General features: G+C 64.0%; 104 protein-coding genes, 1 tRNA gene, 1 other RNA gene and 2 pseudogenes (1 of these 108 cut by a window edge). 64 read left to right on the top strand and 44 right to left on the bottom strand.

The annotated features are described in order from the left end of the window. Positions 1-149 precede the first annotated feature (149 nt). Complete coding sequence (locus IPF76_RS17800) at positions 150-344, top strand: hypothetical protein (RefSeq protein WP_293846731.1); 195 nt, start codon at positions 150-152, stop codon at positions 342-344. Between the two features lie 4 nt (positions 345-348). Here IPF76_RS17800 and IPF76_RS17795 read toward each other — a convergent pair whose 3' ends face one another. Further along, positions 349-702: a hypothetical protein gene (locus IPF76_RS17795; protein ID WP_293846729.1), complete on the bottom strand. Its 354-nt coding sequence runs from the start codon at positions 700-702 to the stop codon at positions 349-351. A 384-nt stretch (positions 703-1086) separates the two neighbouring features. On the opposite strand from IPF76_RS17795, the gene IPF76_RS17790 reads away from it, so the two are divergent. After that, on the top strand, positions 1087-1446 hold the full coding sequence (locus IPF76_RS17790; RefSeq protein WP_293846727.1) for a UrcA family protein: 360 nt from the start codon (positions 1087-1089) through the stop codon (positions 1444-1446). Between the two features lie 60 nt (positions 1447-1506). Here IPF76_RS17790 and IPF76_RS17785 read toward each other — a convergent pair whose 3' ends face one another. The 7 genes and pseudogenes from IPF76_RS17785 to IPF76_RS17755 form a co-directional block, all read right to left on the bottom strand. After that, positions 1507-2238 carry a LytTR family DNA-binding domain-containing protein gene (locus IPF76_RS17785; protein WP_293846725.1) on the bottom strand — a complete coding sequence of 244 codons (732 nt, stop codon included), beginning with the start codon at positions 2236-2238 and terminating at the stop codon, positions 1507-1509. Continuing rightward, complete coding sequence (locus IPF76_RS17780; RefSeq protein WP_293846723.1) at positions 2235-3410, bottom strand: histidine kinase; 1176 nt, start codon at positions 3408-3410, stop codon at positions 2235-2237. Before IPF76_RS17780 ends, IPF76_RS17785 begins: the two co-directional genes overlap by 4 nt. Positions 3411-3502: 92 nt before the next feature. Next, positions 3503-4960 carry an MATE family efflux transporter gene (locus IPF76_RS17775; protein ID WP_293846721.1) on the bottom strand — a complete coding sequence of 486 codons (1458 nt, stop codon included), beginning with the start codon at positions 4958-4960 and terminating at the stop codon, positions 3503-3505. Next, entirely contained in the window at positions 4957-7638 is a 2682-nt protein-coding gene (locus tag IPF76_RS17770; RefSeq protein ID WP_293846719.1) for a valine--tRNA ligase, read from the bottom strand. The genes IPF76_RS17775 and IPF76_RS17770 overlap by 4 nt, the downstream gene beginning before the upstream one ends. A gap of 159 nt (positions 7639-7797) precedes the next feature. Next, positions 7798-9863, bottom strand: a pseudogene (locus IPF76_RS17765) (S9 family peptidase). A gap of 148 nt (positions 9864-10011) precedes the next feature. Then, positions 10012-11295: an amidohydrolase family protein gene (locus IPF76_RS17760; protein WP_293846717.1), complete on the bottom strand. Its 1284-nt coding sequence runs from the start codon at positions 11293-11295 to the stop codon at positions 10012-10014. Then, the gene (locus IPF76_RS17755) at positions 11268-12173 is read right to left on the bottom strand and encodes a neutral zinc metallopeptidase (RefSeq protein ID WP_293846715.1); all 906 of its coding nucleotides are present in this window, start codon (positions 12171-12173) and stop codon (positions 11268-11270) included. The genes IPF76_RS17760 and IPF76_RS17755 overlap by 28 nt, the downstream gene beginning before the upstream one ends. Positions 12174-12325: 152 nt before the next feature. Here IPF76_RS17755 and IPF76_RS17750 point away from each other — a divergent pair, with 152 nt between their 5' ends. The 5 genes from IPF76_RS17750 (at position 12326) to IPF76_RS17730 (ending at position 17396) form a co-directional block, all read left to right on the top strand. Next, on the top strand, positions 12326-13483 hold the full coding sequence (locus tag IPF76_RS17750; protein WP_293846713.1) for a patatin-like phospholipase family protein: 1158 nt from the start codon (positions 12326-12328) through the stop codon (positions 13481-13483). A 25-nt stretch (positions 13484-13508) separates the two neighbouring features. Beyond that, entirely contained in the window at positions 13509-14294 is a 786-nt protein-coding gene (locus IPF76_RS17745) for a 3-hydroxybutyrate dehydrogenase (RefSeq protein ID WP_293846711.1), read from the top strand. Between the two features lie 73 nt (positions 14295-14367). Next, on the top strand, positions 14368-15021 hold the full coding sequence (locus IPF76_RS17740) for a DUF4893 domain-containing protein (protein WP_293846709.1): 654 nt from the start codon (positions 14368-14370) through the stop codon (positions 15019-15021). A 17-nt stretch (positions 15022-15038) separates the two neighbouring features. Then, the gene (locus tag IPF76_RS17735; protein ID WP_293846707.1) at positions 15039-16364 is read left to right on the top strand and encodes an amidohydrolase; all 1326 of its coding nucleotides are present in this window, start codon (positions 15039-15041) and stop codon (positions 16362-16364) included. Between the two features lie 63 nt (positions 16365-16427). Next, complete coding sequence (locus IPF76_RS17730) at positions 16428-17396, top strand: helix-turn-helix transcriptional regulator (RefSeq protein ID WP_293846705.1); 969 nt, start codon at positions 16428-16430, stop codon at positions 17394-17396. 194 nt (positions 17397-17590) lie between these two features. On the opposite strand, the gene IPF76_RS17725 is transcribed toward IPF76_RS17730, so the two are convergent. The 3 genes from IPF76_RS17725 to IPF76_RS17715 form a co-directional block, all read right to left on the bottom strand. Continuing rightward, entirely contained in the window at positions 17591-17797 is a 207-nt protein-coding gene (locus tag IPF76_RS17725; RefSeq protein ID WP_293846703.1) for a hypothetical protein, read from the bottom strand. Next, positions 17794-18810 (bottom strand): MlaA family lipoprotein, encoded by a 1017-nt coding sequence (locus IPF76_RS17720; protein ID WP_293846701.1) that lies wholly within the window; start codon positions 18808-18810, stop codon positions 17794-17796. Before IPF76_RS17720 ends, IPF76_RS17725 begins: the two co-directional genes overlap by 4 nt. Before the next feature lie 326 nt (positions 18811-19136). Continuing rightward, complete coding sequence (locus tag IPF76_RS17715; protein ID WP_293846699.1) at positions 19137-19886, bottom strand: crotonase/enoyl-CoA hydratase family protein; 750 nt, start codon at positions 19884-19886, stop codon at positions 19137-19139. 248 nt (positions 19887-20134) lie between these two features. On the opposite strand from IPF76_RS17715, the gene IPF76_RS17710 reads away from it, so the two are divergent. Beyond that, on the top strand, positions 20135-20317 hold the full coding sequence (locus tag IPF76_RS17710; RefSeq protein ID WP_293846697.1) for a hypothetical protein: 183 nt from the start codon (positions 20135-20137) through the stop codon (positions 20315-20317). A 72-nt stretch (positions 20318-20389) separates the two neighbouring features. Then, positions 20390-21460: a TerC family protein gene (locus tag IPF76_RS17705; RefSeq protein WP_293846695.1), complete on the top strand. Its 1071-nt coding sequence runs from the start codon at positions 20390-20392 to the stop codon at positions 21458-21460. Positions 21461-21520: 60 nt separating this feature from the next. Here IPF76_RS17705 and IPF76_RS17700 read toward each other — a convergent pair whose 3' ends face one another. Beyond that, entirely contained in the window at positions 21521-23113 is a 1593-nt protein-coding gene (locus tag IPF76_RS17700; RefSeq protein ID WP_293846693.1) for an isocitrate lyase, read from the bottom strand. A 140-nt stretch (positions 23114-23253) separates the two neighbouring features. Between IPF76_RS17700 and IPF76_RS17695 the strand changes: the two genes are divergently transcribed. The 3 genes from IPF76_RS17695 to IPF76_RS17685 all read left to right on the top strand — a co-directional run bounded on the left by IPF76_RS17695 (position 23254) and on the right by IPF76_RS17685 (position 26890). After that, a complete protein-coding gene (locus IPF76_RS17695; protein ID WP_293846691.1) occupies positions 23254-24642 on the top strand; it encodes a helix-turn-helix transcriptional regulator in 1389 nt (462 codons plus the stop codon). Positions 24643-24652: 10 nt separating this feature from the next. Further along, the gene (locus IPF76_RS17690) at positions 24653-24985 is read left to right on the top strand and encodes a hypothetical protein (RefSeq protein ID WP_293846689.1); all 333 of its coding nucleotides are present in this window, start codon (positions 24653-24655) and stop codon (positions 24983-24985) included. Between the two features lie 546 nt (positions 24986-25531). After that, the gene (locus IPF76_RS17685) at positions 25532-26890 is read left to right on the top strand and encodes an HD-GYP domain-containing protein (protein ID WP_293846687.1); all 1359 of its coding nucleotides are present in this window, start codon (positions 25532-25534) and stop codon (positions 26888-26890) included. Here the strand turns inward: IPF76_RS17685 and IPF76_RS17680 are convergent. Beyond that, positions 26887-27930 carry a sugar phosphate nucleotidyltransferase gene (locus IPF76_RS17680; RefSeq protein WP_293846685.1) on the bottom strand — a complete coding sequence of 348 codons (1044 nt, stop codon included), beginning with the start codon at positions 27928-27930 and terminating at the stop codon, positions 26887-26889. The genes IPF76_RS17685 and IPF76_RS17680 overlap by 4 nt on opposite strands. A gap of 126 nt (positions 27931-28056) precedes the next feature. Between IPF76_RS17680 and IPF76_RS17675 the strand changes: the two are divergent. From IPF76_RS17675 to IPF76_RS17660, 4 genes and pseudogenes are all read left to right on the top strand, one after another. Continuing rightward, positions 28057-29444 (top strand): annotated as a pseudogene (locus tag IPF76_RS17675) (TIGR03013 family XrtA/PEP-CTERM system glycosyltransferase). Position 29445: 1 nt separating this feature from the next. After that, the gene (prsK, locus tag IPF76_RS17670; protein ID WP_293846683.1) at positions 29446-31566 is read left to right on the top strand and encodes an XrtA/PEP-CTERM system histidine kinase PrsK; all 2121 of its coding nucleotides are present in this window, start codon (positions 29446-29448) and stop codon (positions 31564-31566) included. Further along, the gene (gene prsR, locus IPF76_RS17665) at positions 31563-32942 is read left to right on the top strand and encodes a PEP-CTERM-box response regulator transcription factor (protein WP_293846681.1); all 1380 of its coding nucleotides are present in this window, start codon (positions 31563-31565) and stop codon (positions 32940-32942) included. Before prsK ends, prsR begins: the two co-directional genes overlap by 4 nt. After that, complete coding sequence (locus IPF76_RS17660; RefSeq protein ID WP_293846679.1) at positions 32943-34787, top strand: tetratricopeptide repeat protein; 1845 nt, start codon at positions 32943-32945, stop codon at positions 34785-34787. Positions 34788-34832: 45 nt separating this feature from the next. Here IPF76_RS17660 and IPF76_RS17655 read toward each other — a convergent pair whose 3' ends face one another. Together IPF76_RS17655 and IPF76_RS17650 are read right to left on the bottom strand one after the other, a co-directional pair. After that, entirely contained in the window at positions 34833-35180 is a 348-nt protein-coding gene (locus tag IPF76_RS17655) for a GntR family transcriptional regulator (protein WP_293846677.1), read from the bottom strand. A gap of 71 nt (positions 35181-35251) precedes the next feature. Then, positions 35252-35833: a nitroreductase gene (locus tag IPF76_RS17650; protein WP_293847397.1), complete on the bottom strand. Its 582-nt coding sequence runs from the start codon at positions 35831-35833 to the stop codon at positions 35252-35254. A gap of 165 nt (positions 35834-35998) precedes the next feature. Between IPF76_RS17650 and IPF76_RS17645 the strand changes: the two genes are divergently transcribed. The 5 genes from IPF76_RS17645 to IPF76_RS17625 all read left to right on the top strand — a co-directional run bounded on the left by IPF76_RS17645 (position 35999) and on the right by IPF76_RS17625 (position 41653). After that, positions 35999-37618: a peptide MFS transporter gene (locus IPF76_RS17645; RefSeq protein WP_293846675.1), complete on the top strand. Its 1620-nt coding sequence runs from the start codon at positions 35999-36001 to the stop codon at positions 37616-37618. Positions 37619-37620: 2 nt separating this feature from the next. Beyond that, on the top strand, positions 37621-39030 hold the full coding sequence (locus IPF76_RS17640; protein WP_293846674.1) for an amidohydrolase: 1410 nt from the start codon (positions 37621-37623) through the stop codon (positions 39028-39030). After that, the gene (locus IPF76_RS17635) at positions 39027-40328 is read left to right on the top strand and encodes an amidohydrolase family protein (RefSeq protein WP_293846672.1); all 1302 of its coding nucleotides are present in this window, start codon (positions 39027-39029) and stop codon (positions 40326-40328) included. The genes IPF76_RS17640 and IPF76_RS17635 overlap by 4 nt, the downstream gene beginning before the upstream one ends. A gap of 87 nt (positions 40329-40415) precedes the next feature. Next, on the top strand, positions 40416-41108 hold the full coding sequence (locus IPF76_RS17630) for an NnrU family protein (protein WP_366499739.1): 693 nt from the start codon (positions 40416-40418) through the stop codon (positions 41106-41108). Continuing rightward, positions 41105-41653, top strand: coding sequence for a DUF1003 domain-containing protein (locus IPF76_RS17625; RefSeq protein ID WP_293846670.1), 549 nt, complete (start codon positions 41105-41107; stop codon positions 41651-41653). Before IPF76_RS17630 ends, IPF76_RS17625 begins: the two co-directional genes overlap by 4 nt. Positions 41654-41768: 115 nt before the next feature. On the opposite strand, the gene IPF76_RS17620 is transcribed toward IPF76_RS17625, so the two are convergent. Both IPF76_RS17620 and IPF76_RS17615 read right to left on the bottom strand, forming a co-directional pair. Beyond that, positions 41769-42764, bottom strand: a complete 996-nt coding sequence (locus IPF76_RS17620; RefSeq protein WP_293846668.1) for an aldo/keto reductase — start codon at positions 42762-42764, stop codon at positions 41769-41771. After that, the gene (locus IPF76_RS17615) at positions 42761-44011 is read right to left on the bottom strand and encodes a dicarboxylate/amino acid:cation symporter (protein WP_293846666.1); all 1251 of its coding nucleotides are present in this window, start codon (positions 44009-44011) and stop codon (positions 42761-42763) included. The genes IPF76_RS17620 and IPF76_RS17615 overlap by 4 nt, the downstream gene beginning before the upstream one ends. Positions 44012-44132: 121 nt before the next feature. On the opposite strand from IPF76_RS17615, the gene glmM reads away from it, so the two are divergent. The 5 genes from glmM (at position 44133) to IPF76_RS17590 (ending at position 48465) form a co-directional block, all read left to right on the top strand. Then, a complete protein-coding gene (gene glmM, locus IPF76_RS17610; RefSeq protein ID WP_293846664.1) occupies positions 44133-45470 on the top strand; it encodes a phosphoglucosamine mutase in 1338 nt (445 codons plus the stop codon). Between the two features lie 33 nt (positions 45471-45503). Then, a complete protein-coding gene (locus tag IPF76_RS17605; protein WP_088441675.1) occupies positions 45504-45728 on the top strand; it encodes a DUF1272 domain-containing protein in 225 nt (74 codons plus the stop codon). A 130-nt stretch (positions 45729-45858) separates the two neighbouring features. Beyond that, entirely contained in the window at positions 45859-47001 is a 1143-nt protein-coding gene (gene thiD, locus IPF76_RS17600; protein ID WP_293846662.1) for a bifunctional hydroxymethylpyrimidine kinase/phosphomethylpyrimidine kinase, read from the top strand. Continuing rightward, positions 46998-47552: a ribonuclease HII gene (locus IPF76_RS17595; RefSeq protein ID WP_293847395.1), complete on the top strand. Its 555-nt coding sequence runs from the start codon at positions 46998-47000 to the stop codon at positions 47550-47552. Before thiD ends, IPF76_RS17595 begins: the two co-directional genes overlap by 4 nt. 16 nt (positions 47553-47568) lie before the next feature. Then, the gene (locus tag IPF76_RS17590; RefSeq protein ID WP_293846660.1) at positions 47569-48465 is read left to right on the top strand and encodes an oxidoreductase; all 897 of its coding nucleotides are present in this window, start codon (positions 47569-47571) and stop codon (positions 48463-48465) included. A 118-nt stretch (positions 48466-48583) separates the two neighbouring features. Here IPF76_RS17590 and IPF76_RS17585 read toward each other — a convergent pair whose 3' ends face one another. The 5 genes from IPF76_RS17585 to IPF76_RS17565 all read right to left on the bottom strand — a co-directional run bounded on the left by IPF76_RS17585 (position 48584) and on the right by IPF76_RS17565 (position 50877). Continuing rightward, positions 48584-48883, bottom strand: coding sequence for a zf-TFIIB domain-containing protein (locus IPF76_RS17585; RefSeq protein ID WP_293846658.1), 300 nt, complete (start codon positions 48881-48883; stop codon positions 48584-48586). A 154-nt stretch (positions 48884-49037) separates the two neighbouring features. Continuing rightward, positions 49038-49247 (bottom strand): helix-turn-helix transcriptional regulator, encoded by a 210-nt coding sequence (locus tag IPF76_RS17580; RefSeq protein WP_293846656.1) that lies wholly within the window; start codon positions 49245-49247, stop codon positions 49038-49040. Then, positions 49247-49771: a DUF2975 domain-containing protein gene (locus IPF76_RS17575; RefSeq protein WP_293846654.1), complete on the bottom strand. Its 525-nt coding sequence runs from the start codon at positions 49769-49771 to the stop codon at positions 49247-49249. Before IPF76_RS17575 ends, IPF76_RS17580 begins: the two co-directional genes overlap by 1 nt. A gap of 228 nt (positions 49772-49999) precedes the next feature. Then, on the bottom strand, positions 50000-50320 hold the full coding sequence (locus IPF76_RS17570; protein WP_293846652.1) for a DUF2218 domain-containing protein: 321 nt from the start codon (positions 50318-50320) through the stop codon (positions 50000-50002). Further along, positions 50320-50877, bottom strand: a complete 558-nt coding sequence (locus IPF76_RS17565; protein ID WP_293847394.1) for a PadR family transcriptional regulator — start codon at positions 50875-50877, stop codon at positions 50320-50322. Before IPF76_RS17565 ends, IPF76_RS17570 begins: the two co-directional genes overlap by 1 nt. A 462-nt stretch (positions 50878-51339) precedes the next feature. On the opposite strand from IPF76_RS17565, the gene rplJ reads away from it, so the two are divergent. Together rplJ and rplL are read left to right on the top strand one after the other, a co-directional pair. Beyond that, positions 51340-51855, top strand: coding sequence for a 50S ribosomal protein L10 (rplJ, locus tag IPF76_RS17560; protein ID WP_293847393.1), 516 nt, complete (start codon positions 51340-51342; stop codon positions 51853-51855). A gap of 56 nt (positions 51856-51911) precedes the next feature. Beyond that, positions 51912-52283 (top strand): 50S ribosomal protein L7/L12, encoded by a 372-nt coding sequence (gene rplL / locus IPF76_RS17555; RefSeq protein ID WP_037516187.1) that lies wholly within the window; start codon positions 51912-51914, stop codon positions 52281-52283. Between the two features lie 121 nt (positions 52284-52404). Here rplL and IPF76_RS17550 read toward each other — a convergent pair whose 3' ends face one another. Both IPF76_RS17550 and IPF76_RS17545 read right to left on the bottom strand, forming a co-directional pair. After that, positions 52405-53463, bottom strand: coding sequence for a hypothetical protein (locus IPF76_RS17550; protein WP_293846645.1), 1059 nt, complete (start codon positions 53461-53463; stop codon positions 52405-52407). Positions 53464-53594: 131 nt separating this feature from the next. After that, entirely contained in the window at positions 53595-55109 is a 1515-nt protein-coding gene (locus IPF76_RS17545) for a hypothetical protein (RefSeq protein ID WP_293846643.1), read from the bottom strand. A gap of 133 nt (positions 55110-55242) precedes the next feature. Here IPF76_RS17545 and IPF76_RS17540 point away from each other — a divergent pair, with 133 nt between their 5' ends. Both IPF76_RS17540 and IPF76_RS17535 read left to right on the top strand, forming a co-directional pair. Next, entirely contained in the window at positions 55243-56274 is a 1032-nt protein-coding gene (locus IPF76_RS17540; RefSeq protein WP_293846641.1) for a phosphoribosylglycinamide synthetase, read from the top strand. Next, positions 56271-57131 (top strand): NTP transferase domain-containing protein, encoded by an 861-nt coding sequence (locus tag IPF76_RS17535; RefSeq protein WP_293846639.1) that lies wholly within the window; start codon positions 56271-56273, stop codon positions 57129-57131. The genes IPF76_RS17540 and IPF76_RS17535 overlap by 4 nt, the downstream gene beginning before the upstream one ends. Here the strand turns inward: IPF76_RS17535 and IPF76_RS17530 are convergent. Then, entirely contained in the window at positions 57052-58497 is a 1446-nt protein-coding gene (locus tag IPF76_RS17530; protein WP_293846637.1) for a carotenoid oxygenase family protein, read from the bottom strand. The two genes, IPF76_RS17535 and IPF76_RS17530, sit on opposite strands and share 80 nt — an antisense overlap. Positions 58498-58583: 86 nt before the next feature. Here IPF76_RS17530 and IPF76_RS17525 point away from each other — a divergent pair, with 86 nt between their 5' ends. Then, on the top strand, positions 58584-59195 hold the full coding sequence (locus tag IPF76_RS17525) for a TetR/AcrR family transcriptional regulator (protein ID WP_293846635.1): 612 nt from the start codon (positions 58584-58586) through the stop codon (positions 59193-59195). Between the two features lie 87 nt (positions 59196-59282). Beyond that, the gene (locus IPF76_RS17520; protein WP_293846633.1) at positions 59283-61070 is read left to right on the top strand and encodes a sensor domain-containing diguanylate cyclase; all 1788 of its coding nucleotides are present in this window, start codon (positions 59283-59285) and stop codon (positions 61068-61070) included. 267 nt (positions 61071-61337) lie between these two features. Here IPF76_RS17520 and IPF76_RS17515 read toward each other — a convergent pair whose 3' ends face one another. Continuing rightward, positions 61338-61943, bottom strand: coding sequence for a hypothetical protein (locus IPF76_RS17515; protein WP_293846632.1), 606 nt, complete (start codon positions 61941-61943; stop codon positions 61338-61340). Between the two features lie 218 nt (positions 61944-62161). On the opposite strand from IPF76_RS17515, the gene IPF76_RS17510 reads away from it, so the two are divergent. After that, the gene (locus tag IPF76_RS17510; RefSeq protein ID WP_293846630.1) at positions 62162-62830 is read left to right on the top strand and encodes a DUF4197 domain-containing protein; all 669 of its coding nucleotides are present in this window, start codon (positions 62162-62164) and stop codon (positions 62828-62830) included. Positions 62831-62913: 83 nt separating this feature from the next. On the opposite strand, the gene IPF76_RS17505 is transcribed toward IPF76_RS17510, so the two are convergent. Genes IPF76_RS17505 through IPF76_RS17485 form a run of 5 tightly spaced genes read right to left on the bottom strand, consistent with a single transcriptional unit; the run spans position 62914 to position 67230 of the window. After that, positions 62914-64137: a dihydroorotase gene (locus IPF76_RS17505; protein WP_293846628.1), complete on the bottom strand. Its 1224-nt coding sequence runs from the start codon at positions 64135-64137 to the stop codon at positions 62914-62916. Then, entirely contained in the window at positions 64128-65123 is a 996-nt protein-coding gene (locus tag IPF76_RS17500; RefSeq protein ID WP_293846626.1) for an aspartate carbamoyltransferase catalytic subunit, read from the bottom strand. Before IPF76_RS17500 ends, IPF76_RS17505 begins: the two co-directional genes overlap by 10 nt. 13 nt (positions 65124-65136) lie before the next feature. Continuing rightward, positions 65137-65463 carry a DUF1294 domain-containing protein gene (locus IPF76_RS17495; RefSeq protein ID WP_293846625.1) on the bottom strand — a complete coding sequence of 109 codons (327 nt, stop codon included), beginning with the start codon at positions 65461-65463 and terminating at the stop codon, positions 65137-65139. A gap of 2 nt (positions 65464-65465) precedes the next feature. Further along, positions 65466-65924 (bottom strand): Holliday junction resolvase RuvX, encoded by a 459-nt coding sequence (gene ruvX, locus IPF76_RS17490; protein WP_293846624.1) that lies wholly within the window; start codon positions 65922-65924, stop codon positions 65466-65468. A gap of 16 nt (positions 65925-65940) precedes the next feature. Further along, positions 65941-67230, bottom strand: a complete 1290-nt coding sequence (locus IPF76_RS17485) for a DUF3089 domain-containing protein (RefSeq protein ID WP_293846622.1) — start codon at positions 67228-67230, stop codon at positions 65941-65943. Positions 67231-67318: 88 nt separating this feature from the next. Here IPF76_RS17485 and IPF76_RS17480 point away from each other — a divergent pair, with 88 nt between their 5' ends. The 5 genes from IPF76_RS17480 (at position 67319) to IPF76_RS17460 (ending at position 73218) form a co-directional block, all read left to right on the top strand. Then, positions 67319-69082: a DUF4153 domain-containing protein gene (locus IPF76_RS17480; protein ID WP_293846620.1), complete on the top strand. Its 1764-nt coding sequence runs from the start codon at positions 67319-67321 to the stop codon at positions 69080-69082. A gap of 204 nt (positions 69083-69286) precedes the next feature. Further along, entirely contained in the window at positions 69287-69589 is a 303-nt protein-coding gene (gatC, locus tag IPF76_RS17475) for an Asp-tRNA(Asn)/Glu-tRNA(Gln) amidotransferase subunit GatC (RefSeq protein ID WP_293846618.1), read from the top strand. Next, positions 69589-71070, top strand: coding sequence for an Asp-tRNA(Asn)/Glu-tRNA(Gln) amidotransferase subunit GatA (gene gatA / locus IPF76_RS17470; protein WP_293846616.1), 1482 nt, complete (start codon positions 69589-69591; stop codon positions 71068-71070). The genes gatC and gatA overlap by 1 nt, the downstream gene beginning before the upstream one ends. 1 nt (position 71071) lies before the next feature. Further along, a complete protein-coding gene (gene gatB, locus IPF76_RS17465) occupies positions 71072-72538 on the top strand; it encodes an Asp-tRNA(Asn)/Glu-tRNA(Gln) amidotransferase subunit GatB (protein WP_293846614.1) in 1467 nt (488 codons plus the stop codon). A gap of 38 nt (positions 72539-72576) precedes the next feature. Then, positions 72577-73218 carry a glutathione S-transferase family protein gene (locus IPF76_RS17460; RefSeq protein WP_293846612.1) on the top strand — a complete coding sequence of 214 codons (642 nt, stop codon included), beginning with the start codon at positions 72577-72579 and terminating at the stop codon, positions 73216-73218. Between the two features lie 12 nt (positions 73219-73230). Here the strand turns inward: IPF76_RS17460 and IPF76_RS17455 are convergent, their stop codons facing one another. From IPF76_RS17455 to IPF76_RS17445, 3 genes are all read right to left on the bottom strand, one after another. Continuing rightward, complete coding sequence (locus IPF76_RS17455) at positions 73231-73983, bottom strand: hypothetical protein (protein ID WP_293846610.1); 753 nt, start codon at positions 73981-73983, stop codon at positions 73231-73233. Positions 73984-74072: 89 nt separating this feature from the next. Next, positions 74073-75776 carry an amidohydrolase gene (locus IPF76_RS17450; RefSeq protein ID WP_293846608.1) on the bottom strand — a complete coding sequence of 568 codons (1704 nt, stop codon included), beginning with the start codon at positions 75774-75776 and terminating at the stop codon, positions 74073-74075. A gap of 149 nt (positions 75777-75925) precedes the next feature. After that, entirely contained in the window at positions 75926-76147 is a 222-nt protein-coding gene (locus tag IPF76_RS17445) for a hypothetical protein (protein ID WP_293846606.1), read from the bottom strand. A gap of 168 nt (positions 76148-76315) precedes the next feature. On the opposite strand from IPF76_RS17445, the gene IPF76_RS17440 reads away from it, so the two are divergent. Next, a tRNA-Leu gene (locus IPF76_RS17440) sits at positions 76316-76400 on the top strand. Positions 76401-76500: 100 nt separating this feature from the next. Next, positions 76501-78126: a trigger factor gene (tig, locus tag IPF76_RS17435; RefSeq protein ID WP_293846604.1), complete on the top strand. Its 1626-nt coding sequence runs from the start codon at positions 76501-76503 to the stop codon at positions 78124-78126. Between the two features lie 148 nt (positions 78127-78274). Here tig and rnd read toward each other — a convergent pair whose 3' ends face one another. Beyond that, a complete protein-coding gene (gene rnd / locus IPF76_RS17430) occupies positions 78275-79462 on the bottom strand; it encodes a ribonuclease D (protein ID WP_293846602.1) in 1188 nt (395 codons plus the stop codon). 109 nt (positions 79463-79571) lie between these two features. Here rnd and IPF76_RS17425 point away from each other — a divergent pair, with 109 nt between their 5' ends. From IPF76_RS17425 to IPF76_RS17395, 7 genes are all read left to right on the top strand, one after another. Next, the gene (locus IPF76_RS17425; protein WP_293846600.1) at positions 79572-79901 is read left to right on the top strand and encodes a hypothetical protein; all 330 of its coding nucleotides are present in this window, start codon (positions 79572-79574) and stop codon (positions 79899-79901) included. After that, on the top strand, positions 79901-81412 hold the full coding sequence (locus IPF76_RS17420) for an FAD-binding protein (RefSeq protein WP_293846598.1): 1512 nt from the start codon (positions 79901-79903) through the stop codon (positions 81410-81412). Before IPF76_RS17425 ends, IPF76_RS17420 begins: the two co-directional genes overlap by 1 nt. Before the next feature lie 97 nt (positions 81413-81509). Next, positions 81510-83291: an aspartate--tRNA ligase gene (aspS, locus tag IPF76_RS17415; RefSeq protein WP_293846596.1), complete on the top strand. Its 1782-nt coding sequence runs from the start codon at positions 81510-81512 to the stop codon at positions 83289-83291. Between the two features lie 2 nt (positions 83292-83293). Next, positions 83294-84169: an alpha/beta hydrolase gene (locus IPF76_RS17410; RefSeq protein WP_293846594.1), complete on the top strand. Its 876-nt coding sequence runs from the start codon at positions 83294-83296 to the stop codon at positions 84167-84169. A 59-nt stretch (positions 84170-84228) separates the two neighbouring features. Continuing rightward, a complete protein-coding gene (locus tag IPF76_RS17405) occupies positions 84229-85182 on the top strand; it encodes a hypothetical protein (RefSeq protein WP_293846592.1) in 954 nt (317 codons plus the stop codon). 83 nt (positions 85183-85265) lie between these two features. Beyond that, on the top strand, positions 85266-86051 hold the full coding sequence (locus IPF76_RS17400; protein ID WP_293846590.1) for a polyphosphate kinase: 786 nt from the start codon (positions 85266-85268) through the stop codon (positions 86049-86051). A 54-nt stretch (positions 86052-86105) separates the two neighbouring features. Next, positions 86106-86642 carry a J domain-containing protein gene (locus IPF76_RS17395; protein WP_293846588.1) on the top strand — a complete coding sequence of 179 codons (537 nt, stop codon included), beginning with the start codon at positions 86106-86108 and terminating at the stop codon, positions 86640-86642. 511 nt (positions 86643-87153) lie between these two features. Here the strand turns inward: IPF76_RS17395 and mtgA are convergent. The 4 genes from mtgA to IPF76_RS17375 all read right to left on the bottom strand — a co-directional run bounded on the left by mtgA (position 87154) and on the right by IPF76_RS17375 (position 90573). Further along, positions 87154-87867: a monofunctional biosynthetic peptidoglycan transglycosylase gene (mtgA, locus tag IPF76_RS17390; protein WP_293846586.1), complete on the bottom strand. Its 714-nt coding sequence runs from the start codon at positions 87865-87867 to the stop codon at positions 87154-87156. Positions 87868-87927: 60 nt separating this feature from the next. Beyond that, entirely contained in the window at positions 87928-88542 is a 615-nt protein-coding gene (locus tag IPF76_RS17385; RefSeq protein WP_293846584.1) for a hypothetical protein, read from the bottom strand. Between the two features lie 91 nt (positions 88543-88633). Further along, on the bottom strand, positions 88634-89533 hold the full coding sequence (gene rpoH / locus IPF76_RS17380) for an RNA polymerase sigma factor RpoH (protein WP_088441992.1): 900 nt from the start codon (positions 89531-89533) through the stop codon (positions 88634-88636). Positions 89534-89616: 83 nt separating this feature from the next. Beyond that, positions 89617-90573, bottom strand: a complete 957-nt coding sequence (locus IPF76_RS17375; protein WP_293846582.1) for an RluA family pseudouridine synthase — start codon at positions 90571-90573, stop codon at positions 89617-89619. Positions 90574-90736: 163 nt separating this feature from the next. Here IPF76_RS17375 and IPF76_RS17370 point away from each other — a divergent pair, with 163 nt between their 5' ends. The 7 genes from IPF76_RS17370 (at position 90737) to IPF76_RS17340 (ending at position 97441) form a co-directional block, all read left to right on the top strand. Then, positions 90737-91381, top strand: a complete 645-nt coding sequence (locus IPF76_RS17370) for a histidine phosphotransferase family protein (RefSeq protein ID WP_293846581.1) — start codon at positions 90737-90739, stop codon at positions 91379-91381. 24 nt (positions 91382-91405) lie between these two features. Then, positions 91406-93838 carry a chemotaxis protein CheW gene (locus tag IPF76_RS17365; RefSeq protein ID WP_293846579.1) on the top strand — a complete coding sequence of 811 codons (2433 nt, stop codon included), beginning with the start codon at positions 91406-91408 and terminating at the stop codon, positions 93836-93838. Continuing rightward, positions 93835-94272 (top strand): chemotaxis protein CheW, encoded by a 438-nt coding sequence (locus IPF76_RS17360; protein ID WP_293846577.1) that lies wholly within the window; start codon positions 93835-93837, stop codon positions 94270-94272. The genes IPF76_RS17365 and IPF76_RS17360 overlap by 4 nt, the downstream gene beginning before the upstream one ends. 62 nt (positions 94273-94334) lie before the next feature. Continuing rightward, positions 94335-94709, top strand: coding sequence for a response regulator (locus tag IPF76_RS17355; protein ID WP_120215862.1), 375 nt, complete (start codon positions 94335-94337; stop codon positions 94707-94709). A 4-nt stretch (positions 94710-94713) separates the two neighbouring features. Next, on the top strand, positions 94714-95820 hold the full coding sequence (gene cheB, locus IPF76_RS17350) for a chemotaxis-specific protein-glutamate methyltransferase CheB (protein ID WP_293847392.1): 1107 nt from the start codon (positions 94714-94716) through the stop codon (positions 95818-95820). Next, positions 95817-96674, top strand: a complete 858-nt coding sequence (locus tag IPF76_RS17345) for a CheR family methyltransferase (protein ID WP_293846575.1) — start codon at positions 95817-95819, stop codon at positions 96672-96674. The genes cheB and IPF76_RS17345 overlap by 4 nt, the downstream gene beginning before the upstream one ends. A gap of 77 nt (positions 96675-96751) precedes the next feature. Next, complete coding sequence (locus IPF76_RS17340) at positions 96752-97441, top strand: N-acetylmuramoyl-L-alanine amidase (RefSeq protein WP_293846573.1); 690 nt, start codon at positions 96752-96754, stop codon at positions 97439-97441. A gap of 187 nt (positions 97442-97628) precedes the next feature. Here the strand turns inward: IPF76_RS17340 and IPF76_RS17335 are convergent, their stop codons facing one another. After that, positions 97629-98048, bottom strand: coding sequence for a DUF3703 domain-containing protein (locus IPF76_RS17335; RefSeq protein WP_293846571.1), 420 nt, complete (start codon positions 98046-98048; stop codon positions 97629-97631). Between the two features lie 347 nt (positions 98049-98395). Here IPF76_RS17335 and rnpB point away from each other — a divergent pair. Beyond that, positions 98396-98789, top strand: an RNA gene (gene rnpB, locus IPF76_RS17330) — RNase P RNA component class A. A 77-nt stretch (positions 98790-98866) separates the two neighbouring features. Then, positions 98867-99022, top strand: coding sequence for a hypothetical protein (locus IPF76_RS17325; RefSeq protein WP_293846569.1), 156 nt, complete (start codon positions 98867-98869; stop codon positions 99020-99022). 25 nt (positions 99023-99047) lie between these two features. Here the strand turns inward: IPF76_RS17325 and IPF76_RS17320 are convergent, their stop codons facing one another. Further along, on the bottom strand, positions 99048-99707 hold the full coding sequence (locus IPF76_RS17320) for a hypothetical protein (protein ID WP_293846567.1): 660 nt from the start codon (positions 99705-99707) through the stop codon (positions 99048-99050). 229 nt (positions 99708-99936) lie between these two features. Here IPF76_RS17320 and IPF76_RS17315 point away from each other — a divergent pair, with 229 nt between their 5' ends. After that, positions 99937-101655 carry a caspase family protein gene (locus IPF76_RS17315; protein ID WP_293846565.1) on the top strand — a complete coding sequence of 573 codons (1719 nt, stop codon included), beginning with the start codon at positions 99937-99939 and terminating at the stop codon, positions 101653-101655. A 4-nt stretch (positions 101656-101659) separates the two neighbouring features. Here IPF76_RS17315 and IPF76_RS17310 read toward each other — a convergent pair whose 3' ends face one another. Further along, positions 101660-102142, bottom strand: a complete 483-nt coding sequence (locus IPF76_RS17310) for a GreA/GreB family elongation factor (RefSeq protein ID WP_293846563.1) — start codon at positions 102140-102142, stop codon at positions 101660-101662. Between the two features lie 6 nt (positions 102143-102148). After that, on the bottom strand, positions 102149-104218 hold the full coding sequence (locus IPF76_RS17305) for a lytic transglycosylase domain-containing protein (RefSeq protein WP_293846561.1): 2070 nt from the start codon (positions 104216-104218) through the stop codon (positions 102149-102151). Positions 104219-104276: 58 nt separating this feature from the next. On the opposite strand from IPF76_RS17305, the gene dapA reads away from it, so the two are divergent. From dapA to recA, 7 genes are all read left to right on the top strand, one after another. Further along, on the top strand, positions 104277-105152 hold the full coding sequence (dapA, locus tag IPF76_RS17300; protein ID WP_293846559.1) for a 4-hydroxy-tetrahydrodipicolinate synthase: 876 nt from the start codon (positions 104277-104279) through the stop codon (positions 105150-105152). A 5-nt stretch (positions 105153-105157) separates the two neighbouring features. Then, positions 105158-105643: an SsrA-binding protein SmpB gene (gene smpB / locus IPF76_RS17295; RefSeq protein WP_088442006.1), complete on the top strand. Its 486-nt coding sequence runs from the start codon at positions 105158-105160 to the stop codon at positions 105641-105643. A 32-nt stretch (positions 105644-105675) separates the two neighbouring features. Beyond that, a complete protein-coding gene (locus IPF76_RS17290) occupies positions 105676-106254 on the top strand; it encodes a DUF2062 domain-containing protein (RefSeq protein WP_293846557.1) in 579 nt (192 codons plus the stop codon). A gap of 96 nt (positions 106255-106350) precedes the next feature. Continuing rightward, positions 106351-108411, top strand: a complete 2061-nt coding sequence (locus IPF76_RS17285; protein WP_293846555.1) for a M13-type metalloendopeptidase — start codon at positions 106351-106353, stop codon at positions 108409-108411. 122 nt (positions 108412-108533) lie between these two features. After that, positions 108534-110882 (top strand): response regulator, encoded by a 2349-nt coding sequence (locus IPF76_RS17280; protein ID WP_293847391.1) that lies wholly within the window; start codon positions 108534-108536, stop codon positions 110880-110882. Continuing rightward, the gene (locus IPF76_RS17275; RefSeq protein WP_293846553.1) at positions 110875-111225 is read left to right on the top strand and encodes a response regulator; all 351 of its coding nucleotides are present in this window, start codon (positions 110875-110877) and stop codon (positions 111223-111225) included. The genes IPF76_RS17280 and IPF76_RS17275 overlap by 8 nt, the downstream gene beginning before the upstream one ends. A gap of 202 nt (positions 111226-111427) precedes the next feature. After that, positions 111428-112507, top strand: coding sequence for a recombinase RecA (gene recA, locus IPF76_RS17270; protein ID WP_293846551.1), 1080 nt, complete (start codon positions 111428-111430; stop codon positions 112505-112507). Between the two features lie 240 nt (positions 112508-112747). Here recA and IPF76_RS17265 read toward each other — a convergent pair whose 3' ends face one another. Next, positions 112748-113053 carry the 3' portion of a GNAT family N-acetyltransferase gene (locus IPF76_RS17265; protein ID WP_293846549.1) on the bottom strand. Its footprint extends 177 nt past the window's final position, so 306 of the gene's 483 nt are visible here — the last part of the coding sequence; its start codon lies beyond the right edge, outside the window; it ends in the stop codon at positions 112748-112750.

The raw sequence follows: 113053 nt of genomic DNA, 5'->3' as shown, positions 1-113053 counted from the left end.
CGTCCGATCGGACAAGGTGCGGCGGGCGAGCATGCCCCCTGTGCTTGCCGAGGTCAATTCGCTAGCGGGAACGCGCCTTCGGGACATGCGTTGGACGGCCATCACTTTAGATTGAAGGAGAGACTTCGACGACGACTTACGAACAGGAAGTGTCGGCAGCGGCGCAACAGGTCGCGCACGACCAAAGCGAGTTCGCGGAGGAAACCGCGGTCTATGAAGCCGAAAAGGCGCGCGTCGCCGCGATGTCGGCTGAGGAACGGATGAAGTGGGAGGCCGATGCCGCGGCGTGCAAGGCGGGTGACACAACGCGTTGCGCCAAGCCGGTCGCGCCGCAGCCGCGTTAATAGGTCAATATTCGGTCGGTAGCGCCGACATTTCCGCGACGGGCGGCTTTTCGTCCGCCGTGCCGGCGGAAACGAGCCGCACGTCCGGCATTCGTCTGTTCGACTCGCGCGGGGGCGGGTCGGGAAAACGGCCGCCATAGCGATAGCCGTCGTCGGGTTCGCTCGGCGCGGGGGGATCGAGGTCCACCGCGCCCAGTTCACGAAATTCATCGCTCATCCGGTTTTCGCGGTCGGCGCGCAGACGGGCTGCGACGCCGTAGCTGTCGCGGCAATCGAGGCACGGCGCGGCAATGACCGCGGGCCCAACCGCCGCGTCGGGGTTGGCGCTGAGGTGCGAAAAGGTCGCAGGTTCGCCCATTCTGCCGCCCAATCTTGTTCCGACTACCATCTCACCAAGAATCATTCCGCCGGCGACCCCTGCAAGCGTCAGCACGGACCAGCGGAACAGCCGCACGCCGCTGTGCCGACTCGCGGCGAAAGATAATTTCTTTGACATGCCGCAATTTGGCCATGAGCGGGCGTCGGAAGCAAGCTCGACGTCATGAAATTGCCTGTCAGCCGTCCGTTCGTCGATGGATTAACGGCTTTCGTCCGGTAATCGAGCCGCCGTTTGCGCCGATCGATCCAAACGCGATTCCGATGACGTCTAGGGGGTATCACCGTCTTGCGGGATGCGGGGGCCCTGGTCTCCCCGGTCCAGAGCCCTCGTGTCCCGCATCATCCCCCAAGAGAGGACTCCCCCATGGCGAAATTATCCCTGATCCTGCTGAGCGCGCCGGTGGCGTGTATCGGCCTGAGCGTACCTGCCGCAGCCGCGGCTGCAGACGACGGCGAGCGGCGCACCGTGGTTGTGCGCTACAACGACTTGAATCTGGCGAGCGTCGAAGGGCGCGAGCGACTCAATTCGCGCGTCAAGTCGGCCGTGCGGACCGTGTGCAACAGCCGCCCGAATTACCGCATGACACTGAATGACCTCGCACGGGCTCAGAATTGCGAGAAGGCGACGATGGCCGATGCAGACGTTAAGCTGGCAAGTCTGTTCAACGGCGACGGCGCTCGGTTTGCCGATCGTGGGCAGACGATTGTCGTCGCAGCACCCTGACGGTGCAAGCAGCGAGAAAGAGAGGCGGTCATGCCCCGACGGCATGGCCGCCTTTCTGATTCAGGCGTGCATGATCGCCTTGACGTCGTGCAGATAGGTGCGGCCGACGCGGTGGACGCCACCTTCGCCCAGGTCGACACTCCACGCGCCGTCACCATGATGTTTCAGCCCGACGATGCCGTCGCGGCGCACCATTTTCGAGCGGTGGATGCGCATGAACTGATCGGGGTTCATCCGGGCTTCGAGCGATTTGATCGTCTGGTGGATCAGCCAGCTGCGCGCGCCGACGTGGAGCCGCATGTAATCGCGCTCGGCCTCGATCAGGTCGACCTGACCGGCGTCGATACGCAGCATTTCACCGCGGTTCTGGACCCAGAATTCGTTGATCCATTTGCTCTGGTGGCTCGGCGTCCTTTCGGTCGCGCGCCATTCGCGCACGCGGGTCAGTGCGCGAGCGAGGCGATCGGGTGACACTGGTTTGAGCAGATAATCGACCGCCGCAACATCGAAGGCGGCGACGGCATATTGATCGAAAGCGGTGACAAAAATCACCGCAGGCGGGTTGTCGAGGCGGTCGATTGCGGCAGCAACCTCGAGCCCGTTGAGATCAGGCATTGCGATGTCGCAGAGGACGAGATCAGGTGCGAGCGCATCGACCAGGCGGAGCGCCGAGGCGCCGTCACTGGCGGTGCCGACCAGCGATACCCCGTCTTGCTGTCCAGTCAGGATTTGCAAGCGCTCGATGGCGAGCGGTTCGTCATCGACGATGAGGGTGCGAAGCGTCTGGATCATGGGCATGTCTCCCGGGCCAGCGGCAGCCACAGCGATACGACGAAGCCCCCCTCGTCCGACGGCCCCCATTCGCATCCGGCGGTCGGGCCGTAGCGCGTCAACAATCGCTCGCGAACATTGCCAAGGCCGAGACCAGTGCCCGACGCCGGGGCCGGCGCGTTGGCGTCGATGTCATTGTCGATGCGCAATACGAGAAGCCCATATTCGGCGCTGGCGTGCAGGCGGATTGCAATTTTTCCCTTGGTCGGCGCAACGCCATATTTGATCGCATTCTCGATTATCGGTTGCAGGATCAGCACCGGGACGCAGGCATTTTTCAACTCGTCGGGCATTGTGACCTCGACCTGCAAGCGGTCGGGGAAGCGCGTTTGTTCGATGTCGAGATACAGGCGTTGCAGCGCGATTTCTTCGTCGAGGCTGACCAACTGCTCGGGATCGATCGCAAGGCTGGAGCGCAGGAAGGACGACAGGTTCATGATCATCGTCTCGGCCTCGCTTTTCGACCCGCGCATCACGAGCGCCGACAGCGAATTGAGCGTGTTGAACAGGAAGTGCGGATTGACCTGATAATGGAGCGCGCGCAGCTGAGCATTCTTCGCCTCGAGCCGGAAATGATTGGCGCGTCGTTCGACCGCCTGCATTTCGCTGGCATAGCCAAAGGCGACGTAGAGCGCCGCCCATACCGCGAAGAAGAAATACCAGCGGATCGAGCTGTCAAGGATCAGCACGGTTTCCCAGGCGCCGGGGTATTTCGCCTGCATTTCCTCGATGATCTTTGCCGCCTCGGACACCGGGAACCAGTAGTAGAAAACGAGCAGATTGACCGAAGCATAGACGATAACGAGCGGCACCGCGGCGCCGAGCGCCGCGGCAAGGCGGGCGCCAAAGCTTTGCGGCTGCGCGCGCTGGAGCAGCTGGTAGAGGACGAAGGTGCACAATATGCCCGCGACGACGACGAGGCCGCGCCGCGCCGCCGACGGCCATTGTTCTGGAACGCCGGTGAGCAGCCCGAGCCCGGTCGTTATCAGGAAGTAGAGCAGCCACATCGCGATGATCGAGCCGATCGCCACGCGCGGATTGACGCGGGCGTCGGAGGCGCGCCAGTCCGGCGCCGCCGCCAGCATTTTTGCACGCTGGTCGCGCAGGGCGTCATTGCGAAAGGTCATGTTCATTGCGCCTGCTTTAACGCCAAAATTGGACCGAAGGATAGCATGCGCTGGGCCGCCAGTCGAAGGTGCGTGCGCTTTGGTCGAAAGCCGTGCGGTCAGTTCGCGCCCGGTTGCGGCAGCGCACGGCGCCAGGCACCGCGCTGATACACTGCCCACGCCATCGTCAGCGAGGCGAGCGACGAGAGCGGAAAGCTCCACCAGATCGCGTTGGCGCCGAGCGCCGGATAGGCGAAATAATAGATGCCGAAGCGGATCGGGAACATCGATAGCGCCAGGATGATCAGCGGCGGGACGACCGAGCCATTGGCGCGCAACGTGCCGATGATCACGATTGTGGTGCCAAAGGGCAGGAAGGTCCAGGTCGCGATATACTGGATATGTCGCGACACCTCGATCGCCTCGCTGCCGCTGCCGAGGAACAGCGCGAGCGCGGCGCGATCGAACAGCAGCAGCAACGCGATCAGCACGCCGGTCATCGCGAGGTTGATCGTGATGCCGCTGTTGGTGATCGTAGACACGCGGTCCCAGCGCTGCGCGCCGATATTCTGCGCCGCCATCGCGCTGACTGCGGCGCCGATCGCGAGCGCGGGCATCTGGATATAATTCCACAGCTGGAGCGTGGCGCCATAGGCAGCGGCGGTGACGAGACCTTCGCGGTTGACGAGCCCGACCATCACGAGGCCCGCACCCGAAATCACCAGCATCTGCGCGCCCATCGGCAACCCGCGCGCGATGATGAAGCGCAGTTCGCGCCAGCTGGGCGCCAGATAGGCGAGCTCGCGGCCGCGCAGGCGGAGCGGATGATCCTTGGCATAGAACCAGATGATCATGCCGATCAGGCTGATCGTTCCGGCAATCGCGGTTGCGAGCGCGCTGCCCGCGATACCGAGCCGCGGGACGGGACCGAGCCCGAGGATCAGCACCGGATTCAGGACGATGTCGATGACGACGGTCAGCACCATGAAGCGCAGCGGCGTCACCGCGTCGCCCGCGCCGCGCGACGCCATCATTAACGTCACCGAAATCATGCTGGCGGGGACCGCGACAAAGGTGACGCGCAGATAATCATGCGCCAGCGCAAAGGCTTCGGGCGGGGTTTCGAGCAGGAGCAAAATCGCATCGGAGGCGAACCAGCCGACGATCGCGATGACCACCGCAAACAGCGCCGCGAGCCCGATTGCGCCGCCCGCGGCGCGGCGCGCGGCGTCAATATCGCCGCGTCCGATCGCTTGCCCGATCAGTACCGTCGCGGCCATACCGAAACCGAAAAAGGTGGCGAACATCAGGAACATGATGATGTTGGCGTTGGCGGTCGCGGCGAGCGCGCTGTTGCCTAGAAACTGCCCAACCCAGATCGAATTCACTGACCCGGAGAGCGTCTGGAGCACGTTCGACGCGAGCGTCGGCAGTGCGAAGATGATCAGCGTTTTGGCGATCGGTCCGCTGGTCAGGTCCATCCCGCCGCGCGCGGTCTGGCGCGGCGGAACGGGCGACGACGCCGGATCGCTCGCCACCGCGACGGGGGTTGGCGTGACGGGCGGGCTTTCGCTCACCCCAGCCTTGCCAGTGCGGCGGTCAGGCGCTCGGCCTCTGCATCCTTGGCCGCATGGTCGGCGCGCGCTTTTTCAACCGCTTCGGGCTTGGCGCGCTCGACGAACGACGGGTTGCCCAAGCGGCCCGCGAGGCCGTCGCGCTCCTTCGCCGCAGCCGCGAGTGCCTTGGTCAGGCGGTCGCGTTCGGCGGCGATGTCGATAACGCCTTCGAGCGGCACGGTGATCGTCTCGCCTTCGACGACGAGCTGCGCCGAGGCGCCAGCGGGCGCGCGTTCGAAGCTGACGGTTTCGAGGCGCGCGAGGCGGTCGAGCTGCGCCGCGAGCGTCTCGGCGCGGGGCTTGAGCGACGTGGGGAAATGCGCGGTCAGCCGCGCGCCGGGGGGCAGGCCGAGCTCGGCCTTTGCCGTCCGCAGTTCGCTGACGAGCTTGATCAGCCAGTCGATGTCGGCGCTGGCGTCGGCATCGCGCGTCGCGTTCGGTGCGGGCCATTTCGCGGTGATCAGAGGATAATCCGCGCGGTCGCCGAGCCCGGTCCACAGCTCTTCGGTGATGAAGGGCATGAACGGGTGGAGCATGACGAGGATCTGGTCGAGCACCCAGCCGGCGACGGCCTTCGTCTCATCGTCGATCGCGCCCTTGATCAGTTCGAGATACCAGTCGCAGAAACGGTCCCAAGCAAAGCTGTAGATCGCATTCGCGGCCTCGTCGAAGCGGTACGCAGCGAAGGCGGTTTCCATCGCGCTGACGGTCGCGGCGACTTCGCCGATGATCCAGCGGTTGACGGGCAGGGTGGCCGCGGGGGGTTCGAGGCTGGTCGAGGCCGAAATGCCATTGGCTTCGCAGAAGCGCGCGGCGTTCCACAGCTTGGTTGCGAAGTTGCGGTATCCGGCGAGGCGCGCGTCATCCATCTTAATGTCGCGGCCCTGGCTTTCCATCGCCGCCATGAAGAAGCGCAGCGCGTCGGCACCATATTGGTCGATCAGCCCGAGCGGATCGACGACGTTGCCCTTCGACTTCGACATCTTGGCGCCATCGGGCGCGCGGACGAGGCCGTGGAGATAGAGCGTCTTCCACGGGACATCGCCCATGAACTCCATCCCCTGCATCGCCATGCGCGCATCCCAGAAGAAGAGGATGTCGAAGCCCGAGATGAGGACGTCGTTGGGGTAGTGGCGTTTGACGAGGTCGGTGTCTTCGGGCCAGCCGAGCGTGGCGAAAGGCCAGAGGGCGGAGGAGAACCAGGTGTCGAGGACGTCAGGGTCGCGATCGAGTGCAACGCCCGCACCGGCCTGTGCCTGGGCTTGTTCCTCGGTTTCGGCAACAAATATGCGGCCGTCATCGGCGTACCAGGCCGGGATCCGGTGCCCCCACCACAGCTGACGCGAGACGCACCAGGGCTGGATATTCTCCATCCAGTTGAAAAAGGTCTTTTCCCACGTCTTGGGGACGATGTTGATGCGCCCGTCGCGCACCGCCGCCATCGGCGGCTGCGCGAGCGTTTCGGCGTCGACATACCATTGGTCGGTGAGCCACGGTTCGATCACCACGCCGCCGCGGTCGCCGAACGGAGTCTGGATCGTGCGCGGCTCGGCGTCGTGCGCGTTGCCGTCCTTGTCAATGTGCGGGATGAGAAAGCCGGCTTCCTTCATCCGCTGCACGACCAGTTCGCGCGCGCCATCGACACCGTCGCGCTTGAAGCGGTGGAGGCCGAGATATTCGGCCGGGATAACCCCGTCGCTCGTCTGGATGACGTTCGCGTCGCCGTCGAGCATGTTGAGCATCTCGGCGGGCTTGAACCCCGCGCGCTTGCCGACGTCGAAGTCGTTGAAATCATGCCCCGGCGTGATCTTTACCGCGCCGCTGCCCAGTTCGGGATCGGCATGTTCGTCGGCGACGATCTTGAAGCGGCGGCCGGTCAGCGGCTGGAGGATGTCCTTGCCGATCACGCTCTGGTAGCGTGCATCGTTGGGGTGCACCGCGACCGCCATGTCGGCGAGCATCGTTTCGGGGCGCGTCGTCGCGACCTCGATATAATCGCGGCCATCGGCGAGCGTCACGCCGTCGGCGAGCGGGTATCTGAAGTGCCAGAAGCTGCCCTGGATCTCATGCGTTTCGACCTCGAGGTCCGAAATCGCGGTCTTCAGCTTGGGATCCCAGTTCACGAGGCGCTTGTCGCGGTAGATCAGCCCTTGGTTGTGGAGGTCGACGAACACCTTGACCACCGCGGCGGTGAAATGCGGGTCCATTGTGAATTGTTCGCGGCTCCAGTCCATCGAGCAGCCGAGGCGGCGGAGCTGGCCGGTGATCTGGCCGCCGCTTTCCGCCTTCCACTGCCACACCTTGTCGATGAAATCTTCGCGGCTGTAATTGGTGCGCTTGTCCTGCTGCGCCTCCAGCTGGCGCTCGACGACCATCTGCGTCGCGATGCCGGCATGGTCCATGCCGACGACCCACAAGGCATCCTTGCCGCGCAAGCGTTCGTAGCGGACGAGGACGTCCTGCAACGTGTTGTCGAGCGCATGGCCGATGTGCAGCGCGCCGGTGACGTTCGGCGGCGGGTTGACGATCGTGAAGGGAGTGGCGTCGGGGCGATGCGGGCGAAACAGCCCGCGGCTTTCCCAAGCGTGAGCCCATTTAGCCTCAATCGCGGCGGGATCGAATGTTTTTTCCATCGGCATAATGCGCCGCGCTTTGCCAGCCATGGTGCGGCGCGGCAAGGGGGCAATGGCGCACAATCAAACACACCCGTGTCCCCGCGAAGGCGGGGACCCATCTCCTATGAGTGCAAACGCGAACCGACCGGTGATGTGCTCCCGCTTTCGCGGGAGCACAGGCTATCATTTCTTCAAATGCTTGCCCATCCACCCGAACACCGTCTGATACCATTGGACGCTGTTCTGGCCCTTCAGGATCCAGTGGTTCTCGTCGGGGAAGACCAGCAATTCGCCCTCGACGCCTTGCCGCTGGAGCGCGTTAAAGACGGCGAGGCTCTGGCTGTAGGGGATGCGGAAATCCTTTTCTCCGTGGATGACCAGCGTCGGGGTCTTCCACTTCGTTACATGATGGACCGGGTTCCATTTTTCGGCGTCGCGGCGCTGCCACCAGGGGCCGCCATGATCAAATTCGTCGAACCACAGCTCCTCGGTCTCGAACGCCATCGCGCGGAGGTCAAAAACACCGGCGTGGGTGACGAGGCATTTGAAGCCGTCGGGCCAGTTGCCCGCAATCCAGTTCATCATGTAACCGCCGTAAGACCCACCGAGTGCACAGGCGTTGGCAGTTTCGACATTGGCGTCCTGCGCCCCCGCCGCGGCGAGGCCGAGCTTGAGGTCTTCGAACGGTTTGCCGCCCCAATCCTGATTGATGCCGTCGGTGAACGCCTGTCCGTAACCGGTTGAGCCGTGGAAATCGACGGTCACCGCGGCATAGCCGGGCGCTGAAAACAAACGGGGGTTCCAGCGGGTCGACCAGCTGTTGCCAAAGCTCGACTGCGGGCCGCCATGGACGAGGAAGGCGACGGGGATTTTGCCCTTGGTATCGGCGGGTTTGACGATCTGGCCCACACGGTGTCGCCGTTGGCGCCCTTGAAGCTGAACCTTTTGGCGTCGACGCGGTCGATCTCGGCGAGCTGGGCGCGGTTGACGTCGGTCAGACGCGTGACCTTGCCCTTGGCATCGCGGACGAACAGGTCGGTCGGTACCGCGACGCTGTTTCGCGAATAGAGCAGCGCGCCGCCGGGCAGCGGCGTGACGTCGCCGATATTGCCCTCATGGGCTTCGGTGGTGGCCTTAAGCTTTGTCACCTTGCCGGTCTTCACATCGACGCGGAACACGGGGTGGTCGAGGACATCCTGTGCGGTGACATAGAGCGACTTGCCGTCCGCCGCCCACGCGATCGAGCCGACCGAGCGGTCCCACGCATCGGTCAGTTTGCGCGTTTCGCCGCTTTCGAGGTTCCGCAGCATCAGCACCTGCCGGTCGGCCTCATACCCCGGGCGCGCCATGGCAGCATATGCGAGCCATTTACCGTCTGCGGAGGGGGCGGGCAGCGTGTCAGTGGCCTGATTTGCCACGGCCAGGTTCTGCGGCCTCATCCGGCTGTCGACCAGCCAGCGGGAGATATCGAGGTTGGTCGAGGTCGGCTCGTCCTTGTCGGCCTTGCGCAGCGTGAAAAATACGGTGCGGCTGTCGGCGCCCCATGCAAGTTCTTCGCCGCCGCCAAAGGGCTTGGACGGGCTGTCGCCGATCAGCCCGCCGTCGATCGCGCGCGCGACGCTGGCCTTGCCGCCGTCGAGGTTGAAGACGAAGGGGCGGCTGTAGGTGCCGGGGGTTTCCCAGCTGTCCCAGTGGCGCACGAAACCGGCGCCATCCTTGTACAGGCGGCCGGTGCCGGGGCCGGGGAGGGCGCCCTTGTCCTTCGCATCGCAGCCGAAGTCGGTGCATTCGCGCGGCACATCGCCCCAGGCAAGCAGACGTTTGCCGTCGGGCGAAATCTTGAAGCCCGAGACATCGGCCGCGGTGTCGGTGACCTGCACCGCGACGGCGGCGGCCTTGGGATCGATCCGCCAGACCTGGCTTTTGCCCGAAGCGTTGGAGAGGAAATAGAGGCTGCCGTCGGGGTGGAAGGCGGGGGCGGTTTCATTCTTGTCGGCGGTGTCGGCGACGCGCACTGGCACGGCGCCCTTTGCATTGCGATCGACCAGCCAGAGACCGGTCGCGCGCTTGTAGGTCTCGGGCGCGGTCTCGGTCATCTGAAACACCACCCAGCGCCCATCGGGCGACGCGGTCGGCGCCGCGACGCGTTTCAGCGTTGCGAGATCGACCTCGGTCATCGGCCGGGCATAGGCGGGGGTGGACAGGGCGGCGGCGAGCGCGAGTGCGCTGGTCAGGATATGGTTTCGCATGAAAGCGGTTTAGCGGGGTAAGGCGCGCGTTCAAGCGTCTTCGTTGGTTGCGGGTTTGGGGAGGTTTTTTTGGGTGAAGCGGCCTTTCCCATTTCGTCATCCCGGCTTTCGCCGGGATGACGAGCTTGCGGTTGGCCACTTCTGGTCGCTAACGGACGATCACGCCGCCCTTCATAACACGGTCGATCTTTTCGAGCGCGGTGATGTCAGTGAGGGGGTCGGCCTTTACCGCGACCAGATCGGCATACCGGCCTGGCATGATCGCGCCGACGTCGTCGCGGCCCATCTCGACCGCAGCGCGACCGGTGGCCGACTGGATCGCCTGCATCGGGGTCATCCCATATTTGACCATGTTGCGAAATTGGCGCGCGTTGAGCCCGTGCGGATAGACGCCGGCGTCGGTAGCATAGCCGATATTGACCCCGAGTTCGACGGCGCGACGAAAGGCGGCGCGCTGAGCGTCGGTGGTTTCGCGATTCTTGCGCAGATATTCGGCGGGCCAGCCCTCTTTGGTACCGACATCTTCGATATAGTCGCCGTTGTAGATGTCCATTGCGAGCCAGGTGCCGTGTTTTTTCGCGAGCTGCAGCGTCGCCTCGTCGGCCAGGCTGGCGTGTTCGATGCTGTCGACCCCGGCGATGATCGCATTCCGGATGCCGATCGCGCCATGCGCGTGCGCGGTGACTTTTTTGGCGCGGGCGTGCGCGACCTGCACGATCGCGCGCAATTGGTCGGCGGTCAGTTCGGGCGCACCGGGTTCGGTGCCGATCGCGAGCACCGCGCCGGGCGCGATTGCCTTGATGAAATCGGCGCCATGGTCGAGCAGAAATGTCGTCTTTGTCGCGGCTTCTTCGGGCGTCGCGGCGACGCCGAGGCGCATGTCAGGTGGCAATTCTTCATTGGGAACCACGCCGTTGAGTTCGCCGCCGCCCTTGGGAATGGTCAGGTAAGCACCGGCGACCCACATGCGCGGGCCGGGCACGTCGCCGCGTTCGATCGCGTTGCGGAGCGTAACGTCGGTCAGGCCGCGGTAGGTGCCGACGTCGCGCACGCTGGTGAAACCGGCGTCGAGGGTGACGCGGGCATTGCGGGCGCCGACCAAGACGGTTTCGGCGGGAGACGCCTTAATCGGTGCTGCAAGGTCGGCGCTCTGGCCAAGGTCGGAGAGGTGGGTGTGGAGGTCGATCAGGCCGGGCAGGACGGTGAAGCCCGACCAGTCGAGCCGCGTTGCGCCTGCCGGCGTGGTGCCGCAGGGGGCGATCGCCTTGATCCGCTCGGCCTCGATCGTGATGCACTGGTTGGTGCGGACGGTGTCGGCGACGCCATCAATCAGGCGTCCGGTTTCGACATAGCGTGTCTGCGCCGATGCGCTGCTCGCGACGAACGCCGCCGCGAGCAGCGCGATCAGGTGCCGCTGGCGAACGCGTCGCACTGGCGCGGATCCCCCGATTGCAGGCCGCGCCGCAGCCAGCTCATCCGCTGTTCACTGGTGCCATGGGTGAAGCTTTCAGGGACCGGACGCTGCCCCGCCGACCGCATCAGCGTATCGTCTCCAATCGCGTTGGCGGCGCGCATTGCTTCCTCCATGTCGCCCGCTTCCATCACCGGCTGGCCGGCGCTGGTCTTGGCGCGCGCGGCCCAGACACCAGCGTAGCAATCGGCCTGCAATTCCATGCGAACTTGCAGCGCGTTGCCCTCGGCCTGCGAGGCGCGTTGCTGCGCCTGGCGGACCTGGTTCGAAATGCCGCTGATCGTCTGGATATGATGGCCTACCTCGTGCGCGATGACATAGGCCTGCGCCGCGTCGCCCGCCGCGCCGAATTTCTGTTCGAGCTCGTTGAAAAAGCTGGTGTCGAGATAGACGCCTTGATCGGCGGGGCAGTAGAATGGGCCCATCGCGGCCTGTGCCGCGCCGCATTTGGAGCTGTTGCGCTCGGTGAAGAAATTGAGCGTCGGCTTTTGATAGCCGCTGATCAGCCCTTCCCACACCGTATGCGTTGATCCGAACACGTTGCAGGCAAAGCGCTCCGAAGCGGTATCGCACGCGACGCCTGCGCCGCTCCTGCTGTCCGCCGCCGGATCGGCGGTGCCGCCCCCGCTGCTGAGCATATTGGCGCCGGGGCCGAGCAGGAAAAAGGCGACCGCACCGATCAGCAGGATCGTACCGCAGCCCATCTTGCGCCCGAGCAGCATCGGCAAGAAGCCGATAAGCAAGCCTCCAAGGCCGCCGCCACCACCGCCAAAGCCGCCGCCACCGCCGCGGCCGAGGTCGCGAATATCGTCGCCGGGATCATAATCGTCGAGGCGCATAGGGCCCTCCGCCGCTAAGGTGTCTGTTTCATCCCGATAGTTACAGCAGCGACAGGCAATTGAAAGGGGCTTCGCGTTGGACGAAGTCCTTGCAATGGTTTATGCTGCGACGCACCAATCGCGCCGACGCGAACCAAAGGATCCCCAATTTCATGCCACGCCGTGCCGCTCCCGCCGCGCTTCCGCTCCCCGACCTCGTTGTGCTGGTCCTGCAGGGCGGCGGCGCGCTCGGCGCATTCCAGGCGGGAGTGTATGAGGCGATGATCGATCTCGGCATCGAGCTCGACTGGGTGGCGGGGATTTCGATCGGCGCGGTCAACGCCGCGATCATCGCGGGCAATCCGCGCGATGAAGCGGTCGGCAAGCTGCGCGAATTCTGGAACGGCGTGTCGTCGGCGATGCCGTCGCTGCCGGTCGCCGACAATGACTGGGCGCGCGAATGGGCGCATATGGTCGCGGCCGGGCAGGTGATGGCGTTCGGTGTTCCCGGCTTTTTCACCCCGCGCTGGCCGCCGCCGAGCTTTGCCGAGCGGCAGACGCCCGAGGCGGTGAGCTTTTACGACACCAGTCCGCTGGTCGAGACGCTCGACCGGCTAGTCGATTGGGACCGGGTGAACAAGGGCAATGTGCGGCTGTCGGTCGGCGCAGTGGCGGTCGAGACCGGGAATTTCCGCTATTTCGACACCAGGGTCGAGACGATCGATGCGCGGCATATTTTGGCGTCGGGCGCGCTGCCGCCGGGGCTGCCGCCGGTCGAGATCGACGGGACCTGGTATTGGGATGGGGGCCTCGTGTCGAATACGCCGCTCGAGCATGTCGTCGATGCGGCGCATGAGGACATGCTGGTGTTCCAGGTCGATTTGTTTCCCGCGCGCGGCGACCGGCCGCACGATATGGAAGAAGCCTGGTCGCGCGAAAAGGACATCCGTTTTTCCAGCCGGACACGGCGGATTTCGGACGGGCTGGTGCGTCGGCGCAAGGAGCATCAGCTGATCGACCGGATGCTGAAAAAGCTGCCCGTCGAATATGCCGCTCTGCCCGAGGTCAAGGCCGTGCAGAAAATGGTCGACAGCAAGGCGCTCAACGTCGTCCAGCTGATCCATCAGCCGCCCAAATGGCAGACGGGGGCGCGCGATTTCGAGTTTTCGCGCTCGACGATGGAGGTCAACTGGGCGCTGGGTCATGAAGCGGTCGAGGCGGCGATGAAGGACGGGCATTTGCTCGCGGAGAGTGTCGCCGAAGGCCGTTCTGGCAGCTTTGCGTTGCAAGCCAATATGTTGAAACCGAAAATCGACCCCGATATTAACTGACACGCCCCCAGCGAAAGGAACCAATATGCGTCTTCAAGGAAAAACCGCGCTCGTCACCGGATCAACGTCGGGCATCGGGCTGGGCATCGCGAAGGCGCTGGCGAGCGAGGGGGCGAATGTCATCATCAACGGCTTTGGCGATGCCGCAGCGATCGAGGCCGAGCGCGTCGCGCTCGAAGGGTTGAGCGGCGGCAAAGCGATTTATGACGGCGCCGATCTCACCAAAGTCGATGCGATTGCCGAGATGTTCGCGCGCGCCGACGCCGACATGGGCGGGGTCGATATCCTGGTGAACAATGCCGGGACGCAGTTCGTGTCGCCGATCGAGGATTTTCCGGTCGAGAAATGGGACTTGATCCTGGCGCTCAACCTGACGTCGGCGTTCCACACCATCCGCCACGCGGTCCCCGGCATGCGCAATAAGAAGTGGGGCCGGATCATCGGCACCGCATCGGCGCACTCGCTGGTCGCCTCGCCGTTCAAATCGGCCTATGTGGCGGCGAAGCATGGGCTTGTCGGGCTGACCAAGACCGTCGCGCTGGAAGTGGCCGATGCCGGGATTACCGCGAACTGCATCAGCCCGGGTTATGTCTGGACGCCGCTGGTCGAGGGGCAGATCCCCGATACGATGAAAGCGCGCGGGATGACGCGCGAGCAGGTGATCAACGATGTGCTGCTGGCGGGCCAGCCGACCAAGCAGTTCGTTACCGTCGAACAGGTCGCGGCGCTGGCGTCGTTCCTGACCCGTGACGAGGCGGCGAACATCACCGGCGCGAACCTGAGCGTTGATGGCGGGTGGACCGCGGCCTAATGCGCCGCAAGCCTTGAGCATTCTCCTTTGCCCTCCTAAGGTTAACGCAACCGGATCAGGGGAGAGACGGAGAATGATGGGTCGCACCAAATATATTTTTGCCATTGCGCTCGGGCTGACCGCGGCGGGGTGCCAGTCGGTCCCGGTGGTGCCGGCACTGCCGCCGTCGGCGGCCGATGCGCCACCCGCGTCGGGTAGCTGGCGCGCGACCGCGACCGATCAGGACAAAGAACGGATTCGCGGCTGGTACTCGAGCTGGGAAGCCGCACTCGCCGATGCGCGCGCAAAGGGGCATGGCGCCGACATCGACCGCGAAGGCGTGCTGCTGCAACCGATGGCGGCGCTGCCCAACGCGTTTCTGCCCGCGGGCGATTATCGCTGCCGGACGATCAAGGTCGGCGCCAAGGGGCGCAGCGGGCTGAGCTATATCGCCTATGACTGGTTCCGCTGCCGCGTGGCGCCCGAACAGGGGTTGTCGAGCCTGACCAAGCTGACCGGGTCGCAGCGCCCCGTGGGCCTGATCTTTCCCGACAACCTGAAACGCCAGATTTTTCTCGGAACGCTCGAACTCGGCGACGAGAAGATGGCGGTCAATTATGGCAGCGACCGGATGCGTGACATGGCGGGGATGGTCGAAAGGATCGGCGACAATCGCTGGCGGCTGGTCTTGCCCGCGCCGGCGTATGAATCATTGGTCGACGTGATCGAACTGGTCCCGGCGAGCTGACAACAGGGGTAGTATCAATGCGAAATGTGTGGACGGGCGCCGCGGCGCTAGCACTGGCAGTATCGGGGACGGCCCCCGCGGCGGCGCAGCAGCTGGGCGGCGAGGTTCAGAAGCAGATGCCGTCGCTGATGAAAATCTATGACGATCTGCACGCCAACCCCGAACTCAGCTTCATGGAAGTGCGCTCGGCGGGTATCCTCGCGGCCGAAGCGCGCAAGCTGGGGTTTGAGGTGACCGAAAAGGTCGGCGGCACCGGCATCGTCGCGGTGATGAAGAACGGCGCGGGGCCGGTCGTTTTGGTTCGCGCCGACATGGACGGGCTGCCGGTTACCGAGCAAACCGGGCTGCCTGGCGCGTCGAAGGTGCGCGTGACGACCGCGGAGGGTGTCGAGACGGGTGTCATGCACGCGTGCGGCCACGACACGCACATGACGGCATGGGTCGGCGTCGCGCGGTTGATGGCGGCGAACAAGGCGAACTGGTCGGGGACGCTGGTGATGATCGGCCAGCCAGCCGAAGAACGCGGCGCGGGCGCGCGGATGATGCTGGAGGACGGGCTTTATACGCGCTTTCCCAAACCTCAGTACGCTCTCGCGTTCCACGACGCGGCGCAGTTTCCGGCGGGGATGATCGGCTATACGCCGGGCTATGCCCTTGCCAATGTCGACAGCGTCGATATTTTGGTCAAGGGCGTCGGCGGCCACGGCGCCTATCCGCAGACGACCAAGGATCCGATCGTGCTGGCCAGCCGCATCGTGTCGACGTTACAGACATTGGTGTCGCGCGAAATTAGCCCGCTCGACAGCGCTGTGGTGACCGTCGGCAGCTTTCACGCCGGGGCAAAGCATAATATCATTTCGGACGAGGCGCGGCTGCAGCTGACGGTGCGCAGCTATTCCGACGAGGTCCGCAATCACCTGCTCGACGGCATTGCCCGGATCGCGAAGGGCGAGGCGATTGCAACGGGGATTCCCGTGGACAAGATGCCGGTGGTGAGCGTGCAGAAGGACGAGTTTACCCCCTCGACCTTCAACACCCCCGATTTCACCGAAGAGATGGCGGCGCATCTGAAAACCAGTTTTGGCGAGAAGCGCGTGATGCAGATCCCGCCAGTTATGGGCGGCGAAGATTTCGGCCGCTTTTCGCGCGACGACAAGGACATTAAAAGCCTGATCATCTGGGTCGGCGGGGTGCCGCAGGCCGAATATGACGCGGCGAAAAAAGAAGGGCGGACGCTGCCGAGCCTGCACTCGCCGTTCTGGGCGCCCGAGGCGGACAAGGTGATCGCGACCGCGACCGAGGCGCTGACGGCGATGACGCTCAAGTTGATGGGGAAGAAGTAGTCCGGTCGCACACTGCCAGGAAAAAGGTCATTTTCGGACGCGAACGGGGCGTTGGATCCTGCGGTGGGTTTATCTGAATATCATTGGAGTTTCGCGATCCTGGCGATGGTACAAAAGTCCCGTTTTCGCAAATTTCGATTTGGCAACACCGGCGCGACACAAAAAAATTGGGATGGACCGTTTCCAGTGGCTGTGGTGAGCAAAAATATGTCTGCCAAGCAAACCCATGCCGGTTCATTCGCGTGCCTTACAGATCGCGAACGGGAAGTTCTGCGCATGTTGGCTGCCGGACATACTGTGAAGACTATTGCTGTGCGCCTCGGGCGCTCGGAAACCTCGATTAACGAGCGTTTGCGGACTGCCCGCCGTAAGACGGGCATCGGCAGTAGCCGGGAATTGGCGCGCCTTTTGGACGGCCAAGAAAATTGTGACAAAAATATCGATCTTTCGACGCGGAATTCCCCGGTGAACAGTTTGGCGCAGACCGCGGCCATCGGGGTTCGCGGCTCGAAAGGAATGACAGTCATGTTCATCGCAATACCTCTGGCCACCGTTGGACTTATTGTCGCGGCGGCCCCCTCCGTGCATCAGGTCGCAACATTGGCAACCGCTTACAGCGCTGCATCTGAGCAGTTGCTGCTGGTTGGAAGCTGGTCGTTGGACGTCTCGCGCCTTCCGGAGAACGAGCGGCCGCAGCAAGTGACCATGACGTTCCGCGCATCGCAGGACGGGAAATGGACAACGCTTGTCGAAATTGTCACGCCTGACGGCTCCAGCCGACATGCTGAATCGACCGCTGCTCTTGATGGCATTCCGGTACCCATCACCGGCAACATGGATTTCATCGACACGGTGGCGCTGCGTCAGCCGGCGCCAAACACATTGGTAATGACCCTCGGGAAGGACGGTGCCCGGGTGGCGACGCGAGTTTACACCGTCGCCAAGGATCGCGAATCCATGACCGAAACAATAGTTTGGGCGGTCGATAATCTTCCAAAATTGGAAACGACGTATTTCAAACGCATTGGTTGATCACGACTTTACTCCGGCTTCGGATGGTGATCGTTCGTCGTTATCCTGGGTGGGCGCCGGGTCAGCCTCGGCGTCCGCCTCGTCGTATTACGCGGCGTTGAAACGCGACCCGTGTGTCGGATTCCTGTTCTTTGATGCGCGGCGCCTTTTGCGCGGGCATCCCTCGAACCATGTCTAGCGCACTCCCCGTGCGGCTAGGTAATCATTCTGTTTGCAACGTCCCCAACGACCCCAAAAACCTCCGCCTGCAACCGCACCCTGGCATCCGACCAGCTAGGGTCGGTCGCGACGTGCAGTGTTTTCACCTTCGTCCCACCGTCCTTGCGGATAGCCTCGGCGAGCGCGTCGGTGCCAGGGGCGAGGCCGTCGTCGGAAACCATCGCACCGCGGGTCTCATTCACGGTGGCGGCGCGTCACCTGCTGGCAGCTTTCCGACAACTGCAGGCGCCTCGACAACCGGAATTTCCGCTTCGGGAAGGGGATCGGTCTGCGGGGCCGCAGCTTCGATCGGCGGGACAGCGGTGACGGCAGGAAGCCTGCCTCTCAGCGCGTCGATTTCGCGTTGCCGCATTTCCAGATAGAGGGTGCGCGTCTCGACATAGGGGTCGAGGCTTTGTTGCTGCAGGCGCTCGATTTCGGCATCGCGTTCGATGCGGTCGTTGAGCGCCCGGACCACCGTCGTTGGGACCGCATAAGCGGTGCGGTTGAACGGCTTGCCGATCGCGGTCGGCAGGACCAGCATGTCGAGGCCGTTGCCGGCCATGTCGCGCAACGTCGTCGCGCCGAACAGCGGCAGGTAGAAGAAGGGACCGGGCTCGACCCCGTAGAAGCCCAAAGTATTGGCAAAACCGTTGCGCCGATAGGGCAGGTTGAACGGCTTTTTCTTGGCTACGTCAAACAGGCCGCCGACGCCGAAGGTCGAGTTGATGGCAAAGCGGCCGAGCGTTTCGGCGGCCTTGCCAATCTTGAACTGTAACAGATAGTTCAGGAAATTGACCGGTTCGGTCAGGTTGCGCAGCGCGTTGCCCACCCCGTCACGAACCGGTTCCGGGACAATGCCCTGATAACCCATCGCGATCGGGCCGACGAGCGCCTGGTCGATCGCCTGGACCGCCTGATAGGATTCGATGTTGACCGCTTGCAGCGGATCGCCCGGCGGCGCATCGCCGCGCGCTGTCACGACGATTTCGTTCGGCGCCCCCGGGTTTGGGGTCGGCTGCTCGCCGCCGGATGGTTCGGGCGTTATCGGCGCTGGCGATGGGTTGGTCCCGATCGTCGGCACGACCTTCGGGGGCAAAACATCACCCGCATATGGCTGCGACGTCTTCTCCGTCAGGCTTTCGGGGGTAGCGTCGGCAGCAGCGGGCGGTGCGCCGGACAGCAAAAGGAGCGCAGCGACGGCCGAGACACTCATCGCGCGCGTGGTCCGCCCATCGCGAGATTTGCAAGCATCGGTGACATATATTGAACTCCTAACAGGGTATCAGCCCGGAATCATGATCATAGGCACCCTCCCTGTCATCAGCTGTTGCTTAACGGGGTTTAGGAACCTGGAAACCTTTATCTTTCCCCAACCAAGGAAAAGATAAAAGAAATCATTCCTGCGCTGCCACCTCCCCATCGCTTCGCGACAGGGAGGGTCATGTCCCCTGCGTCACCCCGGAACTCGATCCGGGGTCCATGCAACCCCCGCTGCTTTGGATCCCGGATCAAGTCCGGTATGACGGTAGGGCAGCAGGTTTAGAACGCGCCGCCGCGGCCTGCGCCTTCAGTAAAGCGTTTCGCGCCCGCAGCGGCGCCTTCGCGCAATGGGGCCGCCCCGGCGTGGGCTTCGTGCGTCAGCGCATCGGCGAGATCGAAGTCCCATTGGCGGTAGGCGCTCAGCCGGTCGCTGTTCATGCACAGTTGCGGAAAGGCGGCGATCTGTTTGGCGAGGGCGATCGCGGCGGACAGCGCTTCGCCGTCGGCGACGACGCGGTCGGCGAGGCCGATGCGCTGCGCTTCCTCGGCGGCGACCGGGCGGCCAGTCAGGATCATGTCGAGCGCGCGGCCCTGGCCGACAAGCCTTGGCAAGCGGACGGTGCCGCCGTCGATCAGCGGTACGCCCCAGCGGCGGCAATAAACGCCGAACACGGCGCTGGCGGCAGCGACGCGCAGGTCGCACCACAGCGCGAGTTCGAGTCCGCCCGCGACGGCATGCCCCTCGACCGCGGCGATTACCGGCTTGTCTTGCAGCACCCGCGTCGGCCCCATCGGACCGGGACCGTCAGGGTCGTAGCGCGAAGTGCCGACGGCATTGAGGTCGAAACCGGCGCAGAAATTCCCCGCGCTGCCGGTGAGGATCGCGACGCGCGTGTCACTGTCGGCCGCGAAGGCGGCGAAGGCGTCGCGCAGCGCGTTGGCGGTATCTGGATCGACCGCGTTGCGGCGCGCGGGGCGGTCGATGGTGACGATGGTGACGGGGCCATCGCGGGTGATGATAACGGACATAAAAGCTCCCTGTGGCGCGACGCGATATTTTTTGGGTAGCATGATCGGGCGGGGTCTTGAAACGCCGATGCGGCGATCTTAAGTCCCACTCATGCGGGCCGGGCCCCTCTGGCGTCGACAGGATATTTCCTGCCACGTGATGTCGGACCGCATCGGGTGACACCGATGCTCTGGGCCTACCTCCCCCCTTAAACCCTGGGTTCGGCATCGGCGTCACCTGCTTGATTTTCAATCAGGAGGCCCTTTTCATGACGCTTAATCCCAATCTCTATCGGCTCACCTTGCTGCACCGCCAGCTTGACGAAGCGGCGCGGCGCGAAGCGCGGCGGCAGGGTGCTGATCCATTTCGGCTGTTGCGGCTAAAAACGCTGAAGCTTGCGGTCAAGCGGCGCCTGGCGGCGCTGTCGCTGCGTCCGGCGCTCGCGCGCTAATCCAACCTAACCAAGACCGGAAGCGTCGCCCCGCCGGGGCGGCGCCTTCTGGCGTATCCAGGGATAATCACCATGGAATTTCTGTTTGCCGACTGGCTGGGCACCCCGGCCTGGTTCTGGCTGGCGTTTATCGCGCTGGTCGTCACGCTCACCGCCTTTGATCTTGGCGTCCTCAACAAGGAGGACAAGGAGATGGGGATTGGCGAGAGTTTGCGGCTCTCGGCGTTCTACATCGGCATTGCGATGGCATTTGGCGCCTGGGTGTGGGCCGCGAAGGGCGGCGAAGCGGGGCTGCAATATTACACCGGCTTCTTTATCGAAAAGGCGTTGTCGATCGACAATATCTTCGTCATCTCGCTGATCTTTGCGACCTTTGCGATCCCGCCGCGCTACCAGTATCGCGCGCTCTTGTGGGGCATCGTCGCGGTGATCTTGCTGCGCGGCATCATGATCGCGGGCGGCGCGGCGCTGGTCACCGAATATGAATGGCTGCTCTATGTGTTCGCAGCGTTCTTGGTGTTCACGGGGATCAAGATGCTGTTCGTCGGCGACAACCCGATGGACGTCGCGGGCAATCCGGTGGTCAAATGGCTGTCGCGGCATATTCCCATCACTAACGAGCTGCACGGCGAGAAATTCTTCGTGCGGGTGCCCGATAGCAAGTCGGGCAAACTCGTTCTGGCGGCGACGCCGTTGTTCCTCGCGCTGGTGGTGATCAACCTCGCCGATCTGGTGTTCGCGGTCGATAGCGTGCCGGCGATCTTTGCGATCACCACCGACACGTTCATCGTCTATACGTCGAACATCATGGCGATCCTGGGCCTGCGCGCGCTGTATTTTGCGCTGTCGGCGATGGTCCACCGCTTCCACTACCTCAAATATGCGCTCGCGCTCGTGCTGGTGTTCATCGGGTCGAAGATCTTCGTCGCAGATTTCATTCTGGACGGCGACAAGTTCCCGCCGCTGGTCAGTCTGGGCGTGACGGTCGGACTGATCGCGGGCGGGGTGATCTGGTCGCTGGTCAAGACGCGCGAAGACAGCGCGCTGCCGCGTAGTAAAATGTCCGCCGGAGGCCTTGCGGCTTCCGACGGACAGGCTTTCCTCCCCAGGAAAGCTCGGGAGGCGCGGGGACTGGGTCGCTAGCCCCCGCACCAAGAAGGAAGGCGCGGGGGGTGCAACGGGCCCCCGCGCCAAGCTCGAGGATTATGCAGCGAACTGGTTCATCGTATTGTCCTTCCCCGCGGCCTTGAGCGCCGCTTCGCCGGCGAAATATTCCTTGTGGTCGTCGCCGATGTCGCTGCCCGACATATTCTGGTGCTTGACGCAGGCGATGCCCTGGCGGATCTCGGCGCGCTGGACGCCCTTGACGTAACCCAGCATTGCCTCGTCGCCGAAATATTCCTTGGCCAGATTGTCGGTCGACAGCGCCGCGGTGTGATAGGTCGGCAGGGTAATGAGGTGGTGGAAGATCCCCGCCCGCTTCGCCGAATCGCGCTGGAAAGTGCGGATGCGGTTGTCGGCTTCGTCGCCTAGCGCGGTGCCGTCATAATCGACGCTCATCAGACGGGCGCGGTCATAGGCGCTGACGTCCTGGCCGTCCTTCTCCCAGGCATCATAGACCTGCTGGCGGAAGTTCAGCGTCCAGTTGAAGCTGGGCGAATTGTTGTAGGCTAGCTTCGCATTAGGGACGACTTCGCGGATGCGGTCGACCATGCCGGCGATCTGTTCGATGTGCGGCTTTTCTGTTTCGATCCACAACAGGTCGGCGCCGTTCTGGAGACTGGCGATGCAATCCATGACGCAGCGGTCTTCGCCCGAGCCAGCCTTGAACTGATAGAGGTTCGAGGGCAGGCGCTTGGGGCGCATCAGCTTGCCGTTGCGGTTGATCAGCACGTCGCCGGGGTTGCCCGCGCCTTCGACCTCTTCGCAGTCGAGGAAGCTGTTATATTGGTCGGCCAGATCGCCCGGCTCTTTCGAAAAGGCGATCTGCTTGGTCAGCCCCGCGCCGAGGCTGTCGGTGCGGGTGACGATGATGCCGTCCTCGACGCCGAGTTCCATGAAAGCGTAGCGGCAGGCGCGGATTTTTGCGATGAAATCCTCGTGCGGCACGGTGACCTTGCCGTCCTGGTGGCCGCACTGCTTTTCGTCCGAGACCTGGTTCTCGATCTGGAGCGCGCAGGCGCCAGCTTCAATCATCTTCTTGGCGAGGAGGTACGTCGCCTCGGCGTTGCCGAAGCCCGCGTCGATGTCGGCGATGATCGGCACGACGTGCGTTTCATGGCTGTCGATCGCTGACTGGATCTGCTTCGCTTTCAGCTCGTCGCCTTCGCTGCGCGCGGCGTCGAGTTCGCGGAACAGGCCGCCGAGTTCGCGCGCGTCGGCTTGGCGCAGGAAGGTGTAGATTTCCTCGATCAGCGCTGGAACGCTGGTCTTTTCGTGCATTGACTGGTCGGGCAGCGGCCCGAATTCACTGCGCAGCGCGGCGATCATCCAGCCCGAGAGGTAGAGGTAGCGGCCCTTGGTGGTGCCGAAATGCTTCTTGATCGAGATCAGCTTCTGCTGCGCGATGAAGCCGTGCCAGCAGCCGAGCGACTGCGTGTATTTGGCGGGGTCGGCGTCATAGGCGGCCATGTCGGCGCGCATGATGCGCGCGGTGTAGCGGGCGACGTCGAGGCCCGTGCGGAATTTGTTCTGGGCGCGCATGCGGGCGATGCTCTCGCCGCTGATGCCGTCCCAAGCGCCGTCATGGTCGCGGATGAGGCGGCCGGTCTGCGCCATGTCTTCTTGGTAGCCCATCGTCTTTGTCCTTGAGAGGAGGTGATGGGTGAATGTTGGCGAAGGTGCCGCGGAAAGTGAAAAGCTTTGTCAATAATATTTGTGAAGTATGGCGTATCGGTGTAAATTGGCATGTAAAGTAGTAAAGAAAGTTACAAACCATGGCGGAGCGACGGGTGTTTGCGGGGCCGGCGGTGCGCAAGGTGCGGCGCGAGGCGGGGATGACGCAGGCGGCGATGGCCGAGGCGCTCGCCATTTCTGCGAGCTACCTCAATCTGATCGAGCATGGCCAGCGGCCGCTCAGCGCGACGGTGATCGTCAAGCTGGCCGAACGCTTCGGCTTCGATGCCGCGACGTTGGGCGCCGATGCGCTGCCGGGCGGACTGGCGGGACTGCGGCGGCGATTGTCAGATCCGCGCTTCGCCGATCTGGGGATCGGCGTACAGGAGGTCGAGGAGTGGCTCGCGACCGCGCCGACGACCGCCGCGGCCTTTGCCCGCCTGTTCGATGCGGCGCCCGAAGCTGGCGCGGCTTTACAGGAAGAAGCACCCGAAGTTGCCGCGGTGCGCCGCGCGATCGAAAAATGGCGCAACCATTTCGCCGATCTGGACGCCAAGGCCGAGGAGTTGGCCGACGAATTGCGGCTGGCGGGCGGCGATCTTTATGGCACGATTTCAGAGCGTTTGCGGACGCGTCACCAACTGGGCATCCGCATCCTGCCGAGCGATGTGATGCCCGATCGCCTCCGCTGGCTCGACTGGCACGCGCGGCAACTTATGCTGAGCGAGTTGTTGCGGCCCGCGTCGCGCACCTTCCAGGCGGCGGCAACGTTGGCGCAGATCGAGGCAAAGGCCGAGATCGACGCGTTGGTTGCTGGGGCCGAATTTGCCGAGGCCGCGGCGGCGCGATTGTTCGAGCGCCATCTGGTTCATTATTTCGCTGCGGCGCTGATGATGCCGTATAGCCGGTTCCTGCGCGCCTGCGATGCGACGGGTTATGATATGCTGCTGCTTCAGCGGCGTTTCGGCGCGGGGTATGAGCAGGTCGCGCACCGGCTGACCACACTCCAGCGCGTCGGGGCGCGCGGGCTGCCCTTTTTCATGCTGCGCATCGATCGCGCGGGGCAGGGGAGCAAACGCTATGCCGGGGCGAGCCAGTCGCCGCTGGTCGATGGCGACACGCGCTGTCCGTTATGGGGTGTCCATGAAGCCTTTGCGCGCCCCGGCGAAGTGATCGCCGATCTGGTTGAACTGGAAGATGGGTCGCGCTGGTTCACGCAATCGCGGTCCGTCGCGGCACCTGGCGCGACCGGCAGCGGCACTCCAGCGCGCTTCGCGGTGTGCGTCGGGGTCGATGCCAAAGTTGCCGCACCATTGATCGCCGCGCGCGGAATCGACCTGATGCGAAACCCCGCAACACCGATTGGCCTCGGCTGTCGCCGTTGCACGCGCACCGGCTGCGTCCAGCGATCGATGCCGCCGCTGGGCCGGCCCTTGCGGTTTAGGGATGGCGAGCGTGGCGTCAGCGCGTTCGATTTTGCGGGGGATTGAAGGGGCGATTGTGGCCGATGGTATTGAAAAAGTACCGCTTGCAGTGGAAGCGCCAGTCCTGATTTCAGAATCGCCGAGATCAGAGGGAGTTGCTGATGATGGGTGGGCGGATGGTGATGCAAGAGCCGCCGTTTTACAGCTTCAGCCGCCGGGCCGACAGGTCGAGAATCAATTGAAACTCCCGTCGGCGCCGGAGGCCGTGCGCGGCAACGGCGGCTCTAAGTCGAAGCAAGTCCACGGCAGCAACAAAAGATGCCGAGTGCAAAATATCGATCACCTATTATTATCAGTGTGCCGTCTGTGTGTGGGGATCGAGCGGCGGGATATCGTCATTGGCGATTGAACTGCCGACGGTTAGCAGTCAAGCATTGGAGCGCTGCAGCGAAACGTGGAATGATTGTGAAGTGCTTTACAGCGCCTGGAGCTATGGGCGACCGTTGAACTGATCCGAGAGCGTACTGCAACAACCCATCGATAACCCACTCCATACGCCGTCTGGGTCCTGATCTTGGTAAGTCCTTGCTTTCATAATTACCGAGCCTTGCGACAAGGCTAATCCGTCATCCGATGCAGCTTGCCCAAGAGCCGCGCTCTCGACTTCGCAATCTGCATGGTTGAGGCAGTTTGGCATGGCTTGCTGCGCGGTTTACTTCCGCCGCACACGGTCGATCGGCTGGATTGATATTGTGAATGCTGAGGATTGCAGCATCCAGCACCCACTGGCCGCGAAGTGAATGATCGAACGTCGCTTTTCGATGCCGCTTGGCGAGGGCCGAACGGCCAAGATGCGGCGCGAAGCAGGCGTTCCCGCATCGGGTATCACCGATTGCGCCTGCCGCCGCATCGATATTCTGCGATGCGCCTTCTTTGGAACACCAGGCTTTAATATATGGCTGGCCACGCCGTTAATCCTGTGAAGGAGCTCACCTTTCCGCACTTGGGACCGATGTCAGACATGTTGCTTCATCTCAAACCCGAGCAAGTCGAGATCGGCATGTTCGTCGATGCGTTCGACGGGCGCTGGATTGATCATCCGTTCTGGCGCAGCCGGTTCCTGGTCGAAACCGCGGAGCAACTGGCGCTCATCCGCGAGTCGGGGGTGATTGCGGTGATCGTCGATCGCAGCCGGAGCCAAATGGTACCCGGTACCGGCGACGAAGCCTTTGGCGAGGATCGCCGCAAAGCCGTCGGCGGTATGAGCCCGCCCTACCGCGGCGTCGAACGGCGCCGGGCCAGAATATTTGCGCCACCACCTCGCGAGCGCCCGGTGCGTCCTGCCACCTATGCGCAGGAGCGGCGGCGCGCGGCGCGCGTGATCGACAAATCGCGGGGCGCGGTGATCGATCTGTTTGAATCGGCGCGGCTGGGGCGCGCGGTCGATGGCGGCAAGATTGCGCCGCTGGCCGAGGCGATCGGCGATTCGATCACGCGCCATTCGCGGGTGCTGATCAATATGGTGCGATTGAAGCAGAAGGACGAATATACCTATCTCCATTCGGTCGCGGTGTGCGCGCTGATGATCAATTTCGCGCGCCACCTGAAGCTCGATGAGGCCGAGATTCAGGCGTTGGGGGTCGCGGGGCTGCTGCACGATGTCGGCAAGGTCGCGATCGCCGACGATGTGCTGCTGAAACCTGGCAAACTGACGCTGCGCGAACGGAGTTCGGTCGAGGGGCATCCGCGGGCGGGTCATGCGTTGCTGGCGCAGTCGCCCGACATTCCGGCGGCGGCGCTGGAGGTGTGCATGCGCCATCATGAAAAGATGGACGGGTCGGGATATCCCGATGGGCTGGGCGACGGCGAGCTGTCGCTTTATGCGCGGATGGGCGCCATCTGTGATGTCTATGACGCAGTGACGTCGGACCGACCGTACAAGGCGGCGTGGACGCCGTGCGAAGCGCTCACCGCAATGCAAAGCTGGACCGGCCATTTCGACCCACAACTGCTCGATCGGTTCGCCGACAGTCTGGGCATTTTTCCGGTCGGAACATTGGTGACCCTGTCGGGCGGGATGCTGGGCATCGTCACCGGCAGCGCGGGCGAGAGCGGCGAGGCGATCGCGGTGCGCGTGTTTTTCAGTTGCGACCTGCTGGCCGAATGTTCGCCGTTTGATTGCGAGATTGCGCCAACGATGCGCGAGCCACGGATCCTGGGCCGCGCGAGTCAGAAATTCTGGCGCTTCGACGACTGGCCCGCGACGGTCGCGCGGGTGCTGGCGGCGCAACCGGAAGCCGACGCGGCGCCTTAGTTTGGGGCTTCGCGCGCCTTGGCCGCGGCGCGGACGTCCTGCGAGCGGACGAGCGGCATGACGAGGATGTCGTCGCCGTCGACGATCACCGCGATACTGTCCATGCCGACGAGTGACACGCGCTTGCCGCCGGCGCGGACGAGATTGCTTTGGCTGTCGTGCAAGAAGGCGTCGCCAGTCACGGCGTTGCTCGCGGCGTCCTTGGGCGCCAGCATGTGCACCGCCTGCCAGCTGCCGAGGTCGGACCAGCCCATCGATGCGGGGACGACGGCGACGCGCTCGTCCCTTTCCATGACCGCATAATCGATCGAATCCGAGGGTGCCTGGGCGAAATGGACGGCATCGGCATAAAGTGCATCGCCGTCGATCATTCCCGCTGCGATGGAGCGGTCGGCGGCTTCGAAAATCGCGCGGCATTGCGTGAGCATTGCGTCGCGCATCCGTCCGGCACGGAACAGGAAGATGCCGGCGTTCCAGCTATAGCCGCCCGCCGCGAGCATCGCCTCTGCATCGACGAGCGGCGGCTTTTCGATGAAGCGGTCGACCACGAAGCCGTCGTCGCCAAGGGCCGCGCCGTTGGCGATATAGCCGAAGCCGGTTTCGGGGCCGGTGGGGGTGATGCCGAAGGTGACGATCCAGTCCTGCTGCGCCAGCCGCGCGCCGCGGGCAATCGCGGCGTGGAAGGCGGGAACGTCTGCGATAACATGGTCGCTGGGCATCACCAGCAGCAGCGTATCGGCGGCGACGCGCGCGACCGCGAGCGCGATGGCCGCGGCGGTGTTGCGCGGCATCGGCTCGACGAGCAGCGTTGCTCGGCACGCGCCCAACTGATCACGCACCGCGGCGACATGGGGGTCGCCGCACAGGATGATCGGGGAACCGAAACCGGCGCCCGCGGACGTGCGCACGATCGTTTGCTGGAACAGGCTCTGCGCCCCTGTAAGCGGTAGGAATTGCTTGGCGCGGTGGCCACGCGATTCGGGCCACAGGCGCGTTCCGGCGCCGCCGCACAAAATTACGGGTTGGATCATGTCGGTCATCGCGCCGGTGTATCGCGTCGGGAAACGCGGGTCACCCCCGATTGCGTATATGACAAGTGTAAAATTAACCGACAGTTGACGCCTCGATTGTAGTATCAGGCGACGCGAAAGGGTTCCTGATTTTCCATGTTCCGGTTGTTCAAACATTATGTTCCGCACGCCGTCGTCTGGCTGGCGCTGATCGAATTTCTGGCACTGCTCGGCTCGGCCGAAGCGGCGTGGCACCTCTATGCTAACCAGGCGGCGTTCGACGCTGGGCCGCTGATCGACCGCTGGCTGCCGCTGGTGACGTTTGCGGTGTCCAATTCGCTCGCGATGATGGCGACCGGGATGTACGGGAACGAGGGGCTGCGCTCGATGCGTTTTGCCACGGCGCGCCTGCTCGCGGCGATTTCGCTCGGGGTAATTTTCCTGTCGGTACTCGGCTTTCTTTTGCCGAGCGCGACTTTGTGGCGTGCGAACAGCCTGTATGCGATGGCGCTGGCGATCGCGGCGCTGTTCCTGATCCGGCTGGCGCTGACGCAGTCGGCTGGGCGGAGGCGTTTCGGCGCCGGATTTTGGTGCTCGGCGCCGGACCGCGCGCGGCGCGGCTGGCGGTATTGGCCAACGAACCGGGCAGCGGGCTGGAGATCGTCGGCTTTGTGGCGATGAGCGGGGTCGAGAAAAAGATCGCCAGCGCGGTGCTGCGCGAAGCGATCCCCAATCTGTCCGAACATGTCGTCGCGCTGCGCGCGGGCGAGGTGGTTTTGGCGCTGGAGGAACGGCGCAATGCATTGCCGCTGAACGACCTGCTGCGCGTCAAGACGACGGGGGTGCATGTCAACGACATCGCAAGCTTTATCGAGCGCGAGACCGGGCGGGTCGATCTCGCGACGACGAACCCGAGCGGGCTGATTTTTTCCGATGGCTTTTCGGCGGGCCAGCGGATTTCGAAGGTCGGCAAACGGTTGTTCGATATCGTCGCCAGCTTGATCGTGTTGATCGTTGGTTTGCCGCTGATTGTTGTCGCAGGACTCGCGGTCGTGCTCGACAGCCGCGGCCCGGTTTTTTACCGCCAGCCGCGCGTCGGCCTGTTCGGCGAGCCTTATGACATCTACAAGATCCGGTCGATGCGCACCGATGCGGAAGCCGCGGGCAAAGCGGTGTGGGCGAGTGAAAACGACCCGCGCGTCACCCGCGTCGGGCGGATTATCCGCAAGCTGAGGATCGACGAGCTGCCGCAGCTGTGGTGCGTGCTGAAGGGCGAGATGAGCTTTGTCGGGCCGCGCCCCGAACGGCCGAGCTTCGTCGACGAACTAGAACAGAAAATGCCCTTTTACGCCGAACGGCACATGGTTAAGCCGGGGCTGACCGGCTGGGCGCAGATCAATTATCCCTATGGCGCGTCGGTCGAGGATGCGCGGGTAAAGCTGGAATATGACCTCTATTATGCGAAAAATTATTCGCCCTTCCTTGACCTGTTGATCCTGTTGCAGACGGTGCGCGTCGTGCTGTGGCCTGACGGCGCTCGCTGACATGCTGACGGGGTTGTCCGAAATTTTGTCGGTGCTGGGGCTGGTCGGGTTTTCGGTCGTCGCTCTGTGGTTGCTGGCGCGGCCCAAGGCGCGGATGGTGGCGCTGATGCCGGCGCCCCAGCTGCTAACAATGACGGCTGTGGCCACAGCGATGTGGTGCGCCGCGCTTGTACAGTTCGGGCCGGGATCGTCGCTGACCTTTGTGGTGCAGACGCTGCGCGATCTGGCGATGCTGGGGTGGTTGAGCGCGACATTCTGGACGGCAGCGGCGCCGATGACGCGGCCGCTGCGCCTGATCCTGCGGATGCTGATGACCATCGCCGTCCTGACGTTGGTTCTGGGCGCCGCCGCCTATTGGCGCGCCGGGGCAGGGGCGGAGCCATGGATGGCACCGACGCTGGTGTTTGCGGCGATGATTGTCGCGGTGGGCGGGCTGCTGATCGTCGATAGCGGGGTCCGTCATGCGAGCGCGGGTCTGCGGATGCCGCTGATGGCGGTTGCCGGCGGATTCGCAATGCTGTGGGCGTATGAACTCAACGTCCAGCTGATCGGCGCGCTGACCGGCAAGACGGCATCGACGCTGATCGCGCTGCTTCCCGCGGTCGTGCTGATGACCTTACCGACTTACGTTGTTGCCGCGATGGACATCGGGCGCGAGCGGATGCGGTTGTCGCGGACCGCGGCGATGCGGACGCTGACCCTGCTCGGTGGCGCCGCCTATCTGGTCGTCATCGGGCTGACTGGCGCGATCGCACGCCTGGTCGGCGGCGATTATGCCGAATTGGCGCAAGGCGCCTCGCTGGTCGTCGCGCTCGGCGCCGGTGGCGTGCTGATCGCGTCGGCGCGCGCGCGCGCCTGGTTGTCGGTGATGATCTCTAAGCATTTTTTCGAGCATCGTTATGATTATCGCAGCGAATGGATGCGCTTTACGGCGACGCTGGGGCAGGGGGACGGCGAGGAGGATTGTAACCTGCATCGCCGTGTCGCCAAGGCGCTGGCCGAACTGACCGGCAGCCCCGGCGCGTTGCTAATGGTGCTCGGCGCTGCAGGCAGTTTTCGCGTTGCCGATCAGTGGCATTGGCCGGTCGATGTTGATGCCGACGACGCGACGCTGTCGGTGCGGTCGGCGTTTATGTTGCAGGAGACGCGGCATATCGTCGATCTCGACGCGCAACGCCGCGGACCGGCTGGTAGCGATGGGGCGGGCGAGGATCTGGCGCTTCCCGATTGGCTGCTCGCCGACCCGCGCGCTTGGGTCGTCGTACCAGTCCTGCATTTCCATCGCATGATCGCAGTCGTCGTCCTGCACCGACCACCGGTGTCGCGCGCGCTCGATTGGGAAGATCTGGATGTGCTGCGCATCGCGGGGCAACAGGCGGCGAGCTATCTGGCCGAATCGCAAAGCCAGGCGGCCTTGTCAGAGGCACGACGGTTCGACGAGTTTAACCGCCGATTTGCCTTCATCATGCACGACATCAAGAACCTGGCGAGCCAAATCGGCCTGCTCGCGCGCAACGCCGAGCGTCATGCCGACAAGCCCGAATTTCGCGCTGACATGGTTGAAACGCTAAAGATTTCGGCGGGTCGACTGAGCGACCTGCTGGTGCGGCTGGCACCGCGCGCGCGCGGCGCGGCGGCAGCGGCGGGGCGGGTTTTGATCGAGCCGGTCCTGAACGATATCGCTGCCGAAGCGCGGTCGCGCCGCGCACTGTTCGTCGGCTGTCAGGCGGGGCTGGCGGCGTGGGCCGACGCGGCATCGGTTCGGCAGATTGTGCAACATCTGGTCGCCAACGCGATCGATGCGTCGACGCCCGATGCGGCGGTGCAGGTGGTCGGGGTGTCCGAACATGGCCGCGCACGCATCGATGTGATCGACCAAGGTTGCGGCATGACCCGCAGCTTTATTCGCGATGAATTGTTCAAGCCCTTTGTATCGACCAAGGATGGCGGTTTCGGTCTGGGGGCGTTCGAAGCGTTGCAGATCGCCCAGGCGATGGGTGGCGCGATCGATGTCGACAGCGAACCCGGCAAGGGCAGCAGCTTCACCCTGTGGCTGCCGCTTGCCGACGCCAAGGATGGCATCGGCACCGACACTCCGATGATGAAGGTAGCATCGCAATGAACGAACGCGGCGGCAAGATCCGCAAATTGCTGGTGGTCGAGGATGACCCGGGGCTGCAGACGCAGCTCAAATGGGCGTATGAGGACTATCAGGTTCTCATCGCGGGCGACCATGATGCCGCGATCGAATTGCTGCGCGCCGAGGAGCCCGATGTGGTGACGCTCGACCTGGGGCTGCCGCCCGATCCCGACGGCACGCGCGAAGGATTCCGGACGCTGAGCGCGATCCTTCAGGCAAAGCCCGATACCAAGGTCATCGTCGTGTCGGGGCATGGCGAAAGGGCCAGCGCGCTGGCAGCGATCGCGAGCGGCGCGTGGGATTTTTATCAGAAGCCGATCGACATTGACGAGTTGGGACTGATCGTTGCCCGCGCTTTCCACGTCCGCGAGCTCGAGGCCGAGAATGCGCGGCTGGCGCAGCAGGGGAGCGGCGACGATCGCGTCCTCGGCGGAATGATCACCGGCGCCCCCGAGATGCAGAAGGTCGCGCGGACGATCGAGCGCGTCGCGAACCTCGACGTGTCCGTAATGCTGCTTGGTGCCAGCGGCACCGGCAAGGAACTGCTGGCGCGCGGGCTGCACGAAGCTAGCGAGCGGCGCGATGGGACGTTTGTCGCGATCAACTGCGCGGCGATCCCGGAAAATTTGCTCGAGAGCGAGTTGTTTGGGCATGAAAAGGGCGCGTTCACCGGCGCGGTAAAGATGACCGAGGGCAAGATCGAGCTGGCGCATGGCGGGACGTTGTTTCTCGACGAAGTCGGCGATATTCCGTTGCCGCTACAAGTCAAATTGCTGCGTTTTTTGCAGGAGCGGACGATCGAGCGAATCGGTGGACGCAGGGTGATTGCGGTCGATACAAGGATCGTTTGCGCAACGCATCGCGACTTGGACGCGATGATCGCCGAGCAGAGCTTTCGCGACGACCTCTATTACCGGCTGGCAGAGATGGTGGTGAAGATCCCGTCGCTTGCCGAACGGCCCGGCGACGCGGTGCTGCTGGCGCGGCATTTCCTGCATCAATATGCGCCCGCGATGAACCCCGCGGTGCGCGGCTTTGCTCCCGAGGCGTTACAGGCGATCGACGAAGGGCGCTGGCCGGGCAATGTCCGCGAGCTGGAAAACCGGATCAAGCGCGCGGTGATCATGGCCGATGGCAAGCTGGTGATGAAGGACGACCTTGACCTGATGAACGGGCGCGCGGATGACGGCGAAGAAGCATGGCTGAACCTGCGCAGCGCGCGCGAGGCAGCCGACCGCGTCGCGATCCGCCGCGCGATGACGCAGAGTGAGGGCAATATCTCGGCCGCTGCCAAGCTGCTCGGGATCAGCCGGCCGACGCTGTACGATCTGCTCAAGCAATATCGGATGCAGGCCTGAATGGGGCGCGGCTGTGTCTGGACAAGCGCGTTGTTGGCGGCAGCGGTGCTGGCCGGTTGCGGCGGCGTGCGTTCCGACGCGCCGCGGCAGGCGTTCGAGGCGCGCCGCGCCGCATTAGAGGATGCGATTGTCGACAATCCGCAGGCGATTGCCGAGCGCGTCGAGCTGGCGCGGGTGGCGATTCAATTGGGCGATGGGGTCGGCGCCGAAGCCGCAGTGAACGGCGCGCTGGCGGCTGGCGGCAATGCTGCGGCGCTGCGGCCGCTACTCGCGCGCGCATTTGCGATGCAGGGCGAGGGACAGCGCGCGCTGGAAACGATCGACGGCGGTGAGATCATCCCCGATATGTTCGGCGAGGCGGCGTGGGTCGCGGGCGATGTCCATCTGTCGAACGGCGATCTGGATGCGGCGCGCGATGCGTATGACCGGGCAGTACGCGAACTGCCGCGCAGTTCGGCGCTGTGGGTCGATGTCGCTCGGTTTCGCAATGCCAATGCCGATACGGCGGGTGCGCGCGATGCGGTCGATTATGCGATCGAGCTCGATAAAGCGAACAGCGCGGCGCTGGCATATAAGGCAAATCTGATCCGGACCGCGGATGGGCTGAAGGCGTCGCTGCCATGGTATGATCAGGCGCTGGTCGCCGATCCCGACAATATCGACGCGCTGATCGACCAAGCGGCGACGCTCGGCGATCTGGGGCACTATCGCGACATGCTGGTCGCGCTGCGCCGTGCGGCAACGGTCGTACCGGGTGATCCGCGGCTTTTTTACCTGCAAGCGGTGCTCGCGGCGCGCGCCGACAATTATCGGCTGGCGCGCAGTCTGCTCCAGCGCACGCGCGGCGCGATCGACGGCGAGCCGGGTTTCATGCTGCTGAGCGCGGTCGTCGAGCTCGAACTGGGCGGCGAGGCGGTGGCGGCGACCTGGGCCGACCGGCTACTGGCCGATCAGCCGGGTAATTTTACCGCGCGGCGGATTCTCGCCGCCGCGACCTGGGCCGATGGCGACGCCGATGGTGCGATCGAGGCTTTGCTGCCGATCGTGGATCGCACCGACGCTGATAGCTGGTCGTTGCTCCTGGCGGCGCGGGCTGCAAGCGAATTGGGGCGGCGCGGCGAGGCCGCCGACTATCTGACGCGCGCGGCGACGCTGACGCGCGGTGAGGCGGTGCCGTTTGCAGCCGATTATGACTATGGCTTGCTGAGCCGATCGGCCGATGGCGAGCCGCTGAACCCGGCGTTGGCGATCCCGGCGATCGCCGCGGATATTTCGAATGGCAATGGTGCACAGGCGATCGCGCGTGCGACGCGGCTGCGCGATGCGAACCGCGGGGTCGCCGACGCGCATATCCTGCTGGGCGACGCGGCGCTGGCGGGCGGGCGTTTCGACCTGGCGGTGCAGGCCTACCGCACCGCGCGCGATCTGGAAGCGAGCGAGCGCACCACGCTCAGGCTGGCCAATGCGTTGTTCCGGGCAGGCGACGCCGCGGGGTCGGGCGCCGCGATCCTGGCGCTGCGCGACAGCCAGCCGTCGAGCATCGCCGCCGACCGGCTGGGGGGACATCTGGCGATGGACCTGGCGCATTGGGACGAAGCGATCGAACATTTCGAGCGCGTGCGCGACCGGACCGGCGATCGCGATGCGGTAGTCCTGCGCGAACTGGCGCGGGCGTGGGCGGCGAGGGGCGATGATGTGCGTGCGCTGGCGTTGATCGACCGGGCGTATCGACTGCAACCGCTCAATGCCGGGATCATGCGGATTTATGCCGATCTGCTGTGGAAGCGCGGCAATCGGCAGGCCGCAGCGGATTTGCGGGACAAGTCGGCGCAGGTGGGGCGGTGATATTTGTTGGTCCTCCCTGTCGCGAAGCGATGGGGAGGATCGGGGTCACGCCTCGGCTAAATCCAGCAATGTCCGGGCGTCGAGGCCGATGCGGCGCATCTGGTCCGCGACAGGAGGCCAGACGTTGGTCAGGAAATCTTCGCGCATCAGGGAGCGTAGCCGTTCGGTCGCGCCATCGGCGACGAACATGCCGACGCCGCGTTTGACCGTCACCAGCCCTTCGTCCTGAAACGTCTGATACGCCTTCGCGACGGTGAGCGGGTTGGCGCCTTCCTCGGCTGCGAGCGAGCGCACCGAAGGGAGCATGTCGCCGTCGCGGAAATTGCCGTCGAGGATCGCGTTGGCGATGACGTCGCGCAGACGCTGATATACGGGTTTGGATTGATCGAGCATGCCGCCTTAATGCCATAAGACAGCACCACAGTCAAATGCCAGTTATTACAAATTCAGCGTCTTTTGTGTTACTAAATTTCCCATGCTCGAACGACGTCGTCATATTCAGGGCGTGGGCGTTCGTCGAGTTCGCGTGCTGGCGAGCCGAGGAAGAAATATCCGACGATCGTGTCGCCGACGCCCGCGCCAAAAGCTGCGGCCACCCCGGGGTTGTAGGCGGCCCAGCCCGTGAGCCAGCTGCCGACGAAGCCGTGCGCGTGCGCGGCGTGGAGCAGGTTCATGCCGACCGCGCCCGCCGACATCTGCTGCTCCCACACCGGGATCTTGCTGGCTGCCACCGGCGTCGACAGCAGCACGAGCAGGCTGGGCGCCTGATGCGCGAACTGGTCGAGCGCTGACAGGTCGAGCCCGGCGGCGCCGGGATTCTCCTCGATCCATGCGGTCTTGAGCAGTGCCGCGAATGCGCCGCGCTGATCGGCGGCAACGGAGATGATACGCCAGGGGGCGAGCTTGCCATGATCGGGTGTGCGCAGCGCCAGCGCGATGATGTCGTGCAACTGCGCCGCATCGGGGCCGGGCGCAATCATGTCGCGGGCCTTGCCCGAACGGCGGGTGGCGAGGTGGGCGAGCAGCGAGGAGCGGTCGTTGAACATGGCGTCCATTTGGCCGTCCAGCCGGCCCCGTGCAACCCTGGCAATGCGCCGGACCGATGGTTTCACGCGCAATTAGATTCTTCCCATACGCAATTTTCGCGCTAGGTTGCCCCATTCGCGCGGCGGGAGGCCGCGTCTACGATAACAGCGAAAAGGGACGCTTTGATGAAAGACATGGGCCTTTGGGATGAAGGCGACTGGATTGCGGTGATCGCAGTGGTCGTATTGGGCGCGTTTTTGAGCGTTGGGGCACTGATCGCCGGTAGCAAGAAACCCGAATTCGCCGGCCATCCCAAGGGCCTCTACATGCTGTTCTTCGCCGAAATGTGGGAGCGTTTCTCCTATTACGGCATGCGTGCAATCCTGATCTTCTATCTGACTCAGCACTGGCTGTTTTCGGATGGCAAATCGAACCTGATCTACGGCGCCTATACCAGTCTCGTTTACATCACTCCGGTGCTCGGCGGCTATCTGGCCGACCGCTATCTCGGACAGCGCAAGGCGGTGCTGTTCGGCGGTGTGCTGCTCGCGCTGGGCCATTTGTTCATGGCGTTCGAGGGCGTGGGCGGACAGGAAGACGCAACGATCAATGTGTTCTGGCTTGCGCTGGCGCTGATCATCGTCGGGTCGGGTTTCCTGAAAGCGAATATCTCGGTGATGGTCGGTCAGTTGTACCGGCTGACCGACCTGCGCCGCGATGCGGCCTACACCATCTTTTACATGGGAATTAACGTCGGCGCCGCGCTTGGCACAATCCTCGTAGGTTATCTCGGTCAGAAGATCGGCTGGGCCTATGGCTTTGGCCTCGCCGGCATCGGCATGGTCGCTGGCTTGATTGTCTTTGTGCTGGGCAAGAACGTTCTGCTCGGCGCGGGCGAGGCCCCGGCGCCGCTGTCGAAGCAGAAGGAAACGACGATCTATGCGATCGGCTTAGGTGCCGTCGCAGTGATGTGGGCGCTGGTCCAGTATCAGGATATTATCCAGAACCTGCTGATCGTCTCGGGCCTCGCGCTGCTTGGCTATGTCCTTTACGAGAGCTTTAAGCTGGAAAAGGAACCACGTGAGCGGATGTTCGCGATCCTGTTCCTGATTGCGCTGAACCCACTGTTCTGGGGCTTGTTCGAACAGGCTGGCGGTAGCTTCAACCTCTATACCGATCGCTATGTCGATAAGGGCGGGGTGCCGGCATCGGTGTTCCAGTCGATCAATCCGATCTACATCATCCTGTTCGCGCCGGTGTTCGCCGCGTTGTGGCAATGGCTGGGCAAAAAGGGTCTCGAACCGTCGGCGCCCGCGAAGTTTGCGCTGGCGTTGGCGCAGGTCGGGCTTGGCTTCCTGGTGTTTGTCTGGGGTGCCAGCACCGTTGGGCCCGAAGTCGCGACCCCGGTCCTGTTCGTCTTCCTGCTCTATCTACTCCACACGACGGGTGAGCTTTGCCTGTCGCCCGTTGGCCTGAGCGCGATGAACCGGCTGGCGCCGACCTTCCTGGCGTCGCTGATCATGGGCGCGTGGTTCTATATGACGGCGGTCGGGAATTTTGTCGCCGGCAAGATCGGTGAAGCGACCGGCGGCGAAAGCGGCAACATGACCAAGGAAGCGACACTGGGCATCTATTGGCAGATCGGCTTGATCACACTGGCGGTCAGCGCCGTTATCCTGCTGTTGTCGCCGATCGTGAAGAAGTGGATGCACCTCGACACGCTGCGCGATCGCGAGGATATTCTGCCCGGTGCCGGTGAGTTGGGCGAGCCGCAGGCCGCCGGCACGCATCCCAAGGGAGCATAAGCATGATCCCCGGAATGAAGGGCAGTCTGCTGGCTGCGGTGTCGCTGGCGCTTGTCGGCTGCGCGGCGACGGGCGGCGAAGCAAATTCGGCGAGTGACAAGCCTGCGGCAGCCGAAAAGCCGGTCAAGTTCAACAAGGATCCCTATCCGTCGACCTATCGCCCTTATGGCGGCCGGGCGACCGCTTTACGAGGCGTGACGATCTTTGACGGCGAAGGCGGTCGTGTCGATAACGGCGTCGTGCTGCTTGCGGGCGGCCAAGTGGAGGCGGTCGGCGGACCCGACACTGCGATCCCCGCGGACTATGATGTGATCGACGGGACCGGCAAGTTCGTTACCCCCGGGATCATCGACATCCACAGCCACCTTGGCGACTATCCCTCGCCCGGTGTCGACGCGCATTCGGACGGCAATGAGGCGACGTCGCCGACGACCCCCGAAGTCTGGTCCGAACATAGCGTCTGGCCGCAGGATCCGGGGTTCAGCCGCGCGCTTGCCAATGGCGGCGTGACGGCGTTGCAGGTGCTGCCGGGCAGCGCGAACCTGATGGGCGGACGCTCGATCACGCTCAAGAATGTTCCCTCACGCACCGTGCAGGGGATGAAATTCCCCGGCGCGCCTTATGGGCTGAAAATGGCGTGCGGCGAGAATCCGAAGCGCGTTTATGGCGGCAAGGGCCGCGCGCCATCGACCCGCATGGGCAATTTCGCGGTCAACCGCGCGACCTGGCAGAAGGCCGCGGCGTACAAGAAGAAGATGGACGATGGCAAAGCCGTCGACCGCGACCTCGCCATGGAAACGCTCGCGGGCGTTTTGTCGGGCGAAATCCTCGTCCACAATCATTGCTACCGCGCCGACGAAATGGCGCTGGTGATCGATATGTCGAAGGAATTCGGCTACAAGGTTTCGACCTTTCATCACGCAGTTGAAAGCTACAAGATCGCCGATATCTTGGCGAAGGAAGGCATTTGCTCGGCGATGTGGGCCGATTGGTGGGGCTTCAAGATGGAAGCCTATGACAGCGTGAATGAGAATATCCCGCTGGTGTACAAGGCGGGTGCCTGCACCATCGTGCATTCTGACGATGCCAACCAGATCCAGCGGCTGAATCAGGAAGCGGCGAAAGCGCGCGCCGCGGGGCGCCGCATCGGGATCGACGTGAGCGACGAGCAGGCGTGGACATGGCTGTCGTATAATCCCGCCAAAGCACTTGGCATTGCCGACCGCACGGGCAGCCTGAAGCCCGGCAAGATGGCCGACGTCGTGCTGTGGAACGGTAATCCGTTCAGCGCCTATACCCGGCCTGAAAAGGTGTGGATCGATGGCGCTTTGATGTTCGACGCATATGATCCGAAGCGCCGCCCGGTAAGCGATTTCGAGCTGGGCCAGCCCGGCGAGGGAGATGTGAAATGATGCGCGCGCTGCTACTTTCCGCCGCGGCGCTGATTGCCGCTCCGGCGACGGCTCAGGACATCGCCATCACCAACGCAAAGCTTGTCATCGGTGACGGCAGCGCGCCGATCGAGGGCGGCACCGTTGTCGTGCGCGGCGGCAAGGTTGTTGCCGCGGGCGCTGGTGTGGCGGTTCCAGCAGGAATCGAACGCGTCGACGCCGGAGGCCGCTGGGTCACGCCGGGGATCGTCGCGGCGTTCAGCCGCGTCGGCCTGACCGAGGTCGATGCGGTAACCGGCACCAACGACCGCAATGCCCCGCGTACCCGCTTTTCGGCGGGGCTCGACATTGCGCCGGCACTCAACCCGATGGGGTCGCCGGTCGCGGTCAACCGCGCCTCGGGCGTCACCCGCGCGATCGTCGCTCCGGGAGGCAGCAGCAATTTGTTCGCCGGACAAGGTGCAGTTGTCGACCTGGCCGACGATATGGACATGGTCACCAAGCCGCGCGCACTGCAGTTCGTGGCCTTTGGTGAGGATGGGTCGGCGAAGGCTGGCGGCAGCCGCGCCGCGACCTTCCTGCTCTTCCGCGAACAACTGCTCGCGGCGCGCAGCTATGCCCGCAACCCGGCGACGCTGGCCGAATGGGGCAATGATGCGATGATCCAGCGCGCCGATGCCGATGCGCTGGTGCAGGTGATCAATGGCACGACGCCGTTGTTCGTGCGGGTCGACCGGGCATCGGACATCCTGAACGTGGTCAAGCTGAAGGGCGAGTTTCCGGCGCTGAAGCTGGTGCTCGTCGGCGCAACCGAGGGCTGGCTTGTCGCGCGCGAACTGGCGGCGGCGAAGGTACCGGTGCTGGTATCGCCGCTGACCGACCTGCCGTCGAGTTTCGAACAGCTGGGCGCGACGCAATCGAATGCCGGGCGACTGAAAGCTGCGGGGATTGATGTGTCGGTCGGAGTGTTCGACGACGATGATGCGCACAAGATGGGCTATGCGACGCAATATGCTGGCAATCTGGTCGGGCTAGCGCGTCTGCCCGGCGCCAGCGGGATGACGTGGGATCAGGCGTTCGCAGCGATCAGCAGCGCCCCGGCGCGTGCAGTCGGCATGGAGGGTAGCATCGGGTCGCTGCGCCCGGGCCGCGTCGGCGACGTGGTGGTCTGGGACAATGACCCGCTGGAGTTGGGCAGCCGCCCAACCGCGATCTGGATCGACGGCAAGGCGCAGTCGCTGACGACGCGGCAGGACCGCCTGCGCGATCGCTATGCGACGCCCAGTGAAGGGGCATTGCCCAAGGCTTATGATCGGTAAGATAGTGTTCGTCATCCCGGCGCGCGCCGGGGGTACGAATATGATAGCTTGGCGACGTTGGGAGAGGAGAAACTGTCCGTGCATCCGATGGCGCTTTTGATCACGACCTGCGTGCTGTTCGTCGGCTCGCATCTGGCACTGTCGCATCCACTGCGACACGGGCTCGCCAGCCGACTGGGTGAGCGTGGGTTCCAGATCGTCTATTCGATTGTCGCGATCGCGACTTTCATCATGCTGGTCCAGGCGTGGCGCGGCATGCCGCCCGAGCCGCCCTTGTGGGCGGTCGGCGACGCGCTGTGGATTGTCGCGTCGGCGCTGGTGCTATTCGCGAGCGTGCTGTTCATCGGGTCGCTGATCGGCAATCCGGCGCTTGCCGCTCCCGGCGCCGCCGCCGCGGCGCAAGGCGCACCGCGTGGGGTGTTTGCGATTACGCGGCATCCGATGATGTGGGGATTTGCCCTGTGGGCGGTTGCGCACGTCATGGTGATGCCAACCGGGGCGCAGAGCATCCTGTCAGGCACGATCCTGTTCCTCGCGCTGTTCGGTTCAGCGGGTCAGGATGGCAAAAAGGCACGGCTGATGGGCGACAGCTGGCGCCACTGGGCGGCGCGAACGAGCTTTGTACCGTTTGCGCGGCAGATCAGTGGCGCAACGCCGTGGGGCGACACGATCCCCAGGCCGCATGCTTTGTTCGGCGGGATCTCGCTGTGGCTGGTCGCAACGTGGGGGCATGGCGCGCTGGGCTATATGGTCGCGGGTATCTGGCGCTGGGTGGGATGAGCGAACTGAGCAGCGACACGGCGCTGGCGGACCTGTCGCTCAAACTGCTGGGCAAGGATATCGCCGACGCCGATGCCGAGGAACACCGTGTTTTGCGGTCGATCGTCGAACGCAGCCTGATCAGCCGCGACGCAATGGATGTCGCCGACGAACAGGCGACCTTTGGCGAGCGCCTTTCGGACCGGGTGGCGCGGGTCGGGGGCTCTTGGGGCTTTATCATCGTCTTTTCGCTGGTGCTGTTCGGGTGGATGATCCTGAACAGCGAAATCCTGGGCCGCTGGCACGATGCATTCGATCCCTTTCCCTATATCTTCCTGAACCTGATGCTCTCGACAATTGCGGCGGTGCAGGCGCCGGTAATCATGATGAGCCAGAACCGGCAGGCGGCAAAGGACCGGCTTGCGGCGAGCCTTGATTACCAGATCAACCTGCGCGCCGAATTGGAGATCATGCGGCTGCACGAAAAAGTCGATGCGTTGCAAATGGAGCGGCTGGAGGAGCGCATCGACGCGCTGACCGCGGCGGTGCAGGTCTTGAAAGCGTAACAGCCTCGTCATTGCGAGGAGTGAAGCGACACGGCAATCCAGAGCGCACGTAAACCGCCCTAGATTTCTTCGCTTAGCTCGCAATGACGATGATTTGGTTCGATTTCGTGTAACGCTACAACCGCACCATCCGCATGCCTATTTCGCCATACCGCGGCCCACTCGTGCCGCCTTTGGGCGCCGCTGCCTCGATCGCGGCGAGATCGTTGGCGGTCAATGCGACATCAACCGCGCCGATGCTGTCCTCCATCGTGACGCGGCGCTTGGTGCCGGGGATCGGGACAATATCCTCGCCCTGCGCAAGCAGCCAGGCGAGCGCGATTTGCGCTTTCGACACGCCATGCCGATCCGCGACCGCGCCGATCGCGTCGACGATCGCGAGGTTGTCAGGCAGGTTTTCGTCCGAGTAGCGCGGGTCGTTGCGGCGCCAGTCATTCTCGGGCAGCTCATCACGGCTGCGCACCGCGCCCGCGAGAAAGCCGCGGCCAAGCGGCGAATAGGGGACGAAGCCGATGCCGTTGTCGCGGCAAACGCCGAGGATCTCATCCTCGATGTCGCGCTCCCAGATCGAATATTCGCTTTGCAGTGCGGTGATCGGCGCGGCCTTGGCGGCGCGGCGCAGGGTTTCGGGGCCAGCCTCGGACAGCGCGATGTGGCGCACCTTGCCTTCGTTCACCAGTTCCATCATCCCGCCGACGACCTCTTCGATCGGGATCGAGGGATCGACGCGGTGCTGATAAAAGAGGTCAATGGTGTCGATGCCGAGCCGCTGGAGCGAGCCTTCGCACGACGCGCGGGCGTTGGTGGGTGAGCCATCGACACCGACGATCTGATGGCCGTCGAACTTGAAGCCGAATTTGGTCGCGATGACCAGCCCGTCGCGCTTGCCCTTGATAGCGGCACCGAGCAGTTCCTCGTTGCTGAACGGGCCATAGATTTGCGCGGTGTCGAAAAAGGTGACGCCCATGTCGATCGCGCGGTGGATCGTCGCCGTCGATTCGTCGAGATTGGCGGCTTCGCCATAAAGGATATTGCCGCCCTTGATCATCGGCATGCAGCCGACACCGATCGCGGAGACGGTGAGGCCGTGGCCGAGCTTGCGATATTTCATGGCGTTTCTCCTGTGGGTTCGGCGGTTTCGACGCCATCGGCAGCATATTTGGTCGCCGCGACGTCGCCGACGACATTACCGAGGGTTCGGAAGATATCGGGGAAGGTTTCGACCGCAACGAGCAGCCCGAGCGGCGCGACCGGGACGCCCATCGACACCGCGATCGGCGCGATTGAGGTCACGAAGCTGATCGAGCCGGGCAGGCTGACCGAGCTGAGTGCCGCGGCCATTGCGACCGCGAGGCCGACGCCCATCTCCCACGGCGTCAGTTCGATGCCGAACAGCCACGCGACGTAGATGACGACCGCGAGGTTCATTGCCGGGCTGGTGAAGCGGAATAGCGCGACCGCAAGCGGCAGGACGACATCAGCTTTTTTGGGATCGACGCCCAGTTCCTCGGACGATTTGAGCATCGCTGGCAGGCTGGCGAGCGAGCTTTGCGTGCTGATCGCGACGGCCATCGTCGGCACCATGGCGCGCACGAACCGCGGCAACGGGACGCCGACGATCAACCAGGCAAGCAGCAGGCCGAGAATCAGGCAGCTGATCCCGACTCCCGACAGGATCAGGACATAATGGATGAGGCCGCCGAATGCGGCGAGCCCGGCTTTGACCGCGAGCGCATAACCCAACGCAAATACGCCGATCGGCGCGAGCGCGAGGACCCAGCCGATGACGATCAGCATCGCGTCGCCGAGCGCCTTGAACAGGCCGGAAAGTGTCGCGCGATGAACCGGTTCGAGCTTGGTGATCGCAAAGGCGAAGATGGTGGTAAAGACGATCAGAGGCAGGATCGCAGTGTCGGCGGCGGCGGCGATCGGGTTCGTCGGAATCAGCGACAGCAGGAAGTCGCCAAAGGTCGGCGATGGACTTGCTTCGCTGGTGCCGCCAAGGCCATTGCGCAGTGCGTCGGCGGCGCCCGTCGACAGCGGGAAAAGGCGCAGAAGCAGCGGCGTCATCAGCAGCGACATCGACCCCGAGATGAAAATCGCGGCGAGGAAGGTCATCACCGCGCGCGCCGCGAGCTTGCCGGCGCGGGCGGCATCGGCGGTCGCGGTGATGCCCGTGATCAGCAACGCGACGACGAGCGGGACGATCGTCATCTTGAGCGCATTGAGCCAGAGCAGCCCGATGGGTTCGATATAGGGGAGCGAGGCGGTTCCTGCGTCGGGCGCGGCCAATTCGACGCCGATCCCTAGCAACATCCCGGCAATCAGCGCCGAGAGGATGATCCATGCCGATTTCAAGCCATATTCTCCTGGCGATGTTTCTGGCCAGCTTGCCAAGCAAAAGAGGGTGACTTAGGGCCGTCCCGTGGTAGCCGGGGCAGACATTGGTCTGCGTCCCGGCTTAAGTAGCAGAGGTGGCATGCGCAAGTTTTTCGGAACCGACGGGATTCGCGGACTGACGAACCAGATCCCGATGACGGTCGAGGTCGCGATGCGCGTCGGCATGGCGGCGGGCGCGCACTTCCTGCGCGGCGATCACAAGCACCGCGTGGTGATCGGCAAGGATACGCGCCTGTCGGGCTATATGCTCGAAAATGCGCTCGTCGCGGGGTTCACCAGCGTCGGCATGGACGTGGTGCAGGTCGGGCCGATGCCGACCCCGGCGATCGCGATGCTGACGCGGTCGATGCGCGCCGATCTGGGCGTGATGCTGTCGGCGAGTCACAATCCCTTTTACGATAACGGCATCAAGCTGTTCGGTCCCGACGGATATAAATTGTCCGACGAGGATGAGGCGCAGATCGAATTGCTCCTCGCGCAGCAACCCAAACTTGCCGAACCGGCGCAGATCGGGCGCGCCAAGCGGATCGAGGATGCGCGCGGGCGCTATATTCATGCGGTGAAACTGAGCCTGCCCGAATCGATGCGGCTCGACGGGCTGCGCATCGTGCTCGATTGCGCCAATGGCGCCGCGTACAACAGCGCGCCGACGGTGTTCTGGGAATTGGGCGCCGATGTGGTGGCGATCGGAATCACCCCCAATGGCACCAATATCAACGACGAATGCGGCTCGACCGCTCCGGCGCTGCTCCAGGAAACCGTGGTCGCCAGCGGCGCCGACATCGGCATCGCGCTCGACGGCGACGCCGACCGGCTGATCGTCGTCGATGAAAAGGGCAAGATTGTCGATGGCGACCAGATCATGGGCCTGATCGGCGCGAGCTGGGCGCGGCAGGGGCGGCTGAAGGGCGGCGGCGTCGTCGCAACAGTGATGTCGAACCTGGGGCTCGAACGCTTTCTGGAAGGCGAGGGGCTGCGGCTCGAGCGGACCAAGGTCGGCGACCGCCACGTGCTCGAAAGGATGAAAGAAGGCGGGTTCAACGTCGGCGGCGAACAGTCGGGGCATATGATCCTGTCGGACTATGCGACGACCGGCGACGGTACGCTCGCGGGCTTGCAGGTGCTGGCCGAGCTGGTTGCGTCGGGCAAACCGGCGAGCGAATTGCTGCACCAGTTCGACCCGGTGCCGCAGTTGCTCAAGAATGTGCGCTTCTCGGGCGGCAAGCCGCTCGACGATAGCAAGGTTCAGTCGGCGATTGCCGAGGGCGAGGCGATGCTCGCCGGGCGCGGGCGGCTGGTGATCCGTCCGTCGGGCACCGAGCCGCTGATCCGCGTGATGGCCGAAGGCGATGATGCCGGACAGGTCGAGCGCGTTGTCGACATGATATGCGATGCGGTGCGCATGGCGACGCAATAACAATCATCAATCCCCAACAAGAAGAGACTGATCATGCTTGAAATGCGACCCGATTGTGAAAAATGCGGCCGCGATCTGCCCGCGAACGTCCATGGCGCCTTCATCTGTTCGATGGAGTGCACCTTCTGCGCGAATTGCGCCGACCGGATGGACGAGCGTTGCCCCAATTGCGGCGGCGATCTGCTCGACCGGCCGCTTCGCGAAGGCGCTATCCTGGCGAAATACCCCGGCTCGACGGTGCGGAAATACAAGGTTTGACGATTTTCTTTTTTCGTTGTGCCAGACCTTTCGACCAGGCTCAAGACAGGCCGGGTCCGACATCTATTCCGGTGACGGTGGCTTGGACCCCGGATCAAGTCCGTGGTGACGAGGGCGTGGAGATTCCTTCGTGACCCCGCGCGTCCTGATCATCGCCGGATCGGATAGCGGCGGCGGCGCGGGGATTCAGGCCGATATCAAGACGGTGACGATGCTCGGCGGACATGCGATGACCGCGATTACGGCTATCACGGCGCAAAACACGCTAGGGGTGCAGCGCGTCCATCCGGTGCCGACCGAGATGGTGCTCGCGCAGATCGACAGCGTCGCGGCCGATATTGGCGTCGATGCGGTGAAAATCGGGATGATCGGCAGCGCCGAAACGGCGGCGGCGGTGGCAGAACGGCTGTCCCGGCCCGATCTGGCGCAGGCAGCGGTGGTTTTCGATCCCGTGATGGTGGCGACAAGCGGATCGGTGCTAGCCGACGCGGCGACGATCGATGCGTTTCGTACCTTGCTTGACCGCGCGATGGTCGCGACGCCCAATCTGCCCGAACTGGATGCGCTGGGCGGCGAGGAGGCGATTTTGGCGCATGGCTGTTCGCTGCTGATCAAGGGCGGACATGGCGACGGCGAGACAGTGATCGACCGCTTGCTCGAAGCGGGTGAAGGCGAGGTCGCGCGCTGGGAAGTGCCGCGGATCGACACCACCAGCACCCATGGCACCGGCTGCACGCTGGCGAGCGCAATGGCATGCGGTTTGGCACAGGGCATGCCGCTTGAACCCGCGATCGCGCGCGCGCGCGATTTTGTCCGTCTGGCGCTGATGGGCGCGCCGGGGCTGGGGGCCGGGCATGGCCCGATGGGACAGCAGTTTGTGCGCAACGACGGGTTGTTCACCGGTCCCGCTCTCAATCAGATTACCTTGCCTGCGAGCGATTATGCGGGTTCGGTCGCGTTCTACAAACAGATGGGGCTGACCCAGATCGTCGATAGTCCTGATAATGGATATGCGCGGTTCGAGGCGGCGAATGGCGTGACGCTGTCGATCCATGTTGGGGACGGCGCGGTGGGCGGGGCGACGGCTTATCTGGAGAGTGGCGCGCTCGATGCGTGGGTCGCCTATCTGGCACGTCGCGGTGTGCGTTTCGATCAGATGCCGAAGGACGAGGAGTGGGGCTGGCGCGAGGCGCGGCTGGCCGATCCGGCGGGCAATCACCTGTGCCTGTATCAAGCGGGCGAATATCGGCGATTTCCGCCGTGGCGCATATGATTGTCGGGGTCGACGAGGCCGGGCGCGGGCCGCTCGCGGGGCCCGTGGTCGCGGCAGCGGTGCTCCTCTGCGAGGGCGGAATTCCCGGCCTCGATGACAGCAAGAAATTGTCCGCCAAGCGCCGCGCCGAACTCGAAGTGCAGATCAAGGCGCGCTGCCGCTGGGGTGTCGGCGAGGCGAGCGTCGAAGAAATCGACCGCATCAATATCTTGCAGGCAACCTTCCTTGCGATGACGCGCGCGGTCGAGGCGCTGGGGATCGAACCCGCCGAGGTGCTGGTCGATGGCAACCGGTTGCCGGGCTGGCGTTTTACCGCGCGGGCGATCATCGGCGGCGACGCACTGCACCCGTGCATTTCGGCGGCGAGCATCATCGCCAAGGAACATCGCGACCGTTTTATGATCACCATGGCACGCGATTTCCCCGGCTTTGGCTGGGAACGCAATATGGGCTATGGTACCGCCCAGCATCTCGCGGCGCTGCGCCAATACGGGCCGACGCCGCTTCACCGGACCAGTTTTGCCCCGGTCGCACAAATGCAGCTGGTCTGAAAAGCGGGAGAGCGCGATGAGCAAGGGATTCACGGCCGACGATGTGTCGGCCCAGACCGGCCGTACGTTCCTCGTCACCGGTGCCGATGCCGGGATAGGCTTTGAAACCAGCCGTGTTTTGGCGGCGCGCGGCGCGCATGTGGTGCTGGCGTGCCGCGATGCCGATCGGGCGGAGGCGGCGATGAGCCGGATCCTTGTCGAGACGCCGAACGCCGAACTGTCGTTCCAGCCGCTCGACCTCGCCGATCTCGATCAGGTGCGCGAGGCTACGAAAGCCGTACGCGCGGGGCCGCGGATCGACGTGCTGGTCAACAACGCCGGGGTGATGATCCCGCCGAAAACGCTGACCAAACAGGGATATGAGCTGCAATTCGGGGTCAATCACCTTGGCACTTTTGCCTTTACCGGGCTGGTGCATGGGCATGTCGACGACCGTATCGTCATCACCGCCAGCCTAGCGCACAAGGGCGGGCAGATCGATTTCAGCGACCTTTCTGCGGCGCGCAGTTATCAGAAATACCCGCGTTATCAGATGAGCAAACTGGCGAACCTGCTCCATATGTTCGAGCTCGACCGGCGGCTGGGTGCCGCAGGGCGTGCGACGCAGGCGATCGGGTGTCATCCCGGGGTCGCGATCACCGAATTGACCCGGCACCTGCCGTTCCCGCTGCGCGGCATGACCCCGCTGGCGACACCCTTTTTCAACAGCGCCGCGCAAGGGGCCTGGCCAACCTTACAGGCCGCGACCGGCGCGCATGTGCAGGGCGGCGATTATCTGGGGCCGCAGGGGCTGGGCGAGGTTTCGGGGCGGTCGGGTCCGGCGCGCGCGACACGAACCGCGCGTGATTCTAAGCTGGCAAGGGAGTTGTGGGAGCGTTCAGTTGAGCTGACGGGGGTTGATCCGGGAATTTGATCCTGCCTGTGGGAAGCGCTGACGGAGGCGCTTTGGCGCGACCGTCACCGCCGCTCCACCATCGCCTTCGGCGACGCTGCCCCTCCCCATGGCTCCGCCACAGGGAGGATCGTTCAGTTCAGTCGAACAGCTCGCTCAGGAAACTCTTTTTGTAATTCTTCTTGTACGGCTTGCTGCCGTAATAGCGGTCGTCATGCCCATGCTCGCGATACTGCGGCTGCTGAGGGGGCGGCGGTGCCGATGTGCGCGGGGCAGGCGCGGCTACCGCTTCACTGCGCTCGATAATCTTGTCGAGCTCGCCGCGGTCCAGCCACACACCGCGGCACTGCGGGCAATAATCGATTTCGATCCCCTGCCGCTCGGACATCGTCAAATTCACGCGGCAGGTCGGGCAAAGCAGCCCTGGGGCATCGGTCACAGGTTTTCCTTTCGTGGGTTGCGAAAACGACGACTGGAAAGGCGCCGCTGGGTCCAACGCATCATTACAGATTCGCGTTCCGCTTCCATCCTACAAAGAAACCCCGCTCCGACCGTGTGGACGGAGCGGGGTCAGGTCGGTCGCGGAAGCGGCTTCAGCGTTCTGTTTCGAACGCCAACAGATCGCCCGGCTGGCATTCCAACTCGGTGCAGATGGCCTCCAGCGTCGAAAAGCGCATCGCTTTCGCCTTGCCCGTTTTCAGGATTGACAGATTGGCCAGCGTGATCCCGATGCGGTCGGACAGGTCGGTCAGCGTCATCCGCTTGGCGTGCAGCAGGTCATCCAGTTTCACGACGATCGCCATCACACAGTCCCTTCCAGCTCGTCGCGCATCGCGGCGCCCTGTTCGAACACCGCCGCCAGGACGAAGGCGAGCAGGATCGCGAGCAGGCTGCTGGCCGACAGGCCGCCCATCTCGCTGAACTCGCTTCCCGGCTTCGCGATATTGGCGGCCATCAAGTGGACGGGCAGGGCGAGCAACTGGATGGTCACCAGCGACCAGCCGATCCGGCGGAGCCGCCACGCATTTTCGATGATGAACGGATCGCGCGACGCGCTGGCCACCATCGCCTGCAACTGGCGCAGGATATAGGCGGCGACGCCCAGCACCGCGATCAGCAGCAGCAACAGGATGCCCAGCGGCAGGCGCATCGTCGAAGCGTCCACCAGTTCAGGCATATGTTGGATTTTGGCCACCACGTTGGGCCAGGCGACGACCACCGCAATCGCGACCCCGACCAAGGTCAGCGCCGCAGCTATCACCAGCGCCAGCATCAGCCAGAGCAGGCCGCGCGTCGCACGAAGAAGCGTTTGGTTGGTAGAAGGCATATCGTTCTCCGATAGGGTGTTTATCGAAGAACAATATATATCGCGAGTGAGGCTTATCGTCAATCGATAATATTGAAGAACGATATATGGGGTTGCGACGCCTTTCGAATAAATGTGTTCCCCGGCGAAAGCCGGGGTCCAGGGCGCCAAAAAACAAGCGCCTGCCTGCGAACGCCCTGGGCCCCGGCTTTCGCCGGGGAACAGCAACTTACTTGATTGCGACGACGATCACTCCGCCCGCCAATCAAACGTCAGCGGCGCCTCGCGAAACGCGAAGCGGTCGAGGTGGCGTGCGACGGCCCCCTGCAATCCTTCCAGCTGCGCCGCGACGCTGGCATCGATGCGGACCCCCAGCGTGTCGGGTCCGGCATCGAAGATCACCAGCGCATCGCCGGGCCAGTCGGCACCGCGCGCGTCCTTCGGAAAGGTCACGGTGCCGTGGTCGGCCGTCAACACAACCGCCAGATTATGCTGCCAATGCTTGCACAGCTGTTGCAGATATTTGCTCGCGTGCGCGGTCGGCACCGCCGCGGTCGCACTGACCGTCATCACAGCCGCTCGATCTTTTGCGCCGCCTCGTCGATCAGCGCGACGATGTCGTGCAGCGCTGCCTTGTTGAGATCGCGGTCGCCCAGCCGGTCCATCAGCACCTGCCGCAAATTGCCCATCGCGCGGCGGACCGACGCCGAATCGGTGCGCTGCGTTTCTTCGCCGACCGCAGTCAGGCGCGCGATCGCGGCCTCGACAACTTTGGTGTTGGCTTCCAGTTCCGCGCGGCCAGCATCGGTGATCGCGAACAGCTTCTTCGCGCCTTCGCTCTGCTGCGCCTCGATCTGCCCCATGTCGTCGAGCAGAGTCAGCGTCGGATAGATCACACCGGGGCTGGGCGCATAGGCGCCGCCGGTCAGTTCCTCAATGCTGCGGATCAGGTCATAGCCGTGGCGCGGTTCGTCGGCGATCAGCTTGAGCAGCACCAGCCGCAGCTCGCCGCTGTCGAACATCCGCTGCCGTCCGCCACGCTCGCCCCGGCCACCGCCGCCGCGTCGGCCACCGCCGAAACCGTGTCCGAACCCATGGCCAAAGCCACGCCCGCCGCCGCGATGCATCGCATGCCGCCCGCCGCAACCGCGGCCTTCCATTTTCGCATAAAAAAACATTGTCATTCCTTTGAGTGATTCTCGATGCGTCTAAGATATATCTTAAAACGAATGTTGCAAGGAGGCGACTACACGCTGCGTGACACTTTCGCCAACATCCGCCCTCCGCCTTGACTTCCGGCCATTTCCGGCTAATAGCGCCCCCGTGTTGCAACGGCTCCGGCCGCGGCAATTCCGTCCGAGACAGTTGGTGCAGGGGATTTGCCCTGCTTAATTTCCAGCCGAGACGGGGAACAGTCTTTTTCGGTCGCCCGCCTGTTTTTCAGGCGACGCGTCTTGACCGACCCCTTCGGACATCGTTGCGCAAGCACGGGTGAGCCTTGGCTCGCGCCCGGTTTTGCGTGTGTTAGCCGCCCGGCGGCGCGTTCGTTTCGACGTCTCGCGCATCCGGGCACAGAGTGGAGTATAGGCATGGATCGTACGGAAAAGGCCGAAGCCGTATCCTCGCTGAACGCTACGCTGGCATCAGCTGCCTCGGTTGTGGTCGTCCGCAACCTCGGCATGACCGTCGCTCAGTCGACGGTGCTGCGCCAGCAAATGCGCGATGCAGGAGCCGACTTTCGCGTCACGAAGAACCGTCTTGCCAAAATCGCGCTCGACGGCACGTCCTACGGCGGGATCAGCGAACTGCTGACCGGCCCCACCGCGCTTGCAACCTCGACCGATCCGGTCGCGGCGGCCAAGATCGTGGTGGAATTTGCCAAGACCAACGACAAGCTTGAAATCGTTGGCGGCGGCATGGGCGACGTGGTGCTCGACGTGAATGGCGTCAAAGCGCTCGCTTCGCTTCCCTCGCTCGACGAGCTGCGCGCCAAGATCATTGGTCTGGTGCAGGCTCCGGCTACCAAGGTTGCGCAGATTGCCGCAGCCCCGGCTGGCCAGTTGGCGCGGGTTTTTGGCGCATATGCCGCCAAAGAAGCAGCGTGATTTCGAACTAACTGAAACTTACTGCCGGGATATCCCGGTTCTGATGGAGAATGAACATGGCTGATCTTGCAAAGATCGTTGAAGAACTGTCGGCACTGACCGTCCTCGAAGCGGCTGACCTGTCGAAGCTGCTCGAAGAAAAGTGGGGCGTTTCGGCTGCCGCTGCTGTTGCTGCCGCTCCGGCTGCTGCCGCTGCTGGCCCGGCTGCTGAAGAGCAGACCGAATTCGACGTCATCCTGACGGGTGACGGCGGCAACAAGATCAACGTCATCAAGGAAGTCCGCGCGATCACCGGCCTGGGTCTTGGCGAAGCCAAGGCACTAGTCGAAGGTGCGCCGAAGGCCATCAAGGAAGGCGTGAACAAGGCAGAAGCTGAAGAGCTGAAGGCCAAGATCCTCGCCGCTGGCGGCACCGTCGAACTGAAGTAATCAGTTTGCGGATCCGGTCGGTTGACCCGACCGGTGACCTACAAAAAAGAAAGGGCGGCGCCGCGAGGCACCGCCCTTTTTTTAATGCGGCGAGGGGACCACCGCGTGATTGTCTGGATGTTTAGTTGTTCGAGTAGCCCGGACGGAAGGTCGTGGTAGTGCGCGCGCGGGCCGGTTCGGGGCGACGAACCTCCTGTTCCTGCATCGCCGGCGCCGGGCGCTGCGCGATTTCCCAAGCACTGACCGGCTTGCGCGTCATGTCTTTCTGGGTCGCGAGCGTGTCGTCATATGCGACGCGTTCGTGACGATCGAGGAAACGCGCGCGCTTCAGGCGCTTCGACAGGGTCGCGAAGGGATTTTCAGGCGTCGGGCCAGTCATTGCCATCGCCTCATGGCGCCCCATGCTACCGCTCGGGGCAGCTGCAAAGGCGGGCGTGGTGCGGGGCGCGACCCGTCCTTCCGCGCGCGGCGCATAGGCCGGGCTCACCCACTGCTGCGCTTCACCCGTGACCGGCGCACTCGCCGCGATCGGCTCGAAACGCTGGACCGGCGCGTCATGCACGACCTCTTCATAGGCAATTTCATCGGCGCTGTGACGACGACGACGGGCAAATGCCAAGCCGACTCCGCCGGCCAGCAGCAGGGCGGCAGCACCACCGGCGATCTCCCAAGGAAATTCGCCGCCCGTCGCGGTCACTGCCTCGGCGGGCGCCGGGGTGGGTTCAAACACAGGTTCCGCGGGCGCCGCCATCGGAGCGGCGATCGGCGCCATTCCGGCAACCGGCGGGGCATCAGCGACGGCCGCTGCCACTGGAGTCGCGGCTACCGGTGCGGCGGCAACCGAACGGGTTCGCTGTGCGGCACGGGCCGGAGCAGGCTTTTCAGCACGCTCGGCTGCGCGGGGCGCGGGGGTGGTTACGGCGGGTGCGATCTCGAGCGGCACGCGGATCACGGGGGCCGGAGCGGGGATCTGCGCGGTCTGCGGCGCGGCGATAGGTGCGGGCGTGCTCGGTTCCGCGACGGTCGGCGGGGTTTGGGGCGTCGGTGCCGTCGGCGCCGCAATCGGCGGGGTCATCGTGATCGTGGGCGCTTCCTGAGCGACAGCACTCTGCGTGGAAAGGACCAGGAACGCGGCAATCGCGCTCGTGGCGGGGCGGGAGAGGGCGATATTTTTCATCATAGTGAAGGACGAACGAACCGCCGGCGCAAAGTGCTGCTCTGTAACGTGCCTTTCCGGGACGAGCCGTGGCAGCCAAACGGTGCGACGAAGTTTTCGGCGATGGCAGCGGGTTGCAGCGAGCGTTTTAGGCTTCAGTCGCGCAAAGCGGCGGCTTGCTTCGACAGCGCGGCCGAGGCTGCCCCCGCGATCGCCGCACTTAGCAGCGCGAAGTCGCGACTAAGCCGTTCGTCCAGTGCAGCGCCCGACAAGCCCGCCAGTTCGGTCATCAACGGCATGGACAGCGAAAGGCGCAGCGTACCTGCCGCGCGTCCGTCGGACATCACGTGGGTCCGGACCGGTTGTCCCAATCGGATTTCTCGCCCCAGCCACTGTCGTGACCGGCGCGCAATATAGCCGTGCATTGCCCTTGCTATGTCGAAATCGCATTCAGGCCAGCGCGCCGAAAGGTCGAGGGTGCGTAGCGTCTCGCTAGCAAGGCATGTCGCTCCCCCCGCGCCCGGCACCTCGGCCACTTCGAGCCGCTTGACCAAACACATAACATGGTGGCCGAAGCGCGCCGTCACTTCGGTCACGCGTTCGATGGGCAGTGCGGCAAAGCGCTCCATCTCGATCAGTGCGGCCTGCAAACGCAGTAGCAGTCCGAAATTACTCGCGGCTGGCAGACAGCCGGCGCCTGGCCAGTCTGCCGGCCATTCGGCGCGGTTCGCAACGCGGCGGAAGCCCGCGGGCAGCGCGCGTGCGCGCGTCCTGACAGCGCCCGGCACTAGCGCAATGCCGCTGAAGGGCGGCCCGCCGACAAATTTGGACCCGGTCATCAGCACCACGCAGCCCAGTGCCAGATAGCGGCGAACGATTTCGGGCGTGATCCGCAACTGGCACGCATCGACGACAAACATGACTGCATCGCCGTGCATTGCGGTCAGCCGCTCGACGTCGGCAAGTGTCGGCAGTGTCAGTCCGGTTTTTGAACCATGAACCACATGAATGACCGCACGGCGACCGCGGGCCGCGGCGCGATCGGCCTGCTGCGCGAGTTCGGCGGCAATAGCGGCGGAAGCACGCGGGTTGCCGACTGCGTCGCGGATCGGCACGTCAATCAGTTCGGTTGCGACAAAAACGGGGTCGATCGTGGTCTGCGCGACGACTTGAGCACCCGTGGCCGTTTCGCTGGCAAAGAAACGCCCCGCGGCGCTGTGGATGCATCCGCTGCCAACCTCGTCGCGCCCGAGCAGGATCGCGGTCAAAGGGCGTCCGTCAAAGGCCGCGGCCAATCCGACATACTCAAGATCTGTTCCCGATGCCGCGAAGACGATCGCTGTATCGGCCAGGCCGAAATGATCGGCCAGTTGTCCGCGGAGGGCGGCGAGACCATCGGCGTAATCATTGGCCGCCACCGGTCGCCCCAGGCGGTCGCTCCACTGATTGAGCAGCATATTGAAGGCGTGATCGGAAATGCTGTTGATCGTCGACGAGCCATAGGCCAGCGCGTCCGATGGCAGCACGCTCGCGTAATACTGGTTGCGACCGTCAACGTCGGGCCGAATGCGTCGGTCGCCGCCGCTTGCAAGCGCCGTTGCCATGCGCGCCGCGTCGCGCCGCATCTGTACCGGGAAGCGTTCTTCGAAAGCGTCGGCAGCAAGCAGCATGAAAGGCGGGTCCTGTCGAGGAGGGAAAGCAGCTTCTTGGTAGACTTTAAAGATGACAGAGATTTGGCGATTGTGTTTCGGCGCCGTCATCAAAAGGTCATGCCGCTGTAACCCGGCCATGTTGGAATAAGGCATGCGAACAAAAGACCTCACTCCCACGCGGCTGCCCGATCGTCTGCGCGATACGCAGCGGCTTCTTTTCGTTGCCAAGCATGCGAAATGGACTGGCGGACTCCACCCGGACGACGGCAATCACGCGCTCTATCATCGCGAAACGCGCGAAATATTGGCGGCGCTTGGCATGCCTCTCGTCATCGCCGACAATTATGGCGAGCTGTTCATGCCACCCGACGCCGACTTCGTTTTTCCGCTCCTCAATCGTGGCGGCTTCTTCAATTCCGAAATGTTGCTCCCGCTGCTCTGCAACCGGTTGGGGCTTCCGTATGTCGGCGCCTCGCCGATCGTGCGCGGGCTGTCCGACGACAAGCATCTCACCAAGCTGGAGGCCGCAGCGCGCGGTGTGCCGACCGCCCCCTGGACGCTTTTCCGCCGCGGCGCGCCAGTCGATGTGTTGCGCTGCCCGCCCGCGCGGCGCTGGGTGATCAAGCCAAACAACAGCTCGGCCTCATGGGGGATTCGTGACGCGCACGACCGCGTCGAACTCGCGCAGGCGATCGCCGAAATTCATGCGCTCGACCATGACGCGCTGGTTGAACCGTTTATCGAGGGCAGCGACGTCGAGGTTCCGGTTATCACCATCAATGGGGAGCCGGCGATGCTGCCGATGATGATCTTCGAACAAGGCGATCCGCGCCACCTTCGGACCTATCAGGAAAAGCGTGACCTCGTCGATCGCAGCGCCAAATACAGTCTGAAGCTGTTCGACGATATCGCGATGAATGACCGGCTGATCGCCTATACCGAGAAGCTGGCTGAGATTTTCCGTCCCTTCGACTACGGCCGCTTCGAATTCCGGGTCGATTTTGCGACCGGCGAGATCCGGCTGCTTGAAATCAACCTCAACTGCAATCTCTGGTCTGAAAAAGTCTTTGGTCGCGCGGCGGTTGCCGCTGGTTTCAGCCAGGCCGAGCTGATCGAAACCATCGTGGCCGAAAGCATGACGCGGCAGTTGGTGGCCGTCGGGGCCCGGCAGCACGCCGCATGACGGGTTCGATACTCATCCTCGCCGGTCGCCGGCCAGGCGCCATCGATCCGTTGGCGGCCACCCATGACGTCGCCGACAAGTGCCTTGTTCCGGTGGCGGGGCGGCCGATGATCGCCCATGTACTGAGCAGCGCAGCGGCGACCGCGGCGCGGCAGATATTCGTATCGACGCACCATTTGGGTTTGCTCGCCGATCTCAACGATCCGGTTATCGAACGGCTTGGTGACCGGCTGATCGTCGTGCCTGCCGCGGGCAATCTGGCGGACTCGGTTCTCGCGGTGGCGGGAGTGGCCCGTTTCCCGTTGCTGATCACGACCGCCGACAATTGTATGCTGACTCCGGAAACGATCGCCGAGATATCAGCAGAGGCTAAACGTCTCGATGTCGAGGCTGGGGTGGCGCTGGCAAGGCGCGAGGATGTACTGGCCGCGCACCCAGAAGGGCAGCGGCGCTTTTATGAGTTTTCTGACGTCGCGGTGTCGAACTGCAACGCCTATTGGATCGGCCATCCCGGCGCCCTCAAGGCGGCCGAAGCATTTCGCGGCGGCGGCCAGTTCGTCAAAAAACCTTTGCGGGTGATGCAGGCTTTCGGACTGATCAACTTGCTCCGCTTTCGCTTCGGTCTCGGGCCGATCCACCATATCTTCGCGCGCATTTCGCGGCACCTGAACCTCGAAGTCGCCCCGCTACTTGTGAGCAACGGGGCGACGGCGATCGATGTCGATAATGAGCGGTCGCTGCGGGTAACCGAGGCACTGATGGCGCGCAGAGTGGCGGTCAGTCCGCCACCCAGTTGCCGTGAAAGCCGGGTGGAACCCGATGCGGCAGATTCACGACAGCTTGCGGTGACCCGGTAAAATCGTCGGCGTTGAGGATGACCAGCGCGGTCGTTTGGTCATTCATGTTGACGACCAGGCCGATCAGCCAGCCATCATCCTCGCCGCTGTCGGCGCGGCGCGGGACGAAGACGAATTCGCCGGGATGCCGGCCGGGACCGAAATCATGGATTGCGGTCGTGCCTTGCGCAAGGTCGTGCTTGAATAGCCGGGTGTCGGCCATCGCCCATTCGATGCTCTCGCCGTCGGGCATGGCGACGCTGTAGATGTAGCGATAGGGCCGCGTGGTCAGCCGCTCGTCATAGCGCGGAAATTCCTGTGCATGATCGTGGATGACAGCGCGCGTGGTGGTGACCGCGACTGGATCGATCGTCCAGCGCTCCATGCGCGATTTCTGGCTGTCGGGGCCGCGCTTCGATTCTGCGAACATCGTCTCGTGCGCGACGACGTCGACGATCACCTTGCCGTCGGCGGTTTCATATGCATTGGCGGGGTGGAAAACATAGCAGGGCTCGACCGGCACCCAGATGATGCTGGCGCCGCTGCCTTTCCTGGGGAGGAGGCCGACGCGCGCCGGATGGGCGTCATTCCACGCGTAGGGAAAGCGATAGCCTGCGAGCAGCATCTTCATCGAGAAGGTGACGGGCAGGTCAAAGACCAGCGCGTAATTTGTGGTGATGGCGCAATCGTGAATCGACGGCCCGTCGCTGACTGCGATGGCTTCCTCGCGGATGACATGCGCGTTGCTGTCCATCACCACATGCCAGACCTTGTTCGGCTCATCGCCGCGATAAGTGATCGCGTGGACCTCGTCGGTCGCCGGGTCGTGATGCGGGTGCGCGGTGTACGATCCGACAAGGGTGCCGTCGAAGGGATTATGGGCGATCGTGTTCAGCTCATAGCCCAGCTCGACGGGCTTGCCGCCCGCTTCGACGATCGCGAAGGTACGGCCGGCGAGGCCGACGACGTTGGTGTTCGGCGCGTCGAAGCCGCCTTCGGTGCGCGGCCCCGGAGGAACAGGCTCGCCCAGAACGGCGCAGGCTTCGGTGCCGCGGACCCAGCGGTTGCGGTACCAGTCGGCTTTGCCGCCCTCGATACGAATACCGTGGACCATGCCGGCGCCGGTGAACCAGTGATAGCTGGCGGGATCGGGGGCTGCGGCGGGGTTCGGCCCATTGCGCAGATAGCGGCCGGTCAGCGCGGCCGGGATCTCGCCTTCGACGCGCAGACCTTCGAGCGTCAGCTCCTCGGTCATCGGTTGGTGGATGCCGGTGAGGAAGGGGTGGGCGTCGGTCGGGCGCGGGAGGCGTTTGCGGTTGAAATCGGCGACTTTACCGATGCCTTTGACGACGGCGCCGCGGATGAGGGTTTCGACATTGCTTGCCATGATGTTGCTCCTTACGGATGTTGGCGAAAGTGTCGCGTAGCGTGGAGGGGATTGCGCTGGCGACTCGGAATGTTTACGGTGACAACATGATTGATGAAGGTAACAGTGTCAACATAAAAAGCGAAGGCGCGAAGGCGGCCGGGGCTTATCATCACGGCGACCTGCGCGCGGCGGTGATCGCGGCGGGGCTGAAACGGCTGGAGGCGGGCGACGACGGCGAGTTGGGGTTGCGCGCCTTGGCGCGCGACGTCGGGGTCAGCGCCACCGCGCTTTACCGTCATTTTCCCGACAAAGAGGCGCTGCTCGACGCGCTTGCCGACGAGGGGCTGCGCCGGCTCGGCGCGCGGCAGGCGCAGGCTTGGCTGAAGGCCGGGGGCGGGCGCAACGGGTTCAAGGCGACGGGGACGACCTATGTCCGTTTTGCCCACGACGAACCCGCGCTGTTCCGCCTGAGCTTCACCCGGCAGATGTCGGCACGCCATGCCAATGTTGGCGGCGACGGCGGCGAAGTTGCCTATAACCTGCTGCGGGCGGGAGTCGGCGAGGCGTTGCCGGGTGTCGAAAACCCCGATAGGGCGGCGCTGCACGCGTGGGCGCTGGTCCACGGCCTGGCGATGTTGATCCTCGACCGGCGTCTGGAGTGGGACGAGGCGATGGTCGACGAAGTGGTCGGCTTGACCTTTGGCGGAATCGATTGAGCGCAGGCGCGAGTTGATCGTGGCAGGGGCGAGAGAGGGCGACAATATGTTAGCGGTTTCTTTTCCTCTTTTCCGTTAGTTGCTCTGATGATCCGGCCCCTGTCCCCCCGAGTCGAGGCGGTTTTCTGGTTCCTTCTGACCGCTACGGGCTATTTCCTGCTGGCCAGCGTGTCGCTTTACGCGACCAAGGGCGCGGACAATATCGCCGCCGTCTGGCCGCCCAGCGGCTATTTCCTCGCGCTGCTGCTGCTGATGCCGGTGCGGATGCGCATTGTCGCTTTCGCGGCCATGGCTGCGGCGAGCATGAGCGCGAACATGTCCGAAGGGATCCAAGTCGCCGCGGCGGCGGCCTATACCGTTGCCAATGCGGCGGAGGCGGTCATCGCGCTGTGGCTGGTACGGCGCCACGAAGCGGGCGAGATGTCGTTCATGGCTCCGCGCGCGGTGGGCCGATTTTGCATCGCGGCGCTGACCGCGAGCGCCGGGAGCGCGGTCATTGCGACGCTGTTGACGGGCAATGGCTTTGATTTTCTGCTGTCGTGGATGACGACGGTGGCGCTGGGGATGCTGATCGTCACCCCGCCGATCGTGATGCTGGCGCGTATGGTCGGGTCGAACGCACTGAATAATGTGCCAACGGCGATGAAGGTTGAAGGCATCGCGCTGCTGACCGTCGCCGCCTTTGTCACCGGCGCGTCGTTCGCGCAGTCCGATTTCCCGGTCACCTTCCTGCCGTGCGTCGCGGTGATCGTGGCCGCGTATCGGTTGGGGCCCTTCGGCGCCGCAGCAGGGATGCTGATCGTGGCAATCATCGCATCGTTGCTGACCGGGCAAGGCTATGGCCCGATCTCGGCGATGGACCAAAGCCAGAAGGTCGAGGTGCTGTTCTTGCAATTCTATCTGGTGACGATGCTTTTCATCGCGCTGCCGCTGGCGGCGCTGCTCGTGGTCCAACGGCGGCTGGCCAAGCGGCTGGCGCAAAGCAATCGCTGGCTGCTCCAGGCCGAGGCGGCGGCGCTGGTCGGTCATTGGCGCGTCGATCTGGTCGCCTGGACGATTAAATGGTCGGACCAGACCTATCGCATTCATGGGCTGGAACCCGGGACACCGGTCGATGTCGATTATAGCGTCGCCCAATATTTGCCCGATGACCGAGTGGCGGTGCAGAAGATTTTGGCCGACGCGGTTCGGTCGGGCCAGCCGTTCGTGTATCAGGGCAGGGTCATGCGCGCGGACGGCGAAATCCGGCATGTCAAATCGCACGGTTCGATCGAAACGGGGCGCCGCGGCAAGCCTGTCGGCATCTTCGGAACCGTCCAGGACATAACCGAAACGGTCGAAAATGCTCGCATTCTGGAATCTGCGCGCAGCGCGGCGGAACGGATCGCCAATACCGATATGCTGACCGGGCTGCCCAATCGCCGCCACACGCTGGCGTTCCTTGATCAGGCGCTGCGCCGCGCAGAGCAGGAGGGCGCGCCGCTGGCGGTCGCCATTTTCGACATCGACCATTTCAAACAGATCAACGACGCGCATGGCCACGCCACGGGCGACGAGGTGATCCGCCGCGTCGGCCAGCGCGCCAAGGCGTCGCTGCGCGACGACGATATGGTCGGCCGTTATGGCGGCGAGGAATTTGTCTGTATCCTGCAAGGGCGCAGCGCGTTGGCGGCGGAGCTGGTCGCCGAGCGATTACGCAAGGCGGTTCAGGGCGATACCGAAGGTGCCGCCACTGGATTGCCAGGCGTAACGGTCAGTATCGGGCTGGCGACCTATGCCGGCGAGCCGAATATCGAAGATCTGCTCCAGCGCGCTGACAAGGCGCTCTATGCGGCGAAGCGCGAAGGACGGAACCGGCTGCGCATGGCAGCTTGAGCGCGAGCTCGGGTCCCGTTGTGACCTGTCTTGCTGCATTCGCATGGTCGTCCGGGCTTGATGCGGGATTCCGGGCCACGCGGTCGTCGTGAACCGGGATGAAGTCCGGGATGACCAAGTTGGCTGAACCTCGTTCGCCTTTCCATGCCCGGCTGCCATTTCGATGCGCCCGCACCGTGTGGCGTAAGCCCTGTCGAACTTTCCCCCACATGGAAAAGGGCGCGGAAGCTAAGCTGCCGCGCCCTGAACCCGAAGTGACGAAAAGACTCAGTTCGCCGGCTTCTCCGGCGCGGTCGTCGCCGCCTCGGCGGTTGACCCGGTCTGCGGTGTAGGCACGGCGGTCGCCTGAGCGACCGCAGCGGCGAACTGGTCTGCGGTGAAGCTGGATGCGAGCCCGGCTTCGCCGACAAAAAAGGCGTTGCGCGGCAGTTTGACGTCGCCGGTCGGGGTGGTGAGCACCACGCCATCGGCTTCGGCGAGCTTTACCTTGCCCAGAATGGCGGTGCCGTTGGCGCTGCGGACGTCGGTGCCCGGTTGAAGCGCAGCGGTCAACTTGGCGTCGCTGCCCGCGGCAGCCTGATCGACTGCGGCGACAACCTGGGCTTTGGTGGCGCCGATTGTCGGGCCTTTTTCGAGCTTGCCGAAGGCGTTGGTGGGAAGTGTGACCCGCTTGCCTGCGCCAAGGTCGACCACGACGTTCGCGCCTTGTGCGGCGCTGATGGTGCCCAGTTCGGCACCTTCGGAATCAAAAACCTTGGTGCCGACCGAAAGATCGACAGTAGTGGCGGCGGCGTCCTGTGCCGAGGCGGGGGCCGCGACAATAGCGGCGGCTCCGAGGGAAAGGGTTGCGATAAAGCCTGCGAATTTCCGCATTGCTTGTGGTCTCCTTGAGCTGTTGAACGAGAGGGTCGGGGTTCGAACGCGTAAGAAGCAGCAATGGAGGCGCCAGTGCCGACGAATGGTGGCGAAGCCACGACGAGTTGAACGCGTCGCATATCGCAGCGCCGTCGCGGTCGTGCCGCAGGCCCTTTGGCGAGGGCGAATTTGCTGATAGACGGGGGAGCAGAGCACCCGGACAAGCGAGACGCGAAATGGAAACGGACGAAGGCATGATCGGGCGGCGGTTGCTGCTCGCGGGGGCAATAGGCCTGGCGGCCTTGGCGCAGGCGCCGGGGGTCTGGGCCAAACTGTCGGGCAGCGGGGTAAAGGGGCTGATCGGCAGCGCATCCGACGGGGCGCTCGACAAATTGGCGCAGCCGGGTGCCTTTTATCGCGATACCGCGGTGCGTATCCTGTTGCCGGGTGCGGGCGGCCAGATGGCGTCGAAATTGTTCGGCGTGGGCGACAAGCTGGGGCTGACCACCAATTTGACCAAGAGCCTGAATGATGCCGCGGGCAAAGCAGCGGGTGAGGCGAAGCCGATTTTTCGCGCCGCGATCGATAATCTGCGCTGGTCCGACGCGCCGACGCTGGTGAGCAAGAGGGATGGCGCGACGCGCTATCTGCAAACGAGCGCGGGCGATACGCTGTTCGGCAAAGTGTCGCCGCTGATTGGATCGGCGCTGGAAAATGTTGGGGCGTTTCGTCAGCTCGACCAGTTGACCAAGGGCAATTCGCTGATGGCAACGGCGGGACTGACGCGCGACGGATTGACGCGATCAGTCACCGAGCAGGCGCTGAAGGGCATATTTCATTATATGGCGAGCGAAGAGGCGGCACTGCGGCGGAATCCGGCGGGGCTGCTGAAGGGAATTTTCTAAGTTCTTGGTCGGGACAAGGTGCGGTCTCGGGCAGGCACGAACGATCGGCCGTGGACAAAGATCCTCGCTACCCCAAAAGCGGACTAACGCACCCGCGATCCACCCTTCCACATCGCCGTCGCGCGGCCCTGCACGGGCATGCCGTCGAAGGGGGTGTTGCCTGCATAAGCCGCCATCTTTTTCGCATCGACCTGCCAAGGGGTGCCGTCGTCGACCAGGATGAGGTCGGCTTCCTTGCCGACAGCGAGTGCCCCGGCGTCGACGCCAAGCAGGCAGGCGGGTGTGCCCGCGAGCAGTTCGAACAGGCGACCCGGTGAAATGTGGCCGTCGCGGATGAGACCGAGTCCAAGCGCGAGCAGCGTTTCGGCGCCTGCCATGCCAGGCAAAGCCTCGGCGAAGGGCAGGCGTTTGTCCTCGGGACCGCGCGGGTCGTGGCCTGACGACAGTACGTCGATCGTGCCGTCGGCGACCGCGGCGAGGCAGGCCTGACGGTCGTCTTCCGAGCGCAGCGGCGGGGACAGGCGCGCGAAGGTGCGAAAATCGCCGATCGCGGTGTCGGACAGGAACAGATGCGCGGGGGTGATGCCGCAGCGGACGGGCAGCCCTTTCGCCTTGGCGGCGCGGATCAGGTCGAGACCGCGTGCGGTAGTGACCTGCCGGAAATGGACGGGGGCGCCGGTTTCCTCGACGAGCGCGAGATCGCGCGCGATCGCAATCGCTTCGGCGACGGCGGGGGCCGAGGCGAGGCCGAGGCGCGTTGCCATCTCGCCGTCGGTCGCGACGGCGCCCGCGGTCAGCCCTTCGTCCTCGGCATGGATGATCGTGACGAGACCGAGCGACGCGGCATAGGACAGCACGCGGCGCATCGCGCCACTGTCGGCGATGCGCGCGCGGCCGGTGGCGATGGCGCGCGCGCCCGCCTGCTTCATCAGGCCGATTTCGGCGAGTTCCTTGCCCGCGAGGCCTTTGGTCGCGGCGGCGAGCGGGTGAATCCACAGGTCGGGTTTGCCGCCCTTGGCCGCGCGCTCGACGAGCCCGGCGCCGTCGAGCGGGCCGTTGTCGGGCATCAGCGCGGCGCGCGTGATGCCGCCGAAGTGGAAGGCGGGCTTGTCGGTCGCAAAGACGCCGAGGTCGATGATGCCGGGGGCGAGCCACTGGCCCCTGGCATCGACGGTTTCGGTGCCGTCGGGAATGTCGGTGGGGTCGATTGCGGCGATGCGGCCGTCCGTGACGAGCAGGCTGCCGGGGCGCGGCGTGTCGCCGTCGACCAGCAAGGCGTTCGTGATGAGGAGGGGCTTCAGTTCCATCCGGCGATCCCCCGCTTGCAGCGCGTCAGGATGTCGAGGCACGCCATGCGGACCGCAACCCCCATCTCGACCTGCTCGGTGATCGTCGAGCGTTGCGGATCGTCGGCGACGCTGCTGTCGATTTCGACCCCGCGGTTCATCGGGCCCGGGTGCATGATGATCGCATCGGGCCGGGCCTTTTCGAGCCGTTTGGGAGTGAGGCCGTAGAGCGCATGATATTCGCGCGCCGATGGCAGATAGGCGCCGTCCATGCGTTCGTTCTGGAGGCGGAGCATCATCACCACGTCGGCGTCCCTGATACCCTCGTCCATGTCGGTGAAGGTCGTCACATGCATGCGGTCGATCGCGGGCGGGGTGAGCGTCGGCGGCGCGACGATGCGAACCTCGTTGCCGAGCAGGGTGAGCGCGAGAATGTTCGAGCGCGCGACGCGGCTGTGGAGGACGTCGCCGCAGATCGCGATCGTCAGCCCCTCGACGCGTCCCAAGCGGCGGCGGATGGTGAGGGCGTCGAGCAGCGCCTGCGTCGGATGTTCATGACGGCCGTCGCCCGCGTTGAGCACGGGGCAATCGACCTTGTCGGCGATCAGCTGGACCGCGCCCGATGACGCGTGCCGGATTACCATAGCATCGGCGCGCATCGCGTTGAGCGTCATCGCGGTGTCGATCAGCGTTTCGCCCTTTTTGACGCTCGATTGCGCGGCGTGCATGTTGACGACGTCGGCGCCGAGGCGTTTTCCGGCGATCTCGAACGACAAGAGCGTGCGCGTCGAATTTTCGAAAAAGGCGTTGATGATGGTGAGACCGGCGAGGCGGTCGTCATGCTTGGCAGCGCCGCTGCGGTTGAGGTCGACCCACTCCTCGGCGGCGTCGAGAACGTAGCTGATCTCCCACGGGGTCAGCTGGGCGATGCCGATCAGGTGGCGATGGCAAAAGGCATCGCCGCCGGGCGGATAGTCGCTGGCGGGTCGGGTGGTTGATGTTGTCATTAAAGGGGAGCGTTTAGGCAGGACGATGCAAATACGCAAGCGCCGCGGTAACGAGCGGCCCCAGCAATCCGAGCGCCCAGAACGTCAGCACGATGAGTTCGAGGGTCAGCAGCGTCATCATCTGCGCCGCAAACGGCTGCTTGCGCGTCTTGTGGCGGACCATGCGCGAAGCCGCGAAGGTGCCGATCGCACCGCCGAGAAAAGCCCATTGCAGCAGCGTTGCCTCGCTGATCCGCCGTTGGCCCGCTTCGGCGCGATGCTTGTCGACGATCATCAGCGCAAAGGCGATACCATTGGCTGCGATCAGCCAATAGAGAATATATTCGGCGACGCGGCTCATTCTTAGCGCGTCATCGCGTCGATCGCGCCTTGCAGGATGAAGGCAGCCGCCGCGCTGTCAATCCGCTCAGCGCGTTTGGCGCGGCTGACGTCGGCGGCGATCATCGCGCGCTCGACCGCCGCGGTCGACCAGCGCTCGTCCCACAGCAGGATGGGCAGGCCAAGCGGGAGCAGGTTGCGCGCAAAGGCGCGGGTGCTTTGGGTGCGCGGGCTGTCGCTGCCGTCCATGTTGAGCGGCAGGCCGACGACGAGGCCGACGATGTTGTGCGCGGCGAGAACCGATTTGAGCGTTGCGAGGTCGGCGGAAAATTTCTTGCGGATGATTGTCTTGTCGGGGGTCGCGAAGCTCCAGTTCATATCGCAGGTCGCGACGCCGATGGTCTTGGTGCCGACGTCGAGGCCTGCGAGGCGGCCGCCGGTCGGGAAAAGGGTAGCGAAGTCGGGGGCGGCGGTGGTGATCATCGAGCGGGACCCCGGATCAAGTCCGGGGTGACGAAGGAAGCGGAGCGGACGCGGCTGGGGGCTTCACCGCCGCCGCGGGCGGCACCGGCGACGGCTTGCCCTCATACGTCGCCAGCCGCCGCAGCGCGTCGGCGCGGACGTTCGCCCAGAACAGCGTGATGTCATAGACATGGTAATTGTTGCCCGGCAGGACATAGCCCGCGACGACGTAATTCTTCGCGACATCGGCGTCACCGATCATTAGCAGGCCGCGGGTGTCGTCGCATCTGGCGCCGATCTTGCCCGCGATCAGCGATCCGCTCTTGAACCCCGCGGTCGGTTTGAGGGTGCCGATATTGGCCTCGGGCGCGGCCGCAGCATCGGGGGTGCCGGTGAGCGGATTGGTGCACAGCATCCGCGTGTCGGCGCGCGGGCGACCGTCGAAGCCGATCGTCCCGTCGTAGGCGCTTGTCACCATTTCGGGGTCGGCGGGGTCGGCAAAGGTTGCCCAGCCAAGGATGCAGCCCTTCTGCTCCGGGGTCTGGCAGGCGGGCAGGCCGAGCGCCGCCATGTCGGTGTCGAGGCTGATCGGCCAGCCGATCACATAGGCGGCGACGATCCGCTTCGCCAGCGGGGTGCCGGCAATCTTGTTCCTGAGCAGGGTGGTGAGGTGAAGCGCGCCCTGGCTGTGGCCGGCGAGGATGATCGGCCTGTTTTTCGGTTGCGCGGCGACAAAGGCGTCGAAGGCTTCCTCGACATCGCGGAAAGCGGCGTCGATCGCCTTGCCCGCGGTGACGCGGTCTTCGGCGAGGAAGGCGCCGAGGGTGGCCTGACGGTAACGCGGTGCCCAGATTTCGCCGGCGTCGGCAAAGGCGCTCGCCATGCCCTGCACGAACAGATTGGCGCGATGGTCCGAATCGCGATCGGCAAGCGGCGCGTTCCAGCTTGAGCGGCTGTAATAGCTGGTCGGGTGGACAAAAAAGACCGCGGCGTCGCCCTTTTGCATCGGCGCCGCGGTGTTTTCGGTCGCATTGGCAGGTGGGATCAGCTGGTCGCCCGATTGCGCTTCGGCGCTGTCGGGTGACGGCGTTTCGGCACCTTCGGGGGCGGGGCGCCACGCCGACGGATCGCCATCGACGCCGGGGCGCGCGAACCACATTTTCGGATCGTCATAGGCGTTGGGGGCAACGGCGACCTGCTGTTTGAACGCGGCGCTCGGCACAAAGGCGGTGCGCGCGATCCATCCCGGGAAGAGCTGGTACACCACCCCGGCGGCAAGGATCAGCAAGATGATCGCGGCAATGACATAGAGAAATTTGCGGGCCAATGCGGGCTCCATGAGGGGAGGGAGAGGGAGACGGGCTGGTGCGCTGTTTGGCTTGCGCTGGACAGTGAAACAAGCCCAGATGTGGGGTATGACCGATGCACCCGCAACCGGCACAGCTGCCGATTCGCCCCGAGTTTCCGCACGCCTCGACGATAACGATCCGCCCTGGCCGCTGCGACCATGGATTATGGCGGCTATCTGCGCGGCGGCGGGGCTCGCGTTTCATGCCCTCGTCGATCACCATTATGAGGATGTGCTGGTGCAATGGCGCAGCGCGCTGGCGACCGCGGTGGCGGTGGCGGCGGTGGTGTTCGTGCTGGGGGTCGAGCTGCGCCGCTGGCACTGGGCGCTGGGCTTTGCGCTGCTGTGGGGCGCGGTGCTGGGGTTGATCGCATGGCAGACGGCGGCATATAATTTGCAGGGAAACCCGATCGAATGGCCGTTTTGGTCAGGGATGCTGGCGGTGCTGGTCGCGACGCCGCTGTTCCAGACGCACCGCGACGTCGCACCCGACTGGCGGTTCTGGAAGCTGTGGCAAATGCCCTATGACCGGCTGCACAGCCACGCGTGGACCGATGCGGTGATCGGCGCGGCGAGCCTGGCGTTCGTCGGCATCGCGTTTTTGCTGACCTTCCTGATCTCAGAGATGTTCCACCTGATTGGGATCGACCTGATCCGCGATTTGCTGAACGACGAATGGTTCGGGTGGATGCTCGCGGGCGCGGCGTTCGGTGGTGCCGTTGGGTTGCTGCGCGAGCGCGACAAGCTGGTGTCGACCTTGCAGCGGCTGGTGATGATCGTGCTTGCGGTGCTGGCGCCGGTGCTGGCGGCGGCGCTGGTGATCTTCCTGCTGTCGCTAGCGGGAACGGGACTGGCGAAGCTGTGGGCGTCGGGCTTTTCGACCGCGGCGCTGATGCTGGCGGCGGCGGCGTTCGCGGTGCTGCTCGCCAATGCGGTGATCGGCAATGGTACCGACGATCGCGCGACCAATCCGTTGCTGCGCTGGGCGGCGCCGGTGCTGGCGGTGGCGGTGCTGCCGCTGGCGGTGATCGCTTATTATTCGATGCAGCTGCGCATCGGCCAATATGGTTGGACGCCCGAGCGCATCTGGGGGCTGATCGCGACGCTGATTGCGTTGGCTTACGGCGCGATCGGCCTGTGGTCGGTCGTGAAGGGGCGCCGCGATTTCGACGATGTGCTGCGCCCATTGCAGCAGAAGCTGGCGATTGGCGTCGCGTTGCTGGCGCTGTTCCTCGCGCTGCCGATCCTCGATTTTGGGGCGATTTCGACGCGCGATCAGCTGGCGCGGCTGACGTCGGGGGCGACGAAAGTCGAAAAATTCGACTGGGCGGCGCTGGCCTATGATTTCGGGCCGAGCGGGCGCGCGGCGCTCAAAAAGCTGACGAAGTCGCCGCAGAAAGCGCGCGCCGACGCGGCCAAGGCGGCGCTGGCAGCGAAGAACCGCTGGGATCTGACCGGACCACAGGGGCCGGTGTTGCTCAAGCCGCTTGCCGAGCGGCTGCGCGTCATTCCCGCCGAGCGTGCGCTACCCGCTGAGGCGCTGGAGCGTATCGCTGGAACCTATATGTGCAGCCGCGCCAAGGCGTGCGTCGCGGTGTGGCTGGCTGATGACCGGATCGGAGTGATTGGGCAGAATGAGCCGGGCGAGGCGACGAATTTCGATTTCGTGTCGCTGAACAAGGACGGGCGCTGGGTGCAGGGCGATATCGGCCGCGACACGCGCCCGACGCGCCCCGAAGTCGACCTGTCGAAAGCGACGGTGACGGTCGAGACGGTCGAGCAGCGACGCATTTTGGTGAACGGCGTGCCGGAATCGGGGGCGTTTGAGTGACTTGATCCTCCCTGTCGCGCAGCGATGGCGAGGTGGCGGCGCGAAGCGCCGACGGAGGGGCCATGGCGTTACGTCGCCGCCCCTCCACCACCGCCTACGGCGGCGGTCCCCTCGCCATGACTTCGTCACAGGGAAGATCGAGAAGGTTGAAGCGATCCGGCGGGAATGCTAGCGGCGCGGCTTCCCCGCAAAGGCAGGAACCAAATGACAATCGATCAGGCAACGGTCAGAAAAATAGCGTCGCTGGCGCGCATCGCGATCAGCGATGCCGAAGCCGCCGCGATGGAAGGCGAATTGAACGGCATCTTGGGCTGGGTCGAACAGCTTGGCGAGGTCGATGTGACCGGGGTCGAGCCGATGACCGCGGTGATCCCGAATGTGCTGCGGCTGCGCGACGATGTGATTGACGCCGACCCGCTTACCGGCGGCGGCCGCCGTGACGACGTGCTGGCGAATGCGCCAGCGGCGATGCACGGCTTTTTTGGCGTGCCCAAGGTGATCGAATAATGACCGAGCTGACCAATCTGACCGTCGCGCAGATCCGCGATGGCCACCGCGCGGGTGATTTCAGCGCTGTCGAAGTGGCGGAGGCGTTCAGCGCCAATGTCGCGGACGCGAAAGCGCTCAATGCGTTTATCGTAGAGACGCCCGAGCATGCGTTGAGCGCGGCGAAGGCGGCCGATGCCGACCGCGCGGCGGGGACGCTGAAGCCGTTGTCGGGCGTGCCGATCGGGATGAAGGATCTGTTCTGCACCCACGGGGTACAGACGACCGCGGCGAGCCATATGCTCGAAGGCTTCGTCCCGCGCTATGAATCAACCGTCAGCCAGAAATTGTGGGACGCGGGCGCAGGGATGCTGGGCAAGCTGAACCTCGACCAGTTCGCGATGGGGTCGTCGAACGAGACGAGCTATTTCGGCAATGTCATCAGCCCGTGGAAGCGCAAGGATGGCGGCAATGCCGCGCTCGCGCCAGGCGGGTCGTCGGGCGGATCGTCGACCGCGATCGCGGCGCGGCTATGCCCCGCCGCGACCGGCACCGACACCGGCGGCTCTATCCGCCAGCCCGCGGCATTCACCGGCATTTCGGGGATCAAACCGACCTATGGCCGCTGCTCGCGCTGGGGTATTGTGGCGTTCGCGAGCTCGCTCGATCAGGCGGGGCCGATGGCGCGCGACGTGCGCGACTGCGCGATCATGCTCGAGAATATGGCGGGCTTCGATCCGAAGGATGCGACGAGTCTCGATATGGCGGTGCCGAATTGGGAAGCGGCTTTGTCGAGCGATCTCAAGGGCAAGACTGTCGGGATTCCCAAGGAATATCGGCTGGAGGGCATCGATCCCGACATCGACGCAATGTGGGACGCCGGGATCGCGATGCTGAAGGATGCGGGGGCCACGGTTGTCGAGATCAGTCTGCCGCACACCAAATATGCGCTGCCGGCCTATTATATCATCGCGCCGGCTGAGGCCTCGTCGAACCTCGCGCGCTATGACGGTGTGCGCTACGGGCTGCGTGACCTGCCCGAAGGCGCGGGGTTGCAGGACATGTACGCCTCAACGCGCGCCGACGGCTTCGGGGCGGAGGTCAAGCGCCGGATCATGATCGGTACCTATGTGCTGTCGGCAGGCTTCTACGACGCCTATTACACACAAGCACAGAAGGTTAGGACGCTGATCGCGCGCGATTTCGAACAGGCTTTTACTTCGTGCGAGGTGATCCTGGCGCCGACCGCGCCGTCGGCCGCGTTCGGATTAGGCGAGAAGATGGCCGATCCGCTGGCGATGTACCTCAACGACGTGTTCGCGGTGCCCGCGAGTCTCGCGGGGCTGCCCGCAATGTCGGTCCCCGCGGCGCTGAACCGCGAAGGGCTGCCGCTGGGGCTGCAGATCATCGGCAAGGCGTTCGACGAGCAGGGCGTGTTGGACGCCGGGCTGGCAATTGAAGAGCGGGCGGGCTTTACGGCGCGCGCCGAGAAGTGGTGGTAAGATGAGCGATTATCGCATCAAGGGCGAAACCGGCGAGTGGGAGGTCGTGATTGGCCTCGAGGTTCACGCCCAGATCACGACCAACGCCAAGCTGTTTTCGGGCGCCGCGACGGCGTTCGGGGCCGAGCCGAACACGCAGGTGTCGCTGGTCGATGCCGCCATGCCGGGGATGTTGCCGGTGCCGAACCGCGAGTGCATCCGCCAAGCGGTTCGCACGGGCATGGCGATAGAGGCGCAGATCAACACATGGTCGCGGTTCGACCGCAAGAATTATTTCTATGCCGATCTGCCGCAGGGGTACCAGATTTCGCAGCTTTATCATCCGCTTGTCGGTGAAGGCTCGATCACCGTCGAGGCGGACGAGAAGGCGGGTATCCCCGAACCCAAGGTGATCGGGGTCGAGCGCATCCATGTCGAGCAGGACGCCGGCAAGCTGATGCACGACCAGCATCCGACGATGTCCTACGTCGATTTGAACCGCAGCGGGGTCGCGCTGATGGAGATCGTGTCGAAGCCCGATATGCGCTCGCCCGCCGAAGCTGGGGCCTATGTCCGCAAGCTGCGCGCGATCCTGCGCTATGTCGGATCGTGCGACGGCAATATGGAGGAAGGCTCGATGCGCGCTGACGTGAACGTGTCGGTCCGCAAGCCCGGTGACGAGTTCGGCACGCGCACCGAGACGAAGAACGTCAATTCGGTGCGCTTCGTGATGGCGGTGATCGAGGGCGAGGCGAAGCGCCAGGTCGAACTGATCGAAAGCGGCGGCACCGTGGTGCAGGAAACGCGGCTGTACGATCCCGACCGGGGCGAGACGCGGTCGATGCGGTCGAAGGAAGATGCGCATGATTACCGCTACTTCCCCGATCCCGATCTGTTGCCGCTCGAACTCGACGACGCGTTTCTGGCCGAGTGCCGCGAAAGCCTGCCGGAGCTACCCGATGCCAAGCGTGACCGCTATCTGGCGCTGGGGATTTCGCCGTACAACGCCGATGTGCTGACCGCCGAAGTCGAGGCGGCGCGATGGTTCGATACTTTGCTCGATGCAGGCGCCAAGCCCGTTGCGGCGGCGAACTGGGTGACGAGCGAGCTGTTCGGCGCGCTCAACCGCATGGGCCGCGACCTGACCGATTCGCCGGTCTCGCCGCAGCAGGCGGCCGAATTGCTGGGGCTGGTCGCCGACGGGACGATCTCGGGCACGATCGCGAAAACGGTGTTCGAAAAGATGCTCGAAAGCGGCGACGGCGCTGGGGCGATCGTCGAACGCGACGGCCTGAAGCAGACGAGCGACACCGGCGCGATCGAGGCGGAAATCGCGAAGATCCTGACCGCCAATGCCGACAAGGTCGAACAGTATAAGGGCGGCAAGGAAGCACTGTTCGGCTTCTTCGTCGGGCAGACGATGAAGGCGATGCAGGGCAAGGCGAACCCGCAGGTGGTCAACGAGCTGCTGAAAAAAGCGCTCGGTTAGCATCGGTCGGTTGCTGGCCTAAACAAGGGAGAGCCACGATGAAGCTGTACCAGTCTGTCGGTCCGAACCCGCGCGTCGTGCTGTTCTTTCTCGCTGAGAAGGGCATCGAACTGAACCGCGAATTCGTCGATATTCGCGCCGGCGATAATCGTACGCCCGAATGGCTGGCGCGCAATCCGCGCGGGTCGATGCCGGTGCTGGAATTGGACGACGGCCGCATGATCAGCGAAAGCACCGCGATCTGCGAATATCTGGAAGAACTATATCCCGACACGCCGCTGATCGGGGCGACCGCCGAGGCGCGCGCGGCGACGCGGAGTGCTTTGCGCTACATCGATTTCGGTGTGGTCGGTCCGATGACGAACGGCTTTCGCAGCGCCGAAGGGCTGCCGATGTTTCAGGACCGGATGCTGTGCGTTCCGGAGGCGGCAGCGGGCAACAAATCCTATGCGCAGGACGGGCTGGTGCGCGCCGACCGGATGCTCGCCGAGAGCGAATATCTGGCAGGCGATGCGTTGACGCTTGCCGACATCGTCCTGTTTTGCTGGAGCGAGTTCGGTGCGATGGTGGGGCAGCCGACGCCCGACAGCCTGACCAACCTGAGCAGATGGCGCACGCGCGTTGCAGCGCGCCCCGCGGCGACCGCCAGTGCCGACCCGCAAATCGGCGTCGTTGCCTGACGAAGTGCGACGCTAGAAGCGCCGCTGCCCCGCGCCCCAGTTGCCGATGTCGCACTGGCCTGAAAAGTCGGTCTGGGCCTTGATCTGGATACGCCCCGAGCGGCGGTCGATGTCGAGCTTCGGCTTGTTGAGGCCGTTGAGGCGATAGGTCGCGGTGATGCGATCGGGGCTCACCATCAGATTTTCCAGATCCCACCAGCCTTCGTGCCCGCCCGAATGGATCGGGGGCACTAGCTTGGGGCCAAGGTGAATGCGGCCCTGATCGCCGTAGAGCTCGATCTGGACGTCACTGTTGAATCCTTCGTTGGTGCTGACGACGTCGCTGCCCCATTCCCATTTGTGCTTGGACCGGTTCCAGTCGTAGCGGGGCGCGGTCGTCACGCTGGGCCGATTGCCCGCGCCGTAGCAGACGAGGACGAGCGAGGCCGGATCGTTGTAGCCCGTTTCGGCGGGCGGGGCATGGTGATCGGCGGATGCGTTGCCGCCCTGGCAATTCTCTGCCGGAACGCCGATGATCGCCGAATAGCGCCCGTCCATCGTTGCAACGGAGATGCAACGCCCGGTGCGCTGGTTGTACCAGAAGGTATAGCGCTGGTTACCCACGACGTTCGACTGGCGCGATTCATAGCCGCGCGCGAGCAGTTGGGTTTCTCCACCAGCCCCGCGCGCGCCGACGAGATCAGCGACATCGGGCGCCGTCTGCGCGAGCGCAGCAGCGGGAATGGTGGAGGCGGCGAGAATGAGCAAAGCGAAACCGTGACGCATGACGATAACTCCCGTTGCTGATAGCGTGGTGAGTTTATCGCGCCGACGGCGGATTTCAAAGCCTGTCGAAGTCGGCTACCCCGAAAGTATCAGCGCTGATTGGCGCCCGTCGGCTGGAACCAAACACTGCGGCCGTCCTTGATGGTTTCCAGAACCTTGATGGCCTTGATGGCATCGACCGGGGTCGTCAGCGGGTTCTTGTCGAGAATCACGAAATCGGCGAGCAGCCCCACCTTGATCCGCCCTTTGCGCTCCTCCTCGAAGATCTGCCAGGCGGGGCCGGTCGTGAGCGCCTGGAGCGCAGCATAGGCGTCGATGCGCTCGGCGGGACCGCTGACGATGCCGGTCGGCGAGACGCGCGCCATCGATGTCCACAGCATGAAGCGCGTATCGAGCGGGGTGACGCTGTAGTCGCTGTGGTTCGACGGGATGAGCCCCGCAGCGCGTGCCGATCGCAGCGGACTGATGAAGTCGACGACCTCGGCCGGGAAGTTGGTGCGGTGGACGTCGGACCAATACCAAGCATGGTTCGAGAAATAGGCGGGGCCGACGCCGATGCGGGCGTAGGCGGGCAGCTGGTCGCGGCGCTGGAACTGCGAGTGGATGACGATCGGGCGGCGGTCGTCGGCGGCCTTGATGCCGAGCGCGTCGAAGCCGCGGATCGCCATGTCGATCGCGGCGTCGCCATTGGCGTGGACGAAGAGTTGCCAGCCGCGGTCGTGGGCTTTCTTTGCCTGGGCCGTAAATTCTTCTTCGGAAAGGATGGGTTGGCCGTGCCAGGGGTGGTGCCCTTCGGGGCTCCCACGCTGATAGTCGCGCGTAAAATAGCCGGTGCGCGCCTGCACCGATCCGTCGAGAACGAACTTGATTCCCTGCAGTTTGACATGCCCCTGATAGGTGCCGAACTGGAGGTCGGGGTTGGCGAGCAGCGTGTCGAGGCCGGTCGAGAAGGGGAGGAGGGCAAGGTCGATCTTGAGCCGATCCCGCGCCGCCGCGCTGGTGAGGAAGGTGATATCGGGGGGCTGCGTCGCGCCGTCTTGCGCATGGGTATAGCCCTCAGCGAAATAGGCGTTCTGCGCGGCGTCGAGGGCGGCGAGTTTTTGCTCCGCGGTCGGCTGCGGCATTTTGGCGAGCAGCAGGAACATCGCCTTTTCGAGCAGCACGCCGTTCAGCTTGCCCGCCTCGTCGCGCAGCATCATCCCGCCGGGCGGGACGGCGGTGGCCTCGTCGATCCCCGCTGCTTTCAGCGCCGCACTGTTCGCGACGGCGCCGTGCAGCGACACGTGCAGGACGACGAGCGGGCGGTCGGGGGCGACCGCGTCGAGCTCGGCGCGGGTGATGTAGCGCTTCTCGGCCAGCACTTCCTGATCGAATTGCCAGACCGCCGTCCAGCCGCCGGGTTTGGCGCCCCTGCGCGCGACATAGCTCCGAATAGCCGCCTGAACGCCGGGAATGTCGGTCACCGCGGCGTGCGCCTTGTCGCGCAGGTCGAGGCCGCCCGCGCTCATCGTAGCGACGGTGAAATGCGAGTGCGCGTCGATGAAGCCCGGGAGTAGGGTTGCGCCCTTGAGGTCGCGAACGGCAGCATCCCGGCCCGCGGCGCTGCGGGCGTCCTTTTCGGACCCTGCAAAGGCGATGCGGCCATCGCGAGTCACGACCGCCTCGACCGCGTGTGGCGTGTCGCCGTCCATCGTGATAATCGTACCGCCGCGATAGAGCGTCGTGCTGTCCTGCGCGCTGGCGGGCGCGGCGATCGTCAACAGCAGCGCGGCGATGCCGGTCGATAATTTCATATGTCTCTCCCCGTTGCCCATGGTGGCGGCCGGGAAGGGCAGAGGTCAAGTCTCTCTATGCAACCCATCGTGATCGCGCGCGTCGCGAAGCAGTGCGGCGTGCGCCAGGCTGGTCTGCTTCGCTACGCTTGCAACGATGCGGACGCGAACTAGACCTGCTGCGGCGGCATCTCATCCGGGCCGCGGCCCGGTTCGTCGATATCGCCGCCGCCGCCCGGATTGCCGGGGACTTCCATCGGCTGGCCGGCAGGATCTTCCAGCGGCGTCGGCTGGGCGGGATGCTCGGGCGGCGCCATTGGTTCGATGGTGTCGGGCTTGGGTTTGGGGAAGGGGTCGGTGGCGCGGACGTGCAGGCTGGATGCAAAGGTCATGAAGGCTCTCCTTGCCTTATCAACGAACGGGCGCGGCGCACGTTCCCGCCGCAGAAATGTTGGGCTTTCCGCCCTTGCCCTCGGCCGCGCGTCTGCTATAGCCCCGCGCGGCCCGCACGGGCGTGCGCGGCATATCGCGCGGCTTTGTGCACCCGGCCGACAGCCTCTGCGGGCGTGGCGGAATTGGTAGACGCGCTGGTTTTAGGTACCAGTATCGCAAGATGTGGGGGTTCGAGTCCCTTCGCCCGCACCAGTTCCGACGATCTGATGGGGATGGAGACGGGATAGGGGAACCCCGCCATGTGGCCGGGGTTCATCGATACGAGATTTTGAGCAAGGATAAGACCAAGGCAATGAAGACCGTCGAAACGCTGAACGAAGGCCTGAAGCGCGAGTATCGCGTCACCATCACCGCCAAGGATATCGACGCGCGCGTCGACGAGGAGGTGAAAAGCATGGCACCGACCGTGCGTATGCCCGGTTTCCGTCCCGGTAAGGTGCCGCCGAATCTGATCCGCAAGATGCACGGTCCGGCGCTGTCGGCCGACGCGCTGAACAAGGCGATCGACGCCGGGGTGCGCGACCTGATGGCTAAGGAAAAGCTCCGTCCGGCGCTGCAGCCTGCCGTGACGCTGGCCGATGGCTATGAAACCGGCAAGGACGCCGAAGTCACTGTCGCGCTGGAAGTGCTGCCCGACATCAAGACGCCGTCGATCGACGGGCTGAAGCTCGAGCGGCTGACCGTTCCCACCGACGACAAGGCGGTGATGGCGAAGATCGAGGAATTCGCTTCGCAGATGAAGCGGTTCGACGATGCGCCGAAGACCAAGAAGGCCGCTACTGGCGACCAGGTCATCATCGATTTCGCCGGCAGCGTCGACGGCGTCGCATTTGACGGCGGCACCGGCGAAGACATGGCGGTCGAAATCGGTTCGGGTCAGCTGATCCCGGGTTTCGAAGACCAGCTCATCGGCGCCAAGGTTGGCGATGCCAAGACCGTCAAGGTGACCTTCCCCGACGAATATCCGGTCGAAAACCTCAAGGGTGCCAAGGCCGAATTCGCCGTGACGGTGAAGGAAGTGAAGATACCCGCGGCTTCGAAAATCGACGACGAGTTTGCCAAGTCGCTCGGCCTTGAGAGCCTCGACAAGCTCAAAGAGTTGATGAAGGATCAGGTCGATCAGGAACTGAACGGCCTGACGCGCACCTATATGAAGCGCAAGTTGCTCGACCAGCTCGCGGCGAGCCACGATTTTGACGTGCCGCCGACGATGGTCGAGGCCGAGTTCGCGCAGATCTGGCAGCAGCTGGAACAGGAAGTCGAGAACGAAGCCGATCCCGCCGCGGCGAAGGCCGAGCTGGAAGCCGACCGCGACGATTATCATGCGATCGCAGTGCGCCGGGTTCGCCTCGGCCTGCTTCTGTCGGAAATCGGCCAGGCGCATGGCGTGCAGGTCAGCCAGCAGGAAATGCAGCGCCTGATCATGCAGGCGGCGCAGCAGTATCGCCCCGAAGACCGCGGCCGCTTCATGGACTATGTCCAGCAGGACGCGCTCGCCGCGGCGCAGCTGCGCGCGCCGCTCTATGAAGACAAGGTCGTCGACTTCCTGTTCGAAAAGGCCGAGATCAGCGACCGCGAAGCCACCCGCGAGGAACTGGAAGCGGCGATCGAAGCGGATGACGACGGCGGCCATGTCCATGGCCCGGGCTGCGGCCACGACCATGACCACAAGCCGGCCAAGAAGGCGGCGGCGAAAAAGCCCGCTGCCAAAAAGGCCGACGTGAAGGAAGAGGCGGCCGAGGCCGCTCCCGCGAAGAAGGCCGCGGCGAAGAAGGCTGAGGCAGCACCGGCCAAGAAAGCCGAAGCCAAAGCCGAAGAAAAGCCCGCTGCGGCGAAAAAGGCTGCCCCGGCAAAGTCCGCCGAGGACAAGCCCGCCGCGAAAAAGGCTCCGGCCAAGAAGGCTGCTGCGAAGAAATAAGCTTCGACTGACGGTCAATGACGATAAAAAAGGCCGGGTGGAGGAGGCTCCACCCGGCCTTTTGTTATGCGTGGCGCCGAACCGTCTCGGTCATTCCCGCTATCTTGGGGATGAGGTATCGCGGCAAGGGAAGCGGGTTTCGGAGTGGTCAGTCCTCGCTCGCCGTCGCCGCGTCGATTTCGCTCATTACCAGCTTGCCGTGCTTGACTGCGAAGCCCATCCGGCCTTCGACCAGGTTGAGCGCGGCATAGCCAAAAACGTCATAGCGCCAGCCCTGCATCATTGCGATGTTCTCACGCCCGCCAGCGGCCAGCGCCTCCAGATCGTCGCTGCGCGCGATCAGTCGCGATGCGACGTTGAGTTCGCGCGCGCGAATCTTCAAGAGCAGCTTCAGCAGGTCGGCGACCAGCGCGCCTTCCTTGCCCAGTCCCGGGCCGCGCGGGGCGCGGTCGGGCAGGTCGTCCTTGTCCATCGGCTTGGCATTGGCAATCGCTTCCATCAGCCGCGCGCCGATGTCGTTGCCGCGCCAGGTCGCCGACAGCCCGCGAACGCGGCCCAGCCCTTCCTGGTCCTTCGGCGGATGCGCCGCGAGGTCGGCGAGCGTCTCGTCCTTGACGATGCGCCCGCGCGGCAGGTTCTTCGACCGCGCCTCGCGCTCGCGCCACGCCGCCAGCGCCTGCAAACGGCCGAGCACGTCGGGCTTGCGCGAGGGGATCTTGATCCGATGCCAGGCGTCTTCGGGATTAAGATTGTAGTTTGACGGATCGGCCAGCTTTTCCATTTCCTCATCGAGCCAGTGACCACGGCCGGTCTTGACCAGCTTGTCGAGCATCATCGGGAATATCTTGGCGAGGTGGGTGACGTCGCCGACGGCATAATCGATCTGGCGCTTGTCGAGCGGGCGGCGGCTCCAGTCGGTAAAGCGCGCGCCCTTATCGAGTTGTAGCCCGATCCACGCCTCGACCAGGTTCGAATAGCCGACCTGTTCGGCCTGGCCGATCGCCATCTGGCCGATCTGGGTATCAAAGATTGGATGCGGCGTCTTGCCGGTCAGGTTGAAGATGATTTCGACGTCTTGGCCGCCAGCGTGAAACACCTTGAGCATATCCTCATTGGCGACGAGCAGGTCGAGCAGCGGCTTCAGGTCCATGCCCGGCGCCAGCGGGTCGATCGCTGCGGCGTGCTCGCGGTCGGCGACCTGGATCAGGCAAAGCTCTGGCCAAAAGGTGTTTTCGCGCATGAATTCGGTATCGACGGCGATGAAATCGCTGTTCCGAATGAGGTCGCAGAATTCGACGAGCGCGGCGTTGGTTTCGATCAACGGATGGACTTGCATAGCGCGCCTATACAGCTAGTTGAAAAGAACGGGCAGGAAAAATTGTTCGTACTCTTCGGGTTGCGGAGCCGGAACACCGGCCAAAGAAAAAGACGAAGGGGTTTGGGGCATGATCTGGCTTGGTTGGGCGCTCGCCGCGCTCGGTTTTCTGCTGCTTTTCGGCCAGTATCTGGCGGGGCAGGCCGATATCTTTGTCTCGATCGCCAATCCGCGGCCGCTCGACGAAGATTCTATGGTGGTGACGCTAAAGGGATGGGGATTTTCGGCAGAGGCCGCGCAGCCTTTCGTGACGCCCGAGTCCGACCACGGCCTGTCCGACGTGCGCGTTTTCGCGACGCGGCGGCAGATGCTGGTCGCCCTCGCCAGCTTCGGGTTCGTGCGCCCGGTCACCGTCGCCTGGCGCGCCCACGCTGGCGTGCTGCCACTGGGAGATGCGTGATGCCGCTGGTGCGACTCGGCGACGAAGGGCGCTGGACCAATTATCACGGCACCGGCACCTGCGAGGCGGCGACGCGCTTCGCGCTGCGCAGCGGTGATGCGGAGCGGGGACGAGACGAGATCGCGATCGCCGCGATGTCGGTACAGGACTGGCTGGTCGCGGCGGCGGCGGCGCAGCGCCGCGTTCGCCCCCTCGGCGCTGGATGGTCGCCGTCGAACGTCAATATCGCCTCGCAATGCTGGTTGCTCCACACGCGGCGGTTCAACCGCTGTTTCCGCGTCGATCGCGTCGACGTGCGCGCCGGCGTCGATGCCAGCGGGCTGATGCTGGTCGAAGCGGGGGCACTGGTCGACGAAGTGTCGGACAAGCTGGAGGCGCAGGGACGTTCGCTGTGGACGAGCGGGGCGGGCAATGGCCAGACCTTCGCCGGTGCGTGTGCGACCGGCACCCACGGATCGATGATCGCGCGTGGCGGCATCCAGGATCATATCCGCGCGGTGCAGGTCGTCACGCCAGCGGGTATCCATTGGATCGAACCCGCAACCGGACTGATGACCGATGCCTTTGTCGCGGCGACCGGTTCGACTCCGCTGCGTGACGACGACCTGTTTGCTGCGGCGCAATTGCCGGTCGGATCGCTCGGCATCGTCACCGCATTGGTCGTCGACAGCGTGCCCAAATTCCTCGTCCGTCCGATCCAGAATCTGCGCAAGGTCGATCGCGCAGCGCTCGACTGGCTGGCAGCGGGCGATTTTCGTCGCTTCTCGGCCGCCTACGCGCTCGATCAGGATCCGGATTTTGTCCAGATGATTGTCAACCCATACAAGCCGTTCAAGCGTCCCGCGATGCTGCGTTTCCTGTATCGCGAGCCATGGCGCGACGATTATCCGCGCGCCACGCCGGGGCAGCTGGGTGCGGGCTATGACGCGCTCAGCCTGCTCGGACGGCTGCTCGACGATTATCCATGGGCGCGCGGCGCGCTGCTGCAATTTGCGATGAAACAGGGCTATGCGAGTGGCCCCGACGTCACCGCCCGGCCGGTTTATGGCAGCTGGGGCGAGGGACTCGACACCCACCGCCCGCTCGCCGACCTGTTCAACGCCTCAGTGACGATCGACCGCGCCGACCTTGCGCGTGCGTTCGAGCTGATCTGCGCCGTCTATGCGCGGCATGGCGGCTCGACCGTCGTCACCGTGCGCTTCATGGCGCGCGCCGAGGGATTGCTCGCCCCGGCGCGTTTCCTGCACAATGCGGTGATCGATTTCGACGGCCCGCGCAGCGCGCGCACCGCCGACGCCTATGCGCGCGTCGTCGAACGGCTCGATGCCGAGGGGATCGCCTTCACGCGCCACTGGGCAAAAAGCTGCCGCCTCGACGCGGCGCGCGTCGCTGCCGACTATGGCGAGGATTTCCGCCGCTGGCGCGCGGCACGCGACCGGCTGTTGCCCGATCCGGCCCACCGGGCGCTGTTCGGCAGCGCGGTGCTCGACGGGCTGGGGCTCACCTGTTGATTTGGCCTTCCACCTTGACAAATGGCCCGCCGCGCTGCCTTAGGCGCGGCCATATCGGCGCGCTTTTCCGCGCTCCCAAACCTTGAAAGACGATCAAATGCACGCCTATCGCACCCATAATTGCGGCCAGCTTCGCGCCGAACAGGTCGGTCAGTCGGTCCGCGTCTCCGGCTGGGTGCATCGCAAGCGCGATCATGGAGGGTTGCTGTTCGTCGATCTGCGCGATCATTATGGCCTGACCCAGATTGTCGCCGACAGCAGCGATGCGGTGTTCGCGACGCTGGATGGCCTGCGCGCCGAAAGCGTCGTCACGATCACCGGCGATGTCGTTGCGCGTTCGCCCGAAACGGTCAACGCAAACCTGCCGACGGGCGCGATCGAAGTGCGCGCGCGCGACGTCACCGTCCAGTCGGCAGCGATCGAACTGCCGATGCCGGTCGCGGGAGAACAGGATTATCCCGAGGATATCCGCCTGAAATATCGCTTCCTCGATCTGCGCCGCGAACGCCTGCACGCCAACATCATGCTGCGCTCGAACGTGATCGCCAGCTTGCGCCGCCGCATGGTCGACCAGGGCTTCACCGAATTCCAGACCCCGATCCTGACCGCCTCGTCGCCTGAGGGGGCGCGCGACTATCTGGTTCCGAGCCGCGTCCATCCCGGCAAATTCTATGCGCTGCCGCAGGCGCCGCAGATGTTCAAGCAGCTGCTGATGGTCGCAGGCTTCGACCGCTATTTCCAGATCGCGCCGTGCTTCCGCGACGAAGACGCGCGCGCCGACCGCAGCCCGGGCGAATTCTATCAGCTCGATTTCGAAATGAGCTTCGTGACGCAGGACGATGTGTTCAATGCGATCGAACCTGTCCTTGCAGGCGTGTTCGAGGAATTTGCCAACGGCAAGTCGGTGACCCCGGCGGGCTCGTTCCCGCGTATCCCGTACCGCGAGTCGATGCTGAAGTACGGCAACGACAAGCCTGACCTGCGCAACCCGCTGATCATCACCGATGTCTCGTCGCACTTCGTGGGGTCAGGCTTCGGCCGCTTCGCCGACATCGTCGCGGCGGGCGACGTCGTCCGCGCGATCCCGGCGCCCGCGACCGCAGAGAAGAGCCGCAAATTCTTCGACGACATGAACAGCTGGGCGCAGGGCGAAGGCTTTGCCGGTCTGGGTTATGCGACGCGCAAGGGCGGCGAATGGGGCGGCCCGATCGCCAAGAACCACGGCGCCGACAAGATGGACGCGCTCGCCGCCGAACTCGGCACAGGTCCTGACGACGGGCTGTTCTTCGCCGCGGGCAAGGAAGCCACCGCCGCGAAACTGGCCGGATTCGCGCGCACGCGCGTCGCCGAGCAGCTCGACCTGATCGACCCGAGCAAGTTCGAAATGTGCTGGATCGTCGATTTCCCGATGTTCGAGGCGGACGAGGACACCGGCAAGATCGACTTCAGCCACAACCCGTTTTCGATGCCGCAGGGCGAACTCGAAGCCTTGGAAACCAAGGACCCGCTCGACATCCTCGCCTGGCAATATGACATCGTGTGCAACGGCGTCGAACTGTCGTCGGGCGCGATCCGCAACCATCGTCCCGACATCATGTACAAGGCGTTCGAAATCGCCGGTTACAGCCAGGCGGACGTCGACGCGAACTTCAGCGGCATGATCAACGCCTTCAAATTCGGCGCGCCGCCGCACGGCGGTTCGGCGCCCGGCGTCGACCGCATCGTGATGCTGCTCGCCGACGAACCCAATATCCGCGAAGTCGTCGTCTTCCCGATGAACCAGAAGGCCGAGGATCTGATGATGAACGCCCCGGCGCCGGTCAGCGACAAGCAGCTCAAGGAACTCGGCATCCGCATCGTGGATGGACCGAAGGGCTGAGCGTGAGCGAAGCGCCGCGCGAGCACCGGCTCGACACGCCGGCGGGCGCGATTTGCTGGTTCGAATGGGGCCGGCCGTCGGACCAGCCTTCGTTGCTATTGCTCCACGCGACGGGATTTCACGCGCGGCTGTGGGATCAGGTCGTCGCGGCCTTGCCGCAGGGCAAGCATGTCATCGCTCCCGATCATCTCGGCCATGGACGCAGCGCCAGGCCCGCGTCGCTGTCCGACTGGGCGACGACGGCCGACGCGCTGCTTCCGCTGATCGACCGGTATGCCGGGTCGCCGCTTATTGGCTGCGGCCACAGCATGGGCGGCTATGTCCTCACGCGGCTCGCAGCCGAGCGGCCCGATGCCTTGGCGCATATGTTCCTGATCGATCCGGTAGTCATGCCGCCCGAATTTTATATCGGCGCCGCCGATGCGCCCGTCCCCGATCCGGCCGAACATCCGGTGGCTCGGCGGCGCAGTCGCTGGGATAGCTGGGAGGCGATGAATGCGCATTTTTCGTCGCGCCCACCCTACGCGAACTGGCAGCCCGAAGTCCTTGCCGATTACTGCCGCTATGGCCTGCTTGGCGCGGCAGACGGGGAGGGCTGGGAGCTTGCCTGTCCGCCAGCCCTCGAAGCGTCGGTGTATCAGAACGCCCTGCGCACCAATCCGCATGACTGGCTGGGCGCGGTCGGCGCGCCAGCGAGCGTGATCCGCGCCAAAACCGGCGAACGCGCGGGCAATCTGGATTTCTCGATCAGCCCGACCTGGCCGGGCCTCGGTGCCGCGCTGGGCGCGGTGCGCGACGAACAATGGGCCGATCAAAGCCATTTCATCCCCATGGAAGCGCCGCGGCGCCTCGCCGATCTGATCGTTACCGAATTCTGACCTCTGTCCCTGCGCTTCTTTGACAGCATCGTCGGGCTGCGATAGCTCGGCGCGGGTTGATGATGGGGGCAATGATGATCGATGCACGATGGCTGGTAGGCGCCGCTTTGCTGGCGCTCGCGACACCCGCGACGGCCGAAACCTTGCCGATAAACACCGCCGATCCCGCCACCGCCGATGTCGTCGATCTGATCCGCATTTCGGTTGAGCGATTCGAGGGGGAGGATGGCACGGCGTTTGCGCAGGCGCTCGAAGCCGAACTCACCGATGCGAGCTTTCGCGGCGGTCCTTTCTACCGTGTTGTCGCGCCCGAATCGGGGGCGCCAACCGATGCGCTGGTCACCGGCACGGTGCGGAGCAGCGTCGAAGAAACACCCGTGATCGAAAAGCGAAAGCGTTGCACCGAATATGACCCTGCCGACAAAAAGAAGTGCCTGAAGGAAATCGACGTCGACATTCGCTGTCGCCGCCGCACCGCGTCCGTGGCAACAACGGTCCGGCTGGTTGCGATTGCCGACGGTTCGATCCGCTACACCCGGCCGCTCAACGCGCGCGATCAGGTCACCTACTGCCCCGACCGCAGCGCGCCGCAACCGGTCGAGGATTATTTCACCGCGACGATCCGCGGCCAGGTGCGCGCGATCCGCAGCGACCTTGCGCCGCGCGACTATGCGCTCGACGTCCGCGTCGATGAAAGCACCAAAGGGCTGGCGAAGCCCGCGCAAGCGGCGTTCAAGGCCGCGGTGCGGCTAACCAAGACCGATCCGAATGGCGCCTGTGCCACGTGGCAGGCGCTGACCCGCGATGTCGAACCCACCGCGGCGCTGGCCTTCAACCTGGGCCTTTGCCAAGAAATGCAGGGCGATCTGAATTCCGCCGTCGATTGGTACGGCGACGCGCAGCGGCAGGGATTACGCAGCAAAGCCGTGGCAGATGCTTTGGAGCGCATCGCCAGCCACCGGCGCGCGTTAAGCGAATGGACCGCAAGACAAGCAGCGAGCGGCAGCGAGTAAGGACATTGGTGCGAGCTGTGCCAGAAATCGACATCGCCGCTTCGCGCTTGGTCTGACTGCAGGGGTTAGGCTAGGGAAGCGCAATGACCATTTCCCTTTCCGATCACGAAGCCGGTACGAAATTTGACGGCGACTATGACAACGCCATGGAAGCGCTGCAGGAGCGACTGGAGCGGGTGCAGGCGGCACACATCACCCATGGCCAGCGAAGCATCAGCATGTTCGAGGGCTGGGACGCTGCGGGGAAGGGCGGCATCATCAAGCGGATGACCGCGCTGCTCGACCCGCGTTATTTCGATGTCTGGCCGATCAGTGCGCCGACTGACGAGGAAAAGGCGCGCCATTTCCTGTGGCGTTTCTGGAAATGCCTGCCCGGCAACCGCGAAATCGCGGTCTTCGACCGCAGCTGGTACGGCCGCGTCCTTGTCGAGCGCGTCGAGGGTTTTGCGAGCGAGGAGGAATGGCGCAAGGGCTATGACGAAATCAACGAATTCGAGGCGCAGCTGACGGGCAGCAGCACCAATCTGGTCAAAATCTTCGTCCATCTGACGCAGGAGGAGCAGGACAAGCGCTTCGCCGACCGCCTTGACGATCCGTGGAAGCGCTGGAAGACCGGGGCCGAGGATTATCGCAACCGGGCCAAGCGTAAGGATTATCTGGCGGCGATGGACGAGATGTTCGCGCAGACGAACACGCGCTGGGCACCGTGGCGGGTCATCGACGGCAACAACAAGAAAGCGGCGCGCATCGCCGCGCTGACCCATATCGCCGAGGCGCTGGAGGCGATCGTGCCGATGACGCCCCCTGATCTGGACCCCGCGGTGGTCAAACTCGCGGTCAAAGCCTTCGGTTACAAGCCCAAAGCCTAGGTTTTTCGCGGCCTACGGGTAGCCATCACTGCCCTTGCTCGCTACATGGGGGTGATGAGCCGCGCCAAAAGATCCGACGATTGGGGATTTCCCCGCTGGCGCCCCTATGGCTCTGGCAACGAAGCGCAAAAGGTCCGCCTGTGCGATCGACACGGCTGCACCAACCCCGGCAACTGCCCCGCGCCGAAATCGCCGAACAGTCCCGAACGCTGGTATTTCTGCGAAACCCACGCTGCCGAATACAACCGCGGCTGGGACTATTTCGAAGGCCTCAGCGCCGAAGACGCCGCCGCGCGCGCCGCTGATGAAACGCGCGATGCGGGGGCTTATGCCAAGGCGCAGCATTATGCCTGGGGCGGTCCCGGCGACGGGACACGCAGCAGCGATGAAATGCGCGCCCTCGACATCTTCGATCTTGAGCCCGAGGCCGATTTCGAAACGGTCAAAAAAGCGTGGCGCGCGCTGGCCAAGGAATCGCATCCCGATGTGAAACCGGGCGACGCCGAAGCCGCCAAGCGCTTTGCCGCGGGGCAAGCGGCGTTTGAGGTTCTGAAACAGGCCGAAGATCGCAAGAGCTGGAAGCCGGCTTAGCGTCGGTGCTGCCTGTCGGCCGCGGTGTACCGGTGCATGGGCCGATTCGACGATATGTCGCGATGCGCGCTTAGCGAGGCTTGATCAACTTCGGTGGAGCATGGACCAGACATGCGCATTATCGGCGGCCTCATTGTCAGTGCGGCTTTGACAACATCGGCCGTGGCCGAACCGATGACATTCCAAAACGGCCTGACCCGCGTCGAGGGCGTGGTCGGGCGGGGCGTGCATCCCGATCGGGGTGACCGTAATCCCTGCGCGTCGAACTGCGCCTGCCGGGTCATTTCGACAGCCCCGCCAACGCCCACCGCCCCCCCCCCCCCCCCCCGGCCCCGGCCCCTTTTCGCTGGAGCGCAGCAGGCGGTTTCTGCTCAACGGCCAGCCGATCGACCGGGCGCAGCGGAACAATGTCTCAACCGTCGGTTGGATCGCCATCGGGGCCGGCGTGGTGCTTATCGGTGGCTTCTTGCACGTCGCCGACGCAGTGCGCGACTCTAGCGATTGATCTCTTCTAATTATAAATACACCCATCCAGCCCATCGCGCCTTACCTGGCCGATGCGCCGCTGAATGGTGTTGCCATAACGCCGCGTAAAGCCCGACGGACTGACCGCCTCGCGCTTCTTGGGCAAAGGCAGGATGGCGGCAATGCGCGCCGCTTCGGCCGGTGTGAGTTTACTGGCGCCGTGCTTGAAATAGCGCTGCGCCCCCGCTTCGACGCCATAGGTACCGATACCGGTTTCGGCGACGTTCAGATAGACTTCCATGATGCGCCGTTTGCCCCAGATTTTCTCGATCAGGAATGTGAACCAGACCTCGGGCACCTTGCGGACGTAGCGCGTCCAGCCGCTGCCCTGCCACAGGAAGACATTCTTGGCGGTCTGCTGGCTGACCGTCGATCCGCCGCGCATCCGCTTGCCCTTGGCGTTGCGCTCGATCGCCTGTTCGATCGCTTCGGCGTCGAAGCCGTTATGGGTGCAGAATTTGCCGTCCTCGGCCGCGATCACCGCGCGCACCATGTTGCGGTCGATGCTGGACAGGCTGGTCCAATCCTTGGTGATCCCGCTGCTGTCGGCCAGCATCGTAAAGGTCACCGGCGGCGGCACGACCGCATAGATTACGACCCACAGCACTGAAGCGATCAGGAACCACAACAGCCATTTGAACGGCCGCAGATACCAGGGGAGTTTGCGGCGCTTTGCGGATTTCTTGGCGGCGGTCGTCATTCCGGTTTCATAGCCGCTTGCCGCCGGTCGGCAAGCAGCGGATTGACCCTCGGAGTACCATCACGGCGCTTTGGGCGGCTCGTCGTCCTTTTTGTCCTTCCCGGCGTCGATGGCCTCGCTGGCCTTGGCCGCCGCACCTTTCGCCGCGTCGCTGGCATCGGCGGCGATCGCGCGCATTTTCGCTTCGGCCTCGGCTTCCTTGCCGCTCACCACCAGCCACGCCATGACCGCGGCAGCGATCAACGACAGCAGCGCGAGCCAGTAGCCGAAGTGCCAGTTGACCTGGATCATCGCCAGCGCGGCCTGATCCATCGCGCCGCCTTCATTTTTGGCGGCTTCGGCCAAAATCGTATCCTTGCTGTAGCGCCAGGTGCCGACAACGATCAGCAGCAACGCGGCGACCGAAGTGCCGAGGACGAGCTTGGCAGCTTCACGTCCTTTGGTGAACAGCAGGTACAGGCCGCCTGCGATCGCGAGCAGCGCGAGGATCAGCCAGACATTTATCGACGCGCCGTCACCGGCCTGCGAGGCTTGCCCCATGGCGGTGACGCGGCCGAAGGCGAGGCCGAAGCCGCTCGCCTCGACAAGTTTTTGGTCGGAACAGCTGACGGTCATCCAGGGCAATAGAAATGCCAGGAGCGCGATGCCCTTGGGAATACGGATCCATTTCCACATGATATTTCCCCCTCGTTAGACCCGCGAGGGAGGCTAGCCAAATGCGCCCGCGAGTCAAATCGCGGGCGCACTGGTCAATTTGGAAACGTCGTCAGGCGTTGATGAGGCGCCGGTCGCCGGCCAGCTTCAGCATCGCTTTTTGCAGCTTTTCGAAGGCGCGCACCTCGATCTGGCGGACGCGCTCGCGGCTGACGTCATATACCTGGCTCAGATCTTCCAGCGTCTTGGGATCGTCGGTCAGGCGGCGCTCGGTCAGGATATGGCGTTCGCGTTCGTTGAGCGTTTCGAGCGCTTCGCTGAGCAGCGAATGGCGCACGTCACGTTCCTGCGCCTCGGCGACGCGCTCGTCCTGGAGCGGGCCTTCGTCACCGAGCAGATCCTGCCACTGGCTGTCGCCATCCTCACCCATCGGGACATTCAGCGAGGTGTCGCCGCCCATCGCCATGCGGCGGTTCATGCTGGTGACCTCTTCCTCGGTGACACCGAGGTCGGTCGCGATCTTGGTCAAATGTTCGGGCGACAGGTCGCCGTCCTCGAACGCTTCGAGGTTGTTCTTCATCCGGCGCAGGTTAAAGAACAGCTTCTTCTGCGCTGCGGTGGTGCCCATTTTGACGAGGCTCCACGAGCGCAGGATGAATTCCTGGATCGAGGCGCGGATCCACCACATCGCATAGGTTGCGAGGCGGAAGCCGCGTTCGGGGTCGAATTTCTTCACCCCCTGCATCAGGCCGATATTGCCTTCGCTGATCAGCTCGCTCACCGGGAGGCCATAGCCGCGGTAACCCATCGCGATCTTCGCCACGAGCCGCAGATGCGAGGTGACGAGCTGCGCGGCAGCTTCGTTGTCGCCATGCTCCTGGAACCGCTTCGCGAGCATATATTCCTGCTCGGGGGTCAGCAGGGGGAATTTACGGATTTCCGACAAATAGCGGTTCAGGCTGGCTTCGCCGCCAAGCGCTGGAACCGTTGCCGGGACATTGCTTTTAGCCATTGGAGAGCGTCTTCCCTTTGGTATCTGGAGTCGGAATATGCCGCCATTGTTTAGGGCGGTCGAGATAGATTTTCATTCGAAACCTAAACGCGCAATTCTTCGATCAGTTCCCGCATGTCCGGGGGGATTTCGCTGTCGAGCGCGATATTGTTACCGGTCATCGGATGAATAAAGCCCAAATGGGCGGCGTGCAATGCCTGGCGGGCGAAATTCTGCGCATTCAGCACCTCGGACAGCGGCTTTCGGGCGCGTCCATAGACCGGGTCGCCGACCAAGGGATGGCCGACATGCGCCATATGAACGCGCACCTGATGCGTGCGCCCGGTTTCGAGGCGGCATTCGATCAGGCTGGCATGCCGCAAAGGCTCGATTGTGCGGTAGTGCGTCACCGCACGCTTGCCGCGGCCGGCAGCGACCACTGCCATCTTCTTGCGATTGGTGTTCGACCGGCCGAGCGCGGCGTCGACCGTGCCGCTGGCAGGCATCGGGCGTCCGGTCACGATCGCGGTGTAGCGGCGGTCGATACTGTGCGCCGCGAACTGCTTCGCCAGTCCTTCGTGGGCGCGATCATGTTTGGCGGCGACGATCAGGCCGCTCGTATCTTTGTCGATGCGGTGGACGATGCCAGGCCGCGCGACGCCGCCGATCCCGGATAGCTGCCCCGCGCAGTGATGAAGCAGGGCATTGACCATCGTCCCGTCGAAATTGCCGGCTGCGGGGTGCACGACCATGCCCGCCGGCTTGTCGATGACGATCAGGTGCTCGTCTTCATATGCGATCACCAAGCCCATATCCTGCGCGACATTATGCGTCTGCGTGGCGGCGGGGACGCGGACTTCCAGCATCGTGGGGGGCGCGGCTTTGGCCGAAGGATCCCGCAGAACTGTACCGCTCGCCGTGGCGACGCGGCCGTTCTTGATCAAGCTCTTGACCCGCTCGCGCGACAGGTCGGGCATAGCTTCGGCTAGCGCCCGGTCCAGCCGCAGTCCAGCCGCGCTTTCGTCGAGCGCCACGGTCAGAATATTGTCATCCCCCTGCATTGATGAGGATGTGGTTCCGGGACGCGAGATTTCAAGGTGCCGTTCCCCAGGTCCTGCTCGATGCGACCGGGTTTTGGGGATGCTACTTGCCTCTGGGTTGCTGCCTGTCCTAGGGAGCATCCGCGAACCGGAAACGTCCGGCTTGCGGGGAGTTATTCAATCCATGTCCGACGATCGCGTCGATTTCGCCTCCATGCTCGCTTCGAGGCTGTGCCACGATCTGCTGAGCCCGGTCGGTGCCTTTGCCAACGGCCTTGAACTGCTCGCCGACGAAAAGGACCCGGCGATGCGCGAACGCTGTTTCGAACTGCTCGAACAAAGCGCGCGGACGTCGGCGAACAAGCTGAAATTTTTTCGCCTCGCCTTCGGGTCGGCGGGCGGATTCGGCGAACTGGTCCCGGCGGACGAAGCCAAATCGGCGATTCAGGGGATCATCGGCGACCGCGCGATCGACCTGAACTGGATGATCGGCAGCGATCCGCTGCCCAAACCCGCGGTGAAGATCATCCTCAACCTGTCGTTGCTCCTCGTCGATGCGCTGGTGCGCGGCGGGCGGCTTGATGTCGGGTGTGAGAATCAGGGCGAGGGCATCGAAATCGCGCTGCACGTCGAGGCCGAACGGATCTTCCTCGACGCCGATGTCGAAACCATCCTGCGCGATGGCGAAGGCGCCACCGCGATGACCTCACGCACTGCACCGGCTGTGCTCGTGCAGGCGGTCGCGGCGCAGAACGGCGGCACGGTGATGCTCGCGCGCGAAACGCCGACGTCGCTGCTGGTTGGCGCAGTGCTGCGCGGGCGCGGGTAAAGCCTCCCTTAACCATTCTCGGCCATGGTGCAGCTTCAGTTTCTGGGGCGCACCGGTACCGTGATAGACGATCTGCTGAACGACTTTTTGGCCGAAACGGCGGAAATCCTGGCCGAGGCTGGCGGCGCGATCGTCGCGTGGGAGGCGGATCCCGCCGATCGCGCGCAGCTCGACGCGATTTTCCGGCTAGTTCACACGACCAAGGGCAGCTCCAGCTTCCTCGACTTGCCGCGCATCACTGCGCTTTCGCACGCCGCCGAAGATGCGCTCGATCAGGTTCGACGCGGCAAGCGAAAGGCCAATGCTGCGCTGGTGACCGGCGTCCTTGCGATTATCGACCGGCTCCACATGCTTTGCAGCGCGTTGGGCAAGGATGGCTTTGAACCCTCGGGTGACGACCGAGACGTGATTGCGGCGCTTGCCGAAGCAGATTCGTCGGCAGATCCGGGCCAATTGGTGGCAGGTGTGCCGCTGCGCCGCGATGATGATTTTCGCGGTGAACTGCAAAGCTGGCGCTCGATCCGGGTACCGCTGCCACTGCTCGACAGCGTGATGACCGGGGTCACCGACATCGTCCTCGCGCGCAATGAGTTTGCCCGGATGCTCCGCGAATCGGGTGTCAGTCCGGCGGTAATCGCGTCGTTTGACCGCCTTTCGGATTCGATCGCCGGGATGCGTCAATCGGTCAGCCAGATGCGGATGCAGCGGATCGACAAGCTGTTCGCGCCGCTGCCGCGCATCGTGCGCGATCTGGCGCAGGATATGGGCAAGAAGATCGCGTTTCAGACCAGCGGCGGCGAGGTCGAGCTCGACCGCGAGATGATGGAAAATATCCGCGATCCTCTAATCCACATCGTGCGCAACGCGATCGATCATGGCATCGAGGCGCTCGAGGACCGCGTCGCGGCGGGCAAGGATATCACCGCGACCATTTCGGTGTCAGCGCGCCAGTCGGGCAACCAGATCGAAATCGAAGTTCGCGACGACGGTCGCGGCATGTCGCCTGACGCGCTGGTGGCAAAGGCGATCGCATCGCGCGCGATCACGGCCGCCGAAGCACGCGCGCTGTCGTCAAAGGATAAGCTCGAGCTCGTCTTTCGTCCCGGTTTTTCGACCGCCGCAAAAATTACCGAAGTGTCGGGGCGCGGCGTCGGCATGGATATCGTCAAGGCCAATGTCGAGAAGATCGGCGGCGTCGTCGAACTGCGCAACGATGAGGGCCGGGGGCTGACGATCCTGCTCCGCGTACCGATGACGTTGACCATCATATCGGGGCTGATGGTGCGCGCGGCCGGGCAATATTTTGCCATTCCACGCGGTGCAGTGCGCGAAATCCTGCTTGAAAATGGCGACACGGTGCGGATCGATCGCGTTGGTGGCGGCGAACTGGCGACCGTCCGCGGCGAACAATATCCGCTGTTACGGCTCGAAAAGGTGCTCGGGCGTGAAGCATCTGACGACGACGATGTCGATGACCGCGCGCTGGTGATCGTGCGGCCGGGGCAGGGACAAAGCTACGCGCTGAGCGTGGCGGCGATTCACGATCATGAGGAACTGGTGATCAAGCCCGCAGCGCCGATGATCATGGCGACGGGGCTTTATGCCGGAACGACACTGCCTGATAACGGCCGCCCGGTGTTGCTGCTCGATGTGCAGGGGCTGGTTGCCGTTGCGGCGATCGACGCGACCGAAACGGGCCGCAATCATGATCAGATGGCCGCCGCCGAAGCGCAAGCGAACGCCGCGCGCAATGCCGCGCAGCTGCTGCTGTTCCGCGACACAAATGGCCGGGTCCGCGGGGTACGATTGTCGGTGATCGAGCGGGTCGAGGAAGTGCCCGCATCGGCGCTGTTTGAGAGCGCTGGCCGGATTCAGGTACAGATCGGCGACGAAATTTTTGCGGTGCACACCGCGAAACTCCCCGACGCAGAGGGATCGCTAAAGCTGTTGCGGCTGTTCGACGGTCAATCGGTGCTCTGCTATCCGATCGCTGAAGTGATCGACATCGTTCGTTTGCCCGACGCGGTGCAACCGTCGGCGGCGCCGGGACTCATCGCGGGCGTCGTGCTGGTCTGCGGCGAGCCCGTCGAACTGATCGATCCCTTCTGGCTGATGGCGCAATATGGGGCGCTGGATGACGTGTCGCGGCCGAATCAGCCGCTCTGCCGTCTCTCCGACGATCATGATGGTTGGGGCGGCAATTTTCTCGCGCCGATCCTGCGGAGCGCCGGTTACCGTGTGGTGTCGGACGATGACGCGGCAGATGACGCGCCCGATGTCTTGCTCTGCCTCACCGAAGATGGTGCGTCTTGCGCCCATGTTGGCGACGAAATTCCGATGATCCGCCTGCGCAGCGCGGTTGCTGCCGCCGGGCCTGACGACGAAACTGTCTATCGTTACGACCGCCAGGCGCTGCTCGACGCACTGGCGCGCCGCGTCGGAGGAATCCGCACATGATGGAAAAACTCTATCTGATCGCGCGCATCGCTGACACTCGCGTCGCGCTGCGCAGCCGCGCGATCAATTCGGTGGTGACCGTCGGTATCCCTGTCGAAGTCCCCGGCGCACCGCCGCATGTCGCGGGGCTGTTTGCGCTCCGCAGCCGCGTATTCACGCTGATCGATCCGCATGTCGTCATCGGCATGCCCGCGGTGCCGGTGGCATCGGGGCAGCGGGTGATCGTCGTCGATGTTGCCGATCATGGCTACGCACTGCTCGCCGATGCGATCGAGGATGTCTGTTTCATCGAAGCGCCCGAAACGCGCGTCGCGGGAAAATTGCTGCCCGGCTGGGCGCGCGTCGCCGATGCAATGATCGAGCATCAGGGCGCTTCGCTGCTCGTTGTCGATCCGTCGCATTTCATCACTTTGCCTGCGCTCAAAGCAGCGTGAGTTAACGGGCTGGACACTCCTTCACACTAGCATGGCGTGAAATCTGGGTTGCGGAGGTATTAATGTCGAAATCTTGCCTGGTCGTCGATGACAGCAAAGTCATTCGCAAGGTCGCACGCCATATCCTTGAGAGCATGGCCTTCGCCGTCGAAGAGGCCGCCGATGGGCAGGAGGCGCTGACCTTTTGCCGCGCCAACCGCCCCGACGTGATCCTGCTCGACTGGAACATGCCGGTGATGAGCGGCATGGAGTTTCTGGGCGCGTTCAATGACCTCGATTATGGGCATGAAGAACGGCCGCGGGTCGTGTTTTGCACTACCGAAAACAGCATCGATCATATCCGCGCCGCGATCGAAGCGGGCGCCGATGAATATGTGATGAAGCCGTTCGACCGTGAAACACTGGAAGGAAAATTGCAGCTCGTCGGCGTCGCGTAAGACGATGTCGATAGCGCGGCCGCTCCCCCTGAATCCCGATCCCGAACCGTCAGCGCGAACGGTGAGGGTTATGCTGGTCGACGACAGTCTGGTTGTCCGCAGCATACTCGAGCGCATTGTCGATCAGCGGGCGGGGCTCGAGGTCTGCACCTCGGTGGCCTCGGCGCACGACGCGCTCGCCTTTCTGGCCCGCGAACCCGTCGATGTTGTGGTGCTCGATATCGAAATGCCCGGGATGAGCGGGATCGACGCGCTGCCGCATATCCTGACGCGCGCCGCCAAGGCGCGGGTGCTGATCCTTTCATCGAACTGCGTCGAAGGCGGCCCGGCGGCGATCGAGGCACTCGCGCTCGGCGCCAGCGATACGCTGGCCAAGCCCGGCCGTGGCAGTTTTTCGGGCCGTTTTGCCGAAGTGCTCACCGACCGCATCATGTCGCTGGGCAACCAGGAGGATTTCCCGGCGCCGGTGCCCGTTGGCGAACGCCGCGCGCCGCCGCCGGTCGCGCTGGCGGTTGGCAGCGATCAGCCGATCGAATGTATCGCCGTTGCCGCGTCGACCGGCGGCATCCCGGCGTTCGCCAATTTCCTCGCCAACCTCGATCCGCGGGTCACCGCGCCGATCTTGCTCACCCAGCATCTGCCCGACGCTTTCATGGAATTTTATGCCAAGCAAATCGCGACGATGACCGAACGCATGGTGTCCGTCGCCCAGGCCGGAATGACCGTCGAGAAGGGACATATCTATCTGGCCCCCGGCGATGCCCATCTGCGCGTCGTCGCCAACGGTCGCCTGCATCAAATCGCGCTCGATCATCGCGTTGTCGACAACGGCTGCTGCCCCTCGGCCGACCCGATGCTCGATTCGGTGGCTGACGTATATGGCAAGGGTGGCGTGGCCGTGATCCTCAGCGGCATGGGCCGCGACGGCGCGATCGGTGCGGCGCGGCTGAAGGAGGCTGGCGGCACGATCTTTGCGCAGGCGCCCGAAAGTTGCGTCATTTGGGGCATGCCAGGCGCGGTCGCCAAGGCCGGGATCGCCGCCGCAACGCTCAATCCCGATGCAATCGCGCTGATGCTCGGCAGCTTCCTGCCCGGAAGGCGCCAATCATGATGGGGAGCAGCGCCAGCGAATCGGCGTATCGCGTCCTGATGCGGGTGCTCGAATCGCGGACAGGGCAGACGCTGTCACCCAGTCGAATTTGGCGCATCGAAATGTCGCTCAAACCCGTGATGCAACGCCACAATATCGCAGATCTCGACGCGCTGGTGGCGGCGCTGGTCACATCGAACAGCCGCCAATTGCTCGACGACACCGTCGATGCGATGCTCAACAACGAAACCTATTTTTATCGCGAATATAGCTTGTTCGACGATATAGCTGTCACCGTGCTTGAGAAATTGCGCGAGATCAATAAACTGCGCCGGCGGTTGACCATTTGGCATTGCGGCGTGTCGACCGGGCAGGAGGCCTATTCGCTGGCGATGCTGATCGCCGAACAGGGCGAAAAATGGGCAGGCTGGCAGGTCGATATCGTCGGAACCGACGTCAGCTACCACGCGATCAGCCGTGCGCGCGTCGGCCTATACAGCCAGTTTGAGATTCAGCGCGGGCTGCCCGTCCAGCGTATGGTGCGCTGGTTCGACCAGACCGAAGGCGGCTGGCTCGCCAAGGCGGATTTGCGCCGCCGCATCGACTTTACGGTGCAGAACATGTTGACCGACCGGCCGCCGCTCGCGAGTTCGGCCGATCTGATCTTCTGCCGCAACCTGCTGCTCTATTTCTCTGCGCCGATGCGGCAAAAGGCGTTCGCAAAGCTGCGCGCGATGGCGGCCCCGCAGAGCTTCCTGGTGCTTGGGGCGGGCGAAACTGTGCTTGGTCAAACCGACCAGTTCGTCGCCAGTCCGCGTCTCCGCGGCCTTTACGAACCCGCCGACCAGCACGTGCGCCGAGCGGCGGCCGCCTGACCTTGCATTTTGCGCCGCGCTGGCGCAGGTGACTTACCGCTCCGTGCTGGGGCGAGACAACATGGGCCGCCAACCGCATGAGCGATTTTATCGAACGCTGGTCACCCAATCTGGACGAGCGCGCGCTGCCCATCTCGATGATCGTGCTGCATTACACGGGTATGAAGAGCGGTTCCGAAGCCATTGATTGGCTTGCCAACCCCGAATCGAAGGTATCGGCGCACTATGTCGTCAGCGAGGATGGCCAGATCACGCATATGGTGCCCGAGGACAAGCGCGCCTGGCACGCGGGCAAGTCGCACTGGCGCGGGATCAGCGACATCAATTCGGCCAGCGTCGGAATCGAGATTGTCAATCCGGGGCATGAATTCGGCTATGTGCCATTTCCCGATGCGCAGGTCGCCTCGGTCGTGCGGCTGGTCCATATCATCAAGGACCGGCACGCCATTACACGCGGCAATGTCATCGGCCATTCGGACATCGCGCCGACGCGCAAGCAGGATCCGGGTGAACTGTTCCCGTGGGAAGAACTCGCGCGCCGCCGCCTCGCGCTGCCGCGCCCGCGCAAAAAACTGACCGATCCGCTGTGGACCGACGCGGGGTTTCTGCTTGCGCTCGAACGCTTTGGTTACGACGTGACCGACGGGTTTGCCGCGACAGTTGCGTTCCAGCGGCGGTTCCGGCCCGAATTGATCGACGGCACGATCGACGGCGAATGCCGGGCTATCCTGCTGGCATTGCTGTTGCCGCAGCCCGAGGGGAATTGACTGGCAGGTTGAGGCCGATAGGTGCCACCAACAAAGATTGTCATTTCGGCGAAAGCCGGGATTTTACCATGTCGGATTGAAGCTCCGGCGAGATCGCGGGCTTCGTCGGGAGGACCGAAAGGAAGTGGCAGCTTCCTCGCCCGTTACAAGCCCAACTCTGCCGCACAGCCGTGCACCATTCGCCGGTTCATCGCCCAAAAAGCAGATAGGCAGCAACCAGGGCGGCGACCACAGCGCCCCGCAGGATCAAGCCGTTGCGCAGCGAATGGCCCTCGACCAAGAACTGCAAGTCCGGCGGGATCGGCATCGGCATCGTTGGCGAGACATCCGCCCCGCGAGTGTTGCCGTCGGGAACCCAGCCCGCAAGGGGAAAGGGTGCGGCGCCGATCCGTCTCACGAGCTGACCCCGCGCCTCGCTGGTATCCGGCTGCTTCAGGGCGAGCCGCAACATGTGAAAATGCGGTTTCACATGGGCTGCATACCAGCGCTGTCCGAGGATATGCGCACGCTCAAGATGGTGCTTGGCAAGAGCGATATCGCCAATTGCTTCGGCAGACTGCGCGTCCGCCATTTCCCTGTCAAAGGCTGCTTTGACACCCAATTTCATCACCGACGCCTCCAGTGCGGGTGAGCGAGGTTACGACGACTAGCGCCATTTAAGCGAGGGTCCGATGGAACTAGTGCATCGCTCGCTTGCCATCGCAGATGTAAGCACCCTGCGAAATGGTACCAAAAGCAGTTTCACGGCTAGTGATCGAAATCAGCCATAGAATTCTCACATCCCCGGAATTGATCCGGGGTCCCGCTTTTTGCGAAATGGCGGAGATTGCCCCAAAGAAGCGGGATCCGGATCGGGTCCGGGGTAACGAAGGGAGGTAACGGCTCGCCACGCCAAGCCAGCCCCTCGTCACAAACGCTCGTATTGCTTGCCCGTTCGCGCTATACGCTGCTCTGCCAGAGGGTTGGGCGATCGCCGCCGGTGGGGTATCCTGCCGGGGGAGGAAAGTCCGGGCTCCACGGAAATCACGGTGCCGGATAACGTCCGGCGGGCCGGTCTTCGGACCGGTTCAGGGAAAGTGCCACAGAGAGCAAACCGCCTGGGTTTCGGCCCGGCGAAAGGTGAAAGGGTGCGGTAAGAGCGCACCGCGCGGCTGGTAACAGGCGCGGCACGGCAAACCCCACCGGGAGCAAGGTCGAATAGGGATGGCACGAGTTCGGTCTCAGGGCTGGTTCCGGCCCCGCCATCCGGGTTGACTGCTTGAGCGTTCGGGTAACCGTTCGCCTAGAGGAATGATCGCCCATCCCCGCAAGGGGTGGACAGAACCCGGCTTATAGACCCTCTGGCATTTACCTCCCCGGCGCCGCGCGGGAACCGCCTGTGCAAGGGCCGCGTATTAGGCGGACGAGTTGGAAGGGAAACGCACCATGAAAATCGTCGACGAACATGTCGAAGTGACCGAGACCGAAGCGAGCGGGGGAGTCAAAGGGCATAATGTCCGCTATGTGCTGGGCTTTTCGCTGATTGCAGTGGTGATCGTGATGTCGGCAATCTGGATCATTCCGGCGCTGTTGCAGCCGTGAGCTTTCGTCGGCGGGGCGGCGTCGGCTATTTCGCTTCTGACACCCCGACCAGCTCGAGCTCGGGTTCCGGCGTGTCCTCCATATAGATCGTCCGCGCCGGTCGCTTGAACTTTCGCGCGTAGAGTTTGTCATATCCCGGGCCATCTCCCGCCGACATCTTCAAAAATGTCGTGATCGTATCGCCGGTAGCGACATTCCAGCTCATTTCGCTGCCGTCATGGGCATAGGTGCGACTGTAAACGGTGGCGTCAAGGCCGATCAGCCGCATTCGCGGTCCATCCTTCGTGGTGGCGGCGCGATAGCGATAGGTCGCTGACAGCGCGGTGGTTCCGCCGGTCAAGTCCTTGATTGTCAACACGCCCCTGCTGATCGAAAGGTCGGCTGGGCCCAACGGATCGGGCTCCAGCTTGAAGTCACCGCCAGGTTGGTGGCCAATATCGGTTTCGGCCCGATAGCTGAGCACCACATAGAGATGGCGTTCGTCAGGGCTGGAGACGACGAATACCGTATCGATATCGCCGTCGCCGTTGAGGTCGCCATCGGCGCGTGCTTCGATTTCCTCGCCGAGTTCGAGCTGATCGAGAAGATATTGGTCGGTAAGAGCCGGTATCGGCGGGCGATTGGGCGCGGCGTGCGCCGCACCGGGGAGCAACAAGACGGCCGCCAATCCCAAGCTTCGCATCATTTCATCCTCTCTTGGCCCTGCGCAGATTATCACCCGTACCGCTATCGTCTAGATGTGTCGGTGACCGTCCGCACAGCCCAGTTTCCGCTTTCCTACATCGTCACGCTGACCTACCCTTCGTCAGGTCGGTGGATCGGCGCAGGGCAAATGCGATTTCAGAGTGAAGTTGCGCAGAATTCCGACAATTTTCGGCGTGACCGCGCAGTCGTTGTGAGGGGGATAGACCATAGTGACCGGATCGCGGATCGGTACGTTGATCGCAGCGCTTCTGACCCTTTTCTGTGCTGCACCGATGGCCGCCGCCCAGCCGTCCGCGTGCGGTAATGCGCCGCTGCAGGGCGAGCGCGTCGCGCTGCTGATCGGCAATAGCGCCTATAATGACTGGGAATGGCCGTCTCTGAAGAACGCGGTCAACGACATCGACTATGTCTGCGCCGCCTTTGCCAAGGCCGGGATTTCGCCGCGGATCGTCCGCAATGCCGACATGGCGACGCTCGACGCGGCGCTGACGCGCTTTGCTGCGGAGGCGGCGGGGGCAAAGTCGGTGATCATCTACTATGCCGGACATGGTTTCGAATATGGCGGGCGCAACTGGCTCGTCCCGATGGAGGCGCCGCCCGCGACCCGACGCGCGGATGTCGAAAAGCGCTATCTGTCGATCGAGGCCGCGGTGAAGCGCGTGGTGCCTGCGGGCGCGTTTACGCTGTTATTTGTCGATGCGTGCCGCACCGCTGAACCGGTGGTGCGGATCGAGGATGTCAATGTGGCGGCGGGCGATGCGGCTTCGGCCCCCTTGGGTTTGCTCGACATCGGGCAGGGGGCGGTGTTCTATTCGACCGCAAAGGGACGGCCCGCGCTCGACTTCGCGCCGGTCGGATCACCCGTCAGCCCGTTTGCTGCAGCGGTGGTCAAGGAACTGGGCATTCCGGGTCTGGAAATCTCGGATTATTTCAAAATTGTGTCGCGCGAAGTTTACCAGCGGACGCATGGTATGGCGCTTGGACCGCAGCAGCCATTTCATTATGGCAGCTGGTTCGACGATTATTATCTGGTCGCGCCGCCCGAGGTGCCGATGCGTGCGGCGCCGGCGACGACGCTGCGTCCGTTTTCCGCGCCGCCGCCGCCGCCGGGCGCAGTTGCCCAAAGGACGACGCGCGGCACCGCCGCCGGTTCGCTCGCCGACATTTCGCTCGACCGGCTGGCGATCGAGGACGAGCCCGTCCTGATTGCCGACGTCCTGTCACGCCATCCCGCCAGCGAATTGATCGCGCTCGCCGATGGCGGGCATCCGCTGGCGCAGCAGCTGGTGGGCTATATGTTCTCGCTCGGGGTTGGATTGAAGAAAGACCTGCCGCGCGCACGGGCGTATCTTGAGGCGTCGGCGGCGCAGGGGTTTCCGGCGGGTCAGCAGGAGTTGGCCTATCTGCTGCTGGAAAACGATCCGTCGCCCGCCGACGTGACCCGCGCCTATGACCTCTATGTTGCGGCGTCGAATGCCGGGTTCTCGAAGGCGAAGACGCATCTCGCCTATCGTCTCGCGGCCGGTACCTTCGGCCCGGCTGATTTCGCGCGATCGCAGACACTCTACGCCGAGGCGGCGGAAAAGGGGCATCCGGCGGCGATTTTTGCGCTGACCTATTTCGCCGATACTCGCGCGGCAAACCTTGCGCGGCTGCGGAAGATTGCGGCTTTGGGCAATCCCGAAGGCAACCACTGGCTGTGCGAAGCGCATTTCGCTGCGAAAACGCTGCCGGGGGCGGTCGAGGACTGCGGCGTTGCGGCGCGCGCGGGCTTTGCCGGGTCGCGCGCAATCCTCGCCGACGCTTATGCCAAGGGGATCGGCGTGGTGGCTGACGCAAAGGAAGCTGCGCACTGGGCCAAGCTTGCGCGCGATCTGCCCGAGCTGCGTAGGGATCAACGCGACCTGATTGCGGGGCTTAGCGAGTGACGGGTCACGGATAGCGGACTGCCATCACCTCCCACTCTTTCGGCCCGGCGGGCAGCTGCACGATGCGCAAATCGCCGACCGCGGCGCCGCGCAGCGCGCGGGCGAGGGGGCTGTTCCACCCGATCCGGCCGTCGCCGGCTTCGGCTTCGTCGTCGCCAACCAGCGTGACGATGCGCCGCGCATCGCCGTCATCGGCTAGCTCGGCGGTGGCACCGAACCATATGCGGCTCTTGTCGGGCTGCATGGCGGGATCGACGACGCGCGCCGCCTTCATCCGCCGCGCCAGGAACGACAGCCGCCGGTCAATCTCGCGCAATCGCTTGCGACCATAGATATAGTCGCCATTCTCGCTGCGATCACCATTGCCCGCCGCCCAGCTGATCACCTCGACCAGCTTGGGCCGCTCATTGCCGAACAATGCGTCATATTCGGCGCGCAGCGCAGCAAAGCCGGTCGGCGAGATGATATTGCTACGTTCCTCCGCCACGCGGACTTATCCGGGGGTGCGTTTGCCGAGGTAGAAGCTGAGCGGCGCCTGCGGCAGCGTCTTGCCCGGTTGCAGCGTGTCGTACACCACCGCGTTTTCGAGCACGCGCTGCACGTAATTTTTGGTCTCGAAAATCGGAATCGCCTCGATCCAGTCGATCATCTCGATCGACCCGGTGCGCGGGTCGCCGTTGGCGCGCAGCCATTTGTTCACATTGCCCGGTCCGGCGTTGTAGGCGGCGACCGCCAGTGGATAGCTGCCACCGAAATAGCGCAGCATCTGCTGGAAATAGGTCGATCCCAGCATCATGTTGTAATTGGTGTCGGTAGTCAGCAGATCGCGGTTATACGAAAGTCCGAGTTTGCCTGCGACCTCGTTCGCTGTGCCGGGCATCAGCTGCATCATGCCGCGCGCACCGGCGTGGCTGATCGCCTGCCGGTCGAACTGGCTTTCCTGCCGCGTGATCGCGTGAATGAAGGTCCAGTTGCCCTCATGTCCCGCGGGCACGCGCACAGTCGGGAAGCCCGCGACCTCAACCGCATCAAGGCTGTTTGCTTGCGCGCTACGCCCGATCATCACGCCAAGGTCGGGGCGCCCGATCTGCGACGCCAATTGTCCGGCGAGAACATGGTCGGCGGGCGAGGTCGCCTTTTGCGACAGCGCGCGCAGGAACAAAGTCTGTTCGCGCCACGCGCCGATTTCGCCGAGCGCGCGCGCGGCGCGGACCAGTCGGTCGTCGTCAAAGGCGCGCTTGTCGTTGCTACTGACCTGGATCGTGGGATTGGGTGTCGGTCGGGGCTGCGGACGACTGAGTCGCTCGAGCGCCAACTGGCCATAGAACTGGTCGTAATGCTGCGCGGCGTCAGCAAAATGGGCGTTGGCGGCCGAGCGGTCGCCAGCGGCGAGTGCGGCGCGCCCCGCCCAGTAAAAGCCCTTGGTGCGCGTCTGCGCCGACCGGGCAGCTTCGCCATAGGCGCGGTACAGTTTCACGGCCTCCGCCGGGCGGCGCATATCCTTATACGCCAGCTGTCCGGCCAGCCACGCCAGAGAGGTGTAGTCGTCGCGCACGCTGAGCGGGGTTTCGCGGATCACCGTTCCCGGCGGGAAGGCGTCGTCGATCTGCCGCGCGATATTATAGGCGGTGAGCTTGTCGCCACCGCTGTCGGCCTGCCGCGCGTTGGTCAGCAGAGTTTCGATCCATTCTTCGGGATCGGTGGGCGCTTTGGCGAGCGACCGCGGCGCTGCGAGCAGCGCGCGCGCTTCGCCGACGCGGCCGGTCTGGCGCAGCCAGGTAGCCTTGTCGGTGATGTAGCCGGCGTCGGTCCGGATCAGCGACGGGTTGGCGCTTTCGACCGCCGTGGCCTGCAACGCGGCATCGACCGCCGAACTGCGCAGCGCGAGCCGTGCCGCAAAAATGCTGCGTCGCTCGGGCGAGGTATAGGCGAGCTGGCGGCTGGCCGCGGCGGTTGCGCCCGACCACAGCAAACGGTCCATCCGCGCGTCATGATCCGCGGGGGTTATCGCGCCCGGGAACAGGCCGAGCACGCGGTTCGTCTCGGCCTCGTCCAATGGTCCGCTAACCCACGCGCGGCGCACCGCGGCATTGGCGTCGTCGCGGCGCCCCGATGCGTTGAGCGCCAGCGCGTAGCGCAAATGGCCGCTCGCGGTCTGCGGCGGAAAGGCCTGGAAAAAGGCGAGGGTGCGCGGCGGATCGAAGCTGTCGATCGCGATCGCCTTTTCGGCGCGGGTGCGCATCTTGTCGGCGTCGGGCCAGCCCTTGTTGGTCATCAGGAAGCGCGACAGTTGGTCGAACGAGGCACCGGTGTTCGCAGTCAAGCGCCGCCATTCCATCACCGCGTCGCCGACCGAATTGGTCGACGGCGGCGGCCCCGACGTCGAGGCGAGGCCCATCTGCGCGCGGTACCATGCCATTTGCTCGGGTGTCAGTTCGCTGGCGTTGGCCGCCGTCGGAATGAGCAGAGCCATGGCGAGCGCCAGGCGCGAAATACGGGGCAGCGTGTTCATGCCGTGCATGTTAGTGCCAAACTCCTTGCGGGGCGCTGAATAGGCGTCCATTAGCGGCGCGCCGTCGGGACTCTACCGGCTGGCCCGTGTTTTTGTAAAGGAGCGGGGCATGTTTTCGGGGTCTATTCCCGCTTTGGTGACGCCATTCCGCGATGGGGCGTTCGACGCGCCTGCCTTCGCACGCCTTGTCGATTGGCAGATCAAGGAAGGGACCAGCGCGTTGGTCCCGTGCGGTACGACCGGCGAAAGCCCGACCCTCGGATTCGACGAACATTATCAGGTGATCGACAGCTGCATCCAGGCGGCTGCGGGTCGCGTGCCGGTGATCGCCGGGTGCGGCTCTAACGACACCGCGACCGCCGTGCGCCACATGCGTTACGCGCAGGCCGCGGGCGCGGCCGCGGCGCTGATCGTCGCGCCCTATTACAACCGGCCGAGCCAGGAAGGCATGATAGCGCACTATCAGGCGCTCGCCGATGCCAGCGATCTGCCGATTGTCGTCTATAACGTCCCCGGCCGCACCGTCGCGGACATCAGCGCCGAGACGATGTGCAAGCTCGCCGAAATCCCGAGTGTCGTAGCGGTCAAGGACGCGAGCGGCGATCTCGCCCGGGTGACGGTCCACCGCGCGGGCGCCGGGAGTGATTTCTGCCAGCTGAGCGGCAATGATGATCTGTGGCTGCCACATGCAGTGATGGGCGGCGTCGGCTGCATTTCGGTCACGGCCAACGTCGCGCCGCGTCTCTGCGCCGATTTCGCCGCCGCGTGCGCCGGCGCCGACTGGGCACGGGCGCTGGTTTTGCACGACCGCCTGTTCAACCTGCATCAGGCGATGTTCTCCGATACCTCGCCTGGGCCTGTGAAATATGCGCTTTCGCGCGTCCACGACTGGTTTTCGCCCGAAGTGCGCCTACCTATTATCCCGGCGAACGGCGCATCGCGCACCGCAGTTGATGCCGCTTTGCGTGCGGCAGGAGTTTTGTAGGTTCAATGGCCCGTCCGCAGTCTGCCGCCGAATTCGACAAGAAGAAGGTCGTTGCCGAAAACCGGCGCGCGCGCTTTGACTTTGCCATCGAACAGGTGTTCGAGGCGGGGATCGCATTGCAAGGGACCGAGGTCAAATCGCTGCGCTTCGGCGAAGGCACGATCGCCGAAAGCTATGCCGAAGTGAAGGGCAACGAGGTGTGGCTGATCAACAGCAATATCCCCGAATTCAGCCATGGCAACCGCCACAACCACGAACCCAAGCGCCCGCGCAAGCTGCTGCTAAGTGGGCGCGAGATCAACAAGATGTATGCCGGCGTCGCGCGGCAGGGCATGACGCTTGTTCCGCTGTCGGTCTATTTCAACAGCCGCGGCCGCGCCAAGGTCGAACTCGCGCTCGCCAAGGGCAAGAAGGCGCACGACAAGCGGGAGTCGATAAAGGAACGCGACTGGAAGCGCGACAAGCAGCGGTTGATGAAAGAGCGCGGATGAGCGGCGGCAAACCTCGCGATAAGGCGGCAGTGATGAACTGGATCCGCCGCAATTCGCCGACGCGCGAAGAATTGCTCGCAAGCCGGTTCGTCAAACCGTTTGCACATCGCGTCGCACACAGCCACTTGTGGCGCTTTACCCGGACGTCGGTGCCACGCGGCACCGCGCTTGGCCTTTTCGTCGGCATTTTTTTCCTGATCCCTGGCATTCAGATATTGGGCGTTGCGCTGCTTGCGCTGCCGGTCCGCGCGAACATCCCGATTGGCGCCGCGATGACCTTTTTGTCGAACCCGGTGACGACGCCGTTCATCATCCTGGCATCGGTGTGGCTCGGCGACTGGCTGTTCGGGCTTCAGGCCAATAGCGCGACTTTTTCGGCGATGATCGAACATGGCGCATCGGCGGGCGAGTGGGCGCGCTGGGTGTTTTCGGATGCGGCGCCCGCCATGCTTTCCGGGCTGCTGGTCATCTCGCTGGTTTCGGCAGCGGTCGGATATGTGCTCGCCTCGATTTTCTGGGACAATTGGATTCGCCTCCGCTGGCGGCGCAAATTGCAGCGCGCGCGCGACCAACGACTTGAGGCATCGACCAGCGACACCCCCGCAGGTTGAACGGCGCGCGCGCGGTCGTATAGCTAGTACATCGCAACCGCGTGCGGCGCGAACGCGCTGTGCATCGTAGCTTCGTTTTGAAAACTGGGGACTATCATGACTCTTTTGCATGTTTCTTCGCGCCTGCTGGCGACCGCCGCGCTGGGCGCAATGCTGATTTCCGCCGTACCGACTGTGGCCAAGGAAAAGGCCGCACCCGCACCCGCCGCCGAAACCGCAGCCAAGCCCGAACTCGGCACCTTTGGCTTCGACACCGCGGGTATGGACACAACGGTCCGGCCGGGCGATGATTTCTACGGCTATGCCAATGGCACCTGGGCCAAGAACACCACGATCCCGGCCGATAAGTCCAACTATGGCATGTTCACCGCGCTCGGCGATCTGTCGCAGCAGCGTACTCGCGAAATCCTCGACGCCGCGAAAGCCGATCAAAGCAGCATGATCGGGCGCAACTATGCCGCCTATCTCGATGGCGCGGCAGTCGAGGCAAAAGGCTTGGCGCCGATCCAGCCGTGGCTCGCCAAAATCCGTGCCGTCGACAAGCCCGGCCTTGCCGCGCTGCTCGCCGAGGCCGACCGCAGCGGCGTCCAGCATTTCTTTGGCGGCTTTGTCGGTCAGGACGACAAGAACCCCGACGTCTATATCTACACGATGTTTCAGGGCGGCATTGGTATGCCCGACCGCGATTTCTACCTGAAGGACAATGAGCGCAACGCCAAGCTGCAGGCCGCCTACCTGACGCATCTGGAAAATGTCCTGACGCTCGCGGGTGAAACCAACGCCGCGGCGCGCGCCAAGGCGCTCTATGACTTTGAAAAGCAGATCGCGACCATCCATTGGGACAAGAACGACAGCAGCGACGCCACCAAAGTCTACAACAAGATGACGATCGCTGAGTTGGTTGCGGCGGCACCCGGTTTTGACTTTGCGACCTTCATCCGCGGTCTGGGGGTTAAGGAAGATTCGCTGCTGGTATCGCAGCCGAGCGCCTTCACCGGCGAAGCCAAGCTGCTCGCCGACGCGCCGATTGCGGTGATCCGCGATGCGCTGCTGGTGCGCAGCCTCGACGGTTTTTCGGGCGTGCTGCCCGAGAAATTCGCGCAGGAGAGCTTCTCATTCTATGGCACCGCATTGTCGGGCACGCCGCAGATGCAGGAGCGCTGGAAGCGCGCGGTCGATTTCACCACCGGCAACCTGGGCGAAGCCGTCGGCCAGGACTATGTTGCGAAATATTTCCCGCCCGAAACCAAGGCGGAGATGGACAAGCTGGTCAAGAATGTCCTCGCCGCGATGGGCCGCCGCATCGACGGGCTGGCGTGGATGCAGCCGGCGACCAAAGCGAAGGCGAAGCAGAAGCTTGCCAATTTCACTACCAAGATCGGCTATCCCGACCGTTGGAAGGATTATAGCAAGCTCGAGATCAAGGCGGACGACCTGTTCGGCAACGCACTGCGTTCGAACCAGTTCGCGCATGACGACAATATCAGCCGCCTGGGCGGTCCCATCCGCCGCTGGGAATGGGGGATGACCCCGATGACGGTCAACGCCTATGCCAATTTTGGCATGAACGAGATCGTGTTTCCCGCCGCGATCCTGCAGCCGCCTTTCTTTGACCCGCACGCCGACCCGGCGATCAACTATGGCGGCATCGGCGCAGTAATTGGCCACGAAGTCAGCCATCACTTTGACGATCAGGGCGCGAAATATGACGAAACCGGCAAGCTTGCCGACTGGTGGACCCCCGCCGATGTCGCGGCGTTCGAGGCCGCGGGCAAGGCGCTGGTCGCGCAATATGACGCCTATGAAGTGCTGCCAGGCGAAAAGCTCGACGGCACCTTCACGCTGGGCGAAAATATCGGCGACGTTGCCGGGCTGACGGTGGCTTACGACGCTTACAAGGCCTCGCTCGGTGGCAAGGAAGCACCGGTGATCGACGGGCTGACCGGCGACCAGCGCTTCTTCCTCGGGTGGGCACAGGTGTGGCGCCGCAACTATCGCGAGCAGAATCTTTCGCAGCGGATCACCACCGATCCGCATTCGCCGTCGATTCAGCGGACTTGGGTCTCGCGCAACCTTGACCCTTGGTATAAAGCCTATCAGATCAAGGAAGGCCAGAAGCTGTATCTGGCGCCCAAGGACCGCGTCCGCATCTGGTGATGCGCCGATAAGAAAGTCTGTCATTGACCGCGACGAGCCTGCCTTCCGCTGATTCCGATATCGGCAGGGGGGCGGGTTCCGTCGGCCCGCTTTCGGTGCCGTCGGGGTTGTCGCGGGTCGATATGGGCCTGCTCGGCGGTCTGGCGCTGCTCTCGACCGCGCTGCTGTTCTGGGCGACGCGCGATATGGTGCTTGCGGCGGGTTTCGTTGCAGGGCTCTCAGTCGCAGTTGGCGGCGTTTTGCTTGCGCGGCGCCTATTTCCTGCGGCGGTCATGGGCGAGGCCGTGCTGCCTGACTGGACGATGCTGCGTCAGGCGGTCAACCACGACGACGTCGCGATCGCAGTCACCGATCGTGCCGGCCGTATGGTGTGTGCGAACGACCTGTTTGGAACCTGGATGGGCGGCTTCGTTACGCCGCCCGGCCTGCCGCTTGATGGGCGCGGCGCCGATGTCCTGAAAAACGCCGGGCGCATGGCGTGGCGCGATGGCGAGGGACGCGCCGACGACCTGGCAATCGGTCCGCTGCCATTGCGGGCGCACGTTACGCGCACCGGCCAGGCCGAGGATTATCTCGTCTGGCGTTTCTCTGCGCTCGAACGACTCGACCTAGCCTCCGAAATCACCCGCCATCTTGATGGTCCAGCGGGTCGCACGCTCGGCCATGCCGGGGTAATGACGGCGCTCGTTAACGCGGAAGGGCGGCTGCGCGTCGCCAATCAGGCATTTCTTCTCCGCGCGCTCGGAGAGGATGACGCCGGCCATTATGCTGGCCGCGATGTTGCCCCGATGCTGCGCATCGACGATGGCGGCGCGCTCTATTTTGCGCGCGAGGGCGACCGCGCCACCCCAGTACGGATGCTGCAAATCCCACTGGCGCCGGCCGACGGCAACACGCCGGTGCTGCTCGCGCTACTTGATGAGGAAATGGGACCGGCCGATCGCGGGACCGCGCAGACCTATGTCGAAACCTTGCTGTCGCTGCTTCCTTTCGGGCTGGCGATGGTCGATCGCGACGGGCGCTTCCTCTATATGAACCGCGCCTTTGTTCGTGCCGCGAACCTCGGCGAAGGCAAGATGCCGCGCTACCCCGGTGACATCGTCGTCGGTGAGGACAAGGGGCCGCTCGCCGACATGATCCGCCGCCACAGCAGCGGGCAGCAGGTCGGGGGCGATCTGTCGATCCGGCTGGCGGGGCAAAGCGGCGAACCGGTGTCGATCCGCGTGGTTGGGGTGCGCGGACTGGGTGAGGCGGCAGTGCTCCTCAGTCTCAAGGATTCGAGCGAGGAATCGCGGTTGAAACGCCAGGTCGCGCAGGCGTCGAAGATGCAGGCGGTGGGGCAACTCGCCGGGGGTGTTGCGCATGATTTCAACAATATCCTGACCGCGGTGCTCGGCGCCTGCGACCTGATGCTGATGCGCCATACGCCGGGCGACAGCGACTATGATGACATTCAGCAGATCCGCAGCAACGCCAACCGCGCCGCCAGCCTGACGCGGCAGTTGCTCGCCTTTTCGCGGCAACAGACGCTGCGGCCACAGATCCTACAGCTCCCGGACGTGATTTCTGAGGTGTCGCATCTGCTCAAGCGGCTGATCGGCGAAACCGTCCAGCTGTCCGTCCATCATGGCCGTGGGCTGGGTGCGGTGCGCGCCGACCCGGGGCAGCTGGAACAGGTGATTATCAATCTGGCGGTCAACGCGCGCGATGCGATGCCGGGCGGCGGGACGCTGACGATCGAAACCTTTCCGGTATCGGCCGCCGATGTGCGCCAGATGGGCAATGAGTTCATGCCGCCCGCGGATTATTGCGCGCTCAAGGTCAGCGACACTGGCACCGGCATCGCCGCCGACGTGCTGCCCAAGATTTTCGAGCCCTTTTTCACTACCAAGGATGTCGGGAAAGGGACCGGGCTCGGCCTGTCGACGGTTTACGGCATCATCAAGCAATCGGCGGGGTACATCTTTGCCGACAGCAAGCCGGGGCAGGGGACAAGCTTTTCCATCTACCTGCCTGTCCACCGCGCGGGCAGCGAGACCCCGGTGGTGGCGCCGCCGCCTGCCAAGCCCAAGAAAAGCCAGTGGGGCACCGGCACCATCCTGCTCGTCGAGGACGAAGATATGGTGCGCGCGGTGGCCGAACGCGCGCTGACTCGCGCGGGTTACACCGTGGTCACCGCATCGCAAGGCGAGGAAGGCCTCGAACGCTTTGCCCAGATGACAGAGGTCGACCTGATCATCAGCGATGTCGTGATGCCGACGATGGACGGACCCGCGATGGTCCGCGCGCTACGCGCCAAGCGGCCCGACCTGCCCGTGCTGTTCATGTCGGGCTATGCCGAGGAGCAATTGCGCCAGTCGATCAACATCGACGATGTAGGGTTCCTTCCCAAACCCTTTTCGGTCGCGCAACTCGCCGAGGCGACCTCGGCGGCGCTCGACGACGCCGCGCACCGGTTGAAAAATGGCTGATGGAACCCGTATCCTGCTCGTCGAGGACGATGTGCTGATCGGCATGATGCTCGCCGACATGTTCGACGCACTGGGCCTGCCCGAGCCCGCGCAGGCGGCGAGCATGGACGAAGCGCTGGCGATCATCGCGACCGAATCGCTCGGCGGGGCGCTCGTCGACATCAATCTGGGTGACGAAAAGGGCTGGCCGGTTGCCGATGCGCTAGCCGAGCGGGGGATTCCCTTTGCGTTCACCTCGGGGGGCGGCGATATTTTGCCGTCGGTGCATGCCCACCGCAAGCTGGTCGCCAAACCCTTTCGGATCAGCGATATCGAAGCTGCGCTGGCCGAATTCAGCGCGTAAATCCGACCTGATCGCCGTCTCGGCGAAGGCCGGGATCTTGCCGGCGCGTCGCGCGCGAGGTCGAGATCCCGGCCTTGGCTGAGATGACAGAAATAGCACGATGAAATATTTGTTCCACTCTTGTTCTATGAGAACAAATAACGTACATAGGTTCGGCGTTGCGATGCTTCTGTCGTCGCTCTAGAGCTGGAAGGGTACGGTAATGGCCGGACAATTGTCACTCGTCGAATCGGGGAAATCAGTGAACAACACGGACAGGCAGAAGGCGCTCGACGCCGCGCTCGCGCAGATCGATCGCGCCTTTGGCAAAGGCTCGGTGATGAAATTGGGCTCGAAAGAGGCGATGCAGGTCGAGGCGATCTCGACCGGTTCGCTCGGCCTCGACATCGCGCTCGGCGTCGGCGGCCTGCCGCGCGGCCGCGTCATCGAAATCTACGGTCCCGAAAGCTCAGGCAAGACCACGCTGGCGCTGCACGTCTTGGCCGAAGCGCAAAAGGGCGGCGGCACCGTTGCCTTTGTCGATGCCGAACATGCGCTCGACCCGGTCTATGCGCGCAAGCTGGGCGTCAACATCGACGAACTGATCATCTCGCAGCCCGACACCGGCGAGCAGGCGCTCGAAATCGTCGACACGCTGGTGCGCTCGAACGCGATCGACGTGCTGGTCGTCGACTCGGTCGCTGCGCTGGTTCCGCGCGCCGAAATCGAAGGCGAGATGGGCGACACCCATGTCGGCCTGCAGGCGCGGTTGATGTCGCAGTCGCTGCGCAAGCTTACCGGTTCGATCAGCCGTTCGCGTTGCATGGTGATCTTCATCAACCAACTGCGCATGAAAATCGGCGTGATGTACGGCAACCCCGAAACCACGACCGGCGGCAATGCACTGAAATTCTACGCGTCGGTCCGCCTCGACATCCGCCGCACCGGTCAGATCAAGAATGGCGACGAGATCGTCGGCAACACGACCAAGGTCAAGGTCGTGAAGAACAAGGTCGCACCGCCGTTCAAGCAGGTCGAATTCGACATCATGTACGGGCAGGGCATTTCCAAGATCGGCGAGATTCTCGACCTGGGCGTCAAGGCCGGAATCGTAGAAAAGTCGGGGGCCTGGTTCAGCTATGACTCGATCCGCATTGGTCAGGGTCGCGAAAATGCGAAAACCTTCCTCAAGGAAAATCCGGAACTTATGGACCGGCTCGAAGCCGCCATTCGCAGCCGCACCGACGCGGTGGCCGAAGAAATGATGGCCGGCCCCGACGACGAGGGCGACGACATCAATTAATTCCGATCCGGTCGGTTCGCATTGGCGGGCCGACCGGGAAACGGCGGCGGGTCTCCAGCCCCTTGCACCTGCACTCCCTCTCCCCGCAGGTGGACCCGCCGGCCGTTGACCTTTTATGCCGTGGTGGTTTTGCGGTGTTGGCCAAGAGGGTGCTTTGGGGTGGGACGCGGACGCGCAGGTTTATCGTTAAATTGCAGTCAAAGTGGACGCGGTAATGCGAAAACATCCCTTTCCAATCCGTCAGGAAACTTTTCCCGCAGAAATGGGGTGCCACCTCGCGAGTTTTTCTACAAGCATCCGCGCCGCGATGTTTTCGTCATTCATGTGAGTTTCGACGAGCTTCCAGCCAAGTGTGTCATAGCCAAAGGCAACCGCTGTACGCGAAGCTTCGATCGCATAGCCATGTCGCCTTGCAGATGGGATAATCCACCATGTGAGCTCGGACCGCGGGTAGCCCTCGGGCCACCAAAGGCCGCAGCCGCCCACCATTCGTCCCGTCGCCTGTTCGACAACTGACCACCGGCCATAGCCACGAAGTGCCCAGTG

The organism is Sphingopyxis sp., assembly GCF_016704835.1.
GTDB lineage: Bacteria > Pseudomonadota > Alphaproteobacteria > Sphingomonadales > Sphingomonadaceae > Sphingopyxis.
This window is presented reverse-complemented; position numbering and strand designations above follow the sequence as displayed.

What these genes read in the sequence shown, in the direction of transcription:
- IPF76_RS17795 (WP_293846729.1), bottom strand. Translation starts at nt 702, where the DNA reads ATGGGCGAACCTGCGACCTTTTCGCACCTCAGCGCCAACCCCGACGCG.
- IPF76_RS17790 (WP_293846727.1), top strand. Translation starts at nt 1,087, where the DNA reads ATGGCGAAATTATCCCTGATCCTGCTGAGCGCGCCGGTGGCGTGTATC.
- IPF76_RS17785 (WP_293846725.1), bottom strand. Translation starts at nt 2,238, where the DNA reads ATGATCCAGACGCTTCGCACCCTCATCGTCGATGACGAACCGCTCGCC.
- IPF76_RS17780 (WP_293846723.1), bottom strand. Translation starts at nt 3,410, where the DNA reads ATGAACATGACCTTTCGCAATGACGCCCTGCGCGACCAGCGTGCAAAA.
- IPF76_RS17770 (WP_293846719.1), bottom strand. Translation starts at nt 7,638, where the DNA reads ATGCCGATGGAAAAAACATTCGATCCCGCCGCGATTGAGGCTAAATGG.
- IPF76_RS17755 (WP_293846715.1), bottom strand. Translation starts at nt 12,173, where the DNA reads ATGCGCCTCGACGATTATGATCCCGGCGACGATATTCGCGACCTCGGC.
- IPF76_RS17750 (WP_293846713.1), top strand. Translation starts at nt 12,326, where the DNA reads ATGCCACGCCGTGCCGCTCCCGCCGCGCTTCCGCTCCCCGACCTCGTT.
- IPF76_RS17745 (WP_293846711.1), top strand. Translation starts at nt 13,509, where the DNA reads ATGCGTCTTCAAGGAAAAACCGCGCTCGTCACCGGATCAACGTCGGGC.
- IPF76_RS17740 (WP_293846709.1), top strand. Translation starts at nt 14,368, where the DNA reads ATGATGGGTCGCACCAAATATATTTTTGCCATTGCGCTCGGGCTGACC.
- IPF76_RS17735 (WP_293846707.1), top strand. Translation starts at nt 15,039, where the DNA reads ATGCGAAATGTGTGGACGGGCGCCGCGGCGCTAGCACTGGCAGTATCG.
- IPF76_RS17720 (WP_293846701.1), bottom strand. Translation starts at nt 18,810, where the DNA reads ATGAGTGTCTCGGCCGTCGCTGCGCTCCTTTTGCTGTCCGGCGCACCG.
- IPF76_RS17715 (WP_293846699.1), bottom strand. Translation starts at nt 19,886, where the DNA reads ATGTCCGTTATCATCACCCGCGATGGCCCCGTCACCATCGTCACCATC.
- IPF76_RS17710 (WP_293846697.1), top strand. Translation starts at nt 20,135, where the DNA reads ATGACGCTTAATCCCAATCTCTATCGGCTCACCTTGCTGCACCGCCAG.
- IPF76_RS17705 (WP_293846695.1), top strand. Translation starts at nt 20,390, where the DNA reads ATGGAATTTCTGTTTGCCGACTGGCTGGGCACCCCGGCCTGGTTCTGG.
- IPF76_RS17700 (WP_293846693.1), bottom strand. Translation starts at nt 23,113, where the DNA reads ATGGGCTACCAAGAAGACATGGCGCAGACCGGCCGCCTCATCCGCGAC.
- IPF76_RS17695 (WP_293846691.1), top strand. Translation starts at nt 23,254, where the DNA reads ATGGCGGAGCGACGGGTGTTTGCGGGGCCGGCGGTGCGCAAGGTGCGG.
- IPF76_RS17685 (WP_293846687.1), top strand. Translation starts at nt 25,532, where the DNA reads ATGGCTGGCCACGCCGTTAATCCTGTGAAGGAGCTCACCTTTCCGCAC.
- IPF76_RS17680 (WP_293846685.1), bottom strand. Translation starts at nt 27,930, where the DNA reads ATGACCGACATGATCCAACCCGTAATTTTGTGCGGCGGCGCCGGAACG.
- prsK (WP_293846683.1), top strand. Translation starts at nt 29,446, where the DNA reads ATGCTGACGGGGTTGTCCGAAATTTTGTCGGTGCTGGGGCTGGTCGGG.
- prsR (WP_293846681.1), top strand. Translation starts at nt 31,563, where the DNA reads ATGAACGAACGCGGCGGCAAGATCCGCAAATTGCTGGTGGTCGAGGAT.
- IPF76_RS17660 (WP_293846679.1), top strand. Translation starts at nt 32,943, where the DNA reads ATGGGGCGCGGCTGTGTCTGGACAAGCGCGTTGTTGGCGGCAGCGGTG.
- IPF76_RS17655 (WP_293846677.1), bottom strand. Translation starts at nt 35,180, where the DNA reads ATGCTCGATCAATCCAAACCCGTATATCAGCGTCTGCGCGACGTCATC.
- IPF76_RS17650 (WP_293847397.1), bottom strand. Translation starts at nt 35,833, where the DNA reads ATGTTCAACGACCGCTCCTCGCTGCTCGCCCACCTCGCCACCCGCCGT.
- IPF76_RS17645 (WP_293846675.1), top strand. Translation starts at nt 35,999, where the DNA reads ATGAAAGACATGGGCCTTTGGGATGAAGGCGACTGGATTGCGGTGATC.
- IPF76_RS17640 (WP_293846674.1), top strand. Translation starts at nt 37,621, where the DNA reads ATGATCCCCGGAATGAAGGGCAGTCTGCTGGCTGCGGTGTCGCTGGCG.
- IPF76_RS17635 (WP_293846672.1), top strand. Translation starts at nt 39,027, where the DNA reads ATGATGCGCGCGCTGCTACTTTCCGCCGCGGCGCTGATTGCCGCTCCG.
- IPF76_RS17630 (WP_366499739.1), top strand. Translation starts at nt 40,416, where the DNA reads ATGGCGCTTTTGATCACGACCTGCGTGCTGTTCGTCGGCTCGCATCTG.
- IPF76_RS17625 (WP_293846670.1), top strand. Translation starts at nt 41,105, where the DNA reads ATGAGCGAACTGAGCAGCGACACGGCGCTGGCGGACCTGTCGCTCAAA.
- IPF76_RS17620 (WP_293846668.1), bottom strand. Translation starts at nt 42,764, where the DNA reads ATGAAATATCGCAAGCTCGGCCACGGCCTCACCGTCTCCGCGATCGGT.
- glmM (WP_293846664.1), top strand. Translation starts at nt 44,133, where the DNA reads ATGCGCAAGTTTTTCGGAACCGACGGGATTCGCGGACTGACGAACCAG.
- IPF76_RS17605 (WP_088441675.1), top strand. Translation starts at nt 45,504, where the DNA reads ATGCTTGAAATGCGACCCGATTGTGAAAAATGCGGCCGCGATCTGCCC.
- IPF76_RS17595 (WP_293847395.1), top strand. Translation starts at nt 46,998, where the DNA reads ATGATTGTCGGGGTCGACGAGGCCGGGCGCGGGCCGCTCGCGGGGCCC.
- IPF76_RS17590 (WP_293846660.1), top strand. Translation starts at nt 47,569, where the DNA reads ATGAGCAAGGGATTCACGGCCGACGATGTGTCGGCCCAGACCGGCCGT.
- IPF76_RS17580 (WP_293846656.1), bottom strand. Translation starts at nt 49,247, where the DNA reads ATGGCGATCGTCGTGAAACTGGATGACCTGCTGCACGCCAAGCGGATG.
- IPF76_RS17575 (WP_293846654.1), bottom strand. Translation starts at nt 49,771, where the DNA reads ATGCCTTCTACCAACCAAACGCTTCTTCGTGCGACGCGCGGCCTGCTC.
- IPF76_RS17570 (WP_293846652.1), bottom strand. Translation starts at nt 50,320, where the DNA reads ATGACGGTCAGTGCGACCGCGGCGGTGCCGACCGCGCACGCGAGCAAA.
- IPF76_RS17565 (WP_293847394.1), bottom strand. Translation starts at nt 50,877, where the DNA reads ATGCATCGCGGCGGCGGGCGTGGCTTTGGCCATGGGTTCGGACACGGT.
- rplJ (WP_293847393.1), top strand. Translation starts at nt 51,340, where the DNA reads ATGGATCGTACGGAAAAGGCCGAAGCCGTATCCTCGCTGAACGCTACG.
- rplL (WP_037516187.1), top strand. Translation starts at nt 51,912, where the DNA reads ATGGCTGATCTTGCAAAGATCGTTGAAGAACTGTCGGCACTGACCGTC.
- IPF76_RS17550 (WP_293846645.1), bottom strand. Translation starts at nt 53,463, where the DNA reads ATGATGAAAAATATCGCCCTCTCCCGCCCCGCCACGAGCGCGATTGCC.
- IPF76_RS17545 (WP_293846643.1), bottom strand. Translation starts at nt 55,109, where the DNA reads ATGCTGCTTGCTGCCGACGCTTTCGAAGAACGCTTCCCGGTACAGATG.
- IPF76_RS17540 (WP_293846641.1), top strand. Translation starts at nt 55,243, where the DNA reads ATGCGAACAAAAGACCTCACTCCCACGCGGCTGCCCGATCGTCTGCGC.
- IPF76_RS17535 (WP_293846639.1), top strand. Translation starts at nt 56,271, where the DNA reads ATGACGGGTTCGATACTCATCCTCGCCGGTCGCCGGCCAGGCGCCATC.
- IPF76_RS17530 (WP_293846637.1), bottom strand. Translation starts at nt 58,497, where the DNA reads ATGGCAAGCAATGTCGAAACCCTCATCCGCGGCGCCGTCGTCAAAGGC.
- IPF76_RS17525 (WP_293846635.1), top strand. Translation starts at nt 58,584, where the DNA reads ATGATTGATGAAGGTAACAGTGTCAACATAAAAAGCGAAGGCGCGAAG.
- IPF76_RS17520 (WP_293846633.1), top strand. Translation starts at nt 59,283, where the DNA reads ATGATCCGGCCCCTGTCCCCCCGAGTCGAGGCGGTTTTCTGGTTCCTT.
- IPF76_RS17515 (WP_293846632.1), bottom strand. Translation starts at nt 61,943, where the DNA reads ATGCGGAAATTCGCAGGCTTTATCGCAACCCTTTCCCTCGGAGCCGCC.
- IPF76_RS17510 (WP_293846630.1), top strand. Translation starts at nt 62,162, where the DNA reads ATGGAAACGGACGAAGGCATGATCGGGCGGCGGTTGCTGCTCGCGGGG.
- IPF76_RS17505 (WP_293846628.1), bottom strand. Translation starts at nt 64,137, where the DNA reads ATGGAACTGAAGCCCCTCCTCATCACGAACGCCTTGCTGGTCGACGGC.
- IPF76_RS17500 (WP_293846626.1), bottom strand. Translation starts at nt 65,123, where the DNA reads ATGACAACATCAACCACCCGACCCGCCAGCGACTATCCGCCCGGCGGC.
- IPF76_RS17495 (WP_293846625.1), bottom strand. Translation starts at nt 65,463, where the DNA reads ATGAGCCGCGTCGCCGAATATATTCTCTATTGGCTGATCGCAGCCAAT.
- ruvX (WP_293846624.1), bottom strand. Translation starts at nt 65,924, where the DNA reads ATGATCACCACCGCCGCCCCCGACTTCGCTACCCTTTTCCCGACCGGC.
- IPF76_RS17480 (WP_293846620.1), top strand. Translation starts at nt 67,319, where the DNA reads ATGACCGATGCACCCGCAACCGGCACAGCTGCCGATTCGCCCCGAGTT.
- gatC (WP_293846618.1), top strand. Translation starts at nt 69,287, where the DNA reads ATGACAATCGATCAGGCAACGGTCAGAAAAATAGCGTCGCTGGCGCGC.
- gatA (WP_293846616.1), top strand. Translation starts at nt 69,589, where the DNA reads ATGACCGAGCTGACCAATCTGACCGTCGCGCAGATCCGCGATGGCCAC.
- gatB (WP_293846614.1), top strand. Translation starts at nt 71,072, where the DNA reads ATGAGCGATTATCGCATCAAGGGCGAAACCGGCGAGTGGGAGGTCGTG.
- IPF76_RS17460 (WP_293846612.1), top strand. Translation starts at nt 72,577, where the DNA reads ATGAAGCTGTACCAGTCTGTCGGTCCGAACCCGCGCGTCGTGCTGTTC.
- IPF76_RS17455 (WP_293846610.1), bottom strand. Translation starts at nt 73,983, where the DNA reads ATGCGTCACGGTTTCGCTTTGCTCATTCTCGCCGCCTCCACCATTCCC.
- IPF76_RS17450 (WP_293846608.1), bottom strand. Translation starts at nt 75,776, where the DNA reads ATGAAATTATCGACCGGCATCGCCGCGCTGCTGTTGACGATCGCCGCG.
- IPF76_RS17445 (WP_293846606.1), bottom strand. Translation starts at nt 76,147, where the DNA reads ATGACCTTTGCATCCAGCCTGCACGTCCGCGCCACCGACCCCTTCCCC.
- tig (WP_293846604.1), top strand. Translation starts at nt 76,501, where the DNA reads ATGAAGACCGTCGAAACGCTGAACGAAGGCCTGAAGCGCGAGTATCGC.
- rnd (WP_293846602.1), bottom strand. Translation starts at nt 79,462, where the DNA reads ATGCAAGTCCATCCGTTGATCGAAACCAACGCCGCGCTCGTCGAATTC.
- IPF76_RS17425 (WP_293846600.1), top strand. Translation starts at nt 79,572, where the DNA reads ATGATCTGGCTTGGTTGGGCGCTCGCCGCGCTCGGTTTTCTGCTGCTT.
- IPF76_RS17420 (WP_293846598.1), top strand. Translation starts at nt 79,901, where the DNA reads ATGCCGCTGGTGCGACTCGGCGACGAAGGGCGCTGGACCAATTATCAC.
- aspS (WP_293846596.1), top strand. Translation starts at nt 81,510, where the DNA reads ATGCACGCCTATCGCACCCATAATTGCGGCCAGCTTCGCGCCGAACAG.
- IPF76_RS17405 (WP_293846592.1), top strand. Translation starts at nt 84,229, where the DNA reads ATGATGGGGGCAATGATGATCGATGCACGATGGCTGGTAGGCGCCGCT.
- IPF76_RS17400 (WP_293846590.1), top strand. Translation starts at nt 85,266, where the DNA reads ATGACCATTTCCCTTTCCGATCACGAAGCCGGTACGAAATTTGACGGC.
- IPF76_RS17395 (WP_293846588.1), top strand. Translation starts at nt 86,106, where the DNA reads ATGAGCCGCGCCAAAAGATCCGACGATTGGGGATTTCCCCGCTGGCGC.
- mtgA (WP_293846586.1), bottom strand. Translation starts at nt 87,867, where the DNA reads ATGACGACCGCCGCCAAGAAATCCGCAAAGCGCCGCAAACTCCCCTGG.
- IPF76_RS17385 (WP_293846584.1), bottom strand. Translation starts at nt 88,542, where the DNA reads ATGTGGAAATGGATCCGTATTCCCAAGGGCATCGCGCTCCTGGCATTT.
- rpoH (WP_088441992.1), bottom strand. Translation starts at nt 89,533, where the DNA reads ATGGCTAAAAGCAATGTCCCGGCAACGGTTCCAGCGCTTGGCGGCGAA.
- IPF76_RS17375 (WP_293846582.1), bottom strand. Translation starts at nt 90,573, where the DNA reads ATGCAGGGGGATGACAATATTCTGACCGTGGCGCTCGACGAAAGCGCG.
- IPF76_RS17370 (WP_293846581.1), top strand. Translation starts at nt 90,737, where the DNA reads ATGTCCGACGATCGCGTCGATTTCGCCTCCATGCTCGCTTCGAGGCTG.
- IPF76_RS17365 (WP_293846579.1), top strand. Translation starts at nt 91,406, where the DNA reads ATGGTGCAGCTTCAGTTTCTGGGGCGCACCGGTACCGTGATAGACGAT.
- IPF76_RS17360 (WP_293846577.1), top strand. Translation starts at nt 93,835, where the DNA reads ATGATGGAAAAACTCTATCTGATCGCGCGCATCGCTGACACTCGCGTC.
- IPF76_RS17355 (WP_120215862.1), top strand. Translation starts at nt 94,335, where the DNA reads ATGTCGAAATCTTGCCTGGTCGTCGATGACAGCAAAGTCATTCGCAAG.
- cheB (WP_293847392.1), top strand. Translation starts at nt 94,714, where the DNA reads ATGTCGATAGCGCGGCCGCTCCCCCTGAATCCCGATCCCGAACCGTCA.
- IPF76_RS17345 (WP_293846575.1), top strand. Translation starts at nt 95,817, where the DNA reads ATGATGGGGAGCAGCGCCAGCGAATCGGCGTATCGCGTCCTGATGCGG.
- IPF76_RS17340 (WP_293846573.1), top strand. Translation starts at nt 96,752, where the DNA reads ATGAGCGATTTTATCGAACGCTGGTCACCCAATCTGGACGAGCGCGCG.
- IPF76_RS17335 (WP_293846571.1), bottom strand. Translation starts at nt 98,048, where the DNA reads ATGAAATTGGGTGTCAAAGCAGCCTTTGACAGGGAAATGGCGGACGCG.
- IPF76_RS17325 (WP_293846569.1), top strand. Translation starts at nt 98,867, where the DNA reads ATGAAAATCGTCGACGAACATGTCGAAGTGACCGAGACCGAAGCGAGC.
- IPF76_RS17320 (WP_293846567.1), bottom strand. Translation starts at nt 99,707, where the DNA reads ATGATGCGAAGCTTGGGATTGGCGGCCGTCTTGTTGCTCCCCGGTGCG.
- IPF76_RS17305 (WP_293846561.1), bottom strand. Translation starts at nt 104,218, where the DNA reads ATGGACGCCTATTCAGCGCCCCGCAAGGAGTTTGGCACTAACATGCAC.
- dapA (WP_293846559.1), top strand. Translation starts at nt 104,277, where the DNA reads ATGTTTTCGGGGTCTATTCCCGCTTTGGTGACGCCATTCCGCGATGGG.
- smpB (WP_088442006.1), top strand. Translation starts at nt 105,158, where the DNA reads ATGGCCCGTCCGCAGTCTGCCGCCGAATTCGACAAGAAGAAGGTCGTT.
- IPF76_RS17290 (WP_293846557.1), top strand. Translation starts at nt 105,676, where the DNA reads ATGAACTGGATCCGCCGCAATTCGCCGACGCGCGAAGAATTGCTCGCA.
- IPF76_RS17285 (WP_293846555.1), top strand. Translation starts at nt 106,351, where the DNA reads ATGACTCTTTTGCATGTTTCTTCGCGCCTGCTGGCGACCGCCGCGCTG.
- IPF76_RS17280 (WP_293847391.1), top strand. Translation starts at nt 108,534, where the DNA reads ATGGGCCTGCTCGGCGGTCTGGCGCTGCTCTCGACCGCGCTGCTGTTC.
- IPF76_RS17275 (WP_293846553.1), top strand. Translation starts at nt 110,875, where the DNA reads ATGGCTGATGGAACCCGTATCCTGCTCGTCGAGGACGATGTGCTGATC.
- recA (WP_293846551.1), top strand. Translation starts at nt 111,428, where the DNA reads ATGGCCGGACAATTGTCACTCGTCGAATCGGGGAAATCAGTGAACAAC.